The organism is Streptosporangium sp. NPDC053982 (assembly GCF_055585205.1).
Genome location: NZ_JBVJKQ010000002.1, coordinates 482,761 through 573,831 on the forward strand (window position 1 = coordinate 482,761; position 91,071 = coordinate 573,831).

Sequence of the window (91,071 nt, forward strand, 5' to 3'; positions counted from 1 at the left end):
AGGGACCGGAGATCCACCGGCAGGCGAGGGCCGTCCAGGTGACAGAGAAGTCGCGGGACGGGCTGGTGTCGGCGACCGTCGGCGCGCGCGGCGACCTGGTCAGGCTCGACCTCGACCCCCGCATCTACCGGCGGCAGGACTCCCGGGAGCTCGCCGACGTCATCACGGACACCGTCCACCGGGCCACGGAGAAGGCCCGCGCCAGGGTCGTGGAGCTGTTCGAACCGCTGGTCCCCGGCGACCAGATGAAGGCGCATCTGGAAGGCGACCTCGAAGGCGTGCTGGAGCAGATGGCGGCCCAGATGCTCGGGAAGAGGTGACCCGGTGAGTGAGCAGGGCGGTTACGAGCAGGGAGTCGGGGTCCACTACCAGGACGTGTCGCTCGGCCTGGTCCGGTGGGACACCATGTCGGAGACCGTCCAGACCCTGTGGGCGGAGAAGGTGGAGCGGATCCGGGGGCTCAACGCCCTCGCGCCCTGGGGCCGGGACACCGCCGGCGCCGCGTTCTACGCGGCCTACACGAACAACGGCGGCCCGGAGAAGATGTTCGAGTACGGCGACGGCATCGTGAAGACGGTCACCGAGGCCGGGCCGAAGGTGCGGGACAACGTCGGCACCACCAGGGCGACGGACGACCACGAGCGCGTCGCCATGAACAGGCTCGTGAAAGAGGTGTGACCGGCACCGGGCCTCCCCGCCGCGCCGCGGCGCGAGGAGGGATCCGGACGCGCGGGGCGCCCGGCCGATGACCTGATGAGCATCACAATGGGGGAGATGGCGTGACCGTCAACACGGATTCCGCCGGGGGCCGCACCGGGGGCGGTTCCGGTGGAACCGGGATCAACCCCAGCGCCGCCGGGGGGGCCACCCCGCCCGACGTCATGGGCGGCGCCGCACCCGATGTCACGCCCGCGTGGGGTGAGAGCCTTCCGGCCTGGGCCGACACCCTGATCTCCTACCTCTCCTCGGGCCAGAACTGGCCGGAGGGGAGCGAGAGGCAGCTGTGGCAGCTCGCCACCCACTACCGTGAGCTGTGCGAGGGCCTGAGCTCCTGCGTCGAGCCGGGCGTCACGGCCGGCGGCATGATCCTGCAGTCGTGGACGGTGCCGGCGAGCAAGAAGTTCGCCGAGCACTTCGTCCAGGCGTACTCCCAGAACTCGGGCGTGCCCGTGATGACGCAGCAGGCGGCGGCCTACTTCCAGCAGGCCGACAACTTCGCGCGCGAGGTGCAGTACTCCAAGATCTCGATCAACGTCGCGTTCTGGATCGCCCTGATCGCGACCTTCATCGCCCTGCTCGCCGCCTTCTTCAGCGCCGGCGCCACCACCTCGGCGATCGGGCCCATCGCCGCGGCGGCCAGATCCAACATCGGCCGCATCCTCCAGCGGCTCGCCGTGGTCGCCGGACGCACCCCCGGCGGCGCGGTCGCCGGTCTGGCCGCCCGCGGGGCGGTCGGTCAGGGCGCCGTCCGGACGTTCCTCGCCGGCCACCTGGGCCGGGAGCTCGTCGAGGAGATCGGCGAAGAGGTCTTCATCGACGCCTACACCCAGCGCAAGCAGATGGAGATGGGCACCCGCACCAGCTGGGACTGGCAGCGGACCATGGCCTCGGGCGTCGGCGCGGCCGGCGGCGCGGTCATCGGCCTCAAGGCCGCCCCCCTGCTGAACAGGTTCTCCAACCGCATGCCGGTGCTGCGGCGGCTGAACGACTTCGGCGGCACGGACCCGGGGATCATGAACGCCGTCAGGCGGTTCCCCGGCCGCGCGGTGCAGACGGGCCTGAACAACATGGTCGCCTCGCCGGGCGGAAGCATCATCGCCAACACGCTCGTCTACCAGCAGAACCCGCTTGCGGCGCTACCGGACGGGGAGTCGCTCCTCGGGGCCGCGCTGGGCGGCGCCGGCCGGACGAACACGATCAGCCCGTTCAACCCCGACGTCGCCCTCGCGATCGCCCATCCCCGGGCGACCCTCGACAGCGCCTACGCGGCGGCGGCCGCCGCCGACGCCCGCCTGGCAGGCGGCGACCCGCCGGCCCCGCCGGGCGACCCGGCGGCGACGCCGGGGAACCAGCCCGGCCCCGGGAACCCTGGCACCAACCTCGCGAACGCCCCCGCACCCGATCCCGCAGCGGCCCCGGACCCCGGGAGCGGCCCGGCCGCAGGGAACGGTCCGAGCGCCGGCAACGGCCCGAGCCAGCCCGGCGCCCCGGCCGGGAGCGGCCAGACGGCGGGCGGGGCGCAGGGCCCGCAGGTCACGGGCGTCCCCCCGGTGGCCCCCGTCGCCACGGGCGGCACCCCGTCGACCGCCTCCACCCCGAGCACCGCCCCGTCCGGTCCCGCCTCGTCCGGTCCCGCCCCCGCCTCGTCCGGTCCCGCCCCCGCCTCGTCCGGTCCCGCCCCCGCCTCGTCCCCGAGCACGCCGGCCGCGCCGAACCCCTCGGGGACACCGGGTACGGCGAGCACCCCGGCGTCCTCCGCCCAGGGGACGCCGTCCCCGGGCACTCCGGCGGCGTCCACGCCGAGCGGTACGACGCCCGCTTCCGGGAACGCGCAGGGCGGAGCACCCGGAAACGCCCAGGGAACCCCCTCCGGTACGGCGCCGGCGTCCGCGCCCGACCCGGCCGCGGCTTCCGGGACGACCCCCGCTCCCGGAACGACCCCAGCTTCCGGTGCGGCTCCCGCTCCTGGGACGGCGCCCGACCCCGCCGCGGCCCCTGTCGCCGGTACGGCGCCGGCGTCCGCGCCCGACCCGGCCGCGGTTTCCGGGACGACCCCTGCCTCCGGTGCGGCTCCTGCTCCTGGGACGGCTCCGGATCCCGCCGTGGCTCCTGGGGCGGCCCCTGTCGCCGGTACGGCGCCGGCGTCCGCGCCCGACCCGGCCGCGGCTTCCGGGACGGCCCCCGCTTCCGGTGCGGCTCCCGCTCCTGGGACGGCTCCCGCCACGGCTCCGGCTCCCGCCACGGCTCCGGCTCCCGCCACGGCTCCGGCTCCCGCCACGGCGCCGGTCACCGCCCCCGCGGCGCAGGCCACCGCCCCCGCGGCGCAGGCCACCGCCGCGACCCCGGATCCCGCCGCCGCCCCCGACCCCGAGACCGCGTCGCGACTCGCAGGCACGGCGATCGACGAGGTCCTGAAGGTCGTGGCCCCCGACGCGATGCTGCTGCGGAGCGGTGACCTGCGGCTGACCGGGCCGAGCGGCGAGCTCGTCCACCTCTCCGCCGACTTTCTCGGCGGTGTGCGCGGGAGGCTGACGCTCCGGGCCGCGGACCGCGTCACCTCCGAACGGCTGCGTGCCGAGGCGGCGGCCTGGCTGGGCGCCGGACTCGCCGACGCCGAGGGCCGCAACCACACCGAGGGCGCGGTCGCGGCGCTCCACCGGCTGACCGAGGCGGCGCCCGAGACCGACGAAGCGGCCGTGCGGGTGACGCTGGAGTTGATGGTCGACACCGCCGGTCAGTGGGATCCCGCCCGGCTGGGCGACGGCGAGCGGCGGCTGATGCGCGACGCGGCCGGCCATCTGAGGGCGCCGGCGGACCCCCATGCCGACCTGCGGTCCGGCACGCAGGTCCGGACCGCGGAGGAGATCGCCCGGCTGGCGGAGGCCCTGGCCCCGGATCCCGCGGCGTCGGGCGCCACCGGACCGAACACCGCACCGGCCGCGGGCACCGGCACGAATCCCTCCGCGTCGCCTGAGCTCTCCGAGCTGACCGGCCGGGTGCGGGAACTGGGCGAGTCCCTGGCCGGCGCCAAGACCGGCCTGGAGGAGCGGGTGAAGTCCCACCGGGACGCCTCCCGACAGGCCGGGAAGAACATCGCGGGCAAACTCAAGGAAGCGGAGAAGGCGGAGAAGGAGCGCGACCGGGGGGCCCCGGAGCGGCGCCGCAAGGCCCTGGCCGATGTCCGGGTGGAGCGGGCGACCGGGGCGCGCCACAAGCGGGTCGCCGCCCGCTACCAGGAGGCCCGTGTACGGGCCGAGAGCGCACGCGCCGCCGTGGCGAAGGCGTCACGCGCCCTGGACGGCCTGACCGCCGAGGGACCGGCGGGCCGTACCGCCCAGCGGGTCGCCGAGGTCGCCCGGCTCGCCCGGGAGGCCGCCGAGGCCGTCGCCGCCTACGACGAGGCGGTGCGGGCGGCGCTTCCGCCGCGCGACGCCATGACCGGCAGCGTGCCCGCCGACCGGCTGCCCCACATGATCAAGCTGACCGGTGTGGTCAACCGGGTGCTGGCCGACCACGGAGTGGACCAGTCCTTCGCCCCGGACGAGCTGGAGCACGTTCTGGGGGCCCGGTTCCGGCGGGTGACGTCGGACGACGGCGTCGTCCTTCAGGTCGGCGGCGCGACGCGGGGAGAGCTGCGGATCAAACTGCGGATGGGCGACCTCGCGGAGATCGTCGATCCGAAGGTCAAGGCATCCGAGACGATGATCGGCGAGCTTCCCCAGGGCGGCCGGTCGGTGTCGACCAGTGGCGGCCGGAACAAGGGGATGTCGTTCGGCCTCAACGTCGTCGCGCTGGCCAAGACCCTGGCCGGGATGTTCCTGGCGCCGGACAACGGGGTGCGCGGGTTCATCGAGAACGTGCTGGACCCGTATGTCAAGGCCGAAGGCAGCTACGGCAGGTCCCGGTCGAGGGGAGAGGGCGGCAGCGCCTCCGAGTTCGCGCTGTTCGGCGGGGTCGAGGACAACCGGGGAGAGTCGATCCTGCTGGACGTCGCCGACGTCGCCTGGGACGTCGATTTCCGCCCCGCGGGGAAGACGGACTGGACGGCGCCCGAGACGGTCGACGCCCGATCCGGCAGCGAGGCCGAGGTCATCGCGTCGGCCGGGGACGCCAAGCGGCTGCGGGTGCTCGTCTCGCACGCCTACGCCGACCACGCCCCCGCCGAGACCGCCCAGCAGCCCGCGGCCCGCCGCGACCCGGACGGCCCGTTCCCCGAGCACGTGGTGATCTCGATGAGCGGGGCGGACGAGCGGGTCGACCACACGGTCGGTCTGCTCGGCGGACCCGAGGTGGGCGACGTGGCCCGCCGCCAGGTCCGCACCTTCATGGCGGACGACCTGCCGAGCCGGCTGTACGAGGCGATGAACCGTCCGGAGGGGCTCAGCCGGACCATCACCGACGGCGGCCGGCCGCTCGGCACGGTGCGGGTCCGCAGCCGGGTCGAGTGGGTCCCCGCCCCGGACGGGGCGCCGGCGCCGGAGATGGAACCGGTGGGCTCCGGCACCAACAAGCACCACCAGGAACGGCTGCGCGTCCAGTTCTCCGGCGCGTCGGGATCGACGTCGTCGGGCCGGTCGAGGAACACCGGCGGCACCGTGGGCGGCAAGGGCCCCCTCCCCGGGATGCTGTCCTCCGGCGGCGAGGCCACGGCCAAGGCGGCGTTCGGCTACTCCCGGGGGCGGTCCAGCACGACCGGCGCGAACACCGGGGGCACCATGATCCGCCCGGGTGTGTACCGCTACTCCGGTGACACCCAGGGGTACGTGGCCGTGGTGGTCCATGAGATCACGGTCCACCGGTTCGGCGAGGCCAAGCCCCGCCCCTCGTTCGTCCAGCGTTCCCGGGCGCTGATGCGGATCCCGCTGTCGCACGCCTACCGCTACGGCGCCAAGGTCGACGCGGACGGGATCGCGCGGGACGACTCCGGCGCGCCGCTCCGTAATCCCGACGGCTCGCCGGTGTTCCGGGACGACCCCAAGGCCGGGCCGCCGCCCGGCCGGAAGGCGGAGCTGCCCGGCTGGGAGACCGGCGACCCGGTCCGGGTCCGCGGCGCGGGACCGTCGGAGGTGCAGGACTTCACCCCGATCGACCGGACGGAGGTCGAGACGTACCTGCGTGAGCGCGGCATGCTGGCCCCGCTGGACGCCGACGGCAACGAGGTCCCGTCGACCGACCCGCGGGAATGGGCCAGCCACGAGAGGAACGCCCAGGAGCTGCAGGAGCAGCTCGACGAGCGCCGGGTGGCCGCCGCCTACGACCAGGGCGCCCAGGACGGCATCCAGATGACCTTCACTCTTGACCGCACCGGCCGGGCTCCGGAGAGGGTCACGCTGGTGCTGACGCTCGACCAGCACGAGGTGGGCTCCTGGCAGTACACCGACGCGGAGGTCCCCGTCGACCTGGACATCGACTCCGAGACGTCCGGGCTGTCGCGCGGCGAGTCGGCGAGTCACGACATGAGGGTCGAGGGCGGGCGCGACGACAAGAGCGCGGACGGGGAGAGCACGGGCTCCCGGGGCGGGGGCTACACCTACAGCAGGGGCGTCAACTCCGGGTCGTCCCAGGGCGGCACGGTCAACCAGGTGATCCTCGGGGAGAACACCGGGCTGACGGCGGTCGCCAAGCGGAACCACACGGTGAGGATCGCCGACATCGAGTCCATGGCGGACCCCATCACCACCCAGCAGGGCAGCTCCCTGCTGATGGTGCCCGCGGACCTGCTGCCCGAGGACGACCCGGGAAACGGCTCCGTGCGGACCCCGACGCCGCACCCGACCTCCCGCGCCACGCTGCGCCGCGCCACGCTACGGGCCGTGGACACCGGCGACCTGCTGCAACGGGTCCTGCCCAAGTTGCCGAGGTGGGTGCGGTCGCATCCGGTGATCGTCAACATGCTGGCGTCCTTCCTCAACGCCCGCGCCTTCATGGCGCAGCCGGACCGGATGTTCGGCGAGGCCGGCATGGAGCTCGCCGTACGGTCCCGGGGCGTGCGCCGCTTCCGCGCGCCGGTGTGGGTCCGCGGCCGCGCGGGGGAGTCGGAGTTCGTCGGCGCGGTCGACCACGTGAGCGGCGACATCAACCTCACCCTGGGCAGCCAGTCCGCCTCCGCCGGCCGGACCCGAGGTCACGCGGGCGACGTCTCGGTGTCCCGCGGGTTCAGTCAGGAGTCGGCGCCCAAGGCCGGCGGCGGGCTCAGCGGATCGGCGTCGCGGAGCACCGCGGTCTCCGCGCAGGAACTCGGCATCTGGGGCCGGGAGCGGCTGGTCATCGAGACCGGCAAGCACTACGTCTTCCGGATGAGCGCCGACTTCGACGTCACCGTCGGCGTCCCCGGCTCGCCGAACGCCAAGGTGGTCAGCGCGCCGGGCCGTCCCGTCGTCTACATGATCCCCGAGCGTGACGCCCTGCGCCTGTACGCCCAGGGAGAGCTGCGGCTGCCGGTGGACCAGCTGGCCGACGTGATGGAGCGATACCTCGACGGCAACCTGGAGATCGCCCCGGACGTCGCGGCCCCGCTGGTCGGCCGCTACCTCAGCGAGCAGACGGCCGCCCGCCGCGCCGGCACGCCGCTGCCCGTGCTGACCGCCGGCCACACCGCCGAGCGGATGGTGGGGAGGCTCGACGCGCTCTCCGACGGCCGGTACGGCGTGCCGGGGCACACCCGGAACCCGGGCCGCCGGCTGGCCCGCATGATCGCCTACGAGCGCGCCAGGACCGCGGTCCTGGAGAAGCTGCTGGACGACCCCGACGTGAAGCTGAGCAGGCGCGAGCGGGCGGTGGCCCCGGAGGTGGCCACGCTCCCCGAGCATCTCAGGGACGCCATGGGCCAGACCGGCGTCGAGGAGCTCGTGCTGAAGCGGAACGGCGAGGAGACCGAGCTGTTCGACGAGGTGCTCGCCGCGGTCGAGAAGAGGGCTCCGGGGGCGACGCGCAGGAACCGGGCGCTGTGGCGCAGCCTGTTCCGCGACTTCAGCGGCAAGCGGTGGCACGGCAAGCTCGACAGCATGCTGGACCCGGACGGGGCGCCGCACACCTACACCGCGCGCGTCCGGGGCAACGACGGCCGGCCGCTGACCGTCCGGGTCAAGATGGAGTTCGTCGGCCCGCCGAGACTGCTGAACCGGACGAGAGCGGCCGGAGTGATCGTCCAGGACTACGCCTACCAGGACAACTCCTGGTCGGAGTCGTTCAACATCGCGTTCGGCGGCGGCGTGAACGGCGAGGGCACGCCCGCGGCCCTCGGCGGCGCGGTGGGCGGGGACGCCAAGGTGCAGGCCGGCGTCAGCCAATCCACCTCCGGGTCGGCCGGCGAGCAGTTCACCCGGCTCCAGCGGATCGCCTCCTTCAACGGCATGGACCGGGTCGCCCACGCGGTGAAGGTCACCGTGGAGGTCGACCGGCCGGGCCGCCGCGGGCGCGGGCGCCGGCCCGTCGTGACGGAGCTGAAGGGCCACCTGAACCGCCTCGTGCCGTCCGAGCTGGTGGAGGCGGCGAAGGCGGCGGAGTCGAACACGCCCGCGGACACCCGGCCGCTGGCTTTCCCGAGGACGTTCTTCACCGAGTCGACGCATGCCCCCGGGCTCTTCCAGGCCGTGTACGACGGGCTGTCCCGTCGCGACGTCCTCGGCCGCAGGGGCGCCCGCCGTTACCGGCACGATCTGGAGCACACGCTCACCGCCATGGCGCGGAACGCCAACCTGCGGAGGATGGCCGGGCCGAACGGCCACCGGATCGCGAGGTTCCCCGTGCCGGGCCGTCCCGGCCAGGTGGTGGACGTACGGGTCCGGGCCGTCCCCTCGCAGGTGCGCGTCCTCGCCGCGGGGCGCGCGGACGTCGAGTTGGGTGACGTGGAGCGCAGCCAGGCGACCTCCGGAGAAGCCGTCGAGTCGGGCCGGTCGCACGGCGTCTCCGGAGGGGGCGGCCACGGCCCGTCCGGGGTGAACGTGCACGGCTCCACCGGGCGGCAGACCTCCGAGCGGATCTCCGGGACCACCGGCAGCCGCGCCGAGACCAGCGGTTTCCGCAGGGGCGACGTCACCACGGTCCGGACGCGGATCGACTACCACGTCACGTTCGAGCGCAGGTCGGTCGTACCCGGCAGGCCGTTCTACCGGCGGGTCGAGATCCTCGGCGCCGCGGCCGGCCGCGCCGACGTGACCCTGTTCGAGGAGGGCATGGCGGAGGCCCGCCGCGAGCAGGGGGCGCCCCCGGTCCGCGGCGGAGGCTGGCGCTTCGGCGAGCCGGCGGTACGGCGTGAGCCCGGCCGCGGCTGGCGGGCCCGGTGGACGCGGGGGAGCGGCGGGCCCACGACCCGGTTCTCCCTGGACGAGCTGTCCCGGCAGTCGCAGGGCGATCCGGACTTCGACGCCGCCGAGCCGTACCGGTCGCTGGCCGAGCACGCACGGCGGAGGGCGCCGGGCATCCGGAGGTCCGGCGCGCCGCTTCTGCTCACGGTCGACATCGGCCCGGAGTGGCAGGCGGCACGGGTGAACGACGCGCGGGCGCTCGCCCGCGAGCTCGGCGTCCCCGTCCACCTGGAGGTCCGCGGTCCCGGCGGCGTCGTGCGCCCCTACCTCGCCACGCCGGACGGCGGGCTGCTGAGCGCCGCGCTGGATCCGACGGGCCGGCGGGTCGTCGGGGTGCCCGACGGCGGGTTCGCCGCCGCGTTCGCCGCGCTCCCCCCGGCGCTGGTGGCCGCCGCCGACGGCCGGATGGACCTGCGCGCCCTGTACGACCGCCTGCCGGAGGGCGGCGACTTCACCGCGATGGTCGACCGGGAGCTGAGCCCGCCCGGCGTTCCGGCGGCCCCCGCGACGAGCGCCGCGTCGCACACCGTGAACCAGGCCCAGCCGGTCGGCGGCACCTACCAGGGTTCCGTCACCTCCGCGCCGGGCGGCGCCCCCTCCGCGGGCGGCGGCTCGTTCGCGGCGACGGCGCCGCAGATCCCCGGGACGGCGTTCACGGTGGACATCCGGGCGCCCCACCTGCCGGACCTGACCCACGACGAGGTCCGGACGGCACTGGGGCAGGCCGGGCCGTCCGTCCTCGGCCGGGGCGTCCGGGACCACCGCTGGTCGGCCGACGGCTCGACGCTGGTCGTGGAGCTGCGGAACGGCGACACGCACCACTTCCGGGTCCGGATCGGCCGGCCCAGGAGGCGGCTGAGCTGGGACCGGACGGCGGGGATGCCGGTGGTGCACTTCGGCCCGTCGTCGCGGCTGATGGGGCGGACGAAGTTGCGGACGGGCAGCGCCGAGGACCCGTCCGAGATGCTGCTGACGAGCCGGCCGGACCCGAAGGCGGTGGCGCGGCTGGTGGGTCACGAGGTCGGCCACGCCCTGCAGCGGAAGGCCGCCGCCGACCATCGGGCCGGGCCGGCCCCGTTCCGCCGCCTGCTGGCCGCGGTCGGCGAGGCCGCGCGCCACGACTACTGCATGGACGTCCGCTACGACGAGTACCGGCACCTCGCGGACGGCTGGCGGGCGGCCCGCACCGAGGACGAGCGCGCCTACCACGCGCACGAGATCGAAGGGCTGAGGCGGCTCATGCTGGCCGACGGCCACGTCCCGCCCGTGCCGCCCTGGGAGGCCGGCGGGGCGCAGCGGATCGGCGCCGGAATCGGCCTGGACAGCCTGCTCAACCACTCCGAACCGAAGGTCGAGACGAGGGACGAATACTGGGGGCGGATGCGCAGGCTCACCAACTCCACCGGCTGGATCCCGCCGGAGGAGTGCGCCTGCCCGCCCGACGGCCCGTGCGTCTGCGGACTGCGTCCCCAGACGCCGCCGGACGGCACGCCTCCCTCGCCCCCAAGGGACGCGCCGGTCCCGAAGCCGCGGGATCCGGAGGATCCCTCCGGCCGGCTGGAAGGGCCCGCGGAGCCCCGGCAACCGCGGGACGACGAGGCCACGCCACCGCCCGGCCGCCGGGTGACGGTCTCCCAGAACACCTCGCTCTGGTCGCTGGCCGAGCGGTACTACGGCGAGGGCGGCCACTGGCAGGTCATCTGGGAGCGCAACCGGGGCGTGATCGGTGATAGACCCGGGATGCTCCAGGAGGGGATGGAACTCATCATTCCCGAACTGACCCAGAACTCCGGCCACGGTGGATAGAACGGGCGTGCCGGGTGAGCGGGTGGCCCGCCGTACGGCGGCCGGGCGGACCGGGGGAGCCGGTGGCCCACGGTGAGCGGTCCGATGAGAGGAGGGGTGAGATGTCGTTTCCGGTGGCGCGGAGCAGGGACGAGGCACTCCTCTACCTGGACCTGAGCCCGTGCGCCTGCGGATCGACCGGCACCGCCTGGGAGGGCGGGCTGGTGACCGTGGCGGGCGATCCGGTCTCCCGCTACGCCGGGACCTGCTCCGGCTGCGGCGCCGTACGGGAGTCCCTGTTCGCCCTGCCCGAGCGGGAGGTCGCGCCCACGCGGTTCCCGGCGTTCGGCGGGCCGGAGCCGTCGCGGCTGCTGGACGCCGGGGAGTGGCTCTGGGTGGCCGACACCGTCGCGGGGAACGCCCCGGCGGGTCCGGGCGAGGCCGCGCCGGCGCTGGCGGTCGCCGTGGCGGCGGTGGAGGAGGTCGTCAAGTTCGTCCCGCCCGGCCGGGACGAGGTGCCCGGGGAGGCGTTCTGGACCGAGCGCGGCAGGCGGGTGCGGGACGCCGGACCGGGGAGGTTCCGTCTCGACCGCCTGCTGGTCGTCCGCGACGCCTACCGGACCCTGGCCGCTCAAAAGACGACATGACAGCAGATATGGAGAAAGCCGAAAAGCGGATTAGCCCGCCAGGAGCATGGGTAACAAGAGGCGCATGACACGGGAGAGAGGGATCTTCCGCTGGCCGGTCCTCCGGCAGCTGAGGGGCGAGGATCCCCGGAGCGAAGCGGCGCGGTCGGCGCGGACCGACGCGCTCCGCCCCCGTGTCGAGCAGGCGGACAAGGTTGCGCGGTCGGTGTGCCCGTTCTGCGCGGTCGGCTGCGGCCAGCTGGTCTACGCCAAGGACGGCCGGGTCACCCAGATCGAGGGCGACCCCGACTCCCCCATCTCCCGGGGGCGCCTGTGCCCCAAGGGCTCGGCCAGCAAGCAGCTCGTCAACCGCCCCGACCGGCAGAGGACGGTGCTCTACCGGCGCCCGCACGGCACGGAGTGGGAGCCACTCGACCTCGGCACCGCGATGGACATGATCGCCGACCGGGTGGTCCGCACCCGGCGGGAGACCTGGCAGCATGAGGAGGACGGCAAGGTCGTCCGGCGCACCCTGGGCATCGCCAGCCTGGGCGGAGCGACGCTGGACAACGAAGAGAACTACCTGATGAAGAAGCTCTACACCGCCCTCGGCGCCGTACAGGTGGAGAACCAGGCCCGTATTTGACACTCCTCCACCATCCCCGGTCTGGGGATCAGCTTCGGGCGTGGCGGCGCCACGGACTTCCAGCAGGATCTGGCCGAGTCCGACTGCATCGTCATCCAGGGCTCCAACATGGCCGAGTGCCACCCGGTGGGCTTCCAGTGGGTGATGGAGGCCAAGGCCCGGGGGGCGAAGGTCTTCCACATCGACCCGCGCTTCACGCGGACCAGCGCGCTCGCCGACCGGTACCTGCCGATCCGCGCGGGCACCGACATCGTGCTGCTCGGCGCGCTGATCAACCACGTGCTGACGAACGGGCTCGACTTCCGCGAGTACGTCCTGGCCTACACCAACGCCTCGACGATCGTCTCGGCGGACTTCCGGGACACCGAGGACCTCGACGGGCTGTTCTCCGGCTACGACGCCGAAGGACACAAGTACGACCCGTCGAGCTGGGCCTACGAGGGCGCGGAGGAGGAGGCCGCGGCCGGGGAGCGCCCGGAGCAGCTTGAGGGCGGCGCCCAGCACGCCGAGGCGGCCGGCCCGCACCAGTACGGCTCGGGCGGCCCCGCCATGCTGGCCACGCCGTCCACCGACCCGACGCTGAACCACCCGCGCTGCGTCTACCAGATCCTCAAGCGGCACTTCTCCCGCTACACCCCGGAGACGGTGGCCGAGGCGTGCGGCATCGAGCCGGAGGCGTTCGCCGAGCTGGCCGAGGCGATCACCGCCAACTCCGGCCGGGAGCGCACCACCGCCTGGGTGTACTCGGTCGGCTGGACCCAGCACTCGGTGGGCGCGCAGTACATCCGCGCGGGCGCCATCCTGCAGCTGCTGCTCGGCAACGTGGGACGGCCCGGCGGCGGCATCCTGGCGCTGCGCGGCCACGCCAGCATCCAGGGCTCCTCCGACATCCCGACGCTGTTCAACATCCTGCCCGGCTACCTGCCGATGCCGCACGCCCACCGGCACGAGGACCTCGACGGCTACGTCGCCGCCGCGGGCGCCGACACCGGGTTCTGGGGCAGGAAGCGCTCCTACATGGTGAGCCTGCTCAAGGCGTGGTGGGGCGACGCGGCCACCCCGGACAACGACTTCCGCTTCGACCACCTGCCGCGCCTCACCGGCGACCACGGCCACTACACGACCGTGCTGGGACAGATCGACGGCACCGTCAAGGGCTACTTCGTGGTCGGCGAGAACCCCGCGGTCGGCTCCTCCGGCGGAAAGCTCCAGCGGCTCGGGCTCGCCAACCTCGACTGGCTGGTGGTGCGCGACCTGCGGCTCGTGGAGACCGCCACCTTCTGGAAGGACGGCCCGGAGCTGGAGACCGGGGAGATGCGCACCGAGGACATCGGCACCGAGGTGTTCTTCATGCCCGCCGCCAGCCACGTCGAGAAGGAAGGCACCTTCACCAACACCCAGCGGCTGCTGCAGTGGCGTGAGAAGGCGGTCGACCCGCCGGGCGACGCCCGCAGCGACCTCTGGTTCTACCACCACCTCGCCAAGCGGATCAGGCAGCGTTTGTCCGACGACGACATCGACCTGCCGCTGCGCGAGCTGACCTGGGACTACCCCGAGCACGGCGAGCACGCCGAGCCGTCGGCCGAGGCGGTGCTGCGCGAGATCAACGGCACCGGCCCCGATGGACGGGCCCTGTCGGCCTACACCGAGCTGGAGCCGGACGGCTCCACCCGGTGCGGCTGCTGGATCTACTGCGGCGTCTACGCCGACGAGGTCAACCAGGCCGCCCGCCGCAAGTCACGCCACGAGCAGGACCGGATCGCCCGGGAATGGGGCTGGGCCTGGCCGGCCAACCGGCGCATCCTGTACAACCGCGCCTCCGCCGACCCCGAGGGCCGTCCGTGGAGCGAGCGCAAGAAGCTCGTCTGGTGGGACGAGGACAAGGGCGAGTGGACCGGCCTCGACGTGCCGGACTTCGAGAAGGACAAGCCACCGCACTACCTGCCCCCGGACGAGGCCACGGCCGAGGACGCCATCTCCGGCAGCGCGCCGTTCATCATGCAGGCCGACGGCAAGGGCTGGCTGTACGCCCCGGCGGGCATGGCCGACGGGCCGATGCCCACGCACTACGAGCCGCACGAGTCGCCCGTGCCCAACGCGCTGTACGGCCGGCGGGCCAACCCCTGCCGGAAGGTCTACGACCGCCCGGAGGTGGTCTACAACCCGGCGGAGTCGTCGCGCTTCCCGTACGTGCTGACGACCTACCGGCTGACCGAGCACCACACGGCGGGCGGCATGAGCCGGACGCTTCCCTACCTCGCCGAGCTCCAGCCGGAGCTGTTCTGCGAGGTGTCGCCCCGGCTGGCCGAGGAGATCGGCCTGGTCAACGGCGGCTGGGCGACGATCGTGACGTCGCGCGCCGCGATCGAGGCCCGCGTCCTGGTGACCGGCCGGATCCGCCCGCTGCGGCTCGACGGCCGCCGGATCGAGCAGGTCGGCCTGCCGTACCACTGGGGCTGGGGCGGCGGCGTGGTGACCGGCGACGTGACCAACGACCTGATGCCCGTGGTGCTCGACCCGAACGTCTACATCCAGGAGGGCAAGGCCGCGACCTGCGACATCCGGCCCGGCCGGCGTCCCAGGGGACCTGCTCTGCTCGAACTGATGGAGGAGTACCGCCGTGGCTGAGCGGGTGGGGTTCTTCACCGACACGAGCGTCTGCATCGGATGCAAGGCGTGCGAGGTGGCGTGCAAGGAGTGGAACGACGTCCCCGACGACGGGTTCGTCTTCCGCGCGACCTCCTACGACAACACCGGCGGCCTCGGTGCGAGCACCTGGCGGCACGTGGCGTTCATCGAGCAGCGCGTCCCCGCCCCCGCGTCCGCCCCCGCCTCCGCTCCCGGGGACGGCGGGTCCGGCGGGCCGTCCGGGGCCGGGGAGCCGCCCGCCGACTCGGTGGGTCCCGGCGTCGAGACCGGCCCGGACGGCGAACGGCCCGGCGCCGTGGCCGGCGGGCCGGTGGACCGCTGGCTGATGGCCTCCGACGTGTGCAAGCACTGCACGCACGCCGCCTGCCTGGACGTCTGCCCCACCGGCGCGCTGTTCCGCACCGAGTTCGAAACGGTGGTGGTGCAGGCCGACGTGTGCAACGGCTGCGGGTACTGCGTGCCGGCCTGCCCCTACGGCGTGATCGACCGCCGGGAGGACGACGGCCGGGCGTTCAAGTGCACGATGTGCTACGACCGGCTGCGCGGCGGCCTGGAACCGGCCTGCGCCAAGGCGTGCCCGACCGAGTCCATCCAGTTCGGCCCGCTGGACGAGCTGCTCGCCCGCGCCGAGGAGCGGGTGACGGAGCTCCACGGGCAGGGCAGGACCGAGGCCCGGCTGTACGGCGCCGACCCCACCGACGGCGTGGGCGGCGACGGCGCGTTCTTCCTGCTGATGGACGAGCCGGAGGTGTACGGCCTGCCGCCCGACCCGGTGGTCACCACCCGCGACCTGCCCGCGATGTGGGGCTGGGCCGCGGGCGCGGCGCTGTCCATGGCCGGCGTCATGGCCGCGGCGTTCCTGCGGGGAAAGCGGTGAGGCGGCGTCCGGAGCCGCTGGTTCCCGGGACCGTTCGGGTGGTCGCCGGGAGTGTGCCGCCGGTTCCCGGAACCGTTCCGGTGGGAACGCGCGACACGACGGACGCGACCGGTGCCCCGCGGCCCGGCGGAAGGGGAACGCGGTGGTGAGGCGCGAGGACACGATGGTGCCCGAGGCCGAGTTCCGGTCCTACTACGGGCAGCCGGTGATCAAGGCCCCGGTCTGGCATGTGCCCCACATGCCGCTCTACCTCTACCTCGGCGGGCTGTCCGGCGGGGCGTCGCTGATGTCGGCTGCGGCCCGGCTCGCCGGGCACGACCGGCTCGGGCTCACCGCCCGCGTCACCGCCGCCGCCGGGGCCGTCCTCGGCGCGGGCTTCCTGGTCGCCGAACTCGGCAGGCCCGAGCGGTTCCTCAACATGCTGCGGATCTTCAAGCCCACCTCGCCGATGAGCGTGGGCTCCTGGGTCCTGGCCGCGCACAGCGGGCTGACCGCGCTCGCCACCGCCTCGGCGGTGACGTCCGCCGCGCCCGCATCGGTCGTCGCGGCCCGGTTGCCCCGGAGGGTCGCCGCCCTGCTGCCCGCCGCCGGGGACGCCGCGGCCATGGTCACCGCCCTGACCGGCCCGCTGATGGCGACCTACACGGCCGTGCTCGTCGCCGACACCGCCGTGCCGGCCTGGCACGAGGCGCACCGGGAGCTGCCGTTCCTGTTCGCCGGGAGCGCCCTGGCCAGCGCGGGCGCCGTGGGCATGCTGGCCACCCCCCGCGCCCAGGCGGGCCCGGCCCGCGTCGCCGCCGCGGCCGGGGCGGCCGTCGAGCTGGCCGCGGGCGCGGTGATCGAACGCCGGCTCGGCCTGGTCGGTGAGCCGTACCGGGAGGGGAAGTCCGGCCGCCTGATGCGGGCCGCCCGCGCCCTCACCGCCGGCGGCGGCCTGCTCGCCGCGGTCGCCGGCCGCAGCCGCACGCTGACCGTGCTGTCCGGCCTCGCGCTGACCGGCGGGGCCCTGTGCACCCGGTTCGGCGTCCTGGAGGCCGGCCGGGCCTCGGCCGCCGACCCGAAGTACACCGTGGTGCCCCAGCGTCAGCGCCTGGAGTCGGGCGACCGCGCCTCCACCCCGGCCCCGTCCCGCTCCTGGCCTTAGACCCCCGCCGGGGCGGGTCAGCGCAGCCGCAGGGCCGTGCCGTCGAAGGGGAGGAGCTCACCGACGACCGGCGCGCCGGGCACCTCGCCCGCCACCAGCAGGCCGCCGGAGGTCTGGGCGTCGGCCAGCAGCAGCACGTCCTCCTCAGCCACGGTTCCGGTGTCCAGGTGCGGCTCCACCCAGGCGAGGTTGCGGCGGGTGCCGCCGCTGACGTGACCGTCGCGTACGGCCTCGCGGGCGCCCTCCAGGTACGGCACGGCCGCCGCGTCCACCACGGCCGTGAGGCCGCTCGCCCTGGCCAGCTTGTACAGGTGACCGAGCAGGCCGAAGCCGGTCACGTCGGTGGCGCATCGGGCGCCCGCGGCGAGCGCCGCCCGGGAGGCGTCCCGGTTGAGGGTGGTCATCGTGGCGACGGCCTGGGGGAAGACCTCGCCGGTGGCCTTGTGCCGGGTGTTGAGCACCCCGACGCCGAGCGGCTTGGTCAGCGACAGCGGCAGCCCGGCCCGGCCCGCGTCGATGCGCAGCAGCCGCTCCGGGTCGGCCAGGCCGGTGACGGCCATGCCGTACTTCGGCTCGGGGTCGTCCACGCTGTGGCCGCCCGCGACGTGGCAGCCCGCGGCGCGGGCCACGTCCAGGCCGCCGCGCAGCACCTCCTTCGCCAGGTCCATCGGCAGCCGCTCGCGGGGCCAGCCGAGGAGGTTGACCGCGACGAGCGGCTCGCCGCCCACCGCGTAGACGTCGGACAGGGCGTTGGCCGCGGCGATCCGTCCCCAGTCGTAGGGGTCGTCCACCACGGGCGTGAAGAAGTCGGCGGTGGCGACCACGGCCCGGCCGCCCTCGATCCTGACGACGGCGGCGTCGTCGCCGTCGTCCAGGCCCACGACCAGCTCACCCAGCGGCGCGGGCGCGCCGTCGGCGGACCCGCCCTCCCCGGCCGCGCCCTCCGCCGGCCGCCGCACGAGGCCCGCCACGACGGCCTCCAGCTCCCCGGGCGGGATCTTGCAGGCGCACCCGCCGCCGTGCGCGTACTGCGTCAGCCGGACCCGCTCCGATGGGCCCGCCCCGAAGCCGGGTTCCGCCGTCATGCCCGTCATGCCGCGTCCTCTCGGGTACCCGTGACGCGCCGGTCCGGCGCGCGGCCCTCTCCTACCCGGCTCACCGTACGCCCATACTGAGGCGCGGGTGAGCATGGATTCCAGCTCGGACATGTCGGTCTCGGCGAGCTCGGTGTCGAAGCGGACGAGTTGGTCGTCGGGCAAGGACGCACGGATCTCCCGGATGGTCCGCAACAGGTGCGCGTCATCCGAGCGAACAGGGGGCGACATGCCATACGCCGGGCACATCATCCCTCCTTCCCCGCCTGAAGTTCACGCCTCCATATTCGTGTCGGACCTCGAAAGAGGAACAGACCCCATGGTGACCTCCCTGGCCACCTCGGTATCGGCGGAATCCACGGCACCGGCACCACCCGCCTGGCCAACCGCATCGATACGGGACTCCATGCGACCGGCCCGGCGGTGATCCACGTCGGTAGCCTGGCCGAATGAGCCACCGAACTCGGGCAACCCAGGTTGCGAATAGGCGGTATACCCTCCTAGGAAGCTTGCTCCTATCTCGCTAGGAAGGTTCCTCCTAATGGAGTAGGATCGCGTCATGGCCGAGGTCCTTCCTCCACACATGCGACAGCTCGCCGAGGTGGCGACGATCGTGGCAGCTGCGGGCGCCACGGCTGACTGGCTGTACCACCTCAAGAGCGACATGTGCGCGTTGCGTGTGATCAAGGACGGCGTCATCTCGGTTCCCGTCATGATCCCTGCCGACCCGGACCGCGACCCGGAGCTTTTCCGCGAAGCCCTCAAGCGTCTGGAAGCGGTCGTGGAAAGGATGAGCCGATGAACGAGACGATCATGTATGTCGTCACCTTCGAGCACGGAAGGTGGGTGTCGCGCTGCCCTACCGGGGAGGTGGAAGGAGTCGGAGTGGCGGCCTCCTTGTCTCAGCTGGAGCGCGACCTGACGGAGATCCATGCCTGGGCGTGGCCCGAAAGCACTCCCGGCGTGGAGTTCACCTTCGATCTTCCAGAGGAGGTGGCAGAGGTGGTGGCGGAATACAGCCGTGAGAAGGAACTGGCCGAAGCTCATGCCAAGCGCGCCGCGGAACTGGCCGTCAGGGCCGCGAAGGTGCTGACGAGCCATTGGTCGGAGCCGGATACGGCACGCGTCATGGGCCTGTCCAAGCAGCGCGTCCACCAGTTGAAGGTAAGCGCCTGACGGTGAACCGCGCCGGGTTCTGTGGAGACTCTGGTTCGCGCCGCGGTGAGTGTGTCGCAGGCACGGCTCTCTTCTTTTCCCGTCGGTACAAGGCCGACTCAGACGAGGTGTCCGTATTGCGGGTGGAAGCTCAAAATCTCCTCGCACCGCTGTCAGCCGAGGCGGCCTTCCCTGATCGCCGTGGTGAGGGCGGACCAGGCGTCGGGGGTGAGGACGAGGGCCGGGCCGGTGCGGTCCTTGGTGTCGCGGACGGCACGGCGTCCACCCGAGAGGGTGGCGACCTCGACGCAATTGCTTCCGTCGCCGCCGGACAGGCTGGACTTGCGCCACCGGGCGGTGGAGAGCTCGCGGGTCAGGTCGTCCATCTGCGCATCATCTCCTTGATGAGGCCGAGTGACTCTCTCCGGGACAGGGCGTCCGCTCTGATCACGCCATGTCTGCATATTAAGCTTTTTACCTCTTCTGACCTATCGCTCACCCGATCCTCGGTGCTCTGGGAGTCGATGTAGGCCACCGGCGGAGCCTCGCCCGGCATCTCCGCGACGACGAAGCTGCCCAGCAGCCCGACGGTGCCGTAGGCCACGTAGGGCAGCACCTGCAGCGAGACGCGAGGGCTCCCCGCCAGCTCCAGCAGCCGCCGCATCTGCTCCACCATCACCTCGGGGCCGCCCACGGGGCGGTGCAGGACGCCTTCGTCCAGCACCACCCACATCATCTGCGGACCCGGCCGGTCGAGGAGGCGCTGCCGGTCGAGCCGGGCCGCCAGGCGCTCCTCCGCCTGGTCGGAGGTGGTGCCGGGCTCGTTGGCGATCAGTGCCCGTGCGTAGCCCTCGACCTGGAACAGACCGGGAACCATCGCCAGCTCCCAGACATGCAGCGACTCGGCCTCGGACTCGAAGTCGAGCCAGGGGCGGAACCACCGGGGCATCTGGTCGGCCTCCCTGTTCAGCCGGTCGAGCAGGTCGGTCAGCTCCCTGCCCCGGCCGAGGACGGAGTCCGCCTTGCGAGCGAAGTCGAGGCCGGGGGCGCGGCGGCCGTTCTCGATCATGCTGACCTGGCTGAGGGTGTGTGCCGTACCCGACGTATCTGTCGTCATCACGATCCGTCGGTCGCGTGCAGGACGAAGGCCAGTACATCGGCGAGCAATGCCTGCTCCTGGTCGCTGGTCGAGCCTGCGCCGTGCCAGCCGTGCTCCTCGACGCGCAGCAGCACCGGCCGGTCGGAAGCCGTGGCCGCCTGAAGGCGGGCGGCCAGCTTCGCCGGCTGCCACGGCGGCACCCGCGCGTCGCGCAGGCCGGCGGTCAGCAGCACCGCCGGGTACGGCACGCCGTCCCGGACCCGCAGGCAGGCATCGATGATCAGCAGGGCGCGCAGGCCCTCCTCGGTGGTGACGCTGCCGAACTCGGGCACGTTGACCGGCCCGCTGTCGGTGAACTCGTTGCGCGTGGCGTTCACCGTCGGCACGTGCATCACCATGGCCGCCCACAGATCGGGGCGGCGCACCAGCGCACCGCCGGTGGGGATGCCGCCGCTGCTGGCGCCCTCGGCGGCCAGCCGGCCCGGACGGGTGTAGCCGAGGGCGATGAGATGCCCGGCGCAGTCGATGAAGTCCGTGATGGTGGCCTCCTTGCGCTCACCGCGCCCGGCCTCGTGCCATTCGCGGCCGTAGGCGCCGCCGCCGCGCAGGTGCGCGACGGCGTAGACGCCGCCGCGCTCGTACCAGGCGAGCATCTCGGGACGGAACTCCGGCCAGTCGGTCATCCCGTGGGAGCCGTAGCCGGTGAGCACGGCCGGGTTGTCGCCGTCCAGCTCCAGGTCCTTGCGGTGGATGACCGTGAGCGGGATCGGCGTCCCGTCCCGCGCGGGCACGTGCAGGGTGCGGACGTGCACGCCGCCGAAGTCCACCGGTGAGCGGGGCGCCAGCCCGGTGTCCCGCAGGCAGTGGCCGTCGTAGCGGTAGAGCCGGGGCGCGTCGGTCCAGCCGGCCATCAGCAGCAGGGCCTCGGGCCGCGTCGGGTGGGTGGTCCACTCCACGACGGTGCCGTCCACCGGCATCACCAGGTCGGCGGGCTCGCCGCCGGACAGGGGCACATGCCGTACCCGGCTGACGCCGCCGTCGAGATCGCGCACCAGCAGCCGGTCGCCTGCCACCCGCACCGATTCCACCACCCGCTCACCCGCGGGCACGATGACCCGGGCCCGGGACAGATCGGGTGCGGCGAGCGGAACGGCCAGCACGCGCGAGCGCGGCGCGTCCCGATGGGAGACCAGGTAGAGGGTGTCGTGGCCGGTGGCGAAGGCGGTCACGCCGTCATCTGCGCCCGCGACCAGCCGCCACGGGCAGGCGGCCGGGTCGGCCAGCCCGGTCCGCGGCGCGACGTACATCGTGCAGTCGCTCAGCTGCTCACCGGTCCAGGGCCAGGGGCTGAGCGCGCCGTGGGAGACGATCGCCAGCATCCACTCGCCGTGTGGCGGCACCACCAGGAAGGGCCGGTCGGGCGGGGTCAGCTCGACATGGGGATTGAGCCCGCGGGCCAGCACCACCGTGTCCCGCGCCGGGTCGTCGCCCAGCCGATGCAGGAAGGAGCGGCTGTCCAAGCGGTGCCGCTCCGCGTAGCGGTGATAGACGAACGACCGGTTGTCCTCCAGCCAGCTCAGGAAGGCGAAACGCGTCGTGGGCGGGATCGTCTCCCGCAGGGCTCCGGAGTCGGCGTCGATCACGTGGATGGAGCCGTCCTCCGACCCGGAGGCGGAGACGGCGCAGGCGACGTGGCGGCCGTCGGAGGAGGGGACGTACCAGTCGATGGCGTGGTGCCCGTCGCCGGGCACCGTGCCGGGGTCGAACAGGACCCTGCTCGCTCCGCCGGTCTCGGTCACCGTCAGCACCGGCACGCGGGCGTCCGGCTCGCGGATCAGGGCGAAGACCCTGCCGGCCGCCATCGCGAGACCGGAGTAGCGCGTGAGCGCACCGCCCAGTTCGCGGATCCGGGCCAGCAGGCCGGCGCGGTGCGGCAGGGCGTCCAGGTGCTCACGGGCGTGCCCGGCCTGGCCGTCCAGCCAGCGGTGGAACTCCCCGTCTTCGGTTTCCATCCACCGGTAGGGGTCTTCGAGGGTGATGCCGTGGAGGGTCTCGCGCATGACGTCCACCCGGGCGACCGGGGGTTCGGTGATGTCGCTCATAGGCGCATGATCGTATGCCGGAGATCCGATGACGTGCCGGACATTGATCAAGCGTCCCTCCGCCACCTGGCCTGTGACGGCCGACACGGCTCATCTCCTCCCGGCACATCTCGGTTCCCGCCATGATCCGTGCCGACCCGGATCGCGACCCGGAGCTCTTCCGCGAAGCCCTCAAGCGTCTGGAAGCGGTCATGGAAAGGATGAGCCGATGAACGAGACGATCACGTATGTCGTCACCTTCGAGAACGGACGGTGGGTGTCGCGCTGCCCTGGCGGGGAGGTTGAAGGAGTCGGAGTGGCGGCCTCCTCGTCTCAGCTGGAGCGCGACCTGGCGGAGATCCACGCCTGGGCGTGGCCCGAAAGCACCCCCGGCGGGGAGTTCACCTTCGACTGAACCGCGCCGGGTTCTGTGGAGACTCTGGTCTGCCGAGCGGGGCAGCGGTTCATCAAGGAGTACGTGACCGCAGGCCGTACCGGCAGGGCGGATGAGGTTCCCTTCCGGTCCGGCTCTATTTTCGTTACGTGGACCCACGAAGGCACGTGCCGCGTACCGACACCGTTCTCGCCGACCCGCGGCTCGCCGCGGCGGAGCGCAGGCTCGGGCGGGCGGTGGTCAAGGAGGCCGTCACCGAGGCCCAGCGGCGGGTACGGCAGGGCGGCCTCGCCCCCGCCGAGGTGGCCGACGCCGCCGTGGCGGCGCTGCCCCGGTACGCCGCCGGTCTCCGGCCGGTGCTCAACCTGACCGGTGTCCTGGTCCACACGAACCTGGGCCGGGCTCCCCTGTCGCAGGCCGCAGTGGAGGCGGTCACCGCGGCGGCGGGCTGCACCGACGTGGAGTTCGACCTGGCCGCCGGGGGTCGCGCCCGCCGCGGACGGGGCGCGTTGGAGGCGCTCGCGCGGGCGGTGCCCGCGGCCGAGGCCGTCCACGTGGTCAACAACAACGCCGCCGCGCTCGTGCTGGCGGCCACCGCGCTCGCCGCCGGGCGGGAGATCGTGGTCAGCCGGGGCGAGCTGGTGGAGATCGGGGACGGCTTCCGCATCCCGGATCTGCTGGTGTCCACCGGGGTGAGGCTGCGCGAGGTGGGCACCACCAACCGCACCTCCTACGCCGACTACCGGGACGCCGTGGGGCCGGAGACGGGGTTCGTCCTGAAGATCCACCCGTCGAACTACCGGATCGAGGGGTTCACCGGGTCGGTGGAGGCGTCCGCCCTCACCGGGCTGGGCGTGCCCGTCGTGGCCGACATCGGCTCCGGCCTGCTGTCCCGGGAACCGCTGTTGCCCGGCGAGCCCGACGCGGCGGGCGCGCTGCGGGCCGGGGCCGACCTGGTCACCGCCAGCGGCGACAAGCTGCTCGGCGGGCCGCAGGCGGGCCTGCTGCTCGGCCGCCGCGACCTGGTCGAACGGTGCCGGCGTCACCCGCTGGCCCGCGCGCTGCGGGTGGACAAGCTGACGCTGGCCGCGCTGGAGGCCACGCTGCGCGGCCCCGAGACCCCTGTCCACCGTGCGCTGCACGCCGATCCGGCGGTCCTGCGGGAGCGGGCCGAGGCGCTCGCCGTACGGCTGGCCGCGGCCGGGACGGACGCGCGGGCGGTGCCGAGCGAGGCGACCGTGGGGGGCGGTGGGGCGCCCGGCGTGACGCTGCCCAGCGCCGCGGTGAGCCTGCCCGCGGGGCTCGCCGTACCGTTGCGGACCGGTGAGCCGCCGGTCGTCGGGCGGATCGAGGGCGGCAGGCTCCTGCTCGACCTGCGGGCCGCCCCGCCGGAGGCGGACGACGAGGTGGCGCGGGCGGTGCTCCGGGCCGTCGCATCCGTGGGGGCGGACGACTCCGGGGGTGGCTCCGCGGATCGGGAGGCGGGCGGTCTCCGGGACGGCGGGGCGAACGGTTCCGGGGCCGGGCGCGGGGGGAGACGCTGATGCACGTCGTGGCCACGGCCGGGCACGTCGACCACGGCAAGTCCACGCTGGTGCGGGCCCTCACCGGGATGGAGCCCGACCGGCTGGAGGAGGAGCGGCGGCGGGGCCTGACGATCGAGCTGGGCTACGCCTGGACGGCCCTGCCCTCGGGGGAGCGGCTGGCCTTCGTCGACGTGCCCGGCCACGAGCGCTTCCTGGCCACGATGCTGGCCGGGGTCGGCTCCGCGCCCGCCGTCATGTTCGTGGTCGCCGCCGACGAGGGCTGGATGCCGCAGTCGGAGGAGCACCTGACCGCGGTCGAGGCCCTCGGCGTACGGCACGGCCTGCTCGTGGTGACCCGCGCCGACCTCGCCGACCCCGCCCCGGCCATGGAGGCGGCCCGCACGCGCCTGGCGGCCGGCGGGCTCGCCGGGATCGAGGCGCTGGCGGTGAGCGGACGCACCGGACAGGGGCTCGACGAGCTGCGCGGGGCGCTGGACCGGCTGGTGGCGGGCCTGCCCGCGCCCGATCCCGGGGCGCCGGTGCGGCTGTGGATCGACCGGGCGTTCAGCGTCCACGGCAGCGGCACGGTCGTGACGGGGACGCTGCCCGACGGCCGGATCGCCGCGGGCGACGAGCTGGAGCTGCCCGGCGGGCCGGTGCGGGTCCGGGCGCTGGAGTCCCTGAAGGAGTCGCTGCCCGCGGTGATCGGCGTGGCGCGGGTGGCGCTCAACCTGCGCGGCCGGGCCGTGCCCGAGCGGGGGCAGGCCCTGGTCACGCCGGGCGCGTGGACCGCCACCGACCTGGTCGACGTGCGGCTCTCCCCGGTCGGCACGGCCGGCCGGGGCGCGGGACCGGGCGTGCCGGACGTCCGGGGAACAGAACCGGGGACGGGTTCGGGCGCGCCGGGGGCCCGGGGAGCGGCCACGAGGCCGGAGGAGCCCGGCGCGCCGGTGGAGCGCCTGCCGGGCCGGTTGACCGCGCACATCGGGTCGGCGGCCGTGGTGTGCTCGGTGCGCCCGCTCGGCGGCCGTGTCGTACGGCTGCGCCTGGCCAGGCCGCTGCCGCTGCACGTGGGCGACGTGCTGCTGCTGCGTGACCCGGGCCGCGAGCGTGGCGAGGTGCGGGTGCTGGCGGGGGCGACGGTGCTGGACGTGCGGCCGCCGTCGGTGAGCCGCCGGGGCGCGGCCCGCGAGCGCGCGGCGGAGCTGTCCGGGGCCGTGCCCGGCGCGGCGGCCCTGCTGCGGACCCACCGGATGCTGCGCGCCGGCGAGCTGCGGGCGATGGGCTGCCCGCCCGCGGACGAGCCGGTGTGCGGGGACTGGCACGTCGACCCGGAGCACTGGGCGGGGCTGGCGGCGCGGCTTCCCGAGGCGGTGCGACGATACGCGGCCGGACATCCGCTGGAGCCGGGCATGCCGGTCGAGGCCGCCAGGCACGTGCTGGGGTTGCCCGACCGGCGGCTGGTGGCGGCGCTCGTCCGGCCGCCGCTCTCCGTCGCCGACGGGCGGATCTCCGGTGGACGGCCCGCGCTGCCCGCCCCGGTGGCCCGCGCGGTCGCCCGGCTGGGCGCGGAGCTGTCCGCGCGCCCCTTCCTGGCGCCGGAGGCCGGACGGTTGGCGGAGCTGGGGCTGGGGTCCCGGGAGCTGGCGGCGGCGGTGGCGGCGGGAGCGCTGCTGCGGGTGGCCGACGGGATCGTGCTGCTGCCCGGCGCGGACGTCCGGGCGGCGCGGGCGCTGGCCCGTCTGCCGCAGCCGTTCACGGTCAGCCAGGCCCGGCAGGCCCTGGGCACCAGCCGCCGGGTCGCGGTGCCGCTGCTGGAGCACCTCGACCGCCGGGGGCTGACCGAGCGGGACGGTGACCACCGGCGATGCCGCCTCCCGGCACCCGGCGCCGTGCCCCCGGACCGGAACGGTGCCGTACCTCGAACCCGCCCGTGACCTCACTCCCGGGCCGGCCCGGCGCCGTGCCCCCGGACCGGAACGGCTTCACATCCCGGGACCCGTCCGGCGCCCCGCTCCCGAGCCGTCATGACGCAGTACCCCTCAAACCATCAGAAATGCGGTCAAACTTCTCATAGGCGTACATCTCCGCGCCGAGTCGCGGGTATGCCCGGGAAGAGAAGCGGGAACCGCCTGGGGGTGCGCCATGGCCGGAAACAGGGGCGTCGTCTACGAGGGAACGGGCAGGGTCGTGGTCGAGGACTTCGACTACCCGACGTTCGAGCTGAAGGAGGGGCCGGGGGTCAATCCGGCGAACGTCGGCCGGAAGGTCCCGCACGGCGCGATCGTCAAGACCGTCGCGACGAACATCTGCGGCAGCGACCAGCACATGGTCCGCGGCCGCACCACCGCCCCCCACGGCCTCGTCCTCGGCCATGAGATCACCGGGGAGGTCGTCGAGAACGGCCCGGACGTGGAGTTCATCAAGGTCGGCGACCTGGTCTCGGTGCCGTTCAACATCTCCTGCGGGCGCTGCCGCAACTGCAAGGAGGGCAGGACCGGCATCTGCGAGAACGTCAACCCCGACCGCCCGGGGTCGGCGTACGGCTACGTCGACATGGGCGGCTGGGTCGGCGGGCAGGCCAAGTACGTCCTCGTGCCCTACGCCGACTGGAACCTGCTGAGGTTCCCCGACAGGGACCGGGCGATGGAGAAGATCCTCGACCTGGCGATGCTGTCGGACATCTTCCCCACCGGCTACCACGGGTGCGTGACCGCCGGGGTGACCACGGGCTCCACCGTCTACGTCGCGGGCGCCGGGCCGGTGGGCCTGGCCGCCGCGGCCTCGGCGTTCCTCCTCGGGGCCGCCGTGGTGATCGTCGGCGACCTGAACGCCGACCGCCTGGCGCAGGCCCGCAGCTTCGGCTGCGAGACCGCCGACGTGTCCCAGGGCGACCCCCGCGACCACATCGAACGGATCCTCGGCGTCCCCGAGGTGGACTGCGGCGTGGACGCGGTGGGCTTCGAGGCCCGCGGCCACGGGGCCGAGGCCGCCACCGAGCACCCGGCCACCGTGCTCAACACGCTCATGGACGTCACCCGGGCGGGCGGCGCGCTCGGCATCCCCGGGCTGTACGTGACCGGGGACCCGGGGGCCGCCGACGAGGCCGCCCGGGAGGGGGCGCTGTCGATCCGGCTGGGCCTCGGATGGGCCAAGTCGCTCGCCTTCTTCACCGGTCAGTGCCCGGTCATGCGGTACAACCGGCAGCTGATGATGGCGATCCTGCACGATCGGGTGCAGATCGCCAAGGCGGTCAACGCCACGCCGATCCCGCTGGAGGAGGCGCCGCGCGGCTACCGGGAGTTCGACGAGGGCGCCGCCCGCAAGTACGTCCTGGACCCGAACGGGATGCTCGGCACGTCCTGACGCCCCCGCCGCGCCGTACCGGGGAATTTTCGTACGGTGCCGGTCCGGAAGGATGTACGCCCTGGTCAGGGCGGGATGTCCGGCGTGTTCCGGGAGCGCCGGGCCGTGTCGCCGGGCGGTCGCGGGTGGCCCGGGGAGCTCACGGTGTCGGTGTGTTCTCCCTGACCGGAAGTGATTTACATGGTGCAGGAGAAGATCACCGATTGCCATTCCCGGGAATGGCGGAGTTTTTCACATTGAAACGATCTTGGGTAGGATAATGGTAATGGCCTGTTCTCCTGTACCGCCCGGCCGGCTCCGACCCCGTTCCGGTCGGGGACGAGGCGGGGTGCCGCCGAGGACGGCCATGGCGAGCGCGTCCTGAGCGACCGCGCAGGCCGTGCCGGGCCGTGTTCGCCGCGAAACGCAACCGGTGACAAGAGGTCGAGCAGGACCTGCGTGTAGGGAGTACAGCCAATGGGCCGGGGTCGAGCCAAGGCGAAGCAGGCGAAGGTGGCGCGCGAGCTCAAGTACGGCAACCACGGGATCGATCTCGATCGGCTGCGCGAGGAACTCGTCGCGGCGGGTGGTTCGCGGACGGAGTCCCAAGCCGAGGACACCGCCGACGACTACTTCGCCGACCGTTAGACAGAGCTGGTCGGAATCCGGGACCGTTCCGCGGGCCCCCACCGCCACGGCGGGGGCCCGCGGAACGGTCCCGGCGATCGCGTCGCCCGGTCGTCCGTCCGGCGGACACACGGCCGTGATTCCCGCGATCCCCGCCATCCCCGTGATCCCGTGACCTCGCGGTCACCTGTCCGGTGGACGCCGCGGGCGTGGTCCCGTGACCGCCGCCCGGCGGACGCGCGGGCGCGGCCCGCGGTCACTCGCCCGAGCCGGGCTCCGACAGCCGACGGCTCGCGGCGGCCTTGGCGGCCTTGGCGGGCTCGGGGGTGAAGCTCCGCGTCCTCGGCGGAGACGACCAGGTCGTAGCCGTTGCGGGTGAACTGCGCCGCGAGCTCGTAGCCGATGCCGCTGGAGGCGCCGGTCACGACGGCGAGCGGCCTGTCATGGTTTGTAACCATATTTCGCCATTTTCTCTGTTATGGGGCGGCCGCTCCTTCGTGGCGGCGTGCCCCGGCCGGTGACCCTCGCACCGCTCCGGGGCGGCCGGCCGCCCCGGGACGAGTAGGGCTCCCACCAGGGGGTACGCGCGCCTCGAAGAGGGGCGCCGGGGGGTGCGTCCGGAAAGGAGACGGCGATGGCCGGAACATCACAGGCGGGATCCCCGTCCGGCCGCCCGGGAGGCGGCGACTACGACCGGGTGGCGATCGTCACCGGAGCCGACTCCGGCATGGGCCGGGCGACGGCCGTGGCCCTCGCCGAGCAGGGCTTCGACGTGGGGATCACCTTCCACTCCGACGAGAAGGGAGCGGAGGGGACCGCCGAGGAGGTGCGCGGCCACGGCCGGAAGGCGGCCGTGCGCCGGCACGACCTGACCGACCCGGAGGCGGCCGCCGCGGTCGTGGACGAGCTGGCCGAGGAACTGGGGGGCCTCGGCGTCCTGGTCAACAACGCCGGGACCGGCAGCAGCGAGCCGCTGCTGGAGATGGGTTTCCAGCGGTGGCGGTCGGTGATCGCGGTCGATCTCGACGGGGCCTTCCTGTGCTCCCAGCGGGCGGCCCGGCGCATGGTCGCCGCCGGCCGGGGAGGCCGCATCGTCAACGTCACCAGCGTCCACGAGGAGCACCCGCGCGTCGGCGCGGGGCCGTACTGCGCGGCCAAGGGCGGACTGCGGATGCTGAGCCGCGTGCTCGCGCTGGAGCTGGCACCGTACGGGATCACGGTGAACACCGTCGCACCGGGGGAGATCGCCACCCCGATGACCGGCCAGGACGACCAGCCGCCTGAGCCGGGCAGCCGCCCCGGCTACCCGATCGACCGCCCCGGCGACGCCCGGGAGGTCGCCGCCGTCATCGCCTTCCTGGCGAGCCCCGCGGCGTCCTACGTCACGGGCTCGTCGGTCTTCGTGGACGGCGGGCTGGGGCTCATGGGCCCGCAGGCGGCCGGAGCCCTGGAGTCCGGGGACTGGCGCCAGGGCTGATCCGCCGGTCCGGGGTCCGCCGGTCCGGGGCCCGGAGGGTCGGCCTTCGCCGGCGGGTCCTCCGGGCTCCCCGGAACGTGCGGCAGGCTCCGGACACGCGTCCGGCCCCGGCCTTGGAGAGGCCGGGGCCGGACGGGACCGCCGTCCCCGCGGGACCGCCGCGGAGCGCGGGCGTGCTTACCGGGTCGCCGTGGAGGCGTGGTGGTGGCGGCGCGACAGCAGGTAGCCGAGGGCGATCATGCCGATGCCCAGGATCAGGTGCAGCCAGTTGTCGGCGCTGTTGAGCGGGACGAAGTTGGCGGCGCTGTCGTGGCCGACCAGCATGCCGTACAGCCACAGCAGCAGGTAGACGACGCCGCCGCCGATGAGGTAGTTGCGGGCGCCGGGCCGGGTGCGCGACATCAGGATGCCGGCGACGCCGAACAGCAGGTGCACGATGTTGTGCAGGATCGACACCTCGAAGATCCCGAGCAGCATGGCGTCGGAGTGGTGGCCGGCGAACTCCATGCCGTCATAGCCCGTGGTGATGCCCGGGATGAAGCCCAGGACGCCGACCAGCAGGAAGACGACGCCGACGACGAGCGCGGCGAGCTGGACCGGCGTGCGTGCGGGGGGTGTGCTCATATTTGAAGCCTCCACGGTGCTTTCGCGTTGGAATCGCCGTGCTACCCCCGGTACGCCGGTGCACTCGTCTGCTTTGATCACGATTGTCCAGCTCCAGCTCCAGCTCCGGGCCGTGACCCGAGAGCCCCGAGCGCGACCCGGAGCCCGGGACACGGCCGGGAGCCCGGGACACGGCCGGGAGCCCAGGCCCCCGGCCCCCGGCCAGGAGGCGGGAGCCCGGAGCCGGTGAGGCTAGAAAAGCGTCGGGGCGGCGGCCTCGGCGGTCACCCGGTCGAGCTCGCCGGGCCGGAAGAACCGGATCGCGCCGAACACCCCGTCGTAGCCGGGATCCCGGATCACCTCGCCGCGGCGCAGCCGCCCGACCGCCTCGGCCAGCGGCGGCGAGCAGGCCGCGATGTCGTCCACCGGCACGTCCTGGAGGATCGCGAGCTCGGGACCCAGGGCGGCGGTGAGGTCGTCGATCTCCCGGGCGACCTTCTTCGACTTGGGCCCCACACCCAGGATCTCGCCCACGATCTCCGGCAGCGGGACGAGGCTGCGGAAGCCGGGCACGCCGTCCGGGCGGGCGCCCTCGGGCCGGTCGGCCAGGTCCTCGACCCGGCTCAGCACGCCCACCGTGAGCGGCCTGCCGCACACCGGGCACCGTCCGCCGCGCTCGCGGGTCTCCCTCGGGGTCATCCGGACGCCGCACTTCCGGTGCCCGTCGACGTGGTACTTCCCCTCCTCGGGGAAGAACTCGACGGTTCCGGCGTACCCGTCGCCGGTCCTCAGCGCTTCGAGGACGGCGAAGTAGTCGAGGTCCGTCTCGAACACCGTGGTCTCGCGGGCGACCATGGGCGGTGAGTGGGCGTCGGAGTGGCTGACCAGCCGGTAGCGGTCGAGGGCGGAGACCCGCCAGTTCATGGCCGGGTCGCTGGACAGTCCGGTCTCCAGCGCGAAGATGTGACCGGAGAGCTCGCCGTAGCACTCCTCGACGGTGTCGAAGCCGGACTTCGAGCCGAACACGCCGAACCACGGCGTCCAGACGTGGGCGGGCACCAGGTAGGCGCCCTCGCCGCTGTCCAGGACGGTCTCCAGCAGGTCGCGGGAGTCCAGGCCGAGGACCGGCCGGCCGTCGGCCGCGAGGTTCCCGGCCTTCGCGAGCTCGCGGTTGAACCTCTCGGCCGCCGCGAAGTCCGGCATGTACACCAGGTGGTGGATCTTCCTGGTGCGGTCGCCCCGCCGGTAGACCGTGGAGACCTCGGTGGAGAGCATGTAGCGCACCTCGGCGGAGGCCAGGCGGGGCGGCAGCGTGCGGGAGACGTCGCGATCGATCTCCTCGCGCAGCCGGAACAGCCCGGGTTCGGCCGGGACGAGGCTCTCGCGCAGCCGCTCGAACCACAGCGGGTGCGTCAGGTCGCCGGTGCCCATCAGCGTGACGCCCTTGCGCCGGGCCCACCACGTCAGGTGTTCGAGATCGCTGTCCCCGCTGCAGGCCCTGGAGTACTTCGAGTGCATGTGCAGGTCGGAGTGGAACCGCATCCGTGACCGTCCCTTCACCGGACGCGCGGGCCCGGGTACGGCCCGGCGGACCCGGTCGGCTGGGGGGAACCGGGCCGGCGGCCGCGGCCGTGCCGGGGGGAACCGGGCCGGGAGGCGCGGCCGTACGTCGTCAAAGGGGTCATGCGGAGTCGTTTCCCTGCGTGACGGGGGGTACACACGCGCGCGAACCGGGAATGGCCGGGGGTGACGGCGGACGCAGAGGTCCGCCGGACGCACGGAGGTCCGGAGAGCGGCGAGGACGGCGACGGACGCGTGCCGGATGCGGGGGCAGGAGGCGTGATGACGGCGGTGGGCACCACCACATGGGCCATCCCGGAGGGCTACATCCCCTCCGGCGGCACCGGCCCCGAGCCGGAGATGCTCAGTCACGAGACCGCGTGCATACTCAACGCGGCGGACGAGGACGCGCACGTCGAGATCACGCTGTACTTCGCCGACCGCGAGCCGGTCGGGCCGTACCGGGTGACGGTGCCCGCGCGGCGGACGGTGCACCAGCGGTTCAACGACCTGACCGACCCCGAGCCCGTGCCGCGTGACACGCCGTACTCCTCGGTCCTCCGCAGCGACGTCCCCGTGGTGGTCCAGCACACCCGCCTGGATTCGCGCCAGGCCGAGAACGCGCTGCTCTCGACGATCGCCCACCCTACGTGAGGTCCTCGGGGACCTCGGGGTCCTCGGGGGCGAAGAACTCCAGCAGCAGGCGGTTCAGCGCCTCGGGCCGCTCGGTCGGGATCCCGTGGTGCGACACGTCCGGCAGCACGGCCGTCCCGGCGTGCGGCATCAGCCGCCGCGCACCGGCGACGACCGCGCGGGCTTCGTGCGCCCGGCTGCGTTCCGCCGCCACGACGAGCGTCGGCACGGCCGAGGCCGACAGCAGGGCGGCGTCCGGACGGCGGATGGGGATGATCTTCGGGCGCGGGAGGTCCGTCGCACCCGAGACGTAGAGCTCCAGCCAGTCCTCGTCCACGGGCGTTCCCCCCGACTCCCAGGCGGTGAGGGCGCGCACCCGCCGGGGCGTCGGGCGCAGCAGCGTCGGCAGGGCGCGCAGCAGGTAGCGCGGGCTGAACCCGGTGAAGCACCGGGTGGGGTCGAGGAGCGCGAGACGGCGCACCAGGTGCGGCGCGCGCAGCGCGAACGCGAGGGCGATCTCGGCCCCGTACGAGTGCCCGCACAGGTCCGCGCGGTCGAGCCCGAGACCCGCGAACGTCGCCTCCAGCCAGTCGAGCAGGTCGTCCTCGTCGCGGATCGGCCTGTCGCCCCGCGCGCCGTGTCCCGGCTCGCCGATCCGGTCGATCGCGTAGACGCGATGCGCGGAGGCCAGGGCGGCGGCGTTGGCGAACCACACCGCCGAGGTGGCCCCGCCGCCGTGTGACAGCACCAGCGGGGGCGCGTCGGCGGGCCCACAGGCCAGCACCCGGGCGGTGCCGTACTCCGAGCGGACGTCGATCTCCTCGGTGGCGGCGGGCCATCGCGCGAGGACGCGCGCGTAGGCGGCGGCGAAGCGCCTCCCGGCCTCGGGCGTCCGGAAGGCGGGGGCGGGGGGCGTGGTCTCGGGCATGCGGTCCCTTCCTGTTCGGCGCGGATCCCCGTCCGGCGCAGGTCCCCTCCGGCGCGGGTCCCCTCCGGTGTGGGGCCGGTCCGGCGCGGGCCCCGTCCGGTGCGGGGCCGGTCCGGTGCGGAGAAGCGGTCCGGGACGGGGCGGAGCCCGGCCGACGAAGATCCATGCCGAGTCTTCCCCACGGACCGGGCGGGTCCCCATCCGGCCTGAAAAGTCGTCCATCTACCTAGGTAGTATTTCTAACTAGGTTGTTCTATCTTCTAGGTGGCACACGCAACGAAAGGATCCCCATGCCCTCCCTGGTGCTCGCCGCCGCCCTCGTCGTCCACCTCGCCCTCGTGAGCCCCTGGCTCGGCAGGCGCTCCTACGCGCGTCTGGAGCGCGAGCGCGACCGGGACGGGCGGATCCTGGTCCGGATGTTCACCGCGTGGACGGCGGAGTTGTGGGCGCTGGCCGCGACGGCGCTCCTGGTCGTCGGCCTGTCCCCGGAGCTGGACCTCGCCGGGGTGGGCTTCGTCCTCCCGGCCGACGCGGAGACCACCGCCGGGATGCTGGTCGGCCTCACGATCGCCTCGGCGGTGGTCGTGCTGGTGACCGTCCGGATGACCAGGGCGGGCAGGCCGGTGCCCGGGCAGGCCGCCTTCCGGGCGATGCTGCCGCGCACCCCGGCCGAGCGGCGGGGCGCCGTGGCGCTCTCCGTCAGCGCCGGGATCTGCGAGGAGATCGTCTACCGGGGGCTGCTCATCGCGCTCGGCACGAGCGTGCTCGGCCTGCCCCTTCCCGTCGCCGCCGGCCTGGCGCTCGCGGTGTTCGTCGCCGGCCACCTCTACCAGGGGTGGCGGGGCATGGCCATGGTGGCGGTGGCCGGGCTCGGCCTCACCCTGCTGTACCTCAATACAGGCAGCCTGCTGCTCCCGATCGTCCTGCACGCCGTCGCCGACATCCGCTCGCTGCTCCTCACCCCGGCCGGTAGGCGTGACACGCTAGATGGCATCGCTACCGTGCGAGGATGAGGCCATGGCGACCGACCGACGTGCGAGCTGGCTCAAAGGCGTCCTCGACCTGCTGGTGCTGGCCAGCCTGACCGAGGGCGAGAGCTACGGCTACGAGATCTCCAAGACGCTCGCCGAGGCCGGGCTGGGCCAGATCAAGGGCGGAACCCTCTACCCGGTGCTCAACCGGCTGGAGGAGGCGGGCCTGCTCGCCGCCGAGTTCCGGGTCACCGAGCGCGGTCCGGGCCGCCGCTACTACCGGCTCACCGAACGGGGCCGCGAGACGCTGACCGAGCAGAGCGGGCTGTGGCTCGCCTTCGACGAATCCGTACGGGCCATGCTGACCAAGGGAGCAGCCGGATGAGCGACTACTTCGACGCGCTGGCGGCGCTGCTGCGCGACAGGGGCGTCCCGGCGGAGCGGGTGGCCTCCACGATCGAGGAGCTGGCCGGGCACGTCGCGGAGAGCGGCGCCGCCCCGGAGGAGGAGTTCGGCCCCGTCGCCGCCTTCGCCGACAGCCTCGGCGGGGTGACCGGGGACGACGCGGCCGGCGGGGATGACCGGACGGCCTCCGCCGGGGAGAGTTGGTCGTGGACGGCCGACATCTTCGCCGACGAGCGGCGCCTCAACGAGTTCGGCGGGCAGGGCTGGGAGGTCGACCGGGTCGACCGGCGCGGCATGTTCGTCAGCCACCGGGACCCCGAGCGGCCGCAGCGCTGGGAGTACCGCCGGGAGACGGTGTGGCCCGAGGGCAGGCGCGCCGTGACCGAACGGCTCGCCCCGGACGGCTGGGAGCCCTGCGGCACCTGGTTCCTCTACGAGTACTTCAAGCGCCCCGGGGCCGCCTCCGCGGGCCCGGCGGCCGAGATCGGCTCACCGCCCCCGGCGCCCGGCGGACGGTTGTTCCTCAGCGTGCGGTTCCTGCTGCTCCTGGCGGCCTGGCTGCTCCTCGTGATCGCCGCCGGATGGGCCGTGCGGGGCGGTTTCGGCGGCGACGACGGCGCGGATTTCGCCGTCGGCACGGCGACGGGCGTCGGGGTGGTCGCGGGAGCCGCCCTCGCCCTGTGGGGGCTCGCCCGCCGCCGCTGACCGTCCGCCCGGCGGCTGTCCGGGTCGCGGAATCCGCCTGAGAGACCGCGGGCGGGGCCGTCAGCGGGGACGGTGGGACACGGGCTCCGCGTCATGGGGAAGGATCCCGCCGGCCGTCCCCACCCCGGAGGCGTCCGCGGCGAGGTCCGCGTCGCGGGGAAGGACCACCGTCACGACCAGGCCGCCGCCCTCCCGGGGACGGGCCGTGACGTCGCCGCCGTGGGCGAGGGCCACCGAGCGGACGATCGACAGGCCCAGCCCCGCGCTCCGCGCCGTGACCACGCGGTCGGCGCCGAGCCGGCGGAAGGGCTTGAAGATCGCCGGGACGTCGTAGGGCGGTACGGCGGGCCCGCTGTTGCCGACCTCCACCTCCACGTGCCCGGCGGAGACCGTACGGCTGGTCACCCGCACCCAGCCGGAACCGTCGCCGACGTTGTGCCGGATCCCGTTCTCGACCAGGTTGTGCACCAGCCGTTCCAGCAGCAGGGCGTCCCCCCGGGTGGGCGCGGGGCCCGCCGCCTCCCGTACGGTGACCCCCGCCCGTTCCGCCTCCACGGCGGTCTGCGTCACCACGTGGGACACCACGTCGGCCAGGTCCACCGGCGACCGGTCCGCGATCTCGTGCTCGGTGCGTGCCAGCAGCAGCAGTCCCGAGATGAGCTGCTCGTGCCGGGCGCTGATCTCCAGCAGGCTCTCGCCCAGCCGTACGACGTCCGCCGAGGCGGATCTGCGGTGCATGGCGAGTTCGACGAGGGCCCGGGTGAGCGTCAGCGGGGTGCGCAGCTCGTGCGAGGCGTTGGCGACGAACCTGCGCTGCCCGTCGAAGGAGCGGTCGAGCCGCTCGACCATGGTGTCGAAGGTGTCGGCGAGCTCCTTCACCTCGTCCCCCGGCCCGCGCAGGGCGATCCGCTCGTGCAGGCCGTGGTCGGCGACGGGGGCGGCGGCGATGCGCCGGGCGGTCTCGGTCACGCGGCGCAGCGGGGCGAGCACCCGGCCGGCGATCACCCAGCCGAGGCCCGTCGCGGCGGAGCCGACCACGGCCAGCGCGACGGCCCCCTGGGTGAGCAGCGACGTGACGGCCGCGTCGTTCAGCCTGTCCTTCTGCTCCCGCAGCCACTGCTCCGCCACCGGGCCCGTCAGCACGTCGCCGTCCTTGGCGATCAGCAGCATCCGCCGCTGTCGGCCGTCGGCCGAGGTGTACCGGTCGTCGAACGACTGTGAAAGCTGCTGGTCGAACAGCAGGTAGGTGACACCGAGCAGGGTCAGCCCCGCGACGAGGAAGACGGCGCCGTAGACGAGGGTGAGCCGGGCCCGCAGCGTGGGCGACCGGCGCGGCGGCGTACGGAAGATCATGCGATCCGGTATCCCGAGCCCGGCACCGTACGGATGACCTGTGGTTCGCCCAGTTTGCGGCGGAGCTTGAGGATGGTGAGACGCACCGCGCCGGTGAACGGGTCGGCGTACTCGTCCCACGCCTTCTCCAGCAGCCGCTCGGAGGAGACCACGGCCCCGTCGGCACGCAGCAGCTCGGACAGGACGGCGAACTCCTTCTTCGAGAGCGGGATGTACCGCTCGTCCCGGAAGACCTCCCGCCGCGCCGGGTCCAGGGTGATCCCGCCCCGTCTCAGGACCGGAGGGGCGGCCGGCCGGGAGCGCCTCCCCAGCGCCTGGACACGGGCGGCGAGCTCGGCGAACGCGAACGGCTTGGCCAGATAGTCGTCGGCGCCCAGGGACAGGCCGGTCACCCGGTCGCCGATCTCCGCGGCGGCGGTGAGCATCAGCACCCGCGTGGTCGACTCCGACGCGACCAGTTCACGGCAGACGTCGTCACCGTGCACGAGCGGCAGGTCCCGGTCGAGGACGACCACGTCGTAGTCGTTGACCGCGATGCGCTCCAGCGCGGCCTCGCCGTCGTGCGCGGTGTCGACCGCGTGCGCCTCCTCGCGCAGCCACTCCGCTATCGCGCCGGCCAGCACGCGTTCGTCCTCCACCACCAGCACCCGCATCGCGGTCTCGCGCCCCTCTCGTCGCCTACGGGGGAGATGGTGGCGCACGCGATGTTTGCTCGGCGTTAACGCCTGCCGCCCGGGGCCGATGGAAACGGCCCGGAAACGCGCCTCGCTGTTGCATCTGCTGTCGAACGCTCCGCCCCGGAGGCGGACGTTCCCAACACACCCGGCATCCCGGATGGCCGGCGCGGAGACGCCGGCTCCGGCGAGGAGGACGACATGCGATTTCCCGGCGCGCTGGCGGTGGTCCCGCTGGCGCTCACCCTGACTCTCACCGGTTGCGCGGCGGACGGCGACGACGGTCCAGGAGTGGCGTCCGCGAACGGCGGGGGCACGGCCGCCACCGACGCGCCCGCCGCCCGCCAGGCCGCCCCCACCATGGGGAAGGACGAGCGGAACGTCAGGTTCGCCCGGTGCATGCGGGAGAACGGCGTCCCCATGGAGGACCCCCAGCCCGGCAGGCCCGTCCTGATCAGGGGCGACGCGGGCGACAGGGGGACCGTGAGGAAGGCCGTGGAGGCGTGCAGGGAGTTCCAGCCGGCGGGCGGCACCGGAGCGGCCGGCGCCGACGCGTCCGAGAAGCTGCGCCGGCTCGCGCGGTGCATGCGGGACAACGGTGTTCCGGACTTCCCCGACCCCGAGCCGGGGGATGGCATACGGCTCGACAAGAAGCTCGCCGAGGACCCCGACTTCCCGGCCGCCCAGCGCAGGTGCGAGCTGGAATCGGGCGGCTCCTGATGGACACGGCCGCCACCGGTGACGGACCGGGCGCGACCACCGCCACCGGCGAGGAACCGGGCGCGGACACCGTTCTCCGGGAGGGGACCGGCGCGGACACCGCCCCGGGCGAGGGGCCCGGCGCGGGCGCCGGTCTCGGGGAGGGACCGGGCGCGACCACCACCGCCGCCCGGCCGCGCCGCCGGGGCGGGCGGCTCGCCGTACTGCCGGTTCTCGGGCTCGTCCTGGCCGGCGCCGCGGTGGCCGTGAACGGCGCGGGCCGGCCCGGCGGAGGCGGCGCCACCGGTACGGCGGCCGCCGCCCGCCCCCCGGCCACCGCCGTGGTGACCAGGGAGACGCTCCAGGAAACGCGCGAAGCCGACGGCGAACTCGGCTACGGACCCGCCACCGCGGTGGTGAGCCGCAGGCCGGGCACGGTCACCTGGCTCCCGGACAGCGGAGCCCGGATCACCCGGGGCCGCTCGCTGTACCGGATCGACGACGACCCGGTGGTGCTGATGTACGGCTCGCCCCCGGCGTACCGCGATCTGCGGCCGGGCGTCGAAGGACCGGACGTCGAGAGCCTGAAACGCAACCTCAGGGCGCTGGGCTATGACGGCTTCACGGTGGACGACGAGTACACCTCCGCCACCGCCGCCGCGGTCACGCGCTGGCAGGAGGACCGCGGCCTCGCCGGGACCGGCGTGGTCGAGCTGGGCCGGGTGGTCTTCGCCCCGTCCGCGGTCCGGGTGGAGAGCCTGGACGTCCAGGCCGGCCAGCCCGTCGCCCCCGGGCGGAAGGTGCTCTCCCACACCGGCACCGCCAAGGTGGTCACGGTGCGGCTGAAGGCGGAGGACCAGCGGATGGCCAGGAAGAGGACGAAGGTGTCGGTCGCCCTGCCCGGCGGCGGCACCGTGGGCGGCCGGGTCACCGAGGTCTCCACGGTCATCGTCCCGGGGGAGGGGCGGGACGCGGAGCCGGAGACCGAGCTGGAGGTGCTGGTCTCCCTCGACGGGCGTCGGGCCGCCGAAGGGCTCGACCGGGCGGCGGTGGACGTGACCTTCACGGCCTCCCGGCGGAGGAACGTGCTCGCCGTACCCGTCGCGGCGCTCGTGGCGCTGCGCGAGGGCGGCTTCGGCGTCGAGGTGGTCGAGGGCTCCGTCTCCCGCCACGTCGCGGTGCGGACCGGGCTGTTCGCCGGCGGCCGCGTCGAGGTCTCCGGTGAGGGCCTCGCCGAGGGCATGACCGTGGGGATGCCGGAATGATCTCACTGACCGGTGTGTCGAAGACCTACGCCGACGGCGTCACGGCGCTGGCCGAGGTGTCCCTGGAGATCGCCCGCGGCGAGCTCGTCGCCATCGTCGGCCCCTCGGGCTCCGGCAAGTCGACGATGCTCAACATCATCGGCACGCTCGACCGGCCCACCTCCGGAGAGGTGCGCATCGACGGGTACGACGTGTCGAGGCTGCCGGACCGGCGGCTCGCCGCGCTGCGCGCGACCGGGATCGGCTTCGTCTTCCAGCACTTCCATCTGGCCGCGGGGGTCTCCGCGCTGGACAACGTGGCCGACGGTCTCCTCTACGGCGGACTCCGCCGCGCCGAACGGCGGCGCAGGGCCGCGGCCGCCCTGGAACGTGTCGGGCTGGGGCACCGCCTCGGCCACGAGCCGCACGAGCTGTCCGGCGGCGAGCGGCAGCGCGTCGCCATCGCCAGGGCCGTGGCCGGGGATCCCCCGCTGCTGCTCGCCGACGAGCCGACGGGCGCGCTGGACTCGGTCTCGGGGACCGGGGTGATGGAGCTGCTGCGCGCGCTCAACGCCTCCGGTACCACCGTCGTGATCATCACCCATGACCGGGAGATCGCCGCCGCGCTGCCCCGGCGGGTGCCGATGCGCGACGGCCGGGTCGTCCCCGTTCCGGACACGGACACGGACACGGACACGGACACGGACACGGACACGGACACGGACACGGACACGGACACGGACACGGACACGGACACGGACACGGACTCGGACTCGGACACGGGCTCGGGCTCGGGCCACCGTACGGGCGGTGACGCGGGTCGTGGGGCCGGTCCGGGGCGGCGGCACGCCGGATCGGGGGCGATGTGATGATGGCTCCCGCCCCCGGCCGCGTGGAGCGGCCCGGCTCTGGCCACGCGGCCCGCCCCGGCTCCGGCCCTGTGGAGCGGCCCGGTCCGGTCCCGGCCAGGATGCGGCCCGGTGACGTGGCGCGGGTCGGCGCGGTCGGACTGCGCACCCGCCCGGCGCGGGCGCTGCTGTCGGCGCTCGGCATCGCCATCGGCATCGCGGCGATGATCGGCGTGGTCGGCATCTCGTCGTCGTCGGGAGCCGAGTTGGACAGCCGCCTCTCGGCGCTGGGCACCAACCTGCTCACCGTCTCGGCGGGACGGACCCTCCTGGGAGAGGAGGCCGAGATGCCCCTGGACGCCGAGGCGATGGTCGAGCGGATCGGGCCGGTGGAGTCGGTCTCCGCGGCCGGATATGTCGATACCGCCAAGGTCTACCGGAGCGAGGAGATCCCCGAGGCGCAGACGGGCGGGATCTCCGCCTACGCCTCCCGCCTCGACCTGCTCACGACGGTGGGCGCGACGGTGCGCAGCGGCACCTGGCTGAACGAGGCCACCCAGCGCCATCCGGCCGTGGTGCTCGGGGCGACCGCGGCCAGGCGGCTCGGGGTCGCCGGGGCGGGACCGGACACCCAGGTGGTCATCGGGGGCGTGCGGTTCACGGTCGTCGGCGTCCTCGACCCGGTGCCGCTCGCCGCCGAACTGGACAGCGCGGCGCTCGTCGGCTGGCCGGCGGCGGAGTCGGCGCTCGATTTCGACGGCCACCCCACGATCCTCTACACCCGTTCGGCGGAGTCGGGGCTGAAGGATGTCAGCGCGGTGCTGGCCGCCACGGCGAACCCGCGGGCGCCCAACGAGATCGACGTCTCCCGGCCCTCCGACGCACTCGTCGCCAAACAGGTCGCCGGTCAGGCGTTCGCCGGGCTCCTGCTGGGGGTCGGCGCGGTCGCGCTGCTCGTCGGCGGGGTCGGGGTGGCCAACACCATGGTCATCTCGGTGCTGGAACGGCGTGCGGAGATCGGGCTGCGGCGTGCTCTCGGCGCGACCCGCGGCCAGATCCGCACGCAGTTCCTCACCGAGTCGCTGTTGCTGTCCGTGCTGGGCGGGGCGGGCGGAGCGCTGATCGGGGCCGGCGTCACCGCGGGCTACGCGCTGTACCGGGGCTGGCCGGCGGTGGTCCCGGCCTGGACGGTGGCCGGCGGCCTGGCGGCGACGCTGGTCATCGGCGCGCTGGCAGGCCTCTATCCGGCGGTTCGCGCCTCCCGCCTCTCCCCGACGGAGGCCCTGGCCACGCCGTAGCCGGGGAGCTTCACCTGGGAATCCGCACCCGAGGAGCCGCCCTTCAGAAGTCCAGCCGGTAGTAGACCGACATCCGCCGCATCACGGGCAGGAGCCGGGCCGACGCCACGAGCGCCCGGTATCCCCGGCTCAGCCCGGTGTATCCGGGGTCGTCGAAGACACTCATGGACATCGTGCACCGCAGGCCCGGAGCGATCGTCTCCAGCTCCGCGCAGCCGTCGATGCCCCAGTGGAGGGTGGCCCCGGCCTTCCGGACGATCCGGTTGGCCCGCTGCATCCGGACGCCGAGCCTGCTGAAGCCGTCGAAGACGAACCGTCCGGAGGGGAAGCGGTCCACGACGCGCCGGAAGAGCGCCCGGCCCTCGTCCTCCTCCAGATACATGGTCAGGCCTTCGGCGACGACGAGGACCGGACGGTCGGCGGGCACCTCCGCGAGCCAGGCGGGGTCCGTCACGGACGCGGCCACCAGCTCGTAGCCGTCGCGCGTGGGATAGAGGTCCCGCTTGAGATCGATCACGGCGGGCCGGTCCACGTCGTACCACCGCACGCCCGGACCGGGATCGACGCGGTGCACCCGGCTGTCCAGGCCGCAACCGAGGTGCAGCACGGTCGCCTCGGGGTGGCCGGCGAGGAAGTCGCGGGTCCAGGAGTCGAGGAACCTGCCCCGGAGCGCGATGGTGACGTGGTCACCGCGGCGGACCCCTGTGTCGGCGGGGTCGAACTCGATCTCCCGCAGGGCCGCCACGGCCAGCGTGTCGCCCAGCATCGGACGCGGCGACCGGGCGTCCAGGGCCCTGCAGTACAGCGTGGCCAGCATGGTGGCCTCCGCACCGGAAAGGCGTGCCTTCGGCATGGGTTCACCGTACGCCCGCCTTCTCACGGACGCACGGTTTCCCGTACGCCGTCCGTGACGGTCACCCCGGCTCGCCGGTACGGACGACACGGCGCGGTGCGGTTCCGCGGGCGGGGGCGCCGGTCATGGGGCGTGAGAGCCGGCCACCGGACCGCAGAAGCGGAACCTGCGGAATTTCCGTGACAATTCACTGAAAACGCATGCGTAACCGTGTTCGCTCCCTTAACCTCGGCAAGGTCGAAGCGTCCATATGTCAAAGGAAAACGGCGTGGCGCAGTCGTGGACCGAAGTGCCGATGCGACATGTCGTCCGGGTGCGCCGGATGGATTCCGCGCCCGTGGAGGTGGCGGCGGACGCGCTCCCCGAAGGACTTCCCGCCGTTCTCACCTGTTCCGCCGACCAGGCACGGATCACCTGCGCCGCCGACGGGGAACGGATCACCCGTTTCCCCGAGACCGCCCGTTTCCCCGAGCGGGAACGGACCGGTCGTTTTCCCGGTGGGGAACGGGCCGGTCGTTTCGTCGACGAGGCGCGAACCGCGAGTGAGATCGTCGGCGCCGTCCTCGACGAGCTTGAGCGGGCCGTCGTCGCCCTCTTCCCGGCCTGGCCGCCCGGCGCCGAGGGCGTGGGCGGCGCGGGAGGCGCCGCGGTGCTCGCCGTACGGGAGCTCGCCGGGCGGATGGCGTCCGGCAGGCGCGCTCTCGTCCCCTTCCTGGCCGATCTCGCCGCGCGTTCTCTGATCGATGGAACGTTCCGAAATCCTCACCGGACGCCCGCCGAGGTGCGCGCCGCCGGTCTGGCCCTGGCGTACGCCGCGAGCTTCGGGCGTCCGCGCACGGCGGTCCTCGTCCGGGTCCCCGAACGGCTCTCCCTCGCCGGGGAGGAGAGGTTGGTGGAAGCCGGGGAATGGCTCATCCGTCATGGTGACCTGGGGTTCTGGATCACCGGGGCGAGCCCCGGGTCCCCGGGCAGGGTCCCGGCGGTGACCGTGGACCGGGGACCGTACCCGTCATGGGACACATCACCCGCGCCGTCCGTACGATCCGCGCCTGTCGTACGGCCCACACCACCCGCGCGGTCCGTGTCGGCTCCGGGCCTCTCCCCGTTCCACGGTCCGGGGGAGGCGCCCGTACGGCCCGCGCGACCGGCCGGATCCTCCGCCGAGGGGCGGCCGCACCCGGGCAGCACGGTGGAGTCCGCGCTGGAACGGGCGCTCGGCTCCTGCGCCTGGGCCGCGGGGCGGGCCTGGAACCAGACGTACCAGCCGGGGCCGCTGCTCAACCCCATCCGGGTGGACCTGCTGTGGCGGGCGGAGCGCTGCGTCGTCGAGCTCGACGGCCCGGAGCACCGCGGTCCGGAGAACCGCGCCCGGGACCGGGCGCGGGACGCGCGGCTCCGCGGCGACGGCTACGCGGTCCTGCGTTTCGACAACGACCGCGTCATGAACGACCTGCCCTCCGTACTGCGTGAGCTGAAGAAATTCCTCCAAGCCCGCCGTGGCCCGTCAGAAGGATGAGGACATGACCGAAAAAGAATTCCAGCTTCCGGAAATGGCGGTGCTGGTGGTGCTGATGGCGGAGACGGAGGGGATTTCCAACCCCGAACTCCAGGAGCGCTACGGCCTCAAACTCGACGGGAAATCACGTAAGAAGCTGAACGACCTCAAGCTCGTCGAGAGCCGCAAGCAGGGCCGCGCCTTCGTCCACACCCTGACCGACCACGGCTGGGCCCGGATGGGGGAGATGATCGAGGCGGGCATCCCGCTGCCCAGCGGCTCGGCCGGGGCGATGTGCCGCGCCCTGCTGACGGGGCTGAGCCGGTTCCTGACGCGGACCGGGCAGGCGCCGGCCGACTTCTTCCACCCCGGCAGCGACCTCTACCCGGGCGGCGACGAGGACGGCCCCTTGGAGGAGGCACCGGACGGCGCCGGACCTCCCGCCGGGGAGGCGGACGTCACCGAACGCATCCGCGCCGCCTACGCCGAACTCGCCCCCCGGCCCGGCGCGAGGGTCGGCCTGGCGCGGCTGCGGCCGCTGCTCGGCGGGTTCACGCGGGACGAGGTGGACCGCGCTCTCAAGGGGATGATCCACCTGCCGGAGGTCAGCATCGTGCCGGAGAACAACCAGAAGACGCTCACCCCCGAGGACAGGGCCGCGGCCGTGGTCATCGGCGACCAGGACAAGCACCTCATCTCGATCGGGGCGCGATGAGCGGCCGGGAGCTGGAGGCCCTCCAGGCGCTCAGGTTCAACTGGGCCGAGGGGCCGGAGGACGTCTGGAGCCCCTCGTCCTTCCACGTCGAGGCCCTGAACCCGGTGGTGGAGCGCCGCATCCTCGGCGGGCTCGCCGACGTGGTCCGCGGCGGCGCCACCAGCCCGATCGGCCTGGTCCTCCGGGGGCAGCGCGGCACCGGCAAGACCCACCTGCTCGGCTGGGTCCGTGAGCGGATCCAGCGGGAGGGCGGTTACTTCTTCCTGGTCGGCCTGCTGGACGCGCGGACCTTCTGGGAGAGCACGCTGCTGTCCATGCTGGACGGCCTCTCACGGGACGGTGACGAGGGGGAGAGCCAGCTCAAGGTCCTGCTGCGGCGGCTGACCGAACTGGCCGACGTGCCGCGCGGGGTCCGGCGGGAGGTGATCGGGAACCGCGGGGTGACACCCGGAAGCCTCGACGCCTTCGCCGACGCGCTGCGCCGGTTCAACCCGCACGTCGGCAAGGACGCCAAGGACACCCTGCGCGCCCTCGTCCTGCGCGCGGGCGCCGACCACCGCGCGCAGGACGTCGGCGAGGGGTTCCTTCAGGCACTGCCCGAGGAGGAGCCGGGCGGGCGGGCGGCCTGGGGCATCCGGCGGCTCCCGAAGACGCCGCAGGAGATCGTCAGGGACCTCTCCCGTCTCCTCGCGCTGACCGGGCCGTCCGTCATCGCCGTCGACCAGATCGACGTCCTCGTCGCGCAGTCCGCGATCTCCGGTGACAGCACGGCGGTGCACGACTGGCGCGACCTGATCGTGGCGGACCAGGTGGCGGGCGGCCTGATGGCGCTGCGCGAGGTCACCCGCAGGACCCTGACCGTCGTCTCCTGCCTGCCGCACACCTGGGACCTCATCGAGAAGTACGCCACCGACACCGCCCGCGACCGCTTCCGGCCGATGCCGGACCTCAAGCCGCTGCCCGACGCGGGCACCGCCCGCGCCCTGGTCGAGAAGCGGTTCGCCGCCCGGTTCGCCCAGCTCGATTTCACCCCGCCCCACCCGACGTGGCCCGTACGGCCGGCCGCCTTCGACGACGCCGGCGAGTACACCCCCCGGCAGCTGCTGATCAGGATCGACGAGCACGTCACCGGGTGCGTGGTCGACCAGGAGGTGCGCGAGCTGGACCGGCTCGACCGGACCGGGACTCCGCATCGGGAGCCCGTACGGCGGAGCCACGACTTCACCGGCATCGAGGCCAGGTTCGCCGAGCTGCGCCAGAAGGCTCATGTCCTCGACGCGCTGGACGCCGACGTCGAGGACGCGGTGATGCCCGCGCTGCTCGCGGCGGGGTTGTCGGCGTGGATCGACGGGCTCGGTGACGCCGGGCGACGGTTCAGCGTCGATCCGCCGCCCAGCAAGAGGCCGCCGCTGCACGCCCGCCTCCGGCTCACCCTGGACGAGGAGACCGAGGACGAGGCGCACTGGGCGTTCCGCGCCATCGCCGCCCCCCACCCGGTGGCCGCGCTGAGCCGCCTGCGCGCCGCCGCCGTGATGGCCGGGCTGACCGCGGAGGTCCCCCGCAGGCGGCTGTTCGTGCTGCGCGGGATCCCCTGGTCGAAGGGGCCCCGTACGGTCGCCGCGCTCGCCGAGTTCGAGCGGGCGGGCGGCATGGTGCTGGACGTGGACGAGGAGGATCTCAGGATCCTGGCCGCGCTGCGGGAGCTGTACGCGGAGAACCCGCCGGACCTGCGGGCCTGGCTCGCCGCCCGGCGACCGGCCCGGGAGGTGGGGCTGCTGGCCGAGGCCCTGGACGACGCCGGGACGGCGCCCGCGCACACCGGTCCACCGGCCCCGGCTCCCGTGACCACCGGCCCCATGACCACCGGCCCCATGACCACCGGCCCCATGTCCCCGGCCCTCGTGACCGCCGGTCCCGGAGTCCCGGAATCCGTGATCGTCGAGACTCCGGCCATCGGAGATCCGACCGCTCGCGTGCCAGTCGCCGCGGCCGCCGGGCCCGCGACCGGCTTCACGGCCACCGTCCCCGTGACGGCCACCGCCCCCGCGACGGTCACCGCGGCCGACGGACCCGTAGGCGGGAGCATGGTCCCAGGGGCCGGGGCCGGGGCCGGGGCCGGCGTGCCGTACATCCCGCTCGGGGTCGCCGTCCTCGGGGGACGGCCCGTCGGGATCGAACTGGAGGCGCTCAGGAAGCACGCGGTGGTCTTCGCCGGTTCCGGCTCGGGCAAGACCGTCCTCATCCGCCGCCTGGTCGAGGAGTGCGCGCTCCAGGGCGTCTCTGCGATCGTGCTCGACCCGAACAACGACCTGGCGCGGCTCGGGGACGGCTGGCCGGAGCCGCCGGAGCGGTGGGGCCCCGGGGACGCGGAGAAGGCGGCGGAGTACCTCGCCGCCACCGACGTCGTCGTCTGGACGCCGGGCCGGGTCGCCGGACGGCCGCTCAGCTTCCAGCCCCTCCCCGACCTCGCGGCCGTCGCCGGGGACGCCGACGAGTTCACCGCCGCGGTGGACGCGGCCGTCTCCTCCCTCGTGCCGCGTGCCAAGCTCGACTCCAAGGCGAAAGGGGCCCTGATCGGGCAGGCCGTCCTCCGGGAGGCCGTCGCGCACTACGGGCGCGCGGGCGGTCAGGGCCTGCCGGGTCTCGTCGAGTTGCTGGCAGACCTGCCCGACGGGGTGAGCGGGCTCGGCGACGCCGGGCGCATCGCCGCCGGCCTGGCCCAGACGCTGAGGGCCGCGATGGTCAACGACCCGCTGTTCGCCGGCGCCGGGACCCCGGCCGATCCCGGCGTCCTGCTCACCCCGCCGCCCGGCAGACGGGCGCGTGTGTCGGTGATCAGCTTCGTCGGCCTGCAGTCGGACGAACAGCGGCAGGGGTTCGTCAACCAGCTGCAGCTGGCGCTGTTCGCCTGGATCAGGAGGCACCCGGCCGGGGACCGCCCGCTGGGCGGGCTGTTCGTGATGGACGAGGCCCAGACCTTCGCGCCGTCGGGCGCGATGACCCCCTGCACGCGGAGCACGCTGGTGCTGGCCGCCCAGGCGCGCAAGTACGGGCTCGGGCTGGTGTTCGCCACCCAGGCGCCCAAGGGGCTGCACAACCAGGTCCCGGGGAACGCGGCGACCCAGTTCTTCGGCCTGCTCAACGCCCCCGCCCAGATCGAGGCGGCCAAGGAGATGGCGCGGACCAAGGGCGGGCAGGTCACCGACGTCTCCCGCCTGACGGCGGGCCAGTTCTACCTGGCCCCCGAGGGGAGGGCGTTCAGCAAGACGCGGGTCCCGATGTGCCTGACCCACCACCCCAGGGCCCCGCTCACGGCGGAGGAGGTCATCGCCAGGGCGAGCGGCTGAGAGCCGGCCCCCTCGTCGAGGCGCGCCCGTGCCTTTCGCTCGGGGTGCCGGGCCGGCTCCGGGACGAGGCGCGTCCCCGCGGACCCTCTCCCGGGCCGCGGGGACGCGCCCGCCGGAGCGGCGCCCCCGGGTTCCACTCCGTGGATCTCCGCCGTGCGGGGCGTCCAGGGGGCCGGAGAACGGAACCTACTCGGCCATGCCGGTCTCGACCCACCGCTCGAAGGCGGTGACCCACTCGGCCGGCCACGCCCCGTCGCACGGCATGGTCCCGCCGCGCAGCCGCTTCAGGATCTCCTCCGCGTGCGTCCGCACGTCCTCACAGGACCACAGGTCGAACGCGAACCGCATGGCGTTGCGGTCCTGCGGCCGGAACAGGGACTTGATGTGGGAACCGTAGGAGACCGCCTCGCCGTCGGCGGGCAGCGCCACCGGCTCCTTCTCCTCCTGTACGGCGAGGGCCGAGACGCGGGCTCCCGGCGTGGCGTCGCACACCCACCACCAGCGGGGCACCGGCATGTGCGCGGGCGGTTGCGCCTGCTGCTGGGAGTTCTCCAGCGCGATCCGCGACCCCCACTCCAGGTAGGCGACGAAGGCGGCGCGGAACTCGGCGTCCTGCGGCACCCCCGCCTGGTCCGCGGCCCGGCACATGAGCGCCACCCAGCGCGCCCGCTGGTCCTCGGTGAGGCACCTCCCCACGTGCTGGGAGATCATCCGCTCGTACCCGCCGTACCCCTCGCTGTAGGCGCGCGGGCCGCCGAAGACCTCGCCGAGCCATTTGGCGACCCTGACCGGGTGGTCGGGTGACATGCTCGCGAACAGCGGGCCGATCAGCGGGTCCTCGGGGACGAGTTTCCCGTAGAACAGCCGGGTCATCCGGGTGAGCGCGGGCAGCCCCCCTGCCCACTCGAACAGCGTGACCTCGGCGTCGGGGTCCGGCACCGGGTCCTTGAACGAGGTGTTCCAGTGCATGCCGCTGCAGAACGGCTTGTTGAGCGAGTGCCCGCACCGGCAGAGGCTGTAGTGCTCCAGCGAGGCGCCCTGGTTGCGCGGTACGGCGGCGCCGCCCTCACCGGTCAGGCGGACGCCCCCGGTGACGCGGTACGGCCCGTCCTTGGACACCTCGACGGCCGGTTCCCTGACCGGGTCGGCCACCTCGCGTGCCTCCTGGCCGTCGATCGAGAGGCCCAGCGCGCCCGACGGGCAGGCGCGCACCGCCGCGATGATCTCGTCCACCCGCCCGCCGCTGGGCGCGACGAAGGGCTCCTGGCCGAGCCGGAACACCGAGGAGATCCGGTCGGTGCAGAAGCCCGAGTGGGCGCAGATCCCCCGGTTGTCCAGCACGGTCACGCCGACGCCGGGGTAGGAGTCCTGGCGGTCGGGCACCCGCTTGGGGTCCTTGGCGCCGGAGAAGCCGATCCGGGAGTGGCTCCCGTCGCACAGGGGCTTGGTCTCCGACGTGCCGCACCGGCACAGGGCGACCTGGGGGCACGTGGCGATCCTCTCTCCCAGCCAGGAGTAGAGGGTGACGTTGGCCGCGAGGTAGGGGCCGTCCTCGGCCACCTCGATCCCGCTCTCGACCCCGGCCATCAGGCGGCGCAGCTCCGCCAGGCGCTCGGCTGCGGCGTCGGCTCCGGTGCCGCTTCCCGCGCCGCCCCCGCCTCCGCCCCCGCCCCCGCCTCCGTTCCCGCCTCCGTCCCCGCCCCCGCTTCCGGCGGCGGTCAGGAGGGAGAGCGCCTGGAGCGCGGCGGTCGCCTCCTGTAGCCCGGCGTCCGCCTCCCCCGCGGCCCGTGCCCGCTCCTCGGTCGCCGCCAGGGTGAGGATCCACAGCCGTTCCGAGGGCGTGCCGCCGGCGCCCTCGCCCGCGCCGCCGCCATCGCCCCCCGCCCCGCCGCCGTCCACACCGCCGCCGCCCGCGCGCACACCGTCGCCCGAGCCACCGTCGCCCGAGCCGCCCGGCCCGCCGTCCCCGCCCACGGTCCTCCGTAAGGGGGTGATCACGCTGTCGCGCAGTCGCCGTGCGACGTCCTCGCCGAGATCCGGTCCCTTCCCGCTCCGGATGTCGTGTTCGAGGCGGGACGCCTCCCGCAGCAGCGCGCTCAGCCTGTCGTGCGTCATCAAGTGACCTCGATCCTCAAGTCAGGTCTCTTGTCAGGAGATGAGTCAGGTCTCCTGCCAAGGAGATTTCACGTTCCTTGTCGTGGCGGCGCCTCCGGCCCGGGGGGTCTCGCCCAGCAGCGTGTGCAGCCGGTTCAGGACGATGAAGGCGTGCGCGGCCGACACGAGGGTGACGTGCCGGTGCCAGCCGCCGAACGACCTGCCCTCGAAGTCGTACAGGCCGACGAGCCTGCTGATGCGCTCCTGGTCCCGGTAGACCTGGCGGCCCAGGTTGGCGCAGGCCAGGAGGGACGGCACCGACATGCGGGTGAGGTTGGACACCCAGAAGCTGGGCCTGCCCTGGACCGAGTCGCGCCACTCCGCGATGAGGACGAACGCCCGCCGTCCCGGCGGCAGGTCGGTGCTGACCGGCGCGAAAGGGGAGACGGAGGGGTCCGGCTCCGTCTCGGCGCCGGGCACGTCGACGTGCATCGCGGCGGCCAGCACCCCCTGGTTCGCGTTCTGCTCGGTGTCCTGCCACTGAACCACCCTGCGTTGTTCCTTGAGGTACCTGGCCAGGGACTCGGCCGACTGCCCGGTCTCCTCGTGCCGCCGGCCGTCGCCCCATCCCGTGCGGGTGAACCGGGTCGCGCGGTTCACCCGGACGATGAACGGGATGCGCAGCCGGTGGAGCTCGGCGATCGCCTCCGCGGCGTCGGCCTCGCGGGCGTCCAGGACGACGGGCCGCACCGGCAGCCCCCAGTCGTTGATGATCGTGACAAGCGCGTCAAGACCTATCCCCCAAGGTGAGCCGCTCTTGACATCCGACGGAATGGCGGCGGAACGGCGCCGGAAGGCGTCGTCGGCCCAACTCGGCGGCAGGACGAGATGCCAGTCCATCGGGCAGCTCATCCCGGGCTGCGCCAGCCATATGCCGAGCGCGCGCTGACAGTTGACAGATTTTCCTAAATGAGAGACAAACTGTGTGTCAACTCCGACGGTATTGCTGCCCGCCTTGGGAATGACAAGCGGTGAGATGACCCACGAGGAGACCTTGAGATTTCCGCAGATAATCCTCGCCAGCCGACGGCGGACTTCCATCCATTGCCAGGTGGAGTTGCTGACGAACTGCTGGAGGTTCTGCTGGGAGGCGGGCTGGCGACAGGTGGCGGCTATGCTGCGCATTGATTTCCGCCCGTCGGAGACGAGAAGTCCTCGGATATACATCCACCCCCACCTGCGCTGATCTCGCCGGCTCAGTGAGCCCAGAAGTTCTCTGCAGAACTCCTCCAAGATCTCCTCCCTTACCAGGGGGGCGATATGGGACGATGATCCAAGCCGGCTTTGCCCCTGTTTTGTTGACGGCACCCGTGACCCCTTCCGTGCCCTTTGGTGCGTCTTGCCGATGCCGGATCGGCCACAGATCAAAGTACATCTGCGGTCTGTCCGTGTCGAGAAGCGCGAAAAATTTTCTAAATCGATCACCGATTGTCACCGCGACCGGAGAAGGGTGGCGCTCCGTTGTTTTGGGCCCTCTTGCGGACGGAGAACCGGCCCGGCCTTATTCTCCGGGAAATGCAGAACAGAACCGGTTCGCCGTCCATGACACGGACGGTGACAACCGGATGAACAAATGATGTGAATCTTTTTTCAGGGAAGCCGCTGCCCGGTCAGCGCCCGCGTGAGCGCCCGGATCCGGGAGGACAGCCCGTGCTCGGGGTGGGCGGTGACGAACGCCTCCCCGTCGCCGGCGAGCGCGAACTCCGCGAGCTCCGGGGAGTACGGCAGGACCGCCATGGGCACGTCCCCGTGGACCGACCGGGCCTCGTTCAGGATGCCGGGCTCGGCCAACGACACGGGCACCATGTTGACCACCAGGAACGAGGGCGACAGCCGCAGGGGCGGCCTGCCGCGGATCCGGTCCACGTGCAGGCTGACGTCGGCGATGCCGGCGCAGACCACCGCCTCCGTGGTCAGCCCGGCGGGGGTGTCCAGCAGGAGCAGGTCGAGGTCGAGCGCGTCGACCAGCCGCCGGCACCCCTCCACGAGCAGGCCGGGGTCATAGCCTCCGACCAGCGCGCCGGCCGCGTCCTGGGGACCGCGGATCGCGGCCACGGCGAACAGCGCGCCCTCGCCCCCGGCCGCCCCCGTCGGCAGGTGGTGGGCCGCGCGCGCGATGTCGCAGTCGCCGCACAGGTAGTCCGCCAGCGACCACGTCGCCGGCACGCCGAGCGCGTCGGCCAGGCCGGGCGACTGCATGGCGGTGTCCACGATGGACACCCGCAGGCCGCTCCGCGCCGCCGCGGCCCCGATGTTCACCGCCAGCGTGGTCTTCCCCGTCCCCCCGTACGAGGAGGAGACGCTCACGATCCGCATCCCCGTCACCGGCGCCTCCGCAGCGCCAGCATGGTGATGTCGTCCGACTGCGGCGCCCGGCCGGTGTGCGCCTGGACCTCCGCGAGGGTCCCGCCGACCATGTCGGCCGCCCCGGCGCCGGGCATGCCGCTCAGCAGCCGCACCAGGCGGGGCAGGCCGAACAGCTCCCCTTCTCCGTTCCTCGCCTCGGTGACGCCGTCGGTGTAGAGGAAGAGCGTGTCGGACGGCCCGAGGGTGACGCCGGCGATGGTGAAGGCGGCGTCGGGCCAGAGCCCGACGGCCGGCCCCGTCGTCCGGAGCAGCCGGTGCCCCCCGGAGCCGCGCAGCAGGATCGGCGGGTTGTGCCCGGCGTTGATGTAGAGGAGCCGGCCGGAGCCCGGGTCGGTCACGCAGAAGAACAGCGTGACGAAATACGCCTGCTGGAGGTGGTTGGCGGTGAGGTAGCCGTTGGCGGCGTGCACGGTGGACAGCAACGGCAGGGCGCCGATGCTGGGCGAGCTGAGGAAGACCTGCTGGCTGGGCAGCAGGAACGGCGCCAGGGCCCCGCCCGCCCACGGGTTCTGCGCCGAGAACCGCAGCAGGGTGCGCACCAGCGCCATGAACAGGGCGGCCCCGATGCCCTTGTCGCAGACGTCGGCGACCAGGAACGCCGTCCGCCGCCCGTTGGCCATGGAGAACCCGTCGTAGAAGTCGCCGGAGACCTCCCGGGCGGGCTCGAACCCCGCCGCCACCTCCCAGCCGTCGGGGCAGGGCAGCTCCGGCGGCAGGAACCCCTGCTGGATCTGCCTGCCGATCTTCAGGTCGCGGTCCTGCTGGAGGAAGCTGAAGGCGGGGAAGGGACCGAGCTCGGCGGCGGTGCGGACCAGCAGCCTGCGCTGGTGCTCGCGTTCGAGCCGGTTGCGGACCAGCGCCGGGGTGAACGGCGGGACGAGGAAGCCCAGCTCGTGGCCCAGGTGCGCGTCCAGCGGGACGTGGTCGGGCCCGCAGAACAGCAGCACCCCCGGAGGTGTGCGCAGGTGCTGCCACTTCTGGCCGACCAGCGCCACCTCCTGCGCGGTCAGCGAGGCGTGCAGCAGCAGGAGGTCCGGTTCGAGGGCGTCGTGCGCCCCCGCGAGGACCTCGGGACCCGAGGAGAGCACCGGGCGGTTGCCGCACCCGGCCAGCGCGCCGGTCAGCTCGTGCGTCGCGCCGTCGGCGCCCTCCTCGGGTCCTCCCACGATCAGGAGCGTCAGCTCATCCATGGCGCCCGGCGGTCGTCGTGGGCGACCAGGTCGCGACCGGAGCGGCGGACGACGACGATCGTCCGGTTCAGCTCTCCGACGCGCTCGTAGATGAGCCGGTCGGCGCTCATCCTGGCGAGGCTCAAACCGAACCCTCCCACGGGCAGGTCGTCGGGGTCGACGACGGGGATCGGACGGTGTCCGGACGTCGGGTCGAACTCCGTCCCGAAGTCGACGATGAGGAACAGCACCCAGCCGTCGCTGACCGAGGAGTGCAGTTCGATCTCACCCGCCGAGGCGGGCGGGTAGCCGTGCGTGATGACGTTGGTGATCAGTTCGTCGACGGCGAGCCGCAACCGGTAGGCGTCCTTGTCGCCCAGGCCGGCGACGGACACGGCGCCGCCGACGAACTCCGCGACCGCCGCCAGCGAGGCGACGGTCGCGGGCACCCGTAGTGTCTCCATGCGGGCGGCGGGTCAGGCGGAGAACGACTCTCGGATCGTGATGGCGTGCTGTAATCCCGTCATCCGGATGGTCTCGGCGACGTTCTCGTTGGCGCCCTCGACGATCACCTCCATGTCGTCGCCCATCTTCTGCCGGGCGAAGACGAGCCCCCGCACCCCCGCGGAGGATATGTAGGAGAGGCCGTGCATCGCCAGGCACAGCTTCTTGGGCGAGCGGGTCGCCACCTGCTGGAGGATCTCGTGGAAGCTCGGCGCGGACAGCGCGTCGAGGTCGCCGCTCATCTGGATGGTGACGGTGTCGCCACTGGTGATCAGATCTGCCTGGAACATCTCGTATCCCCTGTCATCCGGTTCGTCACACGGTCTGCGCGCAGAGCACGACCGTCGAGCGGGGTCCGACGCGCAGGACGTGCTGGTCGTCCAGGGCCGGCTCCTCTCCCAGCGGGAAACTGCAGTCGACCGCCCCGGTGTCGGCGGCCAGGCGCCACAGCGCGCCGTCCGGCAGCAGGGGCAGCTCGACGTCGTGCTGCTCCCAGTGCGCGTTCGCCACGACGTACACGCAGTCGACGGCGTCGCCCAGCGGGGCGCAGCGCATGACGGCCATCAGCCGGCTGCCTTCCGACCAGTCGGGCGCGTAGGCGGTCACCCCGTGCCAGCTGATCTCCGGCAGGCCCGGCCGTACCTCGCGGCCCGTCGGGTGCTCGGCCGTGCGGACGGCCGGGTGGGCCGCGCGGAACCTGGCGAGGTCGCCGGTGAACCTCACCAGCTCGTCGGTGAGCGGGTTGGGCGTCCAGTCGACCCAGCTCAGGTCGCTGTCGTGGCAGTAGGCGTTGTTGTTGCCCCACTGCGTGCGGCCCCGCTCGTCCCCGGCCAGGATCATGGGGATGCCCTGGCTGGTGAGCAGCAGCGCGAGGAAGTTCTTGACCTGGCGGCGCCGCAGGTCGTTGATCTCCTTGTCGTCGGTCTCGCCCTCGGCGCCGCAGTTCCAGCTGTTGTTGTCGTTCGCGCCGTCCCGGTTGTCCTCTCCGTTGGCCTCGTTGTGCTTCTCGTTGTAGGAGACCAGGTCGTAGAGGGTGAAGCCGTCGTGCGCGGTGACGAAGTTGATCGACGCGGCCGTCGCCCGCCCGGCGTAGAGGTCGGGGGAACCGACGTAGCGGGTGGCCATCTCCCCCGCCACGCCGGTGTCGCCCTTGACGAACCGGCGGATGGTGTCGCGGTAGCGGCCGTTCCACTCCGACCAGCGGTGGTAGTTGGGGAAGGACCCGACCTCGTACAGGCCCGCCGCGTCCCACGCCTCGGCGATGAGTACGCAGCCGCGCAGCACCGGGTCGAAGGCCAGCTCCTGAAGGATCGGCGGGTTGGGCAGCGGGGTGCCGTCCACGTCCCTGGACAGGATGGCCGCGAGGTCGAAGCGGAAGCCGTCGATGCGGTACTCGACGGCCCAGTAGCGCAGGCAGTCGAGGACGAACTTGCGGACCACCGGGTGGTTGCAGTTCATCGTGTTGCCGGTGCCGCTGAAGTTGTAGTAGTACCCCTCGGGGGTCATCATGTACCAGACGTCGTTGTCCAGTCCCTTGAACGAGATCGTCGGTCCGTCGTGGTTGCCCTCGGCGGTGTGGTTGAAGACCACGTCGAGGATCACCTCGATGCCGTTGCTGTGACACTCGCGGACCAGCGCCTTCAGCTCGTCGCCGGCCATGCCGTACTTGCCGCTGGCGGCGTAGCCGGACTTCGGGGCGTAGAAGGAGACGGTGGAGTAGCCCCAGAAGTTGTACAGCCGCTCGCCGGTCTCCGCGTTGATCCGGCTGTTCTCGAACTCGTCGAACTCGAAGATCGGCATGAGCTCGATGGCGTTGACGCCGAGCGACTTCAGGTAGGGGAGCTTCTCTCGCAGCCCCGCGTACGTCCCCGGCGCGCTCACCCCGGAGCTGGGGTGCCGGGTGAACCCGCGGACGTGCGCCTCGTAGATGATGAGCTCCTCGCGGGGGATGCGCGGCGCGACGTCCTCACCCCAGTCGAAGTCGTGGAACATCAGCCGCGACCTGTGCTGGTAGGGCTCGGACCAGTCGGGCTCCCGGCCCCAGACCTCCCGGCCCACCACGAGCTTGGCGTAGGGGTCGGACAGGACCCGCTCCGGCTCGCCGGCCGGCCCCTTGCAGCGGAAGCCGTACTCCAGGTCGTCCAGGCCGTCCAGGTCGTAGACGATGAGCGCCCAGATGTGCCCGGTGCGGAAGGAGTCGGGGATCGGCAGCTCGGCGTACGGCTCGCGCTCACCGTGGTGGTAGAGCACCAGGCTGACCGCGGTGGCGTTCTCGGAGCAGACGGCGAAGTTCACCCCGCCGTGCAGGAAGGTCGCTCCGGGCAGCAGGGGGTTGCCGTGCCGTACGGGGAACCCGGAGATGCGGTGGGTGGGGTAGGAGTCGATCCGGTCCAGCATCGGACTGGTCATGGTGTCTCCGTCAGCAGTTCGGCCGCCTTGCCGAGGTCCTCGGCGACGGTGAAGAAGTTGAGGAAGCCGACGGCGCTCATGAGCATCCGGAGTTCCTCCGACAGTCCCACCACGGCCATCTGGCCGCTGGCGCACTGCGCCTGCCGGTAGGACAGCAGCATGACTCTCAGGCCGGCGCTGGACATGTAGCGCAGGTTCGACAGGTCGAGCGCCAGCAGCCGGTGCTCGGCCAGCGCCCTGCCGACATGTTCCTGGACCACGGGGGCCGTCCTGCTGTCCAGGTCGCCGGTGAGTGCGACCACCGCAAGCTCGCCCTCTTTCGAGACCGTGACGTCGAGTGTTCGCGTGGGCATCTCGTCTCTCGTCCTTACTTCTCGGACACGGGGGTCAGGGTGACGCGGATCGGAAGCCGATCCTGCGTGTCGGGGAGGTCCACCTGGAGCTCCTCGGCGTCGAACCGGTGGTACGGGTTCCCGTCGACCTCCACGGACTCGATCCGGATCGAACCCTGCGGCAGCAGGTCGGGGGCGACGCGCAGCGTGCGGTCGGGGAAGGCGCCCGGCACGGGCTTGAACCACAGGTTGAGCGGTTCCTTCTCGACGAGGAGGTTCGTGTAGACGGTGGCCAGGTAGCACAGCTCGGAGGAGTGGTACATGCTCATCGAGTGGCTGCCCTTGAACCGCTCGGTCCCGAGGAGGTACGGCATGCCGTCGGCGAGCACGTTGAAGTAGACGGCTCCCTCGTCGTGGTCGAGGAAGAAGGTGTTGTAGAAGGCGGAGGCGCGCCGGGCCTCCTGGAGGAAGTCCCGGTCGCCGGTGACGCCGGACAGGATGAGGTAGGCGAGGATCGCCTGCTCCTGCTGCCACCAGGCCTTGCGGTCGTGCCAGGCGAACCGGTGCCACCGGTCGCCGGCGGCCTTGGTCCGTTCCACGACGTCGTACCAGCCGCCGCGCTGCTGGTCGCTGCCGACCTCGGGCATGCGCCGGGCGATCCGCTCGGCCAGCTCCCGGTAGTCCTTCTTGCTCCGCAGGGAGTTCATCCGCATGAGGTTCCATGCGATCTTGAGGTTGTGGCCGACGACCGCGCGGTCCTGCTGCCAGGTGTGGCCGCGGTCGGGGCTCCAGTCCTCGTTGAAACGTTCCTGGACGAACGGGCTGTAGTCGTCCTCGGGGAAGTGCTCGGCGATCGTGTCGAACGTGCGCTCCAGGAAGTCGGCGTACTCCTCGCGGCCCGTCGCGAGGTAGAGGTTGATCAGGTAGGCGGGCGCGTGGTCGCCGACCGAGTTCCAGTTCTTCCTGGCGTCGTTGGGCGCGATGGAGGGGTGCCGCGGGTCCATGAAGATCGGGTCGATGTGGCTGAAGTAGCCGCCGCCCTTGGTGTCGCGGAAGTGGTTCTCGAACAGCCTGATCGTGCCCTCGGCGTCGCGCAGGATCGCCGGGTCCCCGTTGACCCGGTAGGTCTGCGTCGGCCCGGCCAGCGCGTAGATCTGCTCGTACATCGGGATCGCGTCGTAGTCGTCGGAGAACTCCGAGGTGAAGAGCTTCTTCTCCGGCCGGTCCTCCTGCACCTCGATGCCGTGGTACCAGTAGGTGACGTCGTGCATGGGGTCGGCGAACCGCATGTGCTCGCGCAGGTAGTCCACGCCGCGCTCGGCGGTGTCGAGATAGTCGTCCTTGCCGGTGAGCATGTACGCCGAGGCCATGCCGTACACCAGGCGGGAGATGGTGTCGGTCTCCTGCACGTGGCTCGACGTCTTGCGCCCGTCGAGCCGCAGGACGGTGCGGTAGTCGCGGTAGTCGACGGGGCCGGAGCCGAACTGCGCCTTGCGGTAGAAGGCGGCGATCCGGTCGAGCTGGTGGATCCACCAGTCCGGCTCCTCGAAGCGGTACTCGCCGGGCCGGCGGCCCACGAAGACCAGCCGCTTGGCGTCGAACTCCCAGCCGCGGTCCTGCGGGGCGTGCACGCCGTAGGCGAAGAGGTCCTGACCCGGCCTGATCATGTCGTCGCGGTGGTCGGAGGCGTCGAGGTAGGGGTATTCGAGGTTGCGCAGCACCTCCGCGGAGGTGGTGTCGTCCACGGTGACGTCGAACTCGCGGCCGTCGGCCGTGACGAGCCCGAACGTCCCCTTGTCGTCCATGGGGGTGGTGACCCTGCCCGCGATCAGGTCGCTGAACCGGAAGCTCACGTCACTCGGCATCTGCTCCGCCTTCGGAAGTCTGGTCCTTGAAACCTTGCGTTATCTCCACGACCGTGCCGTCGGGGTCCTTCACCCACACCGTGCGCCAGCCAGGGATGAAGTCGTCGAAGCACAGCGGGCCCAGCGACACCTGGGCCTGCGGGCCCATCCCGGCCAGGGCCTCGTCGATGTCGTCGGTCTGCAGGGCGATGTGCCGCAGCGTGCCGGCCGCGGTCGGCCCGTCGCCGCCGGGCGCGCCGTCCCCGGCCTGGAACAGCTCCAGGTAGACGTCGCCCTTGCGGAGGAAGAGGATCTTGGAGTCGCCCACGGGGAAGTCGGCCGCGCGGGCGAAGCCGAACCACCGGCAGTAGAACTCGGCGGTCACGTCCACGTCGTTGCAGTTCAGCGCGGTGTGAGACCACCTCATGCGGTCCTCCGCGGGTCCGTGCGCGACCACCTCATGCGGCGCTCCGTGAGGTCCGTGCGCGACCACCTCATACGGCTCGCTCCCCGCTCCTGCGCGCCGCCAGCTCGCCGAGCAGGGCGCGCGCGAACAGGTGGCAGTGGGCGCCGCTGCGGCCGGTGACGAGGTCCCCGTCGACCACGACGTCCTCGTCGCGGTATTCGGCGCCCATGTTCAGCACGTCGCCGACCAGGTTGTTGTGGCAGGTGACGGGGCGTCCGCGGACCGTCTCCGGCGCCTTGGCCAGCAGCCACATGCCGTGGCAGATGACGCCCTTGAGCACCTCGGGCAGGGCGAACGCCCGCCGCATCAGCTCGGTCGCCGGGGACGGGTCGAGCGGCTTCTCGCTGAAGCGGAGCCGGTCGGCGACCATGCCCGACGGCACGACGATCGCGTCGTAGGAGCGCAGCGCGTCGTCGTCCAGTCCCTCCAGCGACCCGTTCACCGTCAGCGGCGCCCGGTACTCGTGGCCGGTGAAGGTGATCTCCTGCTGTCCCCACAGCCGGGTCAGCAGGTCGAGGCGGATGCCCTCCTCGGCGAAGCGGCGCTGGTAGTAGAAGATCTCGGGCTCGTAGTAGTCGCTCTCCATCAGGACCGCGACGCGCGCCCCGCGCAGGTCAGCCACGGGAACCTCCCAGAATGAAGTCGGCGCACCGCTCGGCGATCATCTGGATCGCGGCGTGGGTGTTGCCCGAGGTCACCGCCGGCATCACGCTCGCGTCGGCGACGCGCAGCCCCTCGACGCCGCGCACCCGCAGCCTGGGGTCCACGACGGCGTCGTCGTCGCTCCCCATGCGGCACGAGCCGACCTGGTGGTGGTAGGTGTCGGCGCGCTCGCGGACGAACGCGGTGAGCGCCTCCCGGTCGGCCGTCGCCGGGCCGGGCAGGAGCTCGTCGCCGAGGACCTCGCCGAAGGCGCGGGTCGCGAAGATCTCCCTGGCCAGCTCGACGCCCTGGACCAGCCGGTCGACGTCGGAGCGGTCGCCCAGGTAGTTGGGGTTGACCAGGGGCGGCGCGAACGGGTCGGCGGAGGCCAGCCGGACCCAGCCGCGCGAGGCGGGCCGTACGACGCCCGGCAGGATGCTGACCGCGTTGGGGTGGCTCTGCCCGACGATGATGTCGAAGGGCACGTGGACGAACGCGATCTGCAGGTCGGGGGCGGGCAGGCCGCTCTGCGAGAAGGTGAACAGCGCGGCCTCGGACAGGTTGTTCGCCCCCGGCGGGACCGCCTCCCTCGTCTCCCGGATGACGCCGGTGAGCACGTGGTTGTGGAAGTTCGCCCCGACGCCGGGCAGCGGGAGGCGCACCTCGACGCCGGCCTCGCGCAGGTGGCCGGGGTCGCCGATGCCGGAGAGCATCAGGAGCTTGGGGGACTCGATCGCCCCGGCGCACACGATGACCTCGCGGCGGGCGCGGACCCTTCGCGGGCCGGTGCCGCCGGACTCGTCGAGCGCGCGCCCGGTGAGCCTGCGGCCCTCGCCGCTCTCCGGGGCCGGCGCCTCCTGGACGTACTCCACGCCCGTGCACCGCTCGCCCTCGAAGAGCAGGCCGGTGGCCCGTGCGCGGGCCCGCAGGGTCAGCCGCCCGTCGTTGAGGATCGGCTCGACGAAGCAGTGCATCGCGCCCCGGCGGCGGCCCCCCTCGGCGTTGATGTGGTGCCAGCCCGCGCCCGCCATGGCGGGCCCGTTGAAGTCGGGGATGATCGGGTGGCCCAGCTCGGCGCAGGCGTCGAGGAAGGTCCGGGAGTAGGGGTTGGGGTCGTGCAGGCCGGCGTTGGTGACGGTCTGCGGGCCGCCGCTGCCGGTGCCCTCCCAGGTCTTGTCCTCCTGGTCCTCCAGGCGCTGGAAGTACGGCAGGACGTCGGCGTACGACCAGCCCGCGGCGCCCTGGTAGGCCCAGTTGTCGAAGTCCGACTGGTGGCCGCGGATGTGCATCATGATGTAGAAGTTGCTGCTGCCGCCGACGACCTTGCCGCGCGGCTCGTGGGTGCTGCGCCCGCCCAGTCCCGGCTGGGGCACGCTGCGGTAGTCCCAGTCGATGTCCGAGCCGAGCAGCGTGAACCACAGCGGCGCGGCGTCCACCCCGGAGGGGATCCAGCTCCCGCCAGCCTCCAGCAGCAGCACCGAGCCCGCGCCCGACTCCACCAGGCGGCGGGTCAGCACCGAGCCGGCCGCCCCCGCGCCGACGACGACGTAGTCGAACTCCTCCTCCGCCATCAGCCCTCCATCCCGAGGGGCCCGCGGAAGGGCAGCGTGTCGTGGAAGTTGGCCATGTAGGAGATCCGGCCGTCCTCCAGCCGGAAGTAGTTCATGACCTCGGCCTCGATGGGCTCGCCGCCGGCGGTGACCGCGCTCAGGTGGGACACCACGCCCGCCTGGTCGCCGTCGACGACGACGTGGCGGGGGACGTTCCTGAACGAGCGGTACATCGCGGGGAAGCCGGCGACGGCCTCGCGCAGGGTGTCCTGGCCCTCCAGGCGGCCGGCGAGCTGCTCGTCGACCACGGCCTTCTCGGTGAACAGGTCGCACCAGCTCGACCAGTCGCCGGCGTTGGCGTACTCGTAGTAAAGGTCGATCGTCTCTCGTGTGCTCACAGCTCGGCACTCCCCGGCATCGGCTCCAGACGGTCCACGACGTACTTCCTGATCCGCGGGTGATCGGGCCCGTCGGCGGTGACCTCCCAGGTCTGGTAGGCGTCGAAGCCGATCCAGAGGCTGGTGGGCGCCGGCGGGTTCCAGACGCGGGCCTGCCAGTTCACGACGACCTGGAGGGTGGCCGCGCCGTCCCGCCACGCGCCGACCTTCACCGAGGTGACCCGGTGCTGCTCGTCGAAGAAGCGGTTGGTGACGGTCTCGTACCACTTGCGGAAGTCGTCGTGCCCGCGGGCGGTGGCCTCGGGGAAGACCATGACGAGGTCCTCGTCGCCGGCGAGGTAGTACCAGAGCCGCTCGATGTCGTCGTGCCGGTCGAGGGCGCGGTACCAGTTGGCCACCCATTCCTCGACCACCCAGTCGGGCGGGGTCATCTGCTTCACGTGCTCAGTCCTTTCCGTTCGGCGGAGGGGGGACGTCCACCGCGACGTCCACCAGGAACGGCTCGTCGTCGGCGAGCATGCGCTTGACGGCGGGGCCCACGTCCTCGGGCTCGGCCACCCGTACGGCCTGCACGCCCATGCCGCGGGCGAGGTCGGTGAACCCCAGGGGCAGGCCGCTCAGGTCGAAGGAGGAGGGGAAGGGGTGCGGCGCGACGCCGCGCTCCCTCCAGTACACGGAGATGTTCTCGTTGAGCAGTTCGTACCTGCCGTTGTTGCAGATCACGAACTTCGCGCCGATCCGCTGGTGCGCCGCGGTCCACAGCGCCTGGATCGTGTACATGCTGCCGCCGTCGCCGGTGAAGCCGATCACCGTCTCGTCCGGCATCGCGAGCTTGACGCCGATGGCGCCGGGGATGCCGACCCCGAGCGATCCGCCCCGGGTGAGGAAGTAGTGGCCGGGGCGGCGCGGCGGGAAGTGCCGCACCAGCGCGGGGCTCGACGTGAGCGCCTCGTCGAAGACGACCGCGTCGGGCTGCTGCGCGGCCAGCTCGGCGAGGAACAGCTCGTAGACGCTGTCGCCCCTGGCCGGGGCGGCCTGGACGCGGGGGCGGGCGGGCGCCGGGGGCGCGCCCCGCCGTACCAGGTCGGCGGCGAGGGCGGTGAGGGTGGCCCGCGGGTCGGCGACCAGGCCGAGGTCCACGGGGTGGTTCTTTCCGATCTCGTAGGCGTTCAGGTCGACGTGCACCACCCGCGCGCCCGCCGCGAACGGGGAGCGCATCGAGGGGAAGACCTCGGGGAAGACGTAGGTGCCGACGATGAGGACCGCGTCGGCCTCCCGGACGGCCGCCTCGCTCGCCTCGCCGAACATGTGCCCGAGCTGCCCCCGGTACAGGGGGTGGGCGGCGTCGATGTTGACGACGGAGCTGTCGGCCAGCCAGACCTCGGCGCCGAGCAGCTCCGCGACCCGGGTCAGCTCGTACTGGGCGCCGGCCTCGGCCACCCCGTCGCCGGCCACGATGATCGGCCGTTCGGCCCCGGCCAGCAGGCCGGCGGCGCGCGCGACCAGCTCGGGCACGGGGACCGTACGGGTGTCGGGGATGACCGTGGGCAGGGCGGGCTCGTCGTTGGGCGCGTCCAGCACGTCGAGGGGCAGGGACACGAAGACGGGCCCGCACGGGGGAGTGGCCGCGATCTTGATGGCCCGGCGCAGGACCCGCAGCACCGACCCCGGCTCGACGACGCGGGTGGCGAACTTGGTCACCGGCCGCGCCATGCCGACCAGGTCCGCGGCCATCTGGGCGTCGAAGGCGTCGTAACGCACGCCCGCCTCGCCGGCGATCACGACGAGCGGGGCGTGGCCGCGCATCGCCTGGTACATCATGCCGATGCCGTTGCCGAGTCCGACGCCGGAGTGCAGCTGCACCAGGGTGGGCCTGCGGGTGGCGCGGGCGTAGCCGTCCGCGAGGCCGACGACGGGGGCCTCGGCCAGGCCGAGGACGTAGCGGAAGTCTCCGGCGGAGCTCAGCGCGTCCAGGAGACCCTGCTCGACCGTGCCGGGATTACCGAAGACCGTGGTCATCCCGTCGGCGCGGAGCTGCTCCAGGAGCGCTGAGGTGCCGGTTCGCGTGGCGGCCACGGGCTACCAGCCGTAGCGCCGCAGGCCGTGCTCCAGGACCGCCACCATCTTCTCGCCGGTGGTGATGGAGTCCGGGGTGGAGCGGCCGGTGACGAACGGGTAGTCCACGATCACCGAGACGGGGTGGCCGACGTTGCCGTGGTAGCGGCCCTCGGGGCCGGTCGCGTCGCGCAGGATGTACTCCAGCGGGTACGGCGGCGGCCCCATGTTGAAGTCGACGCCGATGAAGCCGGTGCCGTCCTTGTAGTCGTACTCCTTGCAGTGCCCGGTGACGTGCTTGCCCCAGATGATGCTCTTGCGGTCGTCCCAGTCGCGGGCGAAGGCGAGGCAGGCGACGCCGTAGCACTCGGCGCCGACGGGCTTGCCGGCCTCCAGGAAGGCCAGGATCAGGGCGTGCACCCGCTCGTTGTTGGCGAGGTCCACGATCGGGCCGCTGCCGCCGACGATGAGGATGGCGTCGTAGTCGGCGACGGTCGCCTGGAGCTCGGTGCGGGCGCGGTGGTAGGCCTCCAGTTCGCGCAGGTAGCCGGGCGAGCTGAGGTAGGGGCGCTCGGGCACCCAGGAGGAGATGTCGACGGGCTTGGCCAGCCGGTCGGACTCGTCCACCTCGCGGACGCGGCGGGCCATGTCCTCGGTGGTGACGGACCGGCCGAGCGGCGGGTCGAGGAAGCCGGGGTCCATGCTGGGCGGCAGCGCCCGGGGCCGCCCGCCGGTGGGCGTCGCCATCACGGTCTCGTACCCGTGGTCGTCGAAGACGCCGAGGGGCCCGACGAGTTCCTCGCCCCAGTAGCCGTACTCGGAAAGGATGATCAGGATCTTCTTGGTCACGGTGGACTCCGCGTGTCGGGGGACTTCCGGGCAGGGCTCACCAGGCGGGGCCGCTCACGCGGTCCCGCCCGGAGAGCGGGGTGGGGGTTCCTGCTGCTAGTCCTCGGAGACGAGGACCGCGGTCTGCCGCCAGATCAGGCCGTCCCTGAGCACCCAGGTGCCCACGTCCTTGTGGGACTGGTCGCCGATCCTGATCGTCGCGTAGTAGAGGATGATGTCCTCGCTGCCGTCGGCGGTCATGATGTCCTCGATCTGCGGGTTCATCTTCAGGTATTCGGCGAAGAAGTCCCTGATCTCCTCGCGGCCCCGGGCGACGGCGCCGGGCCGCATCACGACGGCGTCCTCGTGGTAATTGTTCATCATCGCGTCGAGGTCGTGCGCCTTCAGCTGTCCGATCTGCTTGTCGAGCAGCGCCGGAAGTTGCGTAGCAGACATTTCTCTCCCCTACCTGTCAGTGGGTAGCGCGCTTCACGCCGGTTGAGACCCGAACCGGCGGCGCTTCGAGATGACCGTTTTTCGCATCGGTCGTGCTTCCTCACGGAAACGCGGTTTAGGGGAGGTTGTCTAGAAATAGGGGGATACTTCTGGAGGTTTGCCCCTACACTCACGCGGGTTGCAGGTGGCCGGCCCTCTCCTCGATGACGAGCGCGGCCACCAGGAGCACCGCGAGGAGGCTCAGCTGGAGCACCGCGGACACCCCGCCGACCGGGATCGTGGCCAGCGCCAGCAGCGCGGTCAGCGCCCGCGCCAGACCGCCCGGCAGGCCCAGGATCATCCGGAACGCCGCCGACCCGAGCAGGAAGGCCGCCACCCCACCGGCCAGGGCGAGCTCCGCGCCGACGGACAGCGGGTCGCCCGGGTGCGCGACCGCCTTCTTCACCCCGGCCGACACCGCGATGATGCCCAGCAGGATCGGCATGTGGGCGTAGAAGAAGCCGAACAGCACCAGGCGGGTGCGCCGTACCTGGTCGGTCACCATGACCAGCGCGTTCTCCGCCCGTTCCAGGTCGGCGTGGAAGTACGCCCACCACAGGCTGGCGCTGAGCGCCAGCCCGATCAGCGCGGTCCCGATCGTCGGCGCGTCCAGCGGGCCGTGCCCGTTGCCGATGCCGACCGCGATGGCGACGACGGACTCGCCCAGCGCGATGATGACCACCAGCCCGTGCCGCTCGGCCACGTGGCCGGGGTGCAGCGGGAACCCCTCCTGGCCGGTCAGGTACGGCGAGATCCACATCACGAGCAGCGCGGCCCCCCACAGCGCGTACTTCAGCCCGCCGTCGGCCCCCGCCGCGAACAGGATCAGCACGGCGCCGGCGAGGTTCGTGGTGAACATCCGCAGGAAGCGCCAGGTCGACTGCAGGTACAGCAGGCCGTGCACGACGACGATCACGAACAGGCCGATCGCGAAGCCCGTGCCCTTCTCGGCGAAGGCCCCGGGGATGGCCAGCGCGATGACCAGCCAGCCAGCCATCGCCAGCAGCATGAAGAACCGGCGGACCACCCGCAGCGGGGGGACGGCGTTGGTCACCCAGGCGTAGCTGGCGAACATCCACCAGAGGACGCCGAACATCAGCAGCACCTGGGGGATGCTGCCGAAGTCGGCGGCCAGCAGGACCGTGAGCTGGGTGGCCGTGAAGACGAACACCAGGTCGAAGAAGAGCTCGATCGTGGAAACCCGCAGCTCTTCGTGGTCGGGGACGGGGTCCACGCGTTCGGTGAACCATTGGGGGAGCGAAATGTTCATGGGGACGATTGTCGGGGGAGTGTTCCCCCGGGTCCAATCCCGCCCAGGTCATTCATGGGAGTATCTTGCCGAGGTCATAAAGTCCGGCGTTCTAGATAATCAAGTGCGCCCGCCGCTCCGTCCCGCCATTGCCGCCTTCCGGAACTGCCGCCATCGTGTGCTTGAAATGCCCGGAAAGAGAAGGAGTGACCGAGATGGCCGACGTCCTCATTCTGATGACCAAGGCGAAGACCCTCGGCTTGCTGGACGGCAGACAGCACGCTTCCGGGTTCTGGGCCGAGGAGTTCGTCGTACCGTACGAGCGCCTCGTGGCCGAGGGCCACAACGTCGACATCGCCACGGTGGGCGGGGAGGCGCCCACCCCCGACGAAGGCAGCCTCACGCCCTACGTACTGGGCCTCACCAGGCCGGAGGGCTCACCCGACCACGACGAGGAGAACGTCGAGCACTACAGACAGGTGATCGGCTCCCTGCCGGCGCTGAAGGCGCCGATGGACGTCGGGGACATCACCCGGGAACGGCTCGCCGGATACGCGGGCGTCTACATCTCCGGCGGCCACGGCGCCATGGAGGACATGCCGCACAGCCCCGACCTGACCCGCGTGGTCCGCTGGATCCTCGAACTCGACCTCCCGCTGGCCGTCGTGTGCCACGGCCAGTCGGCGCTGCTGCCGCTGCGCGACTCCCACGGCCGCTGGCCGCTGGAGGGCTACCGGATGACCGCCTTCTCCCACGACGAGGAGATGGTCACGGACATGGCCGGCCAGCTCCCCTTCGTCCTGCAGATGGAGCTGGAACGGCTCGGCGCCCGCTACGAGAAGGCGGAGGTGATCTGGGACTCCCGCGTCGTCGAGGACCGCAACCTCATCACGGGCCAGAACCCCTACTCGTCCACGGCGCTGGCCGACGCCTTCGCCAAGCGACTGTCCACGGCGCGGTGACGGCCGTGCGGATCACCCTGACGGTGAACGGAGACCGCGTCGAGCTGGACGTCCCGCCGAACGTCCTCCTCGTGGACCTGCTCCGCGACACCTGCGACCTCACCGGCGCGAAGGTCGGCTGCGACACCGGCCAGTGCGGCACCTGCGTCGTACGACTCGGCGACCGCTCGGTCAAGAGCTGCCAGATGCTGGCCGTACAGGCCGACGGGACCGAGGTCACCACGGTCGAGGGCCTCTCCGAGGGCGGAGAGCTGACCCCTCTTCAGGAGGCCCTGTGGGAGGAGCACGGAGCGCAGTGCGGCTTCTGCGTCCCCGGCATGGTCATGTCCCTGACCGACCTCCTCGAACACGACTCCGCACCGGACGAGCAGGCGATCCGCGCCGGGATCGCGGGGAACCTCTGCAGGTGCACCGGGTACGGCGCCGTCGTGCGCGCCGTACAGAAGGTGAAGGACAAGTCATGACCACCGAGACGTTCGGCGCGGGCCTCAAGGACCGCGACGTCCCCGCGATGCTCCGGGGCGACACGACGTTCACCTCCGACCTCCGCCTCCCCGGCATGCTGCACATGGAGTTCGTGCGCAGCGAGCACGGCCACGCGCGGATCGACGGGATCGACACCGCCGGGGCCAGGGAGATGCCCGGCGTCGTCACCGTCGTCACCGGCGAGGACCTCGCCGGCAAGCTCATGCCGATGCCGTGCATCTGGATCCCCGGCGGCGTGGAGAGCCACTTCCCGCCCCACCCGTACGGCGTGCCCGGCGCCGGCCCCGTCCTCGCCGAGGGCGTGGTGCGGTTCATCGGCGAGCCCGTCGCCGCCGTCGTCGCCGAGACCGCCGAGCAGGCCAGGGCCGCCGCGCGGAAGGTCGCCGTCGCCTACACGCCCCTGACGGCGGTCACCACGCCGCGGCAGGCGCTCGCCGAGGGCGCCCCGCAGCTCCACGACACCGTGCCCGGCAACCTCAACGCCCTGTGGACCTGCGGCGACGCCGAGCGCACCGACGCGGCCATCGCCGAGGCCGAGGTCGTCGTCGAACTCGACCTGTACAACCAGCGGACGATCAACAACCCGATCGAGCCCCGCGCCGCCGTCGGCGACTACGACCCGGTCAAGGACGAGTACACCCTCTACGCCACCACCCAGTCGCCGCACAACCACCGCTTCCTGCTGTCCGCGCTGGTCCTCGGCATCCCGTTCAACAAGCTCCGCGTCATCGCCCCGCCCATCGGCGGCAGCTTCGGCACCAAGGGCTACCTCTACCCCGACATGCCGCTGGTGCTCTTCCTCGCCCGCACGCTGGGCCGGCCCGTGCGGTGGGCCGACACCCGCGAGGGCCTGATGCGCTCCACCGTCCAGGGCCGCGACCACCTCCAGCACGTCACCCTCGCCGGGACCCGCGACGGCCGGATCACGGCGCTGCGCTGCACCAGCTACGCCAACCTCGGCGCCTACCCCTCCACCATCGGCCCCGGCGTCGCCACCGCGCTGATGGGCCGCAGCGTCACCGGCCCCTACGCCATCCCGAACGCCTTCTGCGAGGTCCACGCGGTCTTCACCAACACGGTCCCGCTGGGCGCGCAGCGCGGCTCGGGCCGCGCCGAGGCGACCACGATCACCGAACGGGTCCTCGACCTGTACGCCAAGGAGATCGGCGCCGACCCCGCCGACATCCGGCTGCGCAACATGGTCCCGCCGGACCGGTTCCCCTACGACAACGGCCTGGGCTGGACCTACGACTCCGGCGACTACCCCACCGCGCTGCGCCGCGCCCTGGAGCTCGCCGACTACTCCAAGCTGGAGGTCCTCCGGCGCGAGGCGCGCGACCGCGGCAAGCTGCTCGGGGTCGGCATCGGCTCCTTCGTGGCGATCTGCGGCGTCGGCCCCTCCACCCGGATGCAGGCCGAGGGCATGCTCGGCGGCACCTGGGAGAGCGCGAACATCCGCGTCCACCCCAACGGCGAGGTCGCGGCCACCATCGGGTCCACCTCCACCGGGCAGAGCCACACCACGACCTTCGCGCAGATCGTCGCCTCCGAGCTGGGCATCGACCCGTCCGCGGTCACGGTCTTCCAGGCCGACACCCAGAAGGCCCCGTACGGCCAGGGCACCTACGGCAGCCGCTCCTACAGCGTCGGCGGCCCCGCCCTCGCCCTGGCGGCCCGGCAGGTCATCGCCAAGATGAGGACGGCCGCCGCCCACTTCCTCGGCGTGCCCGAAGACCAGGTCGAGTACGCCGATGGAACGTTCTCCGTACCCGGCAGGGAAGGGGCGTCGAAGACCTTCCAGGACATGGCCATGGCGCTGTGGTACGGCTGGAGCCTGCCCGCCGGCATGGAGCCCACCCTCGACGTCACCACCTTCTTCGACCCACCGGACTTCAACTACCCGTACGGCTCGCACCTGGCCGTCGTCGAGATCGACGAGACCACCGGCGAGGTGGAGATCGTCCGCTACGTCGCCGTCCACGACGTCGGCCCCATCGGCAACCCGCTGGTGGTGAACGGCCAGTTCGAGGGCAGCATCGCGCACGGCCTCGGCCAGGCCCTGATGGAGCGGGCCCGCTACGACGAGACGGGCGCCCTGCTGACCGCCGACCTGACCACCTACGCCATGCCCCGCGCCCATGACATCCCGCGGTTCGTCATGGACACCACGGAGACGCCGTCGCCGCACAACCCGCTCGGCGTCAAGGGCGCCGGCGAGATCGCGACGGTGCCGGTGACCGCGGCCGTGGCCAACGCCGTGTGCGACGCGCTGCGCGAGGTCGGCATCCGGCACCTCGACATGCCGTACACCCCCGAGAAGATCTGGCGGGCCATCCGAGAGGCCAAGGGTTGATCATGGAGTTGCTGGACTACACGGCGCCGGCCACCCTCGACGAGGCGCTGGAGGCCCTGCGCGCCACCCCCGGCGCCCGCCCCATGGGCGGCGGGCACCGGCTGATCCTCGACATGAAGCGGCGGGCCCGGCGGATCCCGCTGCTGGTCGACCTCGGACGGCTGGACGAGCTGCGGGGCGTGCGCCGCGGCCCGGACGGCGGACTGGAGATCGGCTCCACGACCACCATCACCGACCTGGTCGCCGACCCGCTGGTGCGCGGCTCCCACGCCGGGGGACTGCTCGTGGACGCCGCGGCGGCGATGCCGGACGCCCAGGTCAGGAACCGGGCGACGGTGGGCGGCGCGGTGGTCGCCGGGGCCGACGTCGCCGCGGCGCTCATCGCCCTGGAGGCCGGGCTGCACCTGCGCGGCGGGGGCGCGCGGTCCCGCCGCGTCTCCGTCGAGCGGTTCCTCGCCGGTGAGGGACCCGCGGGCGACGAGGTGATCGTCGCCGTGGAGATCCCCGCGACGACGGCCCGGGGCGCCTACGAGAGGCTGGCCGAGCCCGCGGCGCTCTCCTCGCTCTGCGGCGTGGCGGTCAGCCTGACCTTCCGCCCCGGCGGCGCGGTCGGCGCCTGCCGGGTGGCCGTCTGCGGCGGGCCCGGCCCGGCCCGCCGGGTCCCCGAGCTGGAGGACGCCGCGGCGGCCGCCTCCGGGAACGGCTCCGAGCCCCGGCTCGACGGCGTCTTCGAGTCCGACGACGTCGCCTCGGGCGAGTACCGGGCCCACCTGGCCAGGGTGCTCGCCCGGCGGGCCGTCGCCCGCGCCCGCGACCGGGACCCGGCCTGACCTGCCGCCCCGGCGCATTCCCCCGCGTCCCCGGCGCGGCTCCCGTCCCGAGCGGCCATCCCGGCACCACCCCGCGTCCCCGGTACGGCCCGGCCGGGGACGCGGGACGGAACCGGGCCGCTCCGCATCCCACCGGAGGTTCGAAGATGATCGTCGAGTACATCCGCTACCGCGTCCCCGACCCCGGGGAGTTCGAGGCGGCCTACCAGCGGGCGGTCGTGCCGCTGGGCAAGTCGCCCTGGTGCCTGGACTACGAGCTGTCGAAGTGCACCGAGGCGGCGGACGCCTACATCCTTCGCATCGTCTGGACCTCGGAGGAGGACCACCTGCGGGGCTTCCGCGGGAGCGAGTTCTTCGGGGAGTTCTTCGCCGAGATCCGGCCCTACGTGTCGGACATCGAGGAGATGCGCCACTACCGGCCGGTGATCACGAAGACGTGACCCACGGGGCCCGCCCCGGCCGCCGCAGCCGCGCGGTCACCGAAGCCGTCCGGCCGCCCGGCTGCCCGGCCGCCCGGCCCGGCCGGTCACCGGGCCCGGCCGGGCCTCCGCGACGCCCGCGGGACCGCCCGTCCCCGGGGCCGCCCGGTCACGGCGCGGTGCGGCCGGCGGACGGCCGTCCGGTCCAGGCGGACGACCTGCCGCTGCCGCTGGACGGAGCGGATCTCGCCCCCGGCGTGTTCCCGCTGCCCGCCGCTCTGTCCGCCGGTCTGTTCCGCCGGTGACCGGCCGTCGCCCTCCGCCGTCTTCCCGGCGCCGGGCCGCGGCCTCCGATCCGTGCCGCGTCCCGGCGAGGCGGGCCGCGGCCTCCCACCCGGCGACTGCTCGCCCCGCACGGCGGAGGGAAGGGGAACGCACCCGATGCCCAGCCCGATGGGGTTGTCACCGACGTCGATGGTGGCGACCACGTCATTGTTCACGGAGTCGATCACCGAGACCGTGTCCGAGCCCTGGTTGGCGACGTAGATCCGGGTGGAGTTCGGGAGGATCGCGAGGCCGCGGGGCTCGTTCCCGACCTGGACGACGTTGATGGGGGTGAGCGTCTTGTTGTCGATCACCGACACGATGTTGAAGTAGGCGCTGCTGAAGTAGATGAAGTTCCCGTCGGGGGAGGAGATCGCCTGGCGGGGGGACTTCCCGGTGTCGAGCGTGGCGGCGACCGTGTCGGTCCTGGTGTCGATCACCGACATGGTGCTGGAACGGAGGTTGGTGACGTAGAGGAACCTGCCGTCCGGGGTGAGCGCCAGCCCGAACGGCTCCTGCCCGACGGGGATGGGGACGGCCTTGGTGACCCTGTTCGTGGCGGTGTCGATCACGAACACCGTGTTGGCGACGGCGTCGCTGGTGTAGACGCGCCTCCCGTCGGGGGTGATCGCCATTCCTATGGGCGCCAGGCCGGTGGGGACGGTGGCGACGACCTTCCCGGAGATGACGTCGATCACCGAGACGGTGCCGGTGCCGAAGTTGGCGACGTAGGCGCGGGAGCCGTCGGGGGTTATCTCCACCGCTATGGGCGTGGCGCCGACGGTGATGGGTTTGATGACGGTTCCGTCGACGGTGTCGATCACCGACATGGTGCCCGCGCCGAAGTTGGCGACGTAGGCGCGGGTGCCGTCGGGCGTGACCTTCACCGCGCTGGGGCCGAGACCCACGGGGATGGTCCTGATGACGCGGCTGGTGGCGGTGTCGATCACCGAGACGGTGCTGGAGCCGAAGTTGGTGACGAAGGCGCGGATCCGGCAGTTCCCCGCCGCGACGGGGCCGGGCACAGGGGAGCCGGGTGCGGCTGGGTCGGGTGCGACAACGGCGCCGGGCACGGGCGAGACCGGGCCGGATGCGGTTGGGACGGGGCCGAACGCGGCGGAGGCGGGCGCGGCGGGCGCGGAGACCGTGACCGTCGTGGCCGTCACGGTCGCGGCGAGCATGGCGAGGACCCGGCGGCCGTTCCCCGGCCGCCGGGCCGCACGTCGTCTTACCCACCGGTGCGGCGCCGAAGCCGCCGCGTCGATGCCCCCCACCGGACCTTTGTACGGAGGACGCCGTCCCGGGACGGGGGCGACACGCGGGCCGGTGACGTTCCGGTGACGGGCTTTCCCATCCCATCACCCGGCTCACCAGGGATCACCTCGCGTCTTTATGTCATGACATATGTACGTCCTATTGATTTGAAGTAAATCTGTCGTTACCTTCATGGGCAAGAACATCCCCCAACCGAGGAGGCGCGATGCGTCCCCTGTCCAGGCTTCTTCTGGCGGCCCTCACCTGTTCGCTGGCGGGAGGGCTGGCGATGCCCGCGTCCGGCCGGGCCGTCCCATCCGTGGCAGCCAAGGTGGAGACCCCCGCCCTGTACGACGACGAGGCGGGCGGCGAGGCCAACGGCGACGACCCCGCGATCTGGGTCGACCCCTCCGACGACGAAGACAGCGTTGTGATCGCCACCGCCAAGAAGGCCGGACTCCTCGTCTACGACCTCGACGGGCGGCAGCTGCAGCACATTCCCGCGCCCGCGGCCCCGGGGCCCGACGACGAGGCCGGGCGGTTCAACAACGTCGACGTCACCTACGGCTTCGGCGGGCGGGACCTGGCCGTCGTCTCCGACCGCGGCCAGGACAGACTCCGGATCTACGCCATCTCGGACGGCCGGCTCACCGACGTGACCGACCCGGCCGCGCCGTTCGTGTTCAACGCCACCCAGCAGCAGGTCAACGACGCCGAGACCGCCTACGGCCTGACCACCTGGAAGGACTCGACCGGCACCTACGCGCTGGTCAGCCGCCGCCACAAGACCTCGGTCGGCCTGGTCAAGCTCATCTCCAAGCCGGGCGGCAAGATCGGATACCAGCTCGTCAGGACGCTGGACCTCCCCGCGTCGTTCACCCTGCCGAACGGCCGGACGTGGACGCCCTGCCTGGAGCCCGGCGTGCAGCCGCAGGTCGAGGGCATGGTCGTGGACCAGGAGAAGGACGTTCTCTACGCGGCCCAGGAGGACGTCGGCATCTGGCGGATCCGGGCGGACCTCACCGGAACCCCCACACTGGTGGACAAGGTCCGGGAGTACGGCGTGCCGGGCACCTACGACCCGGTGACGGACGAGTGCACCCCCGGCGCGGACCCGGGCTACGGTGGCAAGCACCTGACCGCGGACGCCGAGGGACTCACGATCTACTACCGCGAGGACGGCAAGGGCTACCTGCTGGCCTCCAGCCAGGGCGACAGCACCTTCGCCGCCTACCGCAGGGAGGGGTCGAACGCCTACCTGGGGCAGTTCCGGGTCGGTGACCACGACGGCATCGACGGCGTCGAGCACAGCGACGGCTCGACCGTGCTGAACGTCCCGCTGGGGGACTTCGACGAGGGGCTCTTCGTCGCGCACGACGGCGAGAACACGCCGGCCGAGCCGGGCCGGGAGATCACGAACTTCAAGTTCACCGCCTGGGAGGACATCGCCGAACCGCTCGACCTGGACGTGGACACCGACGGCTGGGACCCGCGTGACTGAGTGACCTGAGGGACGAAGGCCCCCGGCGCCCTGGTGCCGGGGGCCTTCGCGTGCCCGCCCCGGTTCAGGGCCGTACGCCGGGAGACCGGAGCCGTACGGCCCGGAGCCGGGGCGGAGGCCGGGAGGTCAGGGCTGGGCGCCGGGAGGTTCGCCGGACGCCGGAGGTCCGTCCGAGGCCGGGATCGGACGCCAAGAGGTCCGAGGCCGGGGCCGAGGCCGGGGCCGGGGCCGGGGCCGGACGCCAAGAGGTCCGAGGCCGGGGCCGGACGCCAAGAGGGGAGCACCCCCATCGGGGTGCTCCCCTCGCGCGTGCGCCGCCCGCCGGCGGATCAGCCGTGGTTGACCCGCCAGAAGTCGGAGATGGCCTGGCGGCCGCGCAGGTCACCGAGGAGCGCGGCGGGATCGGTGTGGAAGAGCTGTCCCTGCCAGTCGGGCAGACCGGGCGGGACGACCAGCGGCTTGACCGTGCTGTTGCCGGAGACGCCGCCCTCGCCGATCTCGTGCTTGACGCCCTCCTCGGTCATGATGAAGTGGACGTACAGCTTGGCCGCGTTGGGATGCTTGCTCTTGGTGGCGATCCCGACGAACTTGGGATAGCTGAAGCCCGCGAACGGCGCCATGCCCTCGCACGTCTTCTGGGCGTACCCCTTGTCCTCGTTGTTGCGGAACTTGGAGATCGACATGAAGCCGATCTTCTTGTCGGTGGCGTTGGGCGCGCCCACCGCTCCGGAGATGTCCTCGTCGGAGCCGGTCAGCACCGGCCGGTTGGCCGCCATCCGCTTGATCCACTCGTGGGCGGCGCTCTTCTCCTTGATCTCCAGGGGCTTGCCGTACTTCGCCTGGTACGCCTCCTGCAGCGCCTGGTTGCCGTGCGCGTCCAGCTGGGTGAAGAACGACAACACGGTGGGCTTGCCCAGGGGGTCCTGCATCACCAGCTTGCCGGCCCACTCCGGCTCGGTCAGGTCCCACACGTTCTTCACCGGGCATCCCTCAGGCGAGAGCTTGGGGTTGTAGGCGAAGACCGTCGCCTTGGAGAGGGCGAGCAGCGGGTTCCGGCTCTCGGCCGGGATCTGTTCCTTCAGGTCGGCGGGCACCCAGGTCCGCGCCACGCCCTGCGGGATCAGCTGGCCCACCAGGACCCCGCCGTCCTCGTACATCGCCGCGTCGATCGTGACGTTGTCCGCGGCGTGCTCTCTGATCATCTTCTCGGCGGTCTGCGGGGTGTCGGACTTGACCCCCTCCATGGTGATGCCGTACTTCGCGGTGAACGCCTTGGCCACCTCTTCGATGTCACCACTGGAGTCGTAGACCAGCAGGCTGCCTTCCTTCTTGGCGGCGGCGACCAGGGCGTCCAGGTCGAGGGTCGCGTCCATCGAGGCCGCGGGAAGCGGCTGGGCGGCCGTCGCCGCCGCCGACGGGGCGTCGGTGGCGGTGGAGGGGGCGCAGGCCGCGACGGCCAGCGCCAGCAGTGCCATGGGCACGATCTTCCGGGTACGCCTCAAGTGGCGTCACTCCTCTTGCCTCTCGGGGTGATGGGCGCCGCCCAGAGCCCCCGATCCGGCGCCGCGGTTGCTCAACGATGAACGTCATGTGAATATTTTGTCAAGACATACTTACTTGCCTGCGGCATCCGGAACACTTCCGTAACCAGGCGAGGCCGGACGGTTTGACCGTTGGTCAGGACATTCTGATGTCAGTTACCGTTTTCCTGTGACTGTGACGAGATTGGACATCGACCTCGATCGATCGAGCCCCGTTCCGCTCTACTTCCAGATGGCCGAGCGGATCGCGGAGGCCATCCAGAACGGCGAGCTGTCCCCGGGCACCCGGCTCGACAACGAGGTGCAGCTCGCCGACCAGCTGGGACTGTCGCGCCCCACCGTCCGCCAGGCCATCCAGTACCTCGTGGACCAGGGGCTGCTGGTCCGCAAGCGCGGCGTCGGCACCCAGGTCGTGCACGGGCAGGTGAAGCGGGCGGTCGAGCTCACCAGCCTCTACGACGACCTCCGCCGTGCCGGTCAGCAGCCGGAGACCCGGGTGCTGTCGATCGACACGGTCCCGGCGGAGGAGGACATCGCCGGCGTCCTCGGCGTCGCGCCGGGCACTCCGGTGCTCCGGCTGGAGCGGCTCAGATACGCCTCGGGGGAGCCGCTGGCCCTGCTGCACAACTGGCTGCCGGCCGGTGCGGCGTCCCTGACCGCCGAGGCGCTCCAGTCGAGGGGGCTCTACGAACTGCTGCGCTCGGCCGGCGTCCGGATGAGGGTCGCCAACCAGCGGATCGGCGCCCGTGCCGCCACCCCGGCCGAGGCCCGCCTGCTGGAGGAGCGCCGCGGCTGCCCCCTGCTGACGATGGTCCGCACGACCTACGACGACCAGGGCCGGGCCGTGGAGCACGGCTCGCACGTCTACCGGGCCTCCCACTACGCGCTGGAGGTCACGCTCGTAGAGCGCTGAGGGCGCTGAGGGCGCTGAGGGCGCTGAGGGCACCGGGGCGCGGGGCGCCGGGGACGGCCGGGCGGGGCGCCGGCCGTGCGGCGCCCAGTGGCTCTGCCAGATGTCAGTTCATCCGAATGTCAGGACAAACTATTGACTAGCTCTTGATGGTCCTTTAGAAATGGAGTCCCCTGGACGAGGAGCCATCATGCGTGTGGGTTTGCTGGGCCTTGGTCGGATAGGCCTCTTCCATGCCACCACCCTCTCGACGCTCGCCGACGAACTCGTCGTCTCCGACGTCGACCGGGCCAGAGCCGAGGATGTGGCGGCGCGGCTCGGGGCCCGGGTCGGCGATCCCTTCGACGCGGACGCGGTGGTGATCGCCACCCCGACGTCGACTCACGCGGAGGCGCTGCTCCGGGCGTGCGAGCTGGGAGTGCCGGCGTTCTGCGAGAAACCCGTGGCGCCCGGTGTGGCGGAGACCCTGCGGGTGGTCGAGGCCGTCGAACGCAGCGGCACCCTCGTGCACATCGGATTCCAGCGGCGTTTCGACGCGGGCTACGCCGCCGCGCGCGAGGCGCTGCACGGCGGTGAACTGGGTGAGGCGCACCGCGTCCACCTGGTGACCGCCGACCCCGCGCCGCCGCCCGCCGAATACGTCGCGCTCTCCGGCGGCATCTTCCGCGACTGCCACATCCACGACTTCGACATCCTGCGCTGGGTCACCGGACGCGAGGTGGACGTCGTCTACGCGACGGGCGCCAACCGGGGCGAGGACTTCTTCGCCGAGGCCGGTGACGTCGACACCAGCTCCGCGCTGATGACCATGGACGACGGCACGCTGGTCACCCTGCAGGGCTCACGCCACAACGGCGCCGGATACGACGTGCGGATGGAGATCGCCGGCACCCTCGCGACCTGGGCGGTCGGGCTCGGCGACCGGGCCCCGCTGCGCTCGGTCGAGGGCCTGACCCCGGGCGGCGAGCCGTGGCCGGACTTCCTCACCAGGTTCGACGCGGCCTACGTCGCGGAGATGGAGGCGTTCCTGGCGGCGGTGCGCGGTGAGCGCGAGAGCCCCTGCACGGTCCAGGACGCCCTGGCCGCCCTGTACATCGCCGAGGCGGCGGATCTGTCCCGCCGTACCGATAATCCGGTTCGTCTTCTGGAGGTTGCCAAGTGAGGATCGCCGCCGCCCCCATCTCCTGGGGTGTGTGCGAGGTGCCCGGCTGGGGCCTCCAGCTCACCCCGGACCGAGTCCTGGCGGAGATGGCCGAGCTGGGCCTGACCGCGACCGAACTGGGCCCCGACGGGTTCCTGCCCCCGGAACCGGAGGACCGCGCCCGGCTGCTCGACCGGTACGGCCTGCGGGCGATCGGCGGATTCGTTCCCGTCGTCCTGCACGATCCCGGCCGGGACCCGCTCGCGGAGCTGCCGGCCGTACTGGACTCCTTCCCGGCGGACGCGGTGGTCGTCCTGGCCGCCGCCACCGGCGCCGACGGCTACGACGCCCGCCCCGTCCTGGACGCCGAGGGCTGGCGGACGCTTCTGGGCAACCTGGACCGGATCCACCGCGAGACGTCCCGGCCGGTCACCCTGCACCCGCACGTCGGGACCATGGTGGAGACCCGCGCGGAGGTGGACCGGGTGCTGGACGGCAGCGGGGTCCCCCTCTGCCTGGACACCGGTCATCTCCTGGCCGGTGGGACCGACCCGCTGGACGTCGTCCGCCGGGCCCCCGAGCGGATCGCCCACGTCCACCTCAAGGACGTCGACGCCGCGCTCGCCGGGCGGGTCCGGGCCGGGGAGATCACCTACACCGAGGCGGTGCGGGCGGGGATCTACCGCCCGCTCGGCCGGGGGGACGTCGACGTCACCGGCATCGTCACCGGCCTGACCGCGGCCGGATACGCCGGCTGGTACGTCATGGAGCAGGACGTCGTCCTCGCCTCCGAGGACGCGGACCCGGCCGGCGACGTCCGCGCGAGCCTGGCCTTCCTGCGGGGGATCACCGCATGAGCGCCCCCGCGCACGGGCCCGGTACACCGGCCCCCGCCTTCGAGGTGCTGACCATGGGACGGGTCGGGGTGGACATCTACCCGCTGCGGGTGGGCGTGCCGCTGCGGAAGGTCACGTCCTTCGGCAGGTACCTCGGCGGCAGCCCCACCAACGTGGCCGTGGCCGCGGCCCGGCTGGGCCGCTCCAGCGCGGTGATCACCCGCACCGGGGCCGACCCGTTCGGGGAGTTCGTCCACGACGCGCTGGCCGAGTACGGCGTCGACGACCGCTACGTCACGGCGGTGCCGCACCTGCCGACCCCGGTGACGTTCTGCGAGATCCGCCCGCCGGACGACTTCCCGCTCTACTTCTACCGCTACCCCAAGGCCCCCGACCTGGAGATCCTCCCGGAGGAGCTCGACCTGCCCGCGGTCACCGCGTCGGCGCTGTTCTGGACGACCGTGACCGGGCTGTCGGCCGAGCCGTCGCTCGGCGCGCACCTGGCCGCCTGGCGGGCGCGAGGCCGGGCCCGGCACACCGTGCTCGACCTCGACTACCGGCCGATGTTCTGGCCGGACGCGGAGACCGCCCGGGAACGGGTGCGCGCGGCACTGGGGCAGGTGACCGTCGCGGTCGGCAACCTGGACGAGGCCGAGGTCGCCACCGGCACGCGCGATCCCCGCGCGGCCGGCCGGGCGCTGCTGGACGCGGGGGTGGAGTTGGCGATCATCAAGCAGGGAGCGGCCGGGGTGCTGGGCATGACCGCCGGCACGACGGTGGAGATACCGCCCGTCGAGGTCGAGGTGGTCAACGGGCTGGGGGCGGGCGACGCCTTCGGCGGCGCCCTCTGCCACGGTCTGCTGGCGGGCTGGCCGCTCGCGCGGACGCTGCGCTTCGCCAACGCGGCCGGGGCGATCGTGGCCGGACGGCTGGCGTGCGCCCCCGCGATGCCCACGGTGGAGGAGATCGAGGCCGTCCTGGCGGGCGGATCCCCGGAGCCGCTGGCCGGCTCCCTGCGAGGAGGCGTCGCGGATGCGTGAGGACCACTACCGCCGCCTGCGCGACGACCGGGCCTGGCACCCGGAGCGGGTGGCCGAGGCGGCCGCCGTGCGTCGGCGCAGACCGCTGCTGACCGACCGGGACCGCCTGCTGATCATCGCGGCCGACCACCCGGCCAGGGGGGCTCTCGGCGCGGCCGGCCACCCGATGGCCATGGAGAACCGGACCCTCCTGCTGGACCGGCTCATGACCGCGCTGGCGCGGCCGGGCGTGGACGGGTTGCTGGCCACCCCCGACATCGTCGAGGACCTGCTGCTGCTCGGCGCCCTCGACGAGAAGATCGTCATCGGTTCGATGAACCGGGGCGGTGTGCAGGGGGCGGCGTTCGAGTTCGACGACCGCTTCACCGCCTATGACGCCGACTCTCTCGTGGAGATGGGCCTCGACGGCGGCAAGATGCTCTGCCGGATCGCGTTGGAGGACGCCTCGACCGCGGCCACGCTGGCGAGCTGCGGGCAGGCCGTCACCCGGCTGGCCCGGAACGGCCTGATGGCGATGGTCGAACCGTTCTGGTCCAAGCGCGTCGAGGGCGTGGTGCGGCACGACCTGTCACCGGAGGCGATGATCCACGCCATCAGCGTCGGCCAGGGGCTCGGTGCGACCTCCGCCCGCACCTGGCTGAAACTTCCGGTCGTCGAGGACATGGAACGCGTCCTGGCCGCCACGACGCTGCCGGTCATGCTGCTCGGAGGCGACCCCGGGCCCGACCGGATGCTCGACACCTGGGACAAGGCGCTGCGCCTGCCCGGTGTGCGGGGCCTGGTCGTCGGCCGGGCACTGCTCTACCCGCCCGACGGCGACGTGGCGGCGGCCGTGGACGCCGCGGTGAGCCTTCTGGAGACGGCATGACGTACATCCCGAGCGGCTCCGCCGCCGCGCCCCCGTGGACGGTGGAGATCACTCCCTGGACGGCCGGCTGGACCTACGCGGGACTGCGGGTCGCCGATCTGACGGACGGTCCCGTGGAGTTCGACACCGGCGACGAGGAGATGCTGGTCCTGCCGCTGTCGGGTTCCTGCGAGGTCGTCGCCGCCGGCCGGAGGCTGTCACTGTCCGGGCGCACGTCGGTCTTCGACGGGGTGACCGACTTCGCCTACCTGCCGATCGGGACGTCCGTCCGGATCACCGGCTCGGGCCGTTTCGCGCTCCCCGCCGCCCGCGCCACCCGTTCCCTCCCGGTCCGGTACGGCGCGGCGCGCGACGTGCCCGTCGAGGTGCGCGGGGCCGGGCAGGCCACCCGCCAGGTCAACAACTTCTGCGCGCCCGACGCCTTCGAGTGCGACAGGCTGGTCGCGGTGGAGGTGCTGACCCCGGGCGGCAACTGGTCGTCCTACCCGCCGCACAAGCACGACACCGCCTCGGCGTGCGAGGCGGTGCTGGAGGAGATCTACTACTTCGAGGGCGGGCCCGGCTACCAGCGGGTCTACGGCGGTCACGAGACGCTGGCGGAGGTGGCGGGCGGGGACGTGGTGCTCGTGCCGCGCGGTTACCACGGCCCGTCGATGGCCGCCCCCGGCTACGACCTGTACTACCTCAACGTGCTGGCCGGCCCCGCGGAGAAGCGGACCATGGCCTGCGCCGACGATCCCCGGCACGCCTGGGTCCGCTCCTCCTGGGCCGAGCAGACGATCGACCCGCGCGTGGCGCGCCGCGTCACCGAGATCCGGAGCGGACTCACCGGAGGTACCCCATGAGGCTCACCACCGCGCAGGCGCTGGTGCGGTTCCTGGCCAGTCAGTGGTCCGAGCGCGACGGCTTCGAACAGCGCCTGGTCGCCGGATGCCTGGGCATCTTCGGCCACGGCAACGTGGCCGGCGTCGGCCAGGCCCTGGTCGAGCAGGGCGCCGGGGTCGGCGGCGCGCTGCCCTACTACCCGGCCCGCAACGAGCAGGCCATGGTGCACACCGCGGCCGGCTTCGCCCGCACCCGCAACCGGCTGTCCACCCTGGCCTGCACGACCTCGATCGGCCCCGGCGCGACCAACATGGTCACCGGCGCGGCGCTGGCCACGATCAACCGGCTGCCGGTGCTGCTGCTGCCCGGCGACGTCTTCGCCACCCGCGCCGCCGGCACGCTCCTGCAGGAGCTGGAGGACCCCCGCTGCCCGGACGCGTCGGTAAACGACGCCCTGCGGCCGGTGTCGCGGTTCTTCGCCCGGATCGACCGGCCCGAGCAGCTGCCCACGGCGCTCATGTCCGCGATGCGGGTGCTGACCGACCCCGCCGAGACCGGCGCGGTCACCCTGGCCCTGCCGCAGGACGTGCAGGCCGAGGCGTACGACTGGCCCGAGGAGCTGTTCGCCCGCCGGGTGTGGCACGTGGCGCGGCCGGTGCCCGAACCGGCCGCGCTGGCGCGGGCGCTGGAGATGCTGCGCCGCTCCCGGCGGCCGCTCGTCGTGGCCGGCGGCGGCGTCGCGCACAGCGGGGCGTGCGAGGCGCTGGCGGCGTTCGCCGCCCGGCACGGGGTGCCGGTGGCCGAGACCCAGGCGGGCAAGGGCGCGCTGCCGCACGACCACCCGTGCGCGGTCGGCGCGATCGGGCACACCGGCACCGCCGCGGCCAACGCCCTGGCCCGCGAGGCCGACCTGGTCATCGGGGTGGGCACCCGCTACACCGACTTCACCACCGCCTCGCGCACCCTGTTCGGCCGGGCGGCGTTCCTCAACGTCAACGTCACCGCCTTCGACGCCGCCAAGCACGCCGGGGAGATGCTGGTGGCCGACGCCCGCGAGGCGCTGGAGGCCCTGCGGCCGGACGGCTGGCGGGCCGAGGCCGGCTGGACCGACCGGGCGGCGGGCCTGGCCGACGACTGGCGGGCCGAGACCGACCGGATCTACGGCGGGACCGAGCTGACCCAGCCGGTGGTGCTCGGCGTGCTCAACGAGATCGCCGCGGACGGCGTGGTGGTCAACGCCGCCGGGTCGATGCCCGGCGACCTGCACAAGCTGTGGCGGGCCGCCGATCCGGGCCGCTACCACGTGGAGTACGGCTACTCCTGCATGGGATACGAGATCGCCGGCGGGCTGGGGGTGAAGCTGGCCGCGCCGGAGCGGGAGGTGTTCGTGCTGGTGGGCGACGGCTCCTACCTGATGATGTCCCAGGAGATCGTCACCGCGGTGCAGGAGGGCGTCAAGCTCGTCGTGGTCCTGGTGGACAACCGCGGCTTCGCCTCCATCGGGAACCTGTCGGAGGCGGTCGGCGCGCACCGGCTGGGCACCGCCCACCGGATGCGCGGCCCCGCCGGGGAGCTGGACGGCCCCTACCTGCCGGTCGATCTGGCGGCCAACGCCGCCAGCCTCGGCGCCGACGTGCTGCGCGCCACCGACCGGGAGTCGCTGCGCGAGGCGCTGCTCACGGCGCGGGCGGCCGGCCGGACCACCGTCGTGTACGTCGAGACGGTCCCCGGCCCGGCGCCGGAGACCACCGCCTGGTGGGACGTCCCGATCGCCGAGGTGTCGCGGGACCCGGTGACCCGGGCCGCGCGGGAGCGCTACGAGGACGCCAGACGCGACCGGCGCCCCTACCTGTGATGGGCTGGACGGCGGCGTTCGCCGCGACGGCGATCCTCTTCGTGCTGATCAGCGGGGCCAACGACGGGGCCACCCTGATCGGGCTGGGGCTGCGGTTCCCCCGCGCGCCGGGATGGGCGGTCACCGCGCTCCTCGCGGCGGTGCTGTTCGCCGGGCCGTACGTCATGGGCGTCGCGGTCGCGCGGACCTTCACCGGGAGGCTCACCGAGCTGGACGCCCCCGGCGGCGCGGCGGCGTTCCTGGCCGGAGTGGTGATCGCGGTGGCCGTGGTCGCCGTCCTGTCCGGCCGGGGACTGCCGACCAGCCTGACACTCGCGGTGATCGGCGGCATCACCGGGGCCGGGCTCGGCTCAGGACTGCCGGTGTCGTGGTCGGGGCTGGCCGCCGTGCTGGCGGTCGGGCTCGGCGCGCCCCTGGTCGGCCTGGTCCTGGGCTACGCGCTGGGGGCCGTCTCGCGCCGGGTGCCGTCCAGCGAGGGGATGCCCCGGCTCGTGCTCGCCGCCCACCTGCTGGCCTACGCGGCCCAGTGCGCCGCCTACGCGGTGAACGACGGCCAGAAGATGATCGCGGTGGTGAGCGTCGCGGTCCGCGTGGGCCACGACGGGCCGGGAGCGGTCGGGCCCGTCGAGGTCCCCCCGGCGTGGATGGCCGTCCTGGTGGCGCTGTTCCTCGCCGGCTCCCTGAGCAGCCTCACCCGCGTGGGGGAACGGCTGGGCCGCGGGCTGGTCATCACCCGGCCGCTGCACGTCGTCTCGGCCGAGGCGGCGGCCACCGGTGCCGTCCTGGGCAGCTCCGCCCTCGGCAGCCCGGTGAGCATGACCCAGTCCATCACCGCCGGAGTCATCGGCGTGGCGGCGAGCGAGGGAAGCAGGAGGGTGCGATGGCAGAGCGTGCTGGGCATGGGCACCGCGTGGCTGGTCACGCTCCCGGCGTCGATGACGCTGGGGTGCCTGGCCGGACTCGCGCTGAGGTTGCTGTGAGCGGCGCGGCCGGGCGAGCCCGGCGGTTCACCCGGGTCTGGGACGACCTGCGGGGCCGGTCGGGACGACGGGTGATGGACCTGGTCCGCAGGCAGATCGTCGTCGCGCGGACCGGGGCCGTGCTCGCCTGCTCGACGGCCTCCGGCGAGACCGACCGGTCCGCCGCGCGCACCCGGATGGCCGAGGTGGAGCACGAGGGCGACGCGGCACGGGCCGAGCTCATCCGGGCCCTGCGGCGGACCCTGGCCACCCCCATCGACCGGGAGGACCTGTTCCGGCTCTCCCGCTCGGTCGACGACGTCCTGGACCACCTGCGCGACTACGTGCGCGAGGCCGACCTGTTCGGCCCGGCGGACCTCTCCTTCGCGGCCGAACCGCTGCAGGCGGTGATCGGCGGACTCGACGAGCTGGACCGGGCCCTGCCCAAGGTGTTCGACGACCCCGGCTCGGTCACCGTGGCCGTGCTGGCCACGCGGAAGGCGTGCAACCGGGTCCGCCAGCTCTACCAGACCCGGCTCACCGAGCTGTTCGCCGGACCGCTGGAGATGGACACGCTACGTGAGCGTGAACTGCTCTCACGCCTGGACGCGGTGGGCCGGCGACTGGGCGAGTCCGCCGACGCGCTCGCCGACGCGATGCTCAAACGAAGTCACTGACCACGACAGACCCCGCCAAGGAGCGAAGTCCGCAAGACGGGCGGACCACACACCGCGGTGCCCCCCGTGACCCCCCGAAGGAAGTTTCCATGGCTGTTCTCACCAAGACAGAGCCGCCGCCCGCCCCGCCGAGACGGCGCAGGCTGGTGTACCGGCTCCGCGTACTGCGCCACGACCCCACCGCCGTGCTCGGCCTGATCCTCGTCATCCTGCTCGCCTACCTCGTGGTGGCGCCCCTGATCGCGGTGATCTCCGACGCCTTCCGCCTGCAGTACGGCGACGACGTGCACGCCGGGCAGCGGGCCGGCGAGTGGACCGGCTACTACCTGTGGCGGGTCTTCCGCTCCCAGATCAGCGGCCTGCTGTTCTGGGAGCCGCTGCTCAACACACTGGTCGTCGCGGTGGGCACCACGTTGTTCGCGCTGATCCTCGGCGGCGGCATGGCGTGGCTGGTGACGCGGACCAACGTGCCGGGCCGCAGATGGCTCGCCGGCGCGCTGGTGGTCCCCTACATGCTGCCGTCGTGGACCTTCTCCCTGGCCTGGCTGTCACTGTTCAAGAACGAGCGCGCCGGCGGACAGGTCGGCTTCCTGCAGGCACAGGGCGTCCACACACCCGACTGGCTCGCCTACGGCGCGCTGCCGATCATCGTCACGCTGGGGCTGCACTACTACCCGTTCGTGCTGCTCCTGGTCGGCAACGCGCTGCGCCGCATCGACGTGCAGCTGGAGGACTCCGCGAGGGTCCTCGGCGCCCCGCGGCGCGTCGTCATCCGGCGGATCGTGGTGCCGCTGATGCTCCCGGCGCTGTCCTCGGCCGTGCTGCTGGTGATCGGCCGGGTGCTCGGAACGTTCGGCACGCCGTACGTCCTGGGTCTGCCCGCCGACTACCGGGTGCTGTCCACCGGGCTCTTCCAGTCGATCCGGGATCGCAGCACCGGTGTGGCCTCCGTGATCGCCACCGTCATCGTGATCATCGGGGTGCTGATCGTCTTCACCGACATGCGGCTGATGCGGGAGCACCGCCGGTTCGTCACCGTGGGCGGCAAGGGGGCGATGGACCGGCTGAGCGACCTGCGTGGCCGGCGCTGGCCCGCCTTCGCGCTGGGCCTGCTGGTCTTCGTGGTGAGCGTGCTGGTGCCGGTGCTCACGCTGCTGCTGTCCACGGTCACCCGCACCCCGCTGGACCTGTCGACCTTCACCCTCGACTACTGGTTCGCCGAGCGGCTGCCCGGAGCGGTCGGCTTCCCGCACGGGGTCCTGCGCGGCTCCGAGCTGTGGGAGGCGGCCTGGAACTCGCTGCGCGTCGTCGGCCTGGCCTCGCTGGTCTGCGCGGTCGCCGGCCTGCTGGTCGGGTACGTCGTGGTGCGCGGGACGGCCCCGCGGATCGCCGGTTTCCTGCGCCAGGTCTCCTTCCTGCCCTACCTCGTCCCCGGCATCGCGTTCGCCGCCGCCTCGCTGTCGCTGTTCGCCGTCGCCCGCGGCCCGGTCCCCGCGCTGTACGGCACGACGTTCCTGCTGATCCTGGTGATGGCCGTGACGCACCTGCCGTACAGCTCGCGCTCGGGCATCGCGGCGATGACGCAGCTCGGCCGGGAGCCCGAGGAGGCCGCGCAGATCGCCGGGGCGTCCTGGTGGCAGCGGATGCGCCGGATCGTCTTCCCGATCCAGAAGGGCGCCCTCGTCACCGGCGTCGTGCTGCCGTTCATCTCCGGACTCAAGGAGCTCAGCATTGTGATCATGCTCACCACCACGGGGACGCAGTTGCTGACGACGCTCTCGATCGGTCTCGTGGACTACGGATACACCCAGCTCGCCAACGCGGTCGTGCTCATGATCGCGTTGGTCTCCTTCACCATGACGTACCTGACCCAGCGCCTGACCAACAGCAGCCTGGCGTCCGGTCTAGGAGGATAGATGCCGGCCATCACGTTGCGCGGAGTCGCCAAGAGCTACGGCGGCGGCGACTACGCAGTGAAGAACCTCGACCTCACCGTCCCCGACGGCGCGTTCATGTGCCTGCTCGGCCCGTCCGGCTGCGGCAAGACCACCACGCTGCGGATGATCGCGGGACTCGAACAACCGACGTCGGGCACCATCGCCGTCGGCGACCGGGTCCTCGACTCCGTCGAACGCGGCCTCTACGTCCCCCCGGAGAAGCGCGGCATGGGGCTGGTCTTCCAGAACTACGCGCTCTGGCCGCACCTGTCGATCCGGGAGAACGTCGAGTTCGGCCTGCGCATGCGCAAGGTCCCCGCCGCCGAGCGGCGGTCGCGGGCCGAGGCGGCGCTGCGGATGGTCCACGTCGACGCCGCCATGGACCGCTACCCCTCCCAGCTCTCCGGCGGCCAGCAGCAGCGCGTCGCACTGGCCAGGATGCTGGCGGTCAACCCCTCGGTGCTGCTGCTCGACGAGCCGCTGTCCAACCTCGACGCCCGGCTCCGCCTGGAGATGCGCGCCGAGCTCAAACGCATCCACGAGGAGTCCGGCGCGACGATCGTCTTCGTCACCCACGACCAACTGGAGGCCCTCACCATGGCCACCGACATCGCCGTCATGAACGAGGGCGAGCTGCAGCAGCTCGCCGCCCCGATGGACATGTACGCCAGGCCGGCCAACCGGTTCGTCGCCGAGTTCGTCGGCAGCCCGCCGATGGCGATCGTCGACGCCGGCCCCTCGCCCACCGGGCTGGCCGCCTCCCTGCTGCGCTTCGCGGAGTCCCGGGGGACGCGGGTCCCGCCCGCCGCCGTCGGCATCCGGCCGGAGGCCCTGCGGCTGGACTCCCCACCCGACTCCGCCTGGCGGGAGGAGGCGCTGGTCGAGGCCGTGCTGCCGGCCGGCTCCTCCTGGACGGTACGGCTGCGCGTCATGGACACCGAGCTGTACGCGCTCTCCTACACCCCGGTCCAGGCCGTCCCCGGTGACGTGCTGACCTGCTGGACCGAGGAGATGCACCTGTTCGACGCGGACGGCGTGCGGATCCCCTTCCAGGACCCCGCCGAGGGTCCCTCCGGGGACTCTGCCGGGGACTCCTCCGCCGACAGGGTGGAGGCCGGCGCGTGATCCGGCCCAAAGCGCTGCTGCTGGACTTCGGCGGAGTGATCGTGGAGACCGCCAGGCGTCCCTCCTGGGCGGCCGAGCTCGCCGCGGAGGTGCACGAGATGCTCGGCCGGGCCGGCTTCACCGGCCTCCGCGCCGACGAGGTCGAAAGCGACATCAGAGCGGGCGCGCGCGCCGACTCCTACTGGAAGGACTCCACCTCCCGGCAGCTCGCGCCCCGGGAGATGACGCACCGCGGGTTCTGGGCCGACTACGTCGCGGCCGACTGGCCGGAGCAGGCCCGCGCGCTGGTGACGGCCGAGGCGACCCCGCTGTGCCGGCGGATGGGGGAGCTGCGCAGCGACCGGAAGATCCGCCCCGGCATGGAGGACCTCCTGGCCGCCTGCCGGGAGCACGACGTCCGGCCCGCGGTCGTCAGCAACGCGCTGTGCGGGACCGTCCACCGCGACTATCTGGCCGCAGGCGGTCTCGACCGCGAGATGGCCGTGCAGGTCTACAGCGACGAGGTCGGCGTCCGCAAACCCAACCCCGAGATGATCTGGATCGCCTGCCGGGCGCTGGGCGTCGACCCCGGGGACGTCTGGTACGTCGGTGACAACCACGACCGCGACGTCGTCTGCGGCGCCCGCGCCGGGGCGGGGGCCACCGTGCTGATGGTGTCCCGCAGCACGGAGGAGATCCCGTACCCGGTGCGGCAGCGTCCCCACGCCACCGTTGAGAACCCGTACGGCCTGCTGAGCCTCCTGGAGGAGACATGGACGTGAACACCTCGCGAGAGCTGGCCGCCATCGCGGTCGAGGCGGCCAGGGCGGTCGGCGACCGCCTCAGGGGCGCCTTCCGCTCCCGCCCCGAGGTGCGGACCAAGCGTGACTTCCACGACCCGGTGACCGAGCACGACAAGGCGGCCGAGGAGCACATCCGCGAGATCCTCGACCGGCGCTGCCCGGACAGCGTCGTGGTGGGCGAGGAGGGCGGGTCCCGGGGGGAGGGCGCGGTCAGCTGGTACGTCGACCCCATCGACGGCACCGCGAACTTCGCCGCCGGCCTGCCGTTCTTCTGCACCTCCATCGCGGCGGCCGTGGACGGCGAGGTGGTCGCGGGCGTCGTCTACGACCCGGTCCGCGACGACGAGTTCACCGCCTGGCTCGGCGGGGCCTTCTGCAACGGCGAGCCGATCCGCAGCTCCGGGGCGCGCACCGACCGGGAGGCGATGCTGCTGTCGAGCTACCCCAGCCCGCGCGACCTGGGATGGGAGGGGGACGCGGCGCTGCACCGCTTCGCCCGGATGGTCGGGGCCTTCGCCTCCACCCGCCGGCCGGGCAGCGCGGCGCTGAAGCTGGCGCACGTCGCCGCCGGATGGGCCGACGTCGCCTACGGCACGCACGTCAACGCCTGGGACGTGACGGCCGGGTCGCTGCTGGTCAGGCAGGCCGGGGGCGTCTACATCCCGCTGGCCGGCAGCGTCTTCGTCCCCGGCGGCTACCTCGCCTGCGTCGGCGGGTTCGACCTCGCCGGCTCGGTGATGGCCGAGGTCGCCCCGGAGGGGTGGGACGCGTGATCCGCTGGATCGTCACCGACCTGGACGGCACGCTCGTCGGGCGGGACCTGGCCATGGTGCCCGCCAGCCGGGACGCCCTGCGCCGCTTCCGCGAGGCGGGCGGAGAGGTGGTCATCGCGACCGGGCGGATGGAACGGTCGGCGCGCCGCTACTACGACGAGCTCGGCCTGGAAGGGGCCGCGATCCTCTACAACGGCGCGCGGACCGTGAACCTCGCCATGGGATCCGTGCTGCGCTCCCGCCACCTGCCGGAGACGGCCTGGAAGACGCTGCTCGGCATGTTCGGGGAGCTTCCCGAGGGCGTCCACCCGGTGGTGTTCTCCGGTGGTGAGGCGCTGGCCGTGCACGACGCGCCCGAGCTGCGCGACTTCGCCCGGCGGGACGGCATCACGCTGCGCGACCCCGGTGACTGGGCGGCGGTGCCGCCCGGCGGGGTCACCAAGTGCATGCTGATCGGTGACCGGCTGCCCGACTGGCGGATCGAGGGGACCGTCATGGTGCGGTCCGAGGCGACCTACCTGGAGGTGCTGCCGCCGGACGCGACCAAGGGAACCGCTCTGCGGGAGCTGGCCGCGGCCCGGGGCGTGCCGATGGCGCACATCGCGGCCGTCGGGGACAACCCCAACGACATCGACATGATCGCGGCGGCCGGGCTCGGGGCCGCGGTCGGTGACGGGCACCCCGACGTCCGGGCGGCGGCCGACGTCGTGGTCGGGGCGTGCGCGGACGGAGCCGTCGCCGAGGTGGTGGAGATGGCGCTCAGGGCCGGCGCGCGGCCCTGAGACCGGGCCCGGGGCGCCCGCCAACATCCGGCACCGGGGCGGCGGGCACCGTCAGGCCCCGGCACCCCCGGCACCGGGGCGGCGGGTACCGGCCGTCGCCCCGGCCCGGCACCTGGATTCGTCAACGTGGAGACCGGCGCGCCGCGGGCGCGCGGAGGACAGCGCGCCGTGGGCGCGCGGGAAGCGGGATCGTGAAGAACATCACCCACTGGATCGGTGGAGCCGCCGTCGAGGGCGGCGACGGCACCGCCGACGTCTTCGACCCGGCGACGGGGAAGGTCAGCGGACAGGTCCACCTGGCCGGGGCCGAGCAGGTGGACGCGGCCGTGGCCGCCGCGGCGGCGGCCTGGCCGGCGTGGCGGGACGCCTCCCTGGCCAAGCGGTCGCGGGTGCTGTTCCGCTTCCGTGAGCTGATGCACGCTCACCGCGACGAGCTCGCCCGGCTCGTCTCCGCCGAGCACGGCAAGGTCCACTCCGACGCCCTGGGCGAGGTGGCCCGCGGGCTGGAGGTCGTGGAGTTCGCCTGCGGCATCCCGCACCTGCTCAA

General features: G+C 72.9%; 77 protein-coding genes (1 of these 77 only partly in view). 47 read left to right on the plus strand and 30 right to left on the minus strand.

Going from position 1 to position 91,071, the window contains the following annotated elements; translation table 11 throughout:
• The 7 genes from ACZ6W9_RS05015 to nrfD form a co-directional block, all read left to right on the plus strand.
• Window positions 1-320 carry the 3' portion of a YbaB/EbfC family nucleoid-associated protein gene (locus ACZ6W9_RS05015; protein WP_389969717.1) on the plus strand. It extends 88 nt beyond the left edge of the window, so the window shows 320 of its 408 coding nt (coding positions 89-408); its start codon lies off the left edge, out of view; it ends in the stop codon at window positions 318-320.
• 4 nt (window positions 321-324) lie between these two features.
• Window positions 325-678: a hypothetical protein gene (locus tag ACZ6W9_RS05020; RefSeq protein ID WP_389969715.1), complete on the plus strand. Its 354-nt coding sequence runs from the start codon at window positions 325-327 to the stop codon at window positions 676-678.
• A 101-nt stretch (window positions 679-779) separates the two neighbouring features.
• On the plus strand, window positions 780-10,832 hold the full coding sequence (locus tag ACZ6W9_RS05025) for a LysM peptidoglycan-binding domain-containing protein (RefSeq protein ID WP_470116744.1): 10,053 nt from the start codon (window positions 780-782) through the stop codon (window positions 10,830-10,832).
• A 101-nt stretch (window positions 10,833-10,933) separates the two neighbouring features.
• Window positions 10,934-11,458 carry a hypothetical protein gene (locus tag ACZ6W9_RS05030; RefSeq protein WP_470116745.1) on the plus strand — a complete coding sequence of 175 codons (525 nt, stop codon included), beginning with the start codon at window positions 10,934-10,936 and terminating at the stop codon, window positions 11,456-11,458.
• A 64-nt stretch (window positions 11,459-11,522) separates the two neighbouring features.
• Complete coding sequence (gene fdh, locus ACZ6W9_RS05035; RefSeq protein WP_470116746.1) at window positions 11,523-14,711, plus strand: formate dehydrogenase; 3,189 nt, start codon at window positions 11,523-11,525, stop codon at window positions 14,709-14,711.
• On the plus strand, window positions 14,704-15,609 hold the full coding sequence (locus tag ACZ6W9_RS05040) for a 4Fe-4S dicluster domain-containing protein (protein WP_470116747.1): 906 nt from the start codon (window positions 14,704-14,706) through the stop codon (window positions 15,607-15,609). Before fdh ends, ACZ6W9_RS05040 begins: the two co-directional genes overlap by 8 nt.
• A gap of 142 nt (window positions 15,610-15,751) precedes the next feature.
• Entirely contained in the window at window positions 15,752-16,753 is a 1,002-nt protein-coding gene (gene nrfD, locus ACZ6W9_RS05045) for an NrfD/PsrC family molybdoenzyme membrane anchor subunit (RefSeq protein ID WP_470116748.1), read from the plus strand.
• Between the two features lie 17 nt (window positions 16,754-16,770).
• Here the strand turns inward: nrfD and selD are convergent, their stop codons facing one another.
• The gene (selD, locus tag ACZ6W9_RS05050; protein ID WP_470116769.1) at window positions 16,771-17,838 is read right to left on the minus strand and encodes a selenide, water dikinase SelD; all 1,068 of its coding nucleotides are present in this window, start codon (window positions 17,836-17,838) and stop codon (window positions 16,771-16,773) included.
• A 568-nt stretch (window positions 17,839-18,406) separates the two neighbouring features.
• Between selD and ACZ6W9_RS05055 the strand changes: the two genes are divergently transcribed.
• Both ACZ6W9_RS05055 and ACZ6W9_RS05060 read left to right on the plus strand, forming a co-directional pair.
• Window positions 18,407-18,649, plus strand: a complete 243-nt coding sequence (locus ACZ6W9_RS05055) for a hypothetical protein (protein ID WP_204046931.1) — start codon at window positions 18,407-18,409, stop codon at window positions 18,647-18,649.
• The gene (locus tag ACZ6W9_RS05060) at window positions 18,646-19,023 is read left to right on the plus strand and encodes a hypothetical protein (protein ID WP_389969703.1); all 378 of its coding nucleotides are present in this window, start codon (window positions 18,646-18,648) and stop codon (window positions 19,021-19,023) included. Before ACZ6W9_RS05055 ends, ACZ6W9_RS05060 begins: the two co-directional genes overlap by 4 nt.
• A 152-nt stretch (window positions 19,024-19,175) precedes the next feature.
• Here the strand turns inward: ACZ6W9_RS05060 and ACZ6W9_RS05065 are convergent, their stop codons facing one another.
• From ACZ6W9_RS05065 to ACZ6W9_RS05075, 3 genes are read right to left on the minus strand one after another with little or no spacing between them, the layout of a single operon-like run.
• Window positions 19,176-19,388: a DUF397 domain-containing protein gene (locus tag ACZ6W9_RS05065; RefSeq protein ID WP_389969701.1), complete on the minus strand. Its 213-nt coding sequence runs from the start codon at window positions 19,386-19,388 to the stop codon at window positions 19,176-19,178.
• The gene (locus ACZ6W9_RS05070; protein WP_470116749.1) at window positions 19,376-20,119 is read right to left on the minus strand and encodes a DUF5753 domain-containing protein; all 744 of its coding nucleotides are present in this window, start codon (window positions 20,117-20,119) and stop codon (window positions 19,376-19,378) included. The genes ACZ6W9_RS05065 and ACZ6W9_RS05070 overlap by 13 nt, the downstream gene beginning before the upstream one ends.
• Window positions 20,119-22,203 carry a prolyl oligopeptidase family serine peptidase gene (locus tag ACZ6W9_RS05075; protein WP_470116750.1) on the minus strand — a complete coding sequence of 695 codons (2,085 nt, stop codon included), beginning with the start codon at window positions 22,201-22,203 and terminating at the stop codon, window positions 20,119-20,121. Before ACZ6W9_RS05075 ends, ACZ6W9_RS05070 begins: the two co-directional genes overlap by 1 nt.
• Before the next feature lie 208 nt (window positions 22,204-22,411).
• On the opposite strand from ACZ6W9_RS05075, the gene ACZ6W9_RS05080 reads away from it, so the two are divergent.
• The 6 genes from ACZ6W9_RS05080 (at window position 22,412) to ACZ6W9_RS05105 (ending at window position 29,551) form a co-directional block, all read left to right on the plus strand.
• Window positions 22,412-22,597 carry a hypothetical protein gene (locus tag ACZ6W9_RS05080; protein ID WP_470116751.1) on the plus strand — a complete coding sequence of 62 codons (186 nt, stop codon included), beginning with the start codon at window positions 22,412-22,414 and terminating at the stop codon, window positions 22,595-22,597.
• Between the two features lie 128 nt (window positions 22,598-22,725).
• A complete protein-coding gene (selA, locus tag ACZ6W9_RS05085; RefSeq protein WP_389969693.1) occupies window positions 22,726-24,120 on the plus strand; it encodes an L-seryl-tRNA(Sec) selenium transferase in 1,395 nt (464 codons plus the stop codon).
• Window positions 24,120-26,039 carry a selenocysteine-specific translation elongation factor gene (selB, locus tag ACZ6W9_RS05090; RefSeq protein ID WP_389969691.1) on the plus strand — a complete coding sequence of 640 codons (1,920 nt, stop codon included), beginning with the start codon at window positions 24,120-24,122 and terminating at the stop codon, window positions 26,037-26,039. Before selA ends, selB begins: the two co-directional genes overlap by 1 nt.
• 208 nt (window positions 26,040-26,247) lie before the next feature.
• Window positions 26,248-27,468, plus strand: a complete 1,221-nt coding sequence (gene fdhA / locus ACZ6W9_RS05095; RefSeq protein ID WP_389969689.1) for a formaldehyde dehydrogenase, glutathione-independent — start codon at window positions 26,248-26,250, stop codon at window positions 27,466-27,468.
• Window positions 27,469-27,924: 456 nt separating this feature from the next.
• The gene (locus ACZ6W9_RS05100; protein ID WP_362933728.1) at window positions 27,925-28,095 is read left to right on the plus strand and encodes a DUF3073 domain-containing protein; all 171 of its coding nucleotides are present in this window, start codon (window positions 27,925-27,927) and stop codon (window positions 28,093-28,095) included.
• A gap of 613 nt (window positions 28,096-28,708) precedes the next feature.
• Entirely contained in the window at window positions 28,709-29,551 is an 843-nt protein-coding gene (locus tag ACZ6W9_RS05105) for an SDR family oxidoreductase (protein ID WP_389969687.1), read from the plus strand.
• Window positions 29,552-29,728: 177 nt separating this feature from the next.
• On the opposite strand, the gene ACZ6W9_RS05110 is transcribed toward ACZ6W9_RS05105, so the two are convergent.
• Together ACZ6W9_RS05110 and ACZ6W9_RS05115 are read right to left on the minus strand one after the other, a co-directional pair.
• Window positions 29,729-30,175 carry a DUF4383 domain-containing protein gene (locus ACZ6W9_RS05110; protein WP_389969685.1) on the minus strand — a complete coding sequence of 149 codons (447 nt, stop codon included), beginning with the start codon at window positions 30,173-30,175 and terminating at the stop codon, window positions 29,729-29,731.
• 231 nt (window positions 30,176-30,406) lie between these two features.
• Complete coding sequence (locus tag ACZ6W9_RS05115) at window positions 30,407-31,696, minus strand: endonuclease Q family protein (RefSeq protein WP_470116752.1); 1,290 nt, start codon at window positions 31,694-31,696, stop codon at window positions 30,407-30,409.
• A gap of 300 nt (window positions 31,697-31,996) precedes the next feature.
• Between ACZ6W9_RS05115 and ACZ6W9_RS05120 the strand changes: the two genes are divergently transcribed.
• On the plus strand, window positions 31,997-32,368 hold the full coding sequence (locus ACZ6W9_RS05120; RefSeq protein ID WP_362933734.1) for a sensory rhodopsin transducer: 372 nt from the start codon (window positions 31,997-31,999) through the stop codon (window positions 32,366-32,368).
• On the opposite strand, the gene ACZ6W9_RS05125 is transcribed toward ACZ6W9_RS05120, so the two are convergent.
• Window positions 32,361-33,275, minus strand: coding sequence for an alpha/beta fold hydrolase (locus ACZ6W9_RS05125; RefSeq protein WP_470116753.1), 915 nt, complete (start codon window positions 33,273-33,275; stop codon window positions 32,361-32,363). The two genes, ACZ6W9_RS05120 and ACZ6W9_RS05125, sit on opposite strands and share 8 nt — an antisense overlap.
• A 290-nt stretch (window positions 33,276-33,565) precedes the next feature.
• Here ACZ6W9_RS05125 and ACZ6W9_RS05130 point away from each other — a divergent pair, with 290 nt between their 5' ends.
• From ACZ6W9_RS05130 to ACZ6W9_RS05140, 3 genes are read left to right on the plus strand one after another with little or no spacing between them, the layout of a single operon-like run.
• Window positions 33,566-34,288: a CPBP family intramembrane glutamic endopeptidase gene (locus ACZ6W9_RS05130; RefSeq protein WP_389969679.1), complete on the plus strand. Its 723-nt coding sequence runs from the start codon at window positions 33,566-33,568 to the stop codon at window positions 34,286-34,288.
• Between the two features lie 4 nt (window positions 34,289-34,292).
• Entirely contained in the window at window positions 34,293-34,631 is a 339-nt protein-coding gene (locus ACZ6W9_RS05135; protein ID WP_362933743.1) for a PadR family transcriptional regulator, read from the plus strand.
• A complete protein-coding gene (locus tag ACZ6W9_RS05140) occupies window positions 34,628-35,356 on the plus strand; it encodes a hypothetical protein (RefSeq protein WP_389969676.1) in 729 nt (242 codons plus the stop codon). The genes ACZ6W9_RS05135 and ACZ6W9_RS05140 overlap by 4 nt, the downstream gene beginning before the upstream one ends.
• A gap of 60 nt (window positions 35,357-35,416) precedes the next feature.
• Here the strand turns inward: ACZ6W9_RS05140 and ACZ6W9_RS05145 are convergent, their stop codons facing one another.
• Together ACZ6W9_RS05145 and ACZ6W9_RS05150 are read right to left on the minus strand one after the other, a co-directional pair.
• Window positions 35,417-36,709, minus strand: a complete 1,293-nt coding sequence (locus ACZ6W9_RS05145; protein WP_389969674.1) for a sensor histidine kinase — start codon at window positions 36,707-36,709, stop codon at window positions 35,417-35,419.
• Window positions 36,706-37,362 (minus strand): response regulator transcription factor, encoded by a 657-nt coding sequence (locus ACZ6W9_RS05150; RefSeq protein WP_389969672.1) that lies wholly within the window; start codon window positions 37,360-37,362, stop codon window positions 36,706-36,708. The genes ACZ6W9_RS05145 and ACZ6W9_RS05150 overlap by 4 nt, the downstream gene beginning before the upstream one ends.
• Window positions 37,363-37,584: 222 nt before the next feature.
• Here ACZ6W9_RS05150 and ACZ6W9_RS05155 point away from each other — a divergent pair, with 222 nt between their 5' ends.
• The 4 genes from ACZ6W9_RS05155 (at window position 37,585) to ACZ6W9_RS05170 (ending at window position 41,472) form a co-directional block, all read left to right on the plus strand.
• Window positions 37,585-38,103 (plus strand): hypothetical protein, encoded by a 519-nt coding sequence (locus ACZ6W9_RS05155; RefSeq protein ID WP_389969670.1) that lies wholly within the window; start codon window positions 37,585-37,587, stop codon window positions 38,101-38,103.
• The gene (locus tag ACZ6W9_RS05160; RefSeq protein WP_470116754.1) at window positions 38,103-39,347 is read left to right on the plus strand and encodes a peptidoglycan-binding protein; all 1,245 of its coding nucleotides are present in this window, start codon (window positions 38,103-38,105) and stop codon (window positions 39,345-39,347) included. Before ACZ6W9_RS05155 ends, ACZ6W9_RS05160 begins: the two co-directional genes overlap by 1 nt.
• The gene (locus tag ACZ6W9_RS05165) at window positions 39,344-40,195 is read left to right on the plus strand and encodes an ABC transporter ATP-binding protein (protein WP_389969666.1); all 852 of its coding nucleotides are present in this window, start codon (window positions 39,344-39,346) and stop codon (window positions 40,193-40,195) included. Before ACZ6W9_RS05160 ends, ACZ6W9_RS05165 begins: the two co-directional genes overlap by 4 nt.
• Before the next feature lie 101 nt (window positions 40,196-40,296).
• Window positions 40,297-41,472 (plus strand): ABC transporter permease, encoded by a 1,176-nt coding sequence (locus tag ACZ6W9_RS05170; RefSeq protein ID WP_389969664.1) that lies wholly within the window; start codon window positions 40,297-40,299, stop codon window positions 41,470-41,472.
• A gap of 43 nt (window positions 41,473-41,515) precedes the next feature.
• Here the strand turns inward: ACZ6W9_RS05170 and ACZ6W9_RS05175 are convergent, their stop codons facing one another.
• Entirely contained in the window at window positions 41,516-42,325 is an 810-nt protein-coding gene (locus ACZ6W9_RS05175) for a class I SAM-dependent methyltransferase (protein ID WP_389969662.1), read from the minus strand.
• A gap of 322 nt (window positions 42,326-42,647) precedes the next feature.
• On the opposite strand from ACZ6W9_RS05175, the gene ACZ6W9_RS05180 reads away from it, so the two are divergent.
• The 3 genes from ACZ6W9_RS05180 to ACZ6W9_RS05190 are packed head-to-tail and all read left to right on the plus strand — an operon-like array spanning window position 42,648 to window position 47,882.
• Window positions 42,648-43,841 (plus strand): DUF559 domain-containing protein, encoded by a 1,194-nt coding sequence (locus ACZ6W9_RS05180; RefSeq protein WP_470116755.1) that lies wholly within the window; start codon window positions 42,648-42,650, stop codon window positions 43,839-43,841.
• Window positions 43,842-43,845: 4 nt separating this feature from the next.
• Window positions 43,846-44,535 carry a hypothetical protein gene (locus ACZ6W9_RS05185; protein WP_470116756.1) on the plus strand — a complete coding sequence of 230 codons (690 nt, stop codon included), beginning with the start codon at window positions 43,846-43,848 and terminating at the stop codon, window positions 44,533-44,535.
• The gene (locus tag ACZ6W9_RS05190; RefSeq protein ID WP_470116757.1) at window positions 44,532-47,882 is read left to right on the plus strand and encodes an ATP-binding protein; all 3,351 of its coding nucleotides are present in this window, start codon (window positions 44,532-44,534) and stop codon (window positions 47,880-47,882) included. Before ACZ6W9_RS05185 ends, ACZ6W9_RS05190 begins: the two co-directional genes overlap by 4 nt.
• 186 nt (window positions 47,883-48,068) lie before the next feature.
• On the opposite strand, the gene ACZ6W9_RS05195 is transcribed toward ACZ6W9_RS05190, so the two are convergent.
• The 18 genes from ACZ6W9_RS05195 to ACZ6W9_RS05280 all read right to left on the minus strand — a co-directional run bounded on the left by ACZ6W9_RS05195 (window position 48,069) and on the right by ACZ6W9_RS05280 (window position 66,365).
• Entirely contained in the window at window positions 48,069-49,997 is a 1,929-nt protein-coding gene (locus tag ACZ6W9_RS05195) for a CDGSH iron-sulfur domain-containing protein (RefSeq protein ID WP_389969655.1), read from the minus strand.
• A 45-nt stretch (window positions 49,998-50,042) separates the two neighbouring features.
• Window positions 50,043-51,344 (minus strand): IS701 family transposase, encoded by a 1,302-nt coding sequence (locus tag ACZ6W9_RS05200; protein WP_389969654.1) that lies wholly within the window; start codon window positions 51,342-51,344, stop codon window positions 50,043-50,045.
• Window positions 51,345-51,626: 282 nt separating this feature from the next.
• Window positions 51,627-52,352 (minus strand): MinD/ParA family ATP-binding protein, encoded by a 726-nt coding sequence (locus ACZ6W9_RS05205; RefSeq protein ID WP_470116758.1) that lies wholly within the window; start codon window positions 52,350-52,352, stop codon window positions 51,627-51,629.
• 5 nt (window positions 52,353-52,357) lie between these two features.
• Window positions 52,358-53,593, minus strand: a complete 1,236-nt coding sequence (locus tag ACZ6W9_RS05210; RefSeq protein ID WP_389969650.1) for a PP2C family protein-serine/threonine phosphatase — start codon at window positions 53,591-53,593, stop codon at window positions 52,358-52,360.
• Window positions 53,581-54,021: an ATP-binding protein gene (locus tag ACZ6W9_RS05215; RefSeq protein WP_362933771.1), complete on the minus strand. Its 441-nt coding sequence runs from the start codon at window positions 54,019-54,021 to the stop codon at window positions 53,581-53,583. The genes ACZ6W9_RS05210 and ACZ6W9_RS05215 overlap by 13 nt, the downstream gene beginning before the upstream one ends.
• Before the next feature lie 27 nt (window positions 54,022-54,048).
• Window positions 54,049-54,366 (minus strand): STAS domain-containing protein, encoded by a 318-nt coding sequence (locus ACZ6W9_RS05220; protein ID WP_389969648.1) that lies wholly within the window; start codon window positions 54,364-54,366, stop codon window positions 54,049-54,051.
• Between the two features lie 25 nt (window positions 54,367-54,391).
• Entirely contained in the window at window positions 54,392-56,485 is a 2,094-nt protein-coding gene (locus tag ACZ6W9_RS05225; RefSeq protein WP_389969646.1) for a glycogen debranching protein, read from the minus strand.
• Complete coding sequence (locus ACZ6W9_RS05230) at window positions 56,482-56,838, minus strand: STAS domain-containing protein (RefSeq protein WP_179822198.1); 357 nt, start codon at window positions 56,836-56,838, stop codon at window positions 56,482-56,484. The genes ACZ6W9_RS05225 and ACZ6W9_RS05230 overlap by 4 nt, the downstream gene beginning before the upstream one ends.
• 14 nt (window positions 56,839-56,852) lie before the next feature.
• Window positions 56,853-58,682, minus strand: coding sequence for an AGE family epimerase/isomerase (locus ACZ6W9_RS05235; RefSeq protein WP_389969643.1), 1,830 nt, complete (start codon window positions 58,680-58,682; stop codon window positions 56,853-56,855).
• The gene (locus ACZ6W9_RS05240; RefSeq protein WP_389969641.1) at window positions 58,672-59,088 is read right to left on the minus strand and encodes a VOC family protein; all 417 of its coding nucleotides are present in this window, start codon (window positions 59,086-59,088) and stop codon (window positions 58,672-58,674) included. Before ACZ6W9_RS05240 ends, ACZ6W9_RS05235 begins: the two co-directional genes overlap by 11 nt.
• A 67-nt stretch (window positions 59,089-59,155) precedes the next feature.
• Window positions 59,156-59,749, minus strand: coding sequence for a DJ-1/PfpI family protein (locus ACZ6W9_RS05245; protein WP_389969639.1), 594 nt, complete (start codon window positions 59,747-59,749; stop codon window positions 59,156-59,158).
• The gene (locus tag ACZ6W9_RS05250; RefSeq protein ID WP_470116759.1) at window positions 59,742-61,340 is read right to left on the minus strand and encodes a GMC family oxidoreductase; all 1,599 of its coding nucleotides are present in this window, start codon (window positions 61,338-61,340) and stop codon (window positions 59,742-59,744) included. The genes ACZ6W9_RS05245 and ACZ6W9_RS05250 overlap by 8 nt, the downstream gene beginning before the upstream one ends.
• A complete protein-coding gene (locus tag ACZ6W9_RS05255) occupies window positions 61,340-61,717 on the minus strand; it encodes a nuclear transport factor 2 family protein (protein WP_389969635.1) in 378 nt (125 codons plus the stop codon). Before ACZ6W9_RS05255 ends, ACZ6W9_RS05250 begins: the two co-directional genes overlap by 1 nt.
• Window positions 61,714-62,157, minus strand: coding sequence for a nuclear transport factor 2 family protein (locus ACZ6W9_RS05260; RefSeq protein ID WP_389969633.1), 444 nt, complete (start codon window positions 62,155-62,157; stop codon window positions 61,714-61,716). The genes ACZ6W9_RS05255 and ACZ6W9_RS05260 overlap by 4 nt, the downstream gene beginning before the upstream one ends.
• Window positions 62,158-62,161: 4 nt before the next feature.
• Window positions 62,162-63,793, minus strand: coding sequence for a thiamine pyrophosphate-binding protein (locus tag ACZ6W9_RS05265; protein WP_470116760.1), 1,632 nt, complete (start codon window positions 63,791-63,793; stop codon window positions 62,162-62,164).
• A gap of 3 nt (window positions 63,794-63,796) precedes the next feature.
• A complete protein-coding gene (locus ACZ6W9_RS05270; RefSeq protein ID WP_362933798.1) occupies window positions 63,797-64,621 on the minus strand; it encodes a type 1 glutamine amidotransferase domain-containing protein in 825 nt (274 codons plus the stop codon).
• Window positions 64,622-64,717: 96 nt separating this feature from the next.
• The gene (locus tag ACZ6W9_RS05275) at window positions 64,718-65,056 is read right to left on the minus strand and encodes a nuclear transport factor 2 family protein (protein WP_362933801.1); all 339 of its coding nucleotides are present in this window, start codon (window positions 65,054-65,056) and stop codon (window positions 64,718-64,720) included.
• A 169-nt stretch (window positions 65,057-65,225) separates the two neighbouring features.
• Window positions 65,226-66,365 carry a low temperature requirement protein A gene (locus ACZ6W9_RS05280; RefSeq protein WP_470116761.1) on the minus strand — a complete coding sequence of 380 codons (1,140 nt, stop codon included), beginning with the start codon at window positions 66,363-66,365 and terminating at the stop codon, window positions 65,226-65,228.
• A gap of 194 nt (window positions 66,366-66,559) precedes the next feature.
• Between ACZ6W9_RS05280 and ACZ6W9_RS05285 the strand changes: the two genes are divergently transcribed.
• The 5 genes from ACZ6W9_RS05285 (at window position 66,560) to ACZ6W9_RS05305 (ending at window position 71,415) form a co-directional block, all read left to right on the plus strand.
• Complete coding sequence (locus tag ACZ6W9_RS05285; protein WP_389969628.1) at window positions 66,560-67,306, plus strand: type 1 glutamine amidotransferase domain-containing protein; 747 nt, start codon at window positions 66,560-66,562, stop codon at window positions 67,304-67,306.
• A gap of 5 nt (window positions 67,307-67,311) precedes the next feature.
• On the plus strand, window positions 67,312-67,770 hold the full coding sequence (locus tag ACZ6W9_RS05290) for a (2Fe-2S)-binding protein (RefSeq protein WP_362933811.1): 459 nt from the start codon (window positions 67,312-67,314) through the stop codon (window positions 67,768-67,770).
• Entirely contained in the window at window positions 67,767-70,145 is a 2,379-nt protein-coding gene (locus tag ACZ6W9_RS05295) for a xanthine dehydrogenase family protein molybdopterin-binding subunit (RefSeq protein ID WP_470116762.1), read from the plus strand. Before ACZ6W9_RS05290 ends, ACZ6W9_RS05295 begins: the two co-directional genes overlap by 4 nt.
• Before the next feature lie 2 nt (window positions 70,146-70,147).
• Window positions 70,148-70,975, plus strand: coding sequence for an FAD binding domain-containing protein (locus ACZ6W9_RS05300; protein WP_389969624.1), 828 nt, complete (start codon window positions 70,148-70,150; stop codon window positions 70,973-70,975).
• A gap of 146 nt (window positions 70,976-71,121) precedes the next feature.
• Entirely contained in the window at window positions 71,122-71,415 is a 294-nt protein-coding gene (locus ACZ6W9_RS05305; RefSeq protein ID WP_389969622.1) for an antibiotic biosynthesis monooxygenase family protein, read from the plus strand.
• 86 nt (window positions 71,416-71,501) lie between these two features.
• Here ACZ6W9_RS05305 and ACZ6W9_RS05310 read toward each other — a convergent pair whose 3' ends face one another.
• Window positions 71,502-72,992: a beta-propeller fold lactonase family protein gene (locus ACZ6W9_RS05310; protein ID WP_470116763.1), complete on the minus strand. Its 1,491-nt coding sequence runs from the start codon at window positions 72,990-72,992 to the stop codon at window positions 71,502-71,504.
• A gap of 206 nt (window positions 72,993-73,198) precedes the next feature.
• Between ACZ6W9_RS05310 and ACZ6W9_RS05315 the strand changes: the two genes are divergently transcribed.
• Entirely contained in the window at window positions 73,199-74,473 is a 1,275-nt protein-coding gene (locus tag ACZ6W9_RS05315) for a phytase (protein ID WP_389969618.1), read from the plus strand.
• Between the two features lie 329 nt (window positions 74,474-74,802).
• Here ACZ6W9_RS05315 and ACZ6W9_RS05320 read toward each other — a convergent pair whose 3' ends face one another.
• The gene (locus ACZ6W9_RS05320; RefSeq protein WP_389969616.1) at window positions 74,803-75,975 is read right to left on the minus strand and encodes an ABC transporter substrate-binding protein; all 1,173 of its coding nucleotides are present in this window, start codon (window positions 75,973-75,975) and stop codon (window positions 74,803-74,805) included.
• A gap of 208 nt (window positions 75,976-76,183) precedes the next feature.
• On the opposite strand from ACZ6W9_RS05320, the gene ACZ6W9_RS05325 reads away from it, so the two are divergent.
• The 15 genes from ACZ6W9_RS05325 to ACZ6W9_RS05395 all read left to right on the plus strand — a co-directional run.
• Complete coding sequence (locus tag ACZ6W9_RS05325; protein WP_389969614.1) at window positions 76,184-76,927, plus strand: GntR family transcriptional regulator; 744 nt, start codon at window positions 76,184-76,186, stop codon at window positions 76,925-76,927.
• A 187-nt stretch (window positions 76,928-77,114) separates the two neighbouring features.
• Window positions 77,115-78,086 carry a Gfo/Idh/MocA family protein gene (locus ACZ6W9_RS05330; protein ID WP_389969612.1) on the plus strand — a complete coding sequence of 324 codons (972 nt, stop codon included), beginning with the start codon at window positions 77,115-77,117 and terminating at the stop codon, window positions 78,084-78,086.
• Window positions 78,083-78,922 (plus strand): TIM barrel protein, encoded by an 840-nt coding sequence (locus ACZ6W9_RS05335; RefSeq protein WP_389969610.1) that lies wholly within the window; start codon window positions 78,083-78,085, stop codon window positions 78,920-78,922. Before ACZ6W9_RS05330 ends, ACZ6W9_RS05335 begins: the two co-directional genes overlap by 4 nt.
• Window positions 78,919-79,941 carry a 5-dehydro-2-deoxygluconokinase gene (iolC, locus tag ACZ6W9_RS05340; RefSeq protein WP_389969609.1) on the plus strand — a complete coding sequence of 341 codons (1,023 nt, stop codon included), beginning with the start codon at window positions 78,919-78,921 and terminating at the stop codon, window positions 79,939-79,941. Before ACZ6W9_RS05335 ends, iolC begins: the two co-directional genes overlap by 4 nt.
• Window positions 79,934-80,809 carry a Cgl0159 family (beta/alpha)8-fold protein gene (locus ACZ6W9_RS05345; protein ID WP_389969607.1) on the plus strand — a complete coding sequence of 292 codons (876 nt, stop codon included), beginning with the start codon at window positions 79,934-79,936 and terminating at the stop codon, window positions 80,807-80,809. Before iolC ends, ACZ6W9_RS05345 begins: the two co-directional genes overlap by 8 nt.
• Window positions 80,806-81,654: a 5-deoxy-glucuronate isomerase gene (iolB, locus tag ACZ6W9_RS05350; RefSeq protein WP_470116764.1), complete on the plus strand. Its 849-nt coding sequence runs from the start codon at window positions 80,806-80,808 to the stop codon at window positions 81,652-81,654. Before ACZ6W9_RS05345 ends, iolB begins: the two co-directional genes overlap by 4 nt.
• On the plus strand, window positions 81,651-83,489 hold the full coding sequence (gene iolD, locus ACZ6W9_RS05355) for a 3D-(3,5/4)-trihydroxycyclohexane-1,2-dione acylhydrolase (decyclizing) (RefSeq protein ID WP_389969603.1): 1,839 nt from the start codon (window positions 81,651-81,653) through the stop codon (window positions 83,487-83,489). The genes iolB and iolD overlap by 4 nt, the downstream gene beginning before the upstream one ends.
• Window positions 83,489-84,469 carry an inorganic phosphate transporter gene (locus ACZ6W9_RS05360; RefSeq protein ID WP_389969601.1) on the plus strand — a complete coding sequence of 327 codons (981 nt, stop codon included), beginning with the start codon at window positions 83,489-83,491 and terminating at the stop codon, window positions 84,467-84,469. The genes iolD and ACZ6W9_RS05360 overlap by 1 nt, the downstream gene beginning before the upstream one ends.
• On the plus strand, window positions 84,466-85,125 hold the full coding sequence (locus ACZ6W9_RS05365; RefSeq protein WP_389969599.1) for a DUF47 domain-containing protein: 660 nt from the start codon (window positions 84,466-84,468) through the stop codon (window positions 85,123-85,125). The genes ACZ6W9_RS05360 and ACZ6W9_RS05365 overlap by 4 nt, the downstream gene beginning before the upstream one ends.
• Before the next feature lie 89 nt (window positions 85,126-85,214).
• Complete coding sequence (locus ACZ6W9_RS05370) at window positions 85,215-87,041, plus strand: ABC transporter permease (protein ID WP_389969597.1); 1,827 nt, start codon at window positions 85,215-85,217, stop codon at window positions 87,039-87,041.
• Entirely contained in the window at window positions 87,042-88,187 is a 1,146-nt protein-coding gene (locus ACZ6W9_RS05375) for an ABC transporter ATP-binding protein (protein ID WP_389969595.1), read from the plus strand.
• Window positions 88,184-88,948, plus strand: a complete 765-nt coding sequence (locus ACZ6W9_RS05380; protein WP_389969593.1) for an HAD family hydrolase — start codon at window positions 88,184-88,186, stop codon at window positions 88,946-88,948. Before ACZ6W9_RS05375 ends, ACZ6W9_RS05380 begins: the two co-directional genes overlap by 4 nt.
• The gene (locus tag ACZ6W9_RS05385; protein ID WP_389969591.1) at window positions 88,939-89,742 is read left to right on the plus strand and encodes an inositol monophosphatase family protein; all 804 of its coding nucleotides are present in this window, start codon (window positions 88,939-88,941) and stop codon (window positions 89,740-89,742) included. The genes ACZ6W9_RS05380 and ACZ6W9_RS05385 overlap by 10 nt, the downstream gene beginning before the upstream one ends.
• Entirely contained in the window at window positions 89,739-90,524 is a 786-nt protein-coding gene (locus ACZ6W9_RS05390; protein WP_389969589.1) for an HAD family hydrolase, read from the plus strand. Before ACZ6W9_RS05385 ends, ACZ6W9_RS05390 begins: the two co-directional genes overlap by 4 nt.
• A 188-nt stretch (window positions 90,525-90,712) precedes the next feature.
• Window positions 90,713-91,071 (plus strand): aldehyde dehydrogenase family protein (locus ACZ6W9_RS05395; RefSeq protein WP_470116770.1); only part of this gene is annotated, 359 nt, incomplete at its 3' end.

Coding starts and splice junctions, on each gene's coding strand:
- ACZ6W9_RS05030 (WP_470116745.1), top strand. CDS start 10,934: ATGTCGTTTCCGGTGGCGCGGAGCAGGGACGAGGCACTCCTCTACCTG.
- selD (WP_470116769.1), bottom strand. CDS start 17,838: ATGACGGCGGAACCCGGCTTCGGGGCGGGCCCATCGGAGCGGGTCCGG.
- ACZ6W9_RS05055 (WP_204046931.1), top strand. CDS start 18,407: ATGGCCGAGGTCCTTCCTCCACACATGCGACAGCTCGCCGAGGTGGCG.
- ACZ6W9_RS05060 (WP_389969703.1), top strand. CDS start 18,646: ATGAACGAGACGATCATGTATGTCGTCACCTTCGAGCACGGAAGGTGG.
- ACZ6W9_RS05065 (WP_389969701.1), bottom strand. CDS start 19,388: ATGGACGACCTGACCCGCGAGCTCTCCACCGCCCGGTGGCGCAAGTCC.
- ACZ6W9_RS05070 (WP_470116749.1), bottom strand. CDS start 20,119: ATGACGACAGATACGTCGGGTACGGCACACACCCTCAGCCAGGTCAGC.
- ACZ6W9_RS05075 (WP_470116750.1), bottom strand. CDS start 22,203: ATGAGCGACATCACCGAACCCCCGGTCGCCCGGGTGGACGTCATGCGC.
- ACZ6W9_RS05080 (WP_470116751.1), top strand. CDS start 22,412: ATGAACGAGACGATCACGTATGTCGTCACCTTCGAGAACGGACGGTGG.
- selB (WP_389969691.1), top strand. CDS start 24,120: ATGCACGTCGTGGCCACGGCCGGGCACGTCGACCACGGCAAGTCCACG.
- fdhA (WP_389969689.1), top strand. CDS start 26,248: ATGGCCGGAAACAGGGGCGTCGTCTACGAGGGAACGGGCAGGGTCGTG.
- ACZ6W9_RS05100 (WP_362933728.1), top strand. CDS start 27,925: ATGGGCCGGGGTCGAGCCAAGGCGAAGCAGGCGAAGGTGGCGCGCGAG.
- ACZ6W9_RS05105 (WP_389969687.1), top strand. CDS start 28,709: ATGGCCGGAACATCACAGGCGGGATCCCCGTCCGGCCGCCCGGGAGGC.
- ACZ6W9_RS05110 (WP_389969685.1), bottom strand. CDS start 30,175: ATGAGCACACCCCCCGCACGCACGCCGGTCCAGCTCGCCGCGCTCGTC.
- ACZ6W9_RS05115 (WP_470116752.1), bottom strand. CDS start 31,696: ATGCGGTTCCACTCCGACCTGCACATGCACTCGAAGTACTCCAGGGCC.
- ACZ6W9_RS05120 (WP_362933734.1), top strand. CDS start 31,997: ATGACGGCGGTGGGCACCACCACATGGGCCATCCCGGAGGGCTACATC.
- ACZ6W9_RS05125 (WP_470116753.1), bottom strand. CDS start 33,275: ATGCCCGAGACCACGCCCCCCGCCCCCGCCTTCCGGACGCCCGAGGCC.
- ACZ6W9_RS05130 (WP_389969679.1), top strand. CDS start 33,566: ATGCCCTCCCTGGTGCTCGCCGCCGCCCTCGTCGTCCACCTCGCCCTC.
- ACZ6W9_RS05135 (WP_362933743.1), top strand. CDS start 34,293: ATGGCGACCGACCGACGTGCGAGCTGGCTCAAAGGCGTCCTCGACCTG.
- ACZ6W9_RS05140 (WP_389969676.1), top strand. CDS start 34,628: ATGAGCGACTACTTCGACGCGCTGGCGGCGCTGCTGCGCGACAGGGGC.
- ACZ6W9_RS05145 (WP_389969674.1), bottom strand. CDS start 36,709: ATGATCTTCCGTACGCCGCCGCGCCGGTCGCCCACGCTGCGGGCCCGG.
- ACZ6W9_RS05150 (WP_389969672.1), bottom strand. CDS start 37,362: ATGCGGGTGCTGGTGGTGGAGGACGAACGCGTGCTGGCCGGCGCGATA.
- ACZ6W9_RS05155 (WP_389969670.1), top strand. CDS start 37,585: ATGCGATTTCCCGGCGCGCTGGCGGTGGTCCCGCTGGCGCTCACCCTG.
- ACZ6W9_RS05160 (WP_470116754.1), top strand. CDS start 38,103: ATGGACACGGCCGCCACCGGTGACGGACCGGGCGCGACCACCGCCACC.
- ACZ6W9_RS05165 (WP_389969666.1), top strand. CDS start 39,344: ATGATCTCACTGACCGGTGTGTCGAAGACCTACGCCGACGGCGTCACG.
- ACZ6W9_RS05170 (WP_389969664.1), top strand. CDS start 40,297: ATGCGGCCCGGTGACGTGGCGCGGGTCGGCGCGGTCGGACTGCGCACC.
- ACZ6W9_RS05175 (WP_389969662.1), bottom strand. CDS start 42,325: ATGCCGAAGGCACGCCTTTCCGGTGCGGAGGCCACCATGCTGGCCACG.
- ACZ6W9_RS05180 (WP_470116755.1), top strand. CDS start 42,648: ATGGATTCCGCGCCCGTGGAGGTGGCGGCGGACGCGCTCCCCGAAGGA.
- ACZ6W9_RS05185 (WP_470116756.1), top strand. CDS start 43,846: ATGACCGAAAAAGAATTCCAGCTTCCGGAAATGGCGGTGCTGGTGGTG.
- ACZ6W9_RS05190 (WP_470116757.1), top strand. CDS start 44,532: ATGAGCGGCCGGGAGCTGGAGGCCCTCCAGGCGCTCAGGTTCAACTGG.
- ACZ6W9_RS05195 (WP_389969655.1), bottom strand. CDS start 49,997: ATGACGCACGACAGGCTGAGCGCGCTGCTGCGGGAGGCGTCCCGCCTC.
- ACZ6W9_RS05205 (WP_470116758.1), bottom strand. CDS start 52,352: ATGCGGATCGTGAGCGTCTCCTCCTCGTACGGGGGGACGGGGAAGACC.
- ACZ6W9_RS05210 (WP_389969650.1), bottom strand. CDS start 53,593: ATGGATGAGCTGACGCTCCTGATCGTGGGAGGACCCGAGGAGGGCGCC.
- ACZ6W9_RS05220 (WP_389969648.1), bottom strand. CDS start 54,366: ATGTTCCAGGCAGATCTGATCACCAGTGGCGACACCGTCACCATCCAG.
- ACZ6W9_RS05225 (WP_389969646.1), bottom strand. CDS start 56,485: ATGACCAGTCCGATGCTGGACCGGATCGACTCCTACCCCACCCACCGC.
- ACZ6W9_RS05230 (WP_179822198.1), bottom strand. CDS start 56,838: ATGCCCACGCGAACACTCGACGTCACGGTCTCGAAAGAGGGCGAGCTT.
- ACZ6W9_RS05235 (WP_389969643.1), bottom strand. CDS start 58,682: ATGCCGAGTGACGTGAGCTTCCGGTTCAGCGACCTGATCGCGGGCAGG.
- ACZ6W9_RS05240 (WP_389969641.1), bottom strand. CDS start 59,088: ATGAGGTGGTCTCACACCGCGCTGAACTGCAACGACGTGGACGTGACC.
- ACZ6W9_RS05250 (WP_470116759.1), bottom strand. CDS start 61,340: ATGGCGGAGGAGGAGTTCGACTACGTCGTCGTCGGCGCGGGGGCGGCC.
- ACZ6W9_RS05275 (WP_362933801.1), bottom strand. CDS start 65,056: ATGTCTGCTACGCAACTTCCGGCGCTGCTCGACAAGCAGATCGGACAG.
- ACZ6W9_RS05280 (WP_470116761.1), bottom strand. CDS start 66,365: ATGAACATTTCGCTCCCCCAATGGTTCACCGAACGCGTGGACCCCGTC.
- ACZ6W9_RS05285 (WP_389969628.1), top strand. CDS start 66,560: ATGGCCGACGTCCTCATTCTGATGACCAAGGCGAAGACCCTCGGCTTG.
- ACZ6W9_RS05295 (WP_470116762.1), top strand. CDS start 67,767: ATGACCACCGAGACGTTCGGCGCGGGCCTCAAGGACCGCGACGTCCCC.
- ACZ6W9_RS05300 (WP_389969624.1), top strand. CDS start 70,148: ATGGAGTTGCTGGACTACACGGCGCCGGCCACCCTCGACGAGGCGCTG.
- ACZ6W9_RS05305 (WP_389969622.1), top strand. CDS start 71,122: ATGATCGTCGAGTACATCCGCTACCGCGTCCCCGACCCCGGGGAGTTC.
- ACZ6W9_RS05315 (WP_389969618.1), top strand. CDS start 73,199: ATGCGTCCCCTGTCCAGGCTTCTTCTGGCGGCCCTCACCTGTTCGCTG.
- ACZ6W9_RS05330 (WP_389969612.1), top strand. CDS start 77,115: ATGCGTGTGGGTTTGCTGGGCCTTGGTCGGATAGGCCTCTTCCATGCC.
- iolC (WP_389969609.1), top strand. CDS start 78,919: ATGAGCGCCCCCGCGCACGGGCCCGGTACACCGGCCCCCGCCTTCGAG.
- ACZ6W9_RS05345 (WP_389969607.1), top strand. CDS start 79,934: ATGCGTGAGGACCACTACCGCCGCCTGCGCGACGACCGGGCCTGGCAC.
- iolB (WP_470116764.1), top strand. CDS start 80,806: ATGACGTACATCCCGAGCGGCTCCGCCGCCGCGCCCCCGTGGACGGTG.
- iolD (WP_389969603.1), top strand. CDS start 81,651: ATGAGGCTCACCACCGCGCAGGCGCTGGTGCGGTTCCTGGCCAGTCAG.
- ACZ6W9_RS05360 (WP_389969601.1), top strand. CDS start 83,489: ATGGGCTGGACGGCGGCGTTCGCCGCGACGGCGATCCTCTTCGTGCTG.
- ACZ6W9_RS05370 (WP_389969597.1), top strand. CDS start 85,215: ATGGCTGTTCTCACCAAGACAGAGCCGCCGCCCGCCCCGCCGAGACGG.
- ACZ6W9_RS05375 (WP_389969595.1), top strand. CDS start 87,042: ATGCCGGCCATCACGTTGCGCGGAGTCGCCAAGAGCTACGGCGGCGGC.
- ACZ6W9_RS05385 (WP_389969591.1), top strand. CDS start 88,939: ATGGACGTGAACACCTCGCGAGAGCTGGCCGCCATCGCGGTCGAGGCG.